Here is a 115,343-nt window from a genome sequence, read left to right on the forward strand (position 1 = left end):
TTTTTCTTGAGAAGAGGTAATGGCAGCCTTCAAGGATTACAGTTTTTTTGTCCGGACAGATTTCAGCCGGGCAGGGGCATTCATATTGTATTGAACCGTACTTATGGTGGCCTGCCCCATCTCCGAGTTTATCAAGCAGTCCGTTTATCAGGATCTGCTCTCCTGAATAAGGTTCTGCAATGACTGCGATATTCTTAATTCTGCTGTTCTCATGACCTTCGGTAAATGTAATTATCTCTGATATTTCCCTGTCAAACGGAATATATTCGTCCTCAGTATCTGCTCCGCCTCCGGCATCCATAACAGGATATGCTCCCTGATATGACTTGAATATATCCCGGATTCTGCGATGGATCTGCTGCGGAAAAAACAGAAATTAATTCAAAAAAAGTATTGCGGGTATTGGGAGATTATTCCTGGTTAAAAACCCGTAAATCAATCTCAAATCCGGCAACAGGCTCTGCCATCTCGAAATTTACAATGACCTGCGGGTGCATCTCACCAAAGGAACCGATCTTCTTATCCCCTACGTAAATGTTGCCCCTTCTTCCGTCAAGGAATGCCGGATCGTCAGACTCCAGAACTCTGTATTCCAGACCGGCTTCCCTCATAAAGAGATCGACAACGGCATAAATCTCTGAGAAGTCTGCCTCGGTGTGCATTGTAACGCCGGCAAGCTTCTGGAAGGTTTTTTCACCTTCAATCACATCTCCGGTTGAAAAGAGCCTCTGCGGAAGCTCCCGATGCTGGTTTATCTTAAGTGTTTCCATCAGCAGCGGCAGAATGTCAGTTCTGACAAGAGTCTGCTCCTCTGATATCGGGTGTTTTACATGCAGGGCATAATCAGGCTTTTTCCTCTGCATATTGGAGTACATCACCCTCTCGTTTGAGAGAGTAAAGGGCATCATCTCAAGATAGCCTATGCCTGCCATGATTGTTCTTGCAGTGCCCATGATTCTGTTCACCGGATTTTCATGCCCGATTGTTGATGTCGGCGGGAGAAGGGAGTCGATGTTCTCGTAGCCGTACGCCTTTGCCACATCTTCAAATACGTCCCAGTCGTGGAGAATGTCGGCACGGTAGCAGGGCACAAAGACCTTCAGTATCTCCCCGTCAACCGGTTCTGCACCAAATCTCATCTTCTTTAAGAGCTGTGCCATCTCAATGATGTCAATATCAATTCCGAGAAGTTTCCTGCACTCACTTAACTTTACGTCCCTGATCTTTGGTGAGAGGCTGGGCATTGAAACTCCGTTCACTTCAATGCTCTCAATCTTACCTCCGGCTTCCGCAAGGGCGGAGCAGATTATTTTAACGGCTGTCATAACAGCCCTCTCATCCGTTCCTGTGCAGTCAAGCAGGATATTCTTCGTGGCTTCGGTGACCTTTGTCAGCTCACCGTTTATAATCGGAGGGAAGGAGAGGACATTGTCTTCAGAGTCTGTAATGAGTGGATATCTCTCAAAGTCCTGTACTATGTGGGCATAATCAACACCCTTCGGGTGTTTCTCAAGGATCTCATCAAGGGTCATCAGTTCGTCTGTGTCAAGCGGCACAAAAGTCCTGGATTTCGGCGATGCAGAGTACTTAAACGGCGGTTTCACCTTGTCAAGGTCATGTACACCAATTGCAACCTTAACCCTGCCTCTGCCTACAGCCCAGTGCAGTGACTCCTGTAGTCCCATCAGGCACTCTATTGACTCATTGTTAAATGACAGTCCTCTGATGACAGCAGATCCAAGATACGGCCTTATATCCTCAAGTCCCGGTTCAATCTTAAATGATAGTCCTGAGGGTTCTGTGCTGTAATCCGGAAGTCCGGATTCAAGCCCCATAAATCCTCTCATTGCTCTTGACACGCCCTCTGCTGAGAAGAGATCGGGTCTGTCAGGGAAGAATTCCACATCAAAGGACTCCTCTTCATATCTCTCGATGTCTGCTCCAATCATCGGAATCTCTTCAATGATTGTATCCTTCTCTATGCCTGAAAGATCTTCAAGATATTTATATGGCAGTTTGATAATCGGCATCAGCGCACCTCCTTTCTGTTTACCGGTTCATTTCTTATCCAGTCCACATCACTTCTGTACAGTTCACGTAAGTCCTTTAATCCGAGCTTTAGCATTGCAACCCTTGATACGCCAAGTCCCCATGCGAGAATCGGGTATTTGATTCCCCACGGTGCTGTCACCTCTTCTCTGAATATACCGGCACCGCCGAGTTCAACCCAGCCAAGTCCGTCAACCCATACTTCAGGCTCAACCGACGGTTCAGTGTAGGGGAAATATCCGGGGCGGAAACGCACGCTCTCAAACCCTACTCTGTGGTAGAACTCCTTTAAAAAGCCCATCAGGTGCCTGAATGATACGTCCTTGTCCATTACCACGCCTTCAAGCTGTTCAAATTCCGGCGTGTGGGTGGGATCTATAGCCTCACGTCTGTACACCCTGCCTATGCAGAACGCCTTCAGCGGAGGTTCGGGATTGTCCTTTAACAGCTGAATGGAAAGGCTTGTGGTATGTGTCCTTAAGACACACTCCCTCGCCTTCTCCTCCTTCCATTTTCCTCCCCATCCGGTAGATGAGGTCTTTCCTCCGGTCTCGTGAATCTCCTTTACAAGGTTGTAGTTCTCCGGAAGTTCACGCTCAAGGTCGAGGAAGAAGGTGTCCTGCATCTCCCTTGCGGGATGGTCCTGCGGCTGGAAGAGTGCATCGAAATTCCAGAATGAGCTCTGCACGATCTCGCCGGAGATCTCGGTAAAGCCCATCTCAAGGAGGATCTTTCTCATATCGTCAATTATTGCCTGATACGGGTGCTTCTTTCCGGCGTAAATCTTCTTAGGCGGAGTCTTTACGCTGTACCTTCTCAGTTTCAGGTTTCTCCACTCGCCTGTACGTATCTGGTCACTTGTGAGGGTGGATGCCTCGGCCCTGAGATCGATTCCGGATTCGACAAGGGCAATGCCCTCTTCAGTTATTGAAATCCTGTATGTTACAGTCTCAATTTCTTCTGCAAGCTTTCTCTTTATAAGCTCCTTCATTCCGGGTTTGTCAGCAGACGGGTCGGCCAGGGCATACTCATCGTCACCTTTGGGGGCGTCAGAGATCTTCTTTACCATCCCGTCCTTTATCTCCACCCAGCCCTTCTTTCTCAGCCACCCTATTCCAAGCTTTGATGCCGGATGTTTTCTGAGGTCCTCCATCGGAATTGCCCCATCGAAGGAGTCAAAGAGCACTCTCTCAGGCAGGCCCTCCTGTCTGTATTTCTCACCCTCTTCTGTGGCTCTGCGGGTGACTGTTGCAGTCTTTATGAGGTCTGCAAGCCCTTTGTCCTGGAGCAGCAGTGCATGGGATACTATCGCCTCTTCGGTGGTATCCATTATCGTTGCAAGGTAGGCTGCATCAGGCTCTTTCATCGGGCCGAGTGTATCCTCTGCGGCCTCTTCAAAGAGTTCAATTGCCCTTTTTATCGGCTGAAATGCGAGATTCTTTGTATCCTCAAGAAATTTCAGTGTCTCTCTCAGAGGATCTATCGAATGTTTTCCGGCTACCTCTACACTCTTTATGGTCTCTGTAATCGGTTTTACAGCCTCAACCCTTGCCTCTTCAGCGTCCCTTAAGGGCTTAAGCACTGCAAGAAGCTTTTTTTCATTTAATGTAAGATCCACTTTTCTCACTCCCCGGTCAGATGCTCTGTCTCATCCATCTTCTCATTAAAGTCTGAGAGGAATTCCTTAACTCTCTCAAAGGTCTCTTTTTTGCAGGTTCCGCACATCAGTTCCCCTGCTTTGCAGGCCCTGTACATCTCCTTTAACTCTTCATCGTTCTCAGACATATGGAAGAGGTTTAACAGATATACAGAACATTTTTCAGGCTCACCGCCAAGCTTTTTCTGCTCTTCAAGGGTCATTCTTCCGCCTGTCAGCGAAGCCATAACCTTCTTTTTCACACTCTTTTCAGGCTCTTTAAACTGGAAGAGGCTGTCGGGGATGCTGCTTGACATCTTGCCGCCCTGCAGCCCCTGAAGGAAGGTATGGTACGTTGAAGACGGCGCAATAAATCCGAATCCGCCGTTGTTAATCTCAATCTCCCTGACCTGTCTCTCAACCTCTCCGGCAGAGACATCTTTTATGTCAATATGACCTTCATATCTTCTGCACCCGGAAAATGCAGCTTCGACATCGTCCATAGCTTCCTTTGGTGCATTTTTGGATCTGACTGAAATGTGGCCTTCTCTCTCTTCCACAAGAAACATTCTCAGTTTATATGCTATATCACGGGTGAGACGGATATGCGGGTCCTGGTCAATTCCCACAGGCACTACAGTCGGTGCCGGGCCGGCATCGGTCTGCGGGTAGAGAATATCTGCCACCTGTGTTGCAACGCTCATGGCATGTGCAAGTGCAGTATCCTGTGAGAAACCATATATTGCTGATAAATCTGAGAAGTTGATCTTTGTTGCACATTCAAATGCCAGATCTTTGAGTCTGTTGTTCTCACTCTGGTAATAGGTATTTCCCTCAAAACCAAGAGCATAGAGGCAGTTTAGATATTCTTTCCCGTATTCCCTGCATTTGTCCCAGGATATGGCCCTGACAGCATGTGCTTCCCTGTCTGCAATTGAGATATATCCGGTTCCTCCCCTCTGAATATGCCAGACAACCTCCTTCATCACCATCAGGTGGCCAAGATGCGGATGTCCGGAGGGCATGAATCCGGTCATGACATTGAACGGTTTCTTCTCTGCCATTGCACCTGCGATATTCTTATAGTCCCTGTGACCGACAACGATTTTTCTTCTGAAGAAGTACGCCGGATCTTTGACCTGATCAATTACATCATCAAACCGCTCTATTCCGAATTCACTGAAGAGTTTATCCGTTTCTATATTCTGGTTTCCTGACCACGGATTAATTTCTGACTGCATATTTTTATTCCAACTATATGTTTACATTTTTATTCTTGCGAATTCGATATACTCTATATTGTTTCTCTCCACAGATGCAAAAAGCATCTTCTTTCTGACGCTGTGGGCAAGGCGTACTGATCGTGAGATCACGCTCATAGGCATGAATTCCTCTGATGGAAAGGCATGAACAAGCAGTTCCGAATGCTTCTTCTCACCGGAATATACCCTGAAGTGATGGCCGAATTTGTAGGCTGTCCGTGCTATCTGTTTTTTATCGCGGAGGTCTTTATAGACGACATACTTGCTCTCAATCTCATGGTCCTCCTCTGCGGCTATCTCTGAGAAAGAGCTGATGTCCGTATCCCTGATCTTCAGAATTTCTCTCTCAAGCAGATAGAGAACTTCCGGAGGGGAGAGAAGCAGGCGCTCTTTGTCAAGTCTTGTTCCAAACCATGCCTTCTCAAGGCTGCTCTCAGGCGGGGTTTTTATGACAACTGATCGTCCGTACAGCATTCCTGTAACCTCTGCCGGACTGTTTTCGGCGACACCCTCGGTTATCTCATTTGATTTGACTTCGTAGTAGGTGATCTCATCCTCATCGTCCACTACTCCGACAAGGAACTGCTTTCGCATATTCTTCGCCGAGGCTATGTCATCGAGAACTTCATTGAAGCCGACAAGATCCCTCTCGGCAAGCACTCTTATCATAAACTGTGAGCGTCCTGTGCCCGGTTTTTCACCACGCCGGAATACCCGAAAGTCGTGCGGCCCTGTCTGTATGACATACCCTCTCTCTCTGATGTCCCTGTACAGCAGAAATCGTCTCATGAATTTCGGGTCCGCAGAGAGTTCTGAGGCGAGAGTATCAAAATCATATCCGTCAAGTTCGATCTTATCCCTTCCGAGAAGGTAGAGCGCTTCTTCTCCTGAGAGGGAAAGCCTCTTCCCTGCCGGCCTTCCGTATCCGCTGTTGGTATAGAGAGCTTTTCCCTCAGGCCCGATGGTTATTTTTCCGTCTGTAAATTCAGCCTTCACTTCCGGATAATTTTGTTTTTATTTCCTTATGCCTATTTGGGTATGTGACAGAAAAGAAGGGTATTGCAGAGTTATATTTCCGGTGAGTTCACCGGTCAGATCTGAGTGTGGGGTATTGTTTTTCCTGATTTATTCCCTGAAGAGGGATTTGACATGGGCGATATTCTCTGCATCACCTCTCTCTTCGTTTACCGGAGTTTCAAGGATGAAGGGGATGTCTCTCAGTTTTGGGTGGTTTACAATCCGGCTTATAGCTTCATCTCCGATATTTCCAAGCCCTATATGCTCGTGCCTGTCAAGATGTGAGCCGAGAGCGCCTTTGCAGTCATTTAGGTGAATGACTTTCAGCCTCTCAGGACCGACCTCTGAGTCTGTTAATTCAAGAAAGGATGAGAGTCCTTCTTCTGTGGTTATGTCATATCCGGCAGCGAAGGCATGGCAGGTGTCAATGCAGATCCCAACACCTGAACTGTCACTCAGATTGTCGATAATTTCGGCTATGTCCTCAATATCACCTCCCATTGAATTATTTGTGCCTGCCGTATTTTCAAGCAGCAGCATCACCTCACCTTCTGATTCTTCAGAGGCGAGATCAATGCACTCAGTGAACCGCTTTATTGCATCCTCCCTGCCTGCACCGAGATGGCTTCCAGGATGTGTCACAAGATAGGGGATTTTTAACATTCTGCATCTCTTTACCTCCCTTAACATAACTTCCGTTGATTTCTGCTGGACTTCCTCCCTTGGCGAGGCGGGGTTTGGAAGGTACGGCATATGGGCAATGGGCGGGTATATTCCGGACTCTTTTATATTTTTTATAAATTTTTCCGCTTCTTCTTCCTTAATCTCTCTTGCTTTCCATCCGCGCGGGTTTGAAGTGAATATCTGAAAGGTGGTGCAGCCCCTCTCAGCCGCACGTCCGACTGCCAAATCTATGGATTTGGCGATTGATACGTGGCATCCTACATTGATCATTGTTCAGCTGCTCCTGTTCTCTTTTCAGGGTGTCATTATGACTGTTTTCTCCTTCATATATCTATCAAGTGCGGAAAGGCCGTTCTCACGCCCTGAACCGCTCTCCTTCTCGCCGCCAAAGGGCACTTCCGGCGGGATTTTAAGATGCCGGTTCACCCATACAATGCCTGCATCAAGCATCTCAGTGGCTTCAAATGAGTTTTTAAGAGATTTTGTCCAGACTGATGCTCCAAGCCCGAATTTAGTTCTGTTTGCCTCTTCTATTGCTTCATCCATGTCTTTTACAACCGCAACCGGGAGAACCGGCCCGAATATCTCTTCTGTAAAGAGGAAGCAGTCCTTCGGTGCTCCTGCAATGACTGTCGGTTCAAAGAAGCTGCCTGATTTAAGTTCCGGAGTGCCGGTTATTTTTCCGCCTGTCAGGATCTCTGCACCATAATCTCTCTCAATTCCGGAGATGAGCATTGATATCTTCTCTCTGGCATCCATGTCAATTAAAGGGCCCATCTTTGTCCCTTTTATCATGCCATTGCCCGTTTTTATCTGTGATACCTTTTCGGTAAGCTTTCTTTTGAACTCCTCTGCAATATCCTCCATGACATAGAGGCGTTTTACTGCTGTGCATGTCTGCCCGCAGTTGTAATATCTGCCTGCAACCGCACCTGCAACTGCTGAGTCAATGTCAGCGTCACTGCATACTATCATTGGATCACTTCCGCCAAGTTCGAGTGTCAGCCGTTTCCCTGTTCCGCATGAGAGTTTCTCAACAAAATTTCCGGTCTCAACAGATCCTGTAAATGATAGTGCTGCAATTCTTCTGCTCTCTGCCAGTGCACTGCCTGCCTCACTGCCACTTCCGGTTACAACTGAGAAGACATCTTCCGGAATGCCGCAGCTGTGCAGGATGGCTGCAATCTTTTGGCTTGTAAGCGGTGTTTTGGATGAAGGCTTTACTATCAGGCAGTTTCCGGCAACAAGTGCAGGCCCCGTCTTCCATGCCAGAATCAGCACCGGCATATTCCAGGGAATTATTGCTCCGCAGATGCCAAGCGGTTTTTTTACTGTGAATGAATAGCCATAATCAGATTTGGGCAGAAAGTCGCCCCTCACTGTTCCGGATATGGATGCGTAGTATTCAAGTACCGCTGCACAGCCCTGTATCTCGTTTTTTGCCTCAAAAAGAGGTTTTCCCTGTTCTGCTGTCAGGAGTTCTGCAAGTTCAGTCTGTCTCTCTCTTATCTCCTGTGCTGAAAGGAAGAGCAGTTTTGCCCTCTCACGCGGACTTTTGGCTGCCCATCCGGAAAAGGCATCTTCTGCCATTTCTATTGCAGAATGTACATCATCTTTTGTGCATCTCTTAACTGTGCCTGCACTCTCTCCGGTTGCAGGGTTTATAACATCAATTATGTCAGTTTCCTTTTCGTTCACAGGTATAACTCCAGATCTCTTTTCAGGAGATTGTATTCAGCATTAATAAAATCTCTGCACTCTGCTTATGGTATTTCTCTGATTATCATGATTGTTCCGGCTCACCAGTGTCTGTTCTCCTGCCGTATGCGAAAGGATTATATGACTATCATCTGCTATATCTGAAACATAGGATTTTCCGGTATAATGTCAGATGATAGTAATTGCAGCATGTCTGCGGGGAAGAAATGCCTGGATAAATTGTCGGAATTAATATCTCTGGAAGTTTCCGGCGATGAAATTTATGGGATAATGGCCGAAATAATCTCTTCTGTATTCAGTGAACCTGAGAATACCGGTGTGGTTATTTCTGTGGGTGATGAAGACTGGCATTCATCTTCTTATGATGTTTCTAAGGAATATTCGGCATCTTTAAAGAGAGATCTTGAACTCGGCGGCATAAGTTACGGCTATATAAATATAGTTTATTATGGCAGCAGTTATTCCGGAGATGAATATTTTACAGATAGAGATGAGTTATTTCTGGATGCAGTGTCCTGCCGGATTTTAATTATATGTCTGAAAGATGATGGACGGTCTGAACTGGACAGCTGTAATGTGGATGCGGGTGCTTACAGGCAGATTCTCAACAACAGCCCGTTCATTGCATTTTTATGGGATACCGGTGAGGGCTGGCCGGTCAGGTTTGTCTCTGACAACGTAAGTATTCTTGGCTATACTCCTGATGATTTCTACTCCGGAAATATTCTGTATGCTGATCTGATTCACCCTGATGATTTAAAGAGGGTTGAGGAGGAGATCTCCGGTTATCTCTCTGCCGGAGCCAATGATTACACCCAGGAGTACAGGGTCTTTAATCATGCCGGTGAGATGCGCAATATTTATGATCGCACAATTGTCAGGAGAGATGAGGCAAATAACCCTGTTTTATTTGAAGGAATTATAATTGACATCACAGAGAGAGTTGAGACAGAGGAGAAATTAAAACTTGCAAATGAGAAATACTCCACTGTATTCAGCCTCAATCCTGATGTCATTATTCTCTCTACTCTTGATGAAGGGGTTGTCCTTGAGGTTAATGATAAATGGGAGTCTTTTTCCGGAATCCATCGTGATGATATCATAGGCAAAAAGATACTGGAATTTGGTTTGTACCTCAGCTCCGATGATCGTGCCAGATATATAGATGGTCTTAAAGAATCCGGTTCTGTTCTTAACTTTGAGGTGAATCTGAATATTATGAACACGGTCCGGACTGCTTTTATGTCAGGCAGGATTATTGAACTTGGGGATGCAAAGTGCCTCATTACAATAATTCATGATATAACTGAGCAGAAAGTCGTTGAGGAGAAGTTAAAAGAGAGTGAGGAGAAATTCCGGGCAGTAAGTGAGACTGCAATTGATGCGATATGTATGATGGATGACTCCGGGGCTGTAGTTTTCTGGAATAAGGCTGCTGAGGAGATGTTTGGTTATACCTCCGATGATGTCTCAGGAAAAGACTTCATGAAATTGTTTTTTCCGGAAAATATGGTGTCCGGAAGTGAGGGTGGCCTTGAGAGATTCAGTGATATAGGGTGGTGTCCTCATAAGGGCCGGATATTTGAATCTGAACTTTTAAACAAAAATTCCGCCAAAATCCCGGTGGAGATCTCATCATCACTGCTGATACTGGGGGATAGAAATTTCATTGTCTCTATTATCAGGGATATCTCTGAGAGGAAGGGATATGAGGAGGATCTTAAGGATGCAGCCCTTAAGATCAGAACAATCTTTGATTCAATAGCTGATGGTATGTATGTGATCGACAGGGATTACAGAGTCATTGATGCAAATAAGGAGCTTTATGATATCTTCGGGCTTAAGCCTGAAGATCTTACCGGAAAACACTGCTATAGTGTCTTTCATGATGCAGAAGAGCCGTGTGAGGTCTGTGCTGCAAGGGATGTTTTTGAAAAAGGGATCACCAGCAGGGTTGAAAAGTCTGTAACTAATCCTGACGGTCTGGTTCTATATTATGATACGTTTGCAACCCCGATAACGGATTCATCCGGAAATGTGGTTCAGGCTGTTGTGTCGGGCCGGAATATCACTGATATGAACAATTACAGGAGTTCACTTGAGGAAGCAAATAAGAAGCTGAATCTCCTCTCAAGTATTACAAGGCATGATATCTTAAATTCTATTACCATTGCTATCGGTTATCTTGGCCTTATGAAGGATAATATTCCTGTAGAGGATAAGGATTATGCCTCAAAGCTTGGAATGTCAATTAAAAATATCCAGAAGCAGATTGAGTTTACACGGGATTATCAGGATATGGGCATAAAACCTCCTGAATGGCAGGCGATTGAACCGATTATTCTTGAGTGTCTCTCTGAGGGAGGTGGAGTGCCTTCTGGTGTTCATGTCTCTCTTGAGATAATACCTGTTACAATCTATGCCGATGCTATGCTTAAGAAGGCCTTTTGCAATATTATTACCAATGCCTATAAGCATGCTTCCGGTATGAATAATTTATCTTTCATTTCCGGAAATGAGGGTGGTAATCTCGTTTTCCGGATCTGTGATGACGGCATTGGCATTCCTGCGGATAAAAAAGAGAGTATTTTCAGACCGGCATTTGGGAGGAAGCATGGCTATGGATTATTTCTGGTCAGGGAAATTCTCTCAATTACCGGAATTACCATAACAGAGTCTGGTAATGAGGGTGAGGGTGCATCTTTTGAGATTATCATTCCGGCAGGAAAGTGGCAGTCTGCCTGAAAAAAAATAATCCGGTATTTTTTCTGCCGGAAATCCTGTGCAGATTTTTTTATTCTGATTTTTGGACAGGATTCCTGTTTTTTTGGTTTATATCTTATATTTGTCCATATTTGTTGATAATTCATTTACCAGGTCGTTTACTTCGTGGATTGCACTTCCAATCTCTTCAATTGATGCACTGGCTTCTTCTGCAAGTGCGGCAAGTTCTTCTGCCTCCTCCATTACATTGCCTGTAAGCTTTGAGCCTTCGTCTGCGGCATTGACGACATTTGTGGCAATATCTGCCTGATTATCAATGGCTGCTGCAATTCTGCCAATATCGTTGTTTACCGTTTCTGCATTCTGGATAATGTCATTGAGTCCGTTTATTGCCTTGTTTACACTTGATACACTCTCGGTTATCTCAAGACTTGCGGATTTTATTGCCTCTGCCGTTTTTGCGGATGACTCCTGCACGGCTTTCACAACCGTCTCTATATTTCCGGTTGCTGCCCTTGCCTCTCCTGCAAGGTTTTTGACCTCTCCGGCAACTATGGCAAACCCGCGCCCCTGTTCTCCGGCGTGGGCCGCTTCGATTGCAGCATTGAGTGCGAGGAGGTTGATCTGGCCTGTGATGTCATGGATCAGGTTTACTACGCCGCTGACCTCTTTTATCTTCTCTGCAAGGCTGGTTATCTCACCTACACTTTTGCTTGCGATAACTTCAACACTGTTCATGCTCTCCTTTGCTTCATCTCCGGATACCTGGGCTTCCTTTCCGATTTCAACAACGTGGTTTGCATTTTTGAGTACATCTTTTGCTGTTGATGCGATCTCCTCGTTTGATTCTGAAAGGTCGGCAATCTGCCGGTGTATATCCTCGATATGGCGGTTGAGTGTCCTTGTCATTGACGCGGCGTTTGTGCTTGTGTTTGCGACCTTTTCAGCCGCAATTGCAACCTGGTCAGCACCTCTGCCGATTTCATTGCTGCTTGAGTTTATCTTGTTGAATGCTCCTTTTGATTCCAGTATTGTGCCTGAGAAGATCTCTCCGACATTGTTCAGGTTTTCCTTTACGGCTTTGATGTCGCCTTCAAAGGTCAGGCTTTCGTCAAACCTTGCACTGAAATTTCCTTTGTCAAATTCTTCTGCAATTTTGATTATCTCTTTTATTGCCTGGTTTATAACTTCGCCCACTTTGTTGACCGAATTTTTGAGGAGGAGGAAGTCACCTCTGAATTTGTTTTTGTCTTCGATTTTTGCATAAAATCTGCTGTGTTCATACTCTGAGAGAACCTTCATTGTCTCTTTTAACGGGACATTGTATGAGTTTATTACAGTGTTGAAGGATTCTGCAATTTCCTGAAATTCGGGCGGTATTCCGGATGTTTTTATCTTTGTCTCTGTTTTTCCTTCAGAAACAGCTGCTGTCGCTTTTTTAAGTTCGGATGTGAATTCACTTGCGGCTTTGTCCCTGTTATTGCAGGCTTCCTTTATTCTGTTTAATTTTTCACTGTCAGAATGTCCGGATGAGAGTATTGACCTGATGTCTTCGTATTCCATTTTAGCTCCTTTATTTAAATTTTGCATGCCAGTTTTGCAGATTAGTTTCACAGATTAATTTTGCAGATTTTTTTGGTGCCTGACTCTTTATTTCTGCGGCTTTATGTATATTATCTGTTATGCCTGCAAAGCCTTTGATAATTCCGGTTGTTTATCCCTGGGGGATGTGACTTTTTTGGATCAGGATTTATGGTTTTTAAAATATATTTTTGTTGATTTTTGGTTATTTACATTTAGGACATATGTCCTCATACTTGTGGTGCCAGCAATACTGATTTAGTGTATTTTGGTGTCTAAATCCGGAGATAATGTCAAATATTCATGTTTCTGATTATATCCTATGTTATTCGGATTCCCTGACTATTCTTTCAGCTTCACTGACGAACGAACGGGTATTATGAAGTATTTCACGTGCTTCAGACATTTCTATCTCAATAAATGATGCATAATCAGCATTCTCACGTGCTTCTTCAGCGATATTCAGATTTCTGCCAGATTTTTTGTCCATTTTCTCTGTTTTTATTTATTCATTCCCGATTGCTGAAATAAGGCCTTTATGTGTTTTAAATTTTATTCCTTTTAGAAAAAGAAGTGCTGTTGAAGCAAGGTGCATAGCATAATATGAGCTGTTTACTGAATCTTCATAATAATTCCATTTTAGAAGGATTTCTGCGATTTTAAGCCTCTCTTTTGATTTGTTGATCAGGGTGTTAATTTCCGGATTATTCATACAGCAATGCCGTCCAAGGAAATATTTCTGAAAAATGAGAGGTATTTTTTCTTCTGGTATTCAGATTCACTGATAACTTTTACTGATATATAATGGCCTGAGTCAATGCTCATATCAAAGGCTTCACCAGTGATTGAATGTTTAAGCCTGAAATCACTTTCTTTTGTAATTACCAGTATGTCAATATCTGATTTTTCTGTTTCTTCGTGTCTTGCTACTGAACCGAATACGATTATCTCCCTTATTTTGTCTCCGAATTTTATTCATATTAATTCTGAAAACTTTTTGGCAGTATTCAGCATTTCAGAATCCATCATCTGGATAATAGTTATGATCAGAGATATAATTTATTGTGCGGGGTATGGGGTGGTATTGATTTCCGGAAAAAAGCTGAGATATTTCAGGCAAAAAAGGTGTTTCTCTGTTTGGATATTTACGGGTATCTGCCCTATTTTGATTTATTCGCAGGTGTTCACAGAAACTCAATCTTCCGGACAAAGAAGTATGCAATTTTTGAGGCATCCCCGATGTCAACCTCTCCGTTGCCGTTGAAGTCTGCGGAGATTTCCGGCTCAATTTTATCTGCAACCATGTACGATACTTTTGAGACATCCCCTATATCCACAAAGGCATTTGTGTTGAAGTCCCCGTCTATCCCTTCAACAGTCAGGTCAAATGTCCGGCTGTCACCAGGCTGATAGACAAGTGTCTCACTGACATCATTGCTCCAGATCTTAAAGACGATCTCCTGATCTGTTGCACTGCCATCTCCTCCGACAATGAGCCGGTCATCAAATAGGCCCTCTCCGCCGTAGATTCCTGCCTGATTCACAACAAAACGGCCGGCCTCTTCCTCACCGATAAAGGCTCTGATGATTGTGCCGGATGGTGCAGGGATGTCTCCGATGAAGACACTGCCTGTAAATTCACATGGCAGTGCCGGAAGTGCTGCTGCATCTGCTCCATCCATCTCATAAGGTATTTCCGGTACTTCAAATGTCGCTGTTGCTGCCGATGCAATTCCTGCAAGGAAAATTATCCCCAGAGTGAGGATAATTCCGGTTAATAACCTATTTCCGGATTTTCTCATACCTAATTTTGTCATATATATTCCTCCATAAATTTTTATAATATAATTCAGCTGAGTGCTGCAATTGTACCGTCCTCTTTCATCCATATCCAGTATGCCTTTGCGGGATTCATATCTCTTGTATCGCTGTATATGCCGCTTCCACCACTGATAATTGCTGTCTCATACATCTGCTCTTCCGAATCCCATCCTATGGCTTTTGTCCATTTCCCTGAAACATCCACCAGTGTGTCCTTTGCAGTTGCAGGGGTGAGTGATGAAAATCCTACTGCATTCCAGCCAGACTGAAGATCTTCTGACGGTGGTGTCTGAAGCGGATTTGAGTCATACTTCATGGATACTTCGGCGCTGTTTGCATCATTGTTATAGATCCAGATTCCTTCAAGAGGTTTTACTTCAGTGTCTGCCTTAACAGTATCCCATTTTTTGGATGATGCATTATACATCAGAGCTGAATGGCCACCGGAATCAATATCTCCGAATATCTTTCCGGCGGTGTTATTTCCATTCTGAAGGCGCTTTGGTGTTGATATGAAGTTCCATCCCGGATTCAGGCTGATTGTCGGCCCTGCTCCTTCCTCTGTTACTTTTATATCTACAGTATCGTAGATTTCATAATCAAGCTGAGTATAACTGAGCCACTTTTCTGCTCTGACTGTGTACTTCCCTGTTTTTGTATTGCTGTCTGTTGTAAGTCCGACTGTTATTGTTCCGTCACTTCCTGTCTTTGCTACAACTGCCCATTCATTTGTTGTGCCCCCTGCTGCATATGGTATGTCCTGTCCGACTGTTGTTTCACTCATGTAATACAGTGCATCCAGTGCAGTCTGGGTCATTGAAGAAACATCATCCTGATTTTGCAGGAACTTTGGCGGGCAGTCTGTTGTGTTTGAATAACCGTTTGTTCCGGATAACCAGACTGTGTAAAGTGTCTTTGGTGTACCTGTAATTGTTACTGTGAAATCATCCTCTTTGATAACCGATTCTTTGGTCGCTGTTATTGCAACATAATCTTCCTCAACAGTGAGAGTTTCAATCTCTGATTGTGTGACTCCGGTAACAACTCCGAGATTGTCTTTCATGTCGTTGACATTGCACTGTGCATAGACTTTGTATGTCCCTGTTTTGTAATTGTCCGGATCAAGTTTCCATACCGTTGCCATATTGCCGTATGGGATCCAGAAAATAGTATTATCTGGCTTGATTGCTGAAAGGTAAACTGCGTCCATATCTCTGGTTGTTGAATTCCTGTAGAGTGCACTAAGTGTTGCACCATCAGGTGTTTCAACGTATGCGTCAATACCTGCGGTACCACCGGATGCATTACGTGCAAAGAGTGAATCAAGATTGCTGTTTATGCGGATAGCAATATGGTCATCCTGTATCGCTTTGAGGTTGGAAATATCCTTGCCACTCTGATTGTTGAACAATGAAACTGAAAGCGATGCTTCTTGGACATAAAACGCTACATTTGAAGTAATTCCTACATACCACGCACCTGTTTTTCCTGTAAAAGTACCGGGTGATACATAGAAATTGGTCAAATCAGGCACTGTAACTGTATCTGATGGAGCAGTTACACCAGGTGTACCACCTGAAGCGTAATACGATATATAGCTGTTTGGATTTCCCCAACCATCTATAAGGGCTGCACTAACATCAAGCCCTGATTCCCCAATGAATACTGACTCCCCCGGATAAACAATAGTTCCATAACTTCCGGCCATAACCGGTGATGTCATCAAAAACAATGCCAGAATAAGCAGAAGTGCTGATTTCAGGATAATATTCCCATGTTTAAATCTATTCACTTCTGAATAATTGCTTTTTATATATGATCTGTTCAAGTAAAATTCCTCCAGATTTTTTAAAAACTGCCGGACAAAAAAAGGGTTTATCTATTATTCCTCCATCGCCCGCTAACAGTTAAATAATTATTACCGGGTTTCATTGAGGTCATATTTTAAGCAGAGCCTTAGCTCACAGTCCTGAAATTAAAATATGATGTACATTATAAGTAGTATTCCCCAATTCTCAACACCCAATAAACCTGTTTATAATAAACCGGATATTTTCCAATATGATTTTATGATTTATATGTGTGCCGATATTGGATTGACACTGCGGGTAGTAATGTTAAATCCTTAGGTGATTTTGTATGATTGCCAATCGGGAAGGATTAGCACATTATCTGGAATCATATTCTCTCTTAGGTTCACTCAGCAGATCAAATTCTGAGTTATAACCATCCGGGGGGGTAATCCTCAGGTAATCTCTGTATATTTTTTCTTTGTAGTCCGGGCCAATCTCATTTACTGCTGAAATGAAGGCATCATATGTTCCTTTTCCCCCGATGTAGTCCCAGAAATCATTTCCAATTAAGACAACATCGTCATTTTTCATATCAAACCATCTCGCCGGAAAACTCCATGAATAATTCTCGCGTGTCCCGTAAGGATTGTAGGGCAGGGCAAAATATGCACTATCAACTACAGGCGGTTCCATGCAGTGAAGTTTCAGAATCTTCTCCTTACTGACTTTTGTCTGATCACTGTTTGGAAGCGGAGCTTTAAGCTCAAAGGCATATCTGCCACCATTACTTCGGTCCTCAACATAGAGGTCACAGACAACAGAAACCGGGATCAAATCTCCTCTTCCTTTTTTTATGTAGGTAAGTTCCCTGTTCCAGTCCGGTCTGATTCTTTCATTCTCCTTTGTTGCATGTTCAAGCCGGTTTAGGGTTTCTGCAATTCTGTTTAGGCGTTTTTCCCTGATCATACCGTCAATTCTGTATCCGGTTGTTCCATATCCCATTCCGTTAGTGGCAGCAACTACAGCCAGTTTTTCCCAAACTTTCCCAAACGGAGTTACAAAACGCCTCTCAAAGTGTGATCCTTTAAATATTTCATCCGGAACAAGTGCAGCATAAAGTGGTTTTTTCAGATGATGTGTCTCTTTAACAAAGGGATCAGAACACAGAACCTTGTCCATAATTCTATCCATCATGTCTTTGATGACAATCTGAATGTCATCTTTCATCTTATTAGGGTCAGACATATTCATACCAAAAATCAGATTTTCCGCCAGACAAATATAGACTCGTAGAACTGTCCCGCACGCCTGCCTGTTCTCCGGTTGACATGCCTTTGAATTATATCCTCAACCTCAACGTCAAGGGAATCTGCAATGCCGTCATATAGGTTGTCCTTGTCATTGGCAACAACAATAAGGCGGCCTTCAGGTTCCATACTTTTAATAGTTCTGCGGAAGACCTCGGCTATATTTTTCTGGTAATTTTCCTTTGCTTTTTTGCTCTTTCCGCCTGCGGCAGGACCTATTTCTTTCTCTCTTTTATCCTCAAGCCCAAGCAGATGATAAGCATACGCATGCTGTTCATGGTAATCTATCAGTCCCACATAAGGTGGACTTGTAATTACTCCGTTTGATTTTGGAAAATCTGCGTAAAGGCAGTCCTCATGATGTATTTCAACCGATGCGTCAGTTTTCAGGTCAGAATATTCCGTGACTCTCCTAATGGTGTCGTTACTATACCGCTTTAAAAATTTAAATGCAACCTGCGTGGGATAACATGTCCTGTTATGCTTATAGCAGTGATATGGTTCTGTTACTGGTTTTTTTGGGAAGTCAAGATCAAAATGTGTGGTAAGTCTTGCAGATCTGGCTGATCTGCTTAGAATAACTTTTAAGAGTTCTTTGTATTGGTAATCTCCGCTCTCAATAAAATACCGGTATGTCAGAAGTTCTCTGAGTGCCTGTGGTGCAAACCACATATTAAGATATTCATCATCTTCCACTGAAAGAAAAGGAGTTCTTTCACATTCTTTCCAGAGTGTCTGCTGTCCTAGCTCAGTCTGAGTTGCAACACTGACTTTTTCAAGAATGTCAAGGACTTCCCTTCTCATTACTGAGGTGTCGTAATTGTCGGTCTTTGCCCCTGAAAGAAGAACATTAAAAGCTGAAATGTCATATCCAACTGCATTGATTCCAAGTTCATTGGCCTGAACAAGGGTGGTTCCAGAACCGCAGAACGGATCAATTACTGTCTGTCCCCTGACAAAATATTTCCTGAGGAAAACTTCCACGAGCTGAGGTATATATTTTCCAAGATAAGGGTGGAGACGGTGAACATGCTTGGTACGTATCCTCTCCGGAAGATCTTTCTCGCCCCAGTTTAGATTCAGGCTTTCTGCTGGTGTAAGTGCCGTAACTTCTACTGGATTGGTTGGACATTCATCAAAGGTGTATAATCCCACTTTTTTCTCTTCATTGGTAATCATGTTAAAGTCCCTGTGCAAAAATTATAATTCGGATCTTTGGGTTAAATCTGATCAGTTTGTTAATATGAGTTGAATCCGGAACATTAAAAACATTAAAGTGTATCCTTACCCCCACCGCCGTACATCTGCATCCACATATACAGCACAACGGCAATCAGTATCACAAAGATAAATCCGAACACAGGCACCCAGAACCAGAATGTTTTGTCATCTTCGTCAGAGTTTCCGGATGTGGAGTTGCCTGCTTTGTCATCTCCGTCTGAAGCGGAACCTGAGCCTGAGCCGGATGCACTGCTGTCAGGATTAGAATAGGGATTGTCCGGATCATATCCTCCCGGAGTACTGGTGGTGGTTGGTTTATCCGGCGAAGGGCTGTTTGTTTCAGTTGGATCAGGATTGACCGGGGCAGAACCTGTTACCTTAATATATGCAGTCTTTGTCAACGAATCACCGGAATCATCGTTTTTGATAATCAGAGTGACATCATAAATTCCGGGATAATTGTAGGTGTGAGTCGGAAAACTCTCATAGGACATCTTTCCGTCACCAAAATTCCACCTCCATTCAGTCACTCCCCCCTTTGACCTGTCAAAAAAGCTTACTGAAAGGGGTGCATCACCGCTAAGCGGGCTTCCGGTAAAGTTCGCAACCGGAGGTTCAATTGCCGGGCCGGGTGAAGGCGGATTTACCGGGCCTGAAGTCGGAACCGGTGTCGGGCTGCCCGGCTCTACGGCTGTGATCTTGGTTCCTAAAACTGCCCTGTCGCTGCCAAAGGAGTTCTCTACCGTTAAAGCGACCTCGTACTCCCCGGCCCTTGAATATGTGTGCACCGGATTTTCTTCAGTTGAAGTATAGCCGTCACCGAAGGACCACAGCCACGTATCCGGATTGTTTGATGATAGATCAGTGAAACTAACCTCAAGGGGTGCATCTCCGGATGTAACCGAAGCACCAATCGCTGCTACGGGCGAAAGCCCTACTTTGATATAATTATCACGAATTATGTAGCTCGTTCCTACTGCACTCTCAACTATTAATGATACATCATACGTTCCGGAAGCTGTATATTCATGTACCGGACTCTGAAGCACTGAAGTTGTCCCGTCTCCAAAATCCCACTCCCAGGATGTCGGGGATTCAGATGAATAATCAGTAAAAACAACAGTCAGGGGCGGCGTACCGCTCACATTGCTGGCAGTAAAACTTGCGGTTGGCTCAATGCCTACCCTGATATACTTGACCTTCTTTCCTGTGCTCTTCCCGTACGCATTTGTGGTTATAAGCGTGACATCGAAAAATCCCTCATCTATGTATATATGCTCCGGATTCTGAAGGGTTGACGTTGCCCCGTCACCGAAATCCCAGCTCCAGGATGCCGGATTCCCCTCCGAGAGATCAGTAAACTGAACAGTCAGCGGGTCCTGACCAGACACAGGAGACGCTGTAAAGGCAGAGACCGGCTCAGGGCCGGCTGCACATACCGGCGAAATAAGACCAACAATTAACATTAACGCTGCTATTAAACAAATCCGCATATTTTCCCCTCACACCGGAAAGCCCATTCCCCGGCTCCGGATTATGATAATAACTATATATTTATTCATAAGTAATAAATTTGCCATGAAAAAGGATTATGATATTCGTTATCTGAGATCAGAATTCCGGCAGAGATTTCCTGATATAATTGATTTGAGCTGCTTAATGAATGTGCTGATACCAGTCCACATATAATTATGTGATTGTCCCGCATTTCAGCTTAAGACATAATTCCGGCAATGACCATCTCCCCGAAATCTGCTGTATTAAGGTCTCCACCGAGATCAGGAGTTGAAATGCCTTTATTAAGTAAAGCCTGTATCTGCTCTTCAATCTCCTTTTTGGCCCCATCAACACCAAGATAATCAAGAAGCATACCTGCGCTTCTCAGTGCCGCAACCGGGTTTGCAATGCCTTTTCCGGCAATGTCGGGTGCACTGCCGTGAACCGGCTCAAACAGGGCATTATTCTCTCCGTAGTTTCCACTCGGAAGTGTGCCCAGTCCTCCGGTTAGGAAACCACATACGTCACTCAGAATATCCCCGAAGATATTTGTTGTGACAATTACATCATAACGGTCCGGGTGCATCAGGACATCGAGGGCAAGGGCATCAATATACATAGGTTTTGAAGCAATGCCGTTCTCTTTGGCTACCTTTGTGCAGGTATCCCTGAAGAGAACATCAGACTTCATCACATTGGCCTTATTGCCTATGACAATTTCTCCTTTTCTCACCTTTGCCCTCTCGCATGCAAACTCTGCAATCCTTTCGCTTCCCTTCTCTGTTACAACCCTGAGTGTGGTCGATCTCTCACTTCCGATCTCCTCAATGCCGGAGTAAAGCCCTTCAGTATTCTCCCGAACGATCTCGATGTCAAATCCCTCACCAAAGACCGGCCTTAGGTTTGCATAGAGATCAAGTTCCTTTCTTATTCTGAGTATGACGCTTCTGTAGTCCGGGTGAGGCACCGTTGTGATTGCACCGAATAAGACAGCATCAGATTCTTTCAGGAGATTAATCTCCTCATCAGTGACTGCCTCTCCGGTTCTCTCCCACCTGCCATAACCAACCTCGGCATAGAGGTACTCAGCATCCGGAAGGTAATGCCTGACGGCTTCTTCAGCAACCGGTGTAACTTCCTTTCCTATACCGTCCCCCGGCACAACAGCGATCTTCATCTTCTTCTCCATGCACTTACTGCCTCATAAACCGCATCAGAGATCTCCTTTGGAGATACTCCCCAGTGCACTGCAACGCCGCATCTCTCACCCGTGTACAGTCCGGATCTCTCCGATCGGCAGCAACGGGCAACAAAAGGCTCCTCCTCTGCAAGATCAAGCGGACAGATGTTGATAAATTCAAATTCTGCCTCCTCACCATACCACTCGGCAACCATCTGTCGTGCAGTCAGGCATCCGGCAATCCTCTCGCCGCCTTTTAGCCTGTCATTGTCAAGCGTCTTATCAAAACCGGCCGCCCGGCAGGGATAGACATCTGCCTCAATATCTTCAATGTCAATGATGTGGTGTACAAACTCAATCTCAAGCCCGCCGAATATCCCTGTTCTCTCAAGGTTTTTGACAGTTTCGGATAATACCGGAAATGGCGGTTTTGAGTCGTAAATATGCACCTTCAGAAGAACAGAAGGATCAGGATCTGCAACAAAGGTCATATGGCCGTCAAAGCCCTGAAATATGGTGCATCTCTCCCCCGACTCAGAGGCTTTCCTGATTAGATCTGCCCTGTCGTGCAGAATGACTTTTTCCGGGTACAGCCATGTCTCATCCGGCCCTGAGATCTTCTTATACTCCCTGACACCTCTTAGAAGCCCGCCTTTATCATCAACAGAGACATTTCCGGTCTCAAAAGTCCCGTCCGGAAATTTCCGGATGAGATACCTGCTTAGAAAATAGATCTGATCCTCACCATAGGGTGCAGACTCCGCCATTCCTACCTCTTTGCAGTGGCGGGGAAAGATCATCTCCTCTTCCTCATATATTCAATAAGCCCGCCTGCCCTGATAATCTCCTTCATACTCTCGGAGATCGGTTTTGCATCATAGCGGACACCGCCAACTTCAACCCGGTCTTCATCGGCTGAGAAGATAACTTCGTCACCGTCCGTACATTTTATCTCATCTGTTTCAAAGACCAAAATTCCGGTGTTCACAAGATTTCTGAAAAATATCCTTGCAAACGAGGGTGAGACTACGGCAAGAACCCCGGCCTCCTTCAGTGCAATTGCCGCCTGCTCGCGTGACGATCCGCAGCCTACATTCTTTCCGGCAATAATAACTGAACCTTTGAGCCTGCCTGCAATCTCCGGATCATAGTCCTCAAAGGCATGATCTGCCCAGACCTTACGGTCCTTTGTCCGGAGGTACCGCCCGGCGATTATCATATCGGTATCGACATCCTCACCGATGCATACCGCTTTTCCTCTCTCTTCCATTTTCAGTTCTCCTCCGGAGATCTGATCTCACCTGCAAGGGCACTTGCGGCGGCGGTTGACGGAGAGCAGAGATAATATTCAGCACCGACACCCATTCTGTTCTTAAAATTCCGGTTGGCGGTCGAAAGCCCCACTTCTCCCTCGCCTAATACGCCCATGTGCATACCAAGGCATGGTCCGCATCCCGGTGTTCCGATGGCACACCCTGCCTGTATAATGTCAAGCAGAATTCCGGTGGAGACAGCCTTCTCAAGCACACTCCTGGAAGCCGGGACAACAACCGTCCTCACCTTTACTGTCCTGCCCCTGACGATATCAGCAAATCTCTTCAGGTCCTCATATCTCCCGTTTGTGCACGTCCCGACAAAGACCTGATCAAGGGCTGTTCCGGCATACTTCTCAACCGGAACTCCGGTATCTACTCTGTGAGGGACTGCAAGCATTGGTGACAGGTTCTCAAGATCGATATCGATCTCCTTTGCATATGACGGATTCTCAGCAGCCTGTCTCTCAGATTCAATGCCCAAATGTGCGAGATATTCTGCCGTCACTTTATCTGAATAAAAGAGACCTGCCTTTGCCCCGGCCTCAATTGCCATATTTGACATTGTAAGGCGGCCTTCCATCGGGAGACTTTCAGCACCTGATCCTGTGAATTCCAGTGCCATATATGAAGCACCATCCATACCAAGCATCCGGATATATTCAAGCGTGGCATCCTTGGCTTCGGTATGCCCGGTCAGTTTGCCTTCAAGATTTACCTGGATTGTCTCCGGAACCTTAAACCATGTCTCACCGGTCTCCCAGATGGCAGCCATATCCGTTGCCCCTACTCCGGTTGCGAATGCACCGAATGCACCGAGCGTGCAGGTATGCGAGTCAGCACCTACAACAATCTCTCCCGGCCTGCATACGCCTTCACTCATCACCTGGTGGCAGATCCCGCATCCCACATCATAAAAGTTAATCCCGGCATCCTTTGAAAAATTTCTCAGTTCGTGCTGAAGGTCCGCCGTTGTCGAGTTGTTTGCCGGAACTATATGGTCATAAATTATTGAGATATTATCCGGGTTTTCAGGACGTTCTCCGCCCATTTTCCTGAATGAATCAAGCGCTAAAACGCCTGTTCCGTCATGTGCAAAAGCCCTGTCAACCTTCCGGTCAACAAAACTCCCTTCCCTTCCACCTAATATTTTTTCAGAAAGTGTTGTCAATGCTTCTCCTCCCTGGCCTCTTTTAATATTGCAAGGAGAACTTCCGGTGTTATGCTGCACTTCCCTTCGCTCTTGGTTTTTATCTGCTCTAAAACCCAGGCGCATTCATCTCTGGTTATGCTGCATCCAAGACATTTTACTACATGCTCAAGAGCTTTTCTTCCGGTATGCTTGCCAAGTATGAACTTTCTCTGCCCGCCCACAAGTTCGGGTGGGAAATACTCATATGCAGACGGTTCAACGAGCATTGCGGCGATATGTATCCCGCTCTCATGCGAGAATGCATGGTCTCCGACAACAGCCTTGTTCTTTGCAACCGGAATTCCGGAATACTCCTCCACCATTTTAGAGGTCTTCATAAGTGGTGTCAGGTTATAACGGTCAATTCCGCCTTTCATCCTAAGTGCCACAAGCACCTCTTCAAGAGCAGCATTTCCGGCACGCTCCCCGATTCCGTTTACTGTTGTATGCAGCTGAAAAGCCCCTGCCTGTGCGGCTGATATTGTATTGGCGGTTGCACAGCCCATATCGTCATGGCAGTGCACGCAGAGCGGGTTTTTCAGGGTCTCTGTAACATCAAGGACAGTATTGTACATCTCAACCGGAGTCATGCACCCGACAGTATCGGCAATACTGCTGTACTTTGCACCGACCTCATATCCCCTCGCAAACATCTCTTTTAAGAACGAAATGTCAGTCCTTGACCCTTCCTCGGCGGAGAACCTCACGTCAATGCCGTGTTCGGTTGCGTACTCCACCATTCTGAGGGCCTCTTCAAGCATCTCCCCGCGGGTCTTTTTGTATTTAATTCTTATATGCAGGTCGGAAGTTGCAAAGAATATTGAGACGAGATCGACATCGCAGTCAATGGCGGCATCCACATCGCCCTTAACGGCCCTTGACAGGCAGCATGTCCGTGCGGAAAGGCCCATGTCTGCTATCTCCCTGACGCATCTCTTCTCATTCTCAGAGACACTCGGAAATCCTGCCTCTATGACCTCAACCCCTATCTCATCGAGCATAAGGGCGATATTCTTCTTCTCTTCACAGGTAAATGAGACACCCGGTGTCTGTTCACCGTCTCTTAATGTTACATCACATATTTCAACATTTAATTCTTTCATGTTTCTCCCCCACAGGGCATGCCCCGCTGATAAGGATGACCTTTGGCCGGTCAGGCTTTTCATTAATATAATCTGATAACTCTCCGGTGCTTCCGGAACCGATCGACTCAGATCTGATAATTTCAGGTTCTGCCCACTGTATGTACCTTAACAGATCGGGCGAGTCCTGCCCTCCGGTCATTCCCATCCTTTTGTTTAAGAGGACAATGACCAGAACAGGCAGTTCTTTCTCAAAAACATCGATCAGGGAGTTAATTCCGGAATGGAGCAGTGCATAGTCGCCGGTAAGTGCGATGCCTGTACTCTTTGCGGCAGCTGCAACTGACGATCCAAGGCCGTAATTTGCAAGGCCGAAGTTATACGGCGGATTTTTGGAGAGAAGTGAGCATCCTGTGTCACAGATGACCTCTCTTCCGGAATCTTTTATTGCTGAGAATAATTCTTTGTACGGGCAGTTTCTGCACAATGTCCGTGCATAACCACGGTCCGGCATGGTCTCAGGATTTTCTGTTCTCGTCCGGACTTCTGCATTATGCCGGCCTGCCGGAGGATATGTGAGCGGAAATTCGGTCTGCTCATACATATCCACCGTTATATTTCCGGCTGCCTCACACCTCCCTTTCATAGTGAACAGAGGGTTGGCAAGCTCTCCTTTCAGGTCTTTGCGTATCACAGTGCCGGATTTGGCACTGTTTTCAAGAATGTCTTCAGTAACTCTCAGTATGGCCGGCCTTGAGAACCGCTCAGATGCCTGAAAGGCCATTTCTGCGGATGAGAAGAGGTTATCCCTGTTGGGCACTATGAGGGGTACATCTGAAACCTTCGCATAATGCGTTGAATCCTGGCAGGTCTGTGATCCAATGGCTTTTGTATCATCTCCGGCAATTATCACAACCCCGCCGATTATCCCCTGGTACACGGCATTTACCATAGGATCTGCGAGAATGTTCACTCCGGCATTCTTTACAATCACTGCCGAACGTCTGCCTGAGAGAGAATCACCGAGGGCATATTCAAGGGCTGTCTTCTCGTTTATGACATACTCTGCATCAACTTTCTCAGCAAGCTCTGTCACCGGATATCCGGGGACGGTATAGATGGTATCTGCTGACTTTAATAGTGCATCTGCAAGAATATCACAGCCGGACTTCTGATTTGTCATCTAAAAATCCCTCCCCGGTACGAGATCACAGCCGGTGCAGGCTGTGCACATAGTCTCTGCAACTGTGGTGTCGAGGCCGTTTTTCCGGATTTCAACACCAAGATACTCTGCAATGTCCAGGATTCTCCTGCGTGACGGCCTCTTAAAATCAGACATCTCTGCTTTTGGTGTCAGCGGACGTATGACCGGAATTATGCCAAGAGCTGTGAGTTCTGAGATGCAGGCCTTCATCTCAGAATCACTCTCACCTGCACCGAGTATTATATTGGTAAAAACCCTGTTCTTCCCGAAAAGCCGGACAGATTCGATGAGGGCATCCATAATCTGCTCTCTCTCCATGCCCGGACAGATCTCTCTGAAGAGTTTATCTGTTGCAGTTTCAAGGTTGAACTTCACCTCCAAAACTCCGAGGCCGTGGAGCTTCTCCGGTGTATCCTTAAGGGGGTATATCGAAACCCCTAACGGAAGCCCGAATTTCATAACTCGCTTCACAACCTCAATAACCCTCTCCTCGTCCTCTTCAGGTGAGCCTATCACTCCGCTGGTAAGTGAGATGCAGTCTATATCCGGCAGCACCTCCTCAATCATCTCTTCAATCCTCTCCGGACTCTTGAACTTCTTCTCCTGGGTTGGAACAGAGCAGTACCTGCACCTGAATATGCAGCCCTCACTGACTGTAATAAATGCCTGCCGGGGGCAGTGAAGGGCGGCAGGTTCTACCCTCCCTTCGACTTCCTCTCCCTCAAATTTAAGTACGGCATTATCTCTGTCAGTTATGACTATCTCAACCGGACTGTCATCTGCAATGCTTAACCGGACTCTCATGTTTCCGGATGAAAAAAAGACCGATCCACCCTCTCCTGATGACGGGCCTGCCGTTGAGACTGAAATTATACCCTTAATTCCACCTGTAATCTTTGCAGTGCCCGCTTCCAGAAGCCCGGCCTTTAATTCACTCCATTTCATATTTTCAGAGCCTCTTCGTAATCTGTATAAAAGGGAATTGCAGCCGCAGCACCGATTATACCACGCCCTTCGATTCTTATCTCAAGAAGGTCTCTTATCTCTTCAAATTCAGCAGGACCTACTTCTCCGGCTTTAACCTGCTCTCCATATTTTCTGAGTGGTGAGGTGTCAAAACCGGAAAATGCACAGAGGCCGGTCTCCTCCGATAGTGTGTACTTCCTGACAAGCTCTTCAAACCGGTTCATCAGTTTTTCAGGTTCTCTGGTGGCGAATTCACATGCGATTGCCACACAGTTTTTTGTTCTGTACGGCACAGGAAAGAGCTGGACTATAGTGTGGGAGAGATACCTCGAATTCTCATCCTCAACTGCCTTTGATATATTATGAGCAAGTGTCCACGTTGCACCCTCCTCGGCAGTATCGGTATCATCAATTCCGATTACAACCCTCTGCATCTTTGGAAGGGTGATTGTTGAACCGGCAACTTTTCCGCCGCCGCAGGGTTCTGATGAACTTTTTATGACACCCTTTGCAGTGGATCTGCACACCGATGCTCCGACTCCTCCGCCGCCCATGCCTTTGTATGAGATCTCTATTTCATCCCCGGAAATTTCCGCACCGCATATTCCGGCAGGGAAGTATGAACCCTCAAGCTCAAGGTCCACACAGCCTGTACTCAGCATAAATCTCTGGGTGTTTCCCACGACTCTGACTGATTCTGTGAGCGGACTTTTCCTGTAGTGATTTCCGGCCCACATCGCACCGCCTATGCAGTCAAATTTCTCTATAAGCTCTATCTTTGAACTGTCATCTGAGCCGATGGCTATGATCTCCGGGTAGGAGATGGAGTAGGGGTTATTAAAGATGTTCTCCATACAGCCCCGCCGCCTCTATTCCTCTGTTTGCCCAGAGCACTGCACCAAGTGCACCGATTCTGCCCTTGCTCTTTGCAGAATCAATATACTCTATGCCAAGCCTTTCCGCTTCAGCCTCGCACTCCTCAACATTCAGAACTTCAGTCTTAATCTTTTCAAGATATGGAGATTCCGGCTGTGTAAGTCCACGCCATACTGCAATGCCTGTATCCTCACTGACAGATCTCTCCTCGATAAACTCCTTTACAAATGCAAGCAGTTCATCCACCTTATCCGGGCGGACAGCAAAGTTCAGTGCAGATCCTACACAGTTTGTTGTCTTGTTCGGGACCTTCGGGTTTAACTGGATGAGCCTCATGTCGAGGTATTCAACACCTTCAATAGTACATGCCTCTGCACATTTGGATGCAAGCACCCAGGTGGCACCTGATTCTTTGGTGTCAGTGTCATCAATGCCTATTGATATTTTAACATATTTCGGAGAGTATATCCTCGTCCTGCATGTCCTTGCCCCGCCTGCCTTAAGGTCTTCCTCAGTCGGGTATTCTGTTCTGATAACACCCGGTGCCTGCGGCAGGCATACTGCAACACCGACACCTGCTCCTGCAATGCCTGCCCAGTTGGTTGCCACAAGGTCACCTTCTACAGATACACCTTCAAGCGCCTGTCCTCCGATGTCATCTCCGGCTGCACCAAAGTTAATAGGATATCTGCCAAGTTTTGCTGAGATTGTCATAGATGCCCCTTCTACACTTATTGATTCCACAGCACCTCCGGCACGCCTGCGGTTCATCACATCCCATTCAATTGCCCCCCTGTGGCAGCAGTGCTCAATAATCTCTGCTTTTTCTGCTTTTTCATCTACTATAACCAGAAATTTTCTGCAAAACATTGTGCCAAAGCGTTCTCTGACCTCTTCGGGAGTTAATATAATAGTCAATTGTTTGTCCCCGAAATTTTCGTTAACAGATTTTTCGGCAACAAAGTATATAATGGGTTTGGTTTTTGCCGGATTTGTTCTGTAATCCGGATATACGGGTCTTTAATCAGGTATTATATCCTGTCCGGAAACAATTCCGGCTGAAAAAAGAATATTGGTTTAAATAACATTATTGCGTCTTATTGTAGTCTCTTTATCGTCAGGTGTCCTTTAAGGGAAACAGTTTCATTGCTGCTGCAACTGTAGGGCGATTCCGGTTCTCCTGTGACTATTATATAATAATCGCGGTATTGTGAAAACCAATCATTTATGGTACCGGTATTCCGTAATGTGACAATTACTTCTTCTGCTCCGGATGAGCTGTTTCCAAATGAACTTTTTCCGGATGGTGCGAATGGATTATTTATTTCCACTTCATTATTGTAGGTAATATTTACGGGCCAGTATGAATACAGAACATTGCTGCTTTCTGCACCTGACTTCAGGTAAGATGCTTCACAATGTCCAAGGTGGATGTCGGAGTCATCAAAAATGATCTGCCATGCCGGTACTGTAACTGTAGTAGTTCCTGTTTCAATATTATATCCTGCACAGGAATCCTCCACTGCTGTTTTCTTCTCCTCCCCACCGGACAAAGACTCACTGTAATATTTTGTAAGGGTGAGTTTCTCTGCAATGTATGCTTTAAGGGCTGTTCCGGGTTCATCTGTTGTCAGATTAATGCCATATTTTATGGATTCATTTCCGGACTCAGGGTCAGGGAGATCGATCTTCAGGACATTTAATGTTCCATAGTAGGTGTAATTTCCGTCATCGTAAATCCTGTAACTCATATTGTGATTTACAGAACCTGAGCTGATAACTCCGTTGCTGCTGCAATTGTAAATAAATTCGATATTATTGTCGTACGAAAAACTGGTTTCTTTTTCAGCCGGAAATCCATCTTTCTGTTTATCGGAAATACAGCCCGCAAATAGAATTGCGGCTGCCAACAGAAAGGCCAGAATGGAGTACTGTAACTTTCTCATAAATGTCCGTTGAATGTTTATTTGTCCTGAAGTCGGCCTGCCCATAGGAAATTGCTTAAAATGTCTGGGTTCTGCAAATGTCTCTGCTAAAAAAAATGTGTTGATTTTTTTACCGGAAATTCCGGTTCTGTTAAATTTAGTTTTATAATCCAAGGATCTCTTTGAGATCGAACTTGAATGGTCCGAGGCTTCCACCGAAGTTTCCTGCGGTGATGAACTTTATTCCCGGAATCTTTGTTGCGGCTTCAATGCCTGCCTTTGTTGCTTCACTGATTGAATCCTCATCAACACCGTCAATGACGATCTCATATACTGCGCCTACGCCTTCAGGTACAAGTGACCCCTCTACCTTATCGCGGATTGACGGGCAGTACTTCTCGTTTGTTGTTGCCGGCATGAACTTGTATTTGTTTGAGCCGACCTTTGAGCCTGATGCAACAACAGGGAATGAGCACATGCATCCTGGTATGCCCATGATTGCATCCACTGCTGACTCTGCTGCCATGAGTGCTGCGGGGATGTTCTCGCCCATGATGAAGAAGTTGCCGCCTGCGACACCCTTTACAATTCCGAAGTTCTCCTCTCCGATGTACTCTCCGTTCATGATAGGGATTGCCCAGCACTGGCGTCCGCCGACTTCTTTTTTGTATTCAAAACCGTCGCCGAAGAAGTGAAGCTTTACATCAATTCTCTCTTCTGCGTCAGGCATGCCGTCAAAGACTGCTGTTGTAGGCTGGGTAAGGACACACTCTGCGAGGCGCTCTATTACCTGCTCCTTAATCCTCTTCTTTCCTCCGGCGAAGAAGAGAACTGCGATTCCGGGCCTGCCGTCAGGTGTCTCTGAAGCGTCAACCGCACCTTCAATTCCTGCTTCACAGGGGCATCCGATAGCTGAGGTTGCAAAACCTGTTGCTTCGGTTGCTGCCTGAATTGCCCACTGCTCATTAATTGCTGTGATTATTACCCTGCATGCCCAGTTAGGAAATGCCTCTGCATAATTGTCATCAATTTTTACGCCATTGAGTTCCATATCTCATATACCTCGTTTAGCTATGGTTTAGATTTCTATCCGGGAAGTTAAAATAATGTTTCATTTTTATCTTCGGCCTTCGGGCACTTCTTCCGGATACTGCTATGTATGTGTGGCAGGTGCGGCACGTAATTCCGGTGCGGCGCATATGTCTGCGATCAGATTGCTGCTGATTGTGATTTTCTTTAACAATCCGGGATGAAAACACGGTTATTTTTGTGTTTAGGTTAAATTAATCTCTTTGAAGAATTCGGCGTGCAATTCAATTATTTTTTAAATTTAAGTATTGTATTCCCATTTATTCTGAAATCCGCCGATGCATGGCAATTATTTACTTTTTGTTTTTTTTGAAAATCAGGTATTAAAAATCCTTAACTCAGTATATGAGTTTCTATTTTAATTTTGGGACGCAGGCGGGGTTTTTCACTATGTTAATCCAAATATGTTTACTTGTTGTGGTTGTAAATGATTTTGGTCTATATTTTGTGATTTTTACGTAAAAAATCAGGGTAATACTTCAGAACATTTATCTATATTTTTTACCCACTTTTAGCGATCGATTTAAGATCGATATAGCGGTGCGTGAAAAAAAATGGCATTTGCTGTTCATGTAAACATGGAACGTTGTACAGGCTGCAACAACTGTGTGGTCGCATGCCCGGTCGATGCACTTGAACTTTCCACTGTTGACCCTGTAACTACAGATAAAATTTACAAGGTTGTCAATGGAAAGGCAGTAGTGCTCGACTTTGACCACGAGTTATGTGCCGGATGCGGAGTATGCATCTCGGCGTGCCCGTATGGCGTTATTAAAATTGAAGGGCGTTGGAAAGACATGGTACAGGTTTCAGGAGAGGCTTAAATATTTTATTTAAAGGAGTGTTGAAGTAATGAATACGCTTTTCCCAAAATACTCCCGTAAACAGGACGGCGATATAATCACGATGGAGCAGAAGCTCCTCAAACAGGTCAACAATCTTGTGCTTGACAATAGCAAGTGCACAGGCTGCGGTATCTGCTTTGAGTCCTGTCCGGAAGAAGCAATTAGCATTGGCCCGGTAGGCGCTGTCCGAAAGGGTGCAATTGAGTACGGTCAGTCAATCTCTATAAACGAGAAAGAATGTTCATACTGTGGTGTTTGTGTAATCATGTGTCCGTTCGGGGCACTGGATTTAAAGATTGATGGTGAGTCAAGACTTCCTATCGTAGAAAAAGAGGGTTTCCCATCATATGATGTAACAAGAATCATTGATGATGAGAAATGTGTCAGGTGTACTACTTGTGAGGATGCCTGCCCGCGTGACGCAATAAAACGTGACGTGCCTGACTTTGAGGGAGTTGCAGCAGACGGCCTTAAGAAAGCAGAGGCAGTTGAATGGAAGGTAAACTTCGAATGTAATGATGAGAAGTGTACAGTCTGTGGTCTCTGTGCAGAGGTCTGTGCAGCACTCAATGTCGAGAGAAAACCTTTCACAGCAGAGTCCGGCGTGCCTGAAGGCATTGTTAAATGGACTGAGTCACTCTGTGACGGCTGTGGTGTCTGTTCAGAGATCTGCCCGTCAGATGCTATTACTGTAGCAAAAGAGGCTGAATCTGTACAGAAGAAGTATGGTAAGGTCACTATCGAGGAGAACTGCTGCAGCTGCCGCTGGTGTGCAGAGAACTGTCCAACAGAAGCAATTACAGTTACAAAGCCCTTTGTTGGAGAGATTGAATTCCACGCAGAGAAATGTCCTGGCGGATGTTCGACCTGTATGGACATCTGTCCTGCAAATGCAATCTACATGCCCTCACCAAAATCACCTGCTGATATGCATGGTAAAGTAGAGGCAAACATTGCAGTCAATCAGGACTTCTGTATTCTCTGTGGCGTATGTGTCAATGCATGCCCTGGTGAGGATATCATTGTCATGAAACGTACTGGCATCAATGTGACCGGAAAGGAGACAGATCTCTTCTTAACGATCAAGGAAAAACTTCTCCAGCCGAGGACTTCCAAGGTAAAGGAGAATGTAGAGGTTGGTGAAGTGGAGCTCAAAACAGTTTGAGTGAGGTTATAATATGGCTGTAGAAAAGAATTACGGAAATCCTGAACTTGAAGAGAAACTTCAGGATACATATTACTATACATCAGATTCAAATCCTGATTTTCTGAAAGAAGTAGAGAGAATCAGCCTTACAATTCCGCATATGTGTTATCAGTGTGGAACATGTACTGGTTCATGCCCGTCTGCACCCCGCAGCTCATACCGTATCAGGAAATTTATGAGAAGGGCTGTTCTCGGACTTGAGGAAGAAGCACTTAAGGATCCGGATCTATGGTTATGCACAACATGTTACTCATGTACAGACAGATGTCCGCGTGGTATTGCACCAACAGACGTTATCATGGGTATGAGAAACATTGCATTCCAGAAATATGGAATTGCTCCGAGGAACTTCTTAAAATCAATTCAGGTAATGTACCAGTTTGGTCACGTTGTGCCTAACAATGATGTAAACAGGGCTGCACGTGTAAAACTTGGCCTTGATGCAGAACCACCAACAGTACATTCATACCCTGAATTTATGGACGGAATCAGAAAGATTCTGGACCACTACAAGATGAAAGAAACTGCAGACCGCATCCTTTCAGAGGAGTGAATTAAAATATGTCAAATAATATGGAACATTCATATGCATTCTTCCTTGGTTGCATAGCACCTAACCGTTATCCGGGGTGTGAAGCATCTGCAATCAAAACCAGTGCAAAACTGGGAATTGAACTGCTTCCTTTAAAGGGAGCGAGCTGCTGTCCTGCACCAGGAGCGTTTGGTGCTGTGGACCTCAGGGTCTGGTATGCAATGGCAGCACGTAATATCTGCCTGGCAGAAGAGATGGGCAAGGATATTGCACTTATCTGCAATGGCTGTTACAAATCCATTTACGAAGTCAATGAAAAACTCAAGCACAACGATGAACTTCGTGACGGAGCAAACGAGGTGCTTGCAGAAGCTGACATGGAATTTAAGGGTTCAATTGATGTCTGGCATCTGATTGAGTTATACAAAGATGAAAAGATCTGTGGTGTAGAGAAGGTACGTGACAGTGTCGTAAGACCACTGGGCGGAGTTAAAGTTGCACCTCACTACGGATGCCACCTGTTAAAGCCAAAGTCAGAGCGCCATTTCGGTGATACCGAGAATCCAATGTGGTTTGAGGAACTCATTGACGCACTTGGCTGTGAATCTGTTCAGTATAAGAATAAGATGCAGTGTTGCGGTGCCGGTGGCGGTGTCCGTGGATACGACATTCTCCACTCACTTGATATCACAAATGAAAAGATGATCAATATGAGTGAAGTCGGTGCAGATGCAATCACTGAATTCTGTCCATTCTGTCAGCTTCAGTTTGACAGGGGTCAGATAGAAATTCAGGAGAATTTTGGCCAGAGATACAATATACCTGTCCTTCACTACAATGAACTTCTCGGACTTGCACAGGGTATGTCCCCACAGGATCTTGCCCTTGATCTGCATGCAATTGACTGCAAACCATTCCTGGAGAAAATTGAATAAGGAGGTTGACAAATGGCAGAAAATCAGGAACCAAGAATAGGTGTATTCATTTGTCACTGCGGTACAAACATCGCAGGTTCACTTTCCGTTGAGGAAGTCAAAGATTATGCAATGACACTTTCGGGTGTAATTGTTGCAGATGAATACCAGTATATGTGCTCCACTCCTGGTCAGAATAAGATCATGGATGCAATTAAAGAGCATGACCTAAATGGAATTGTCGTTGCAGCATGTTCCCCACGTCTTCACGAGCCGACATTCAGGACGGCAACTGAAGTGGGTGGGCTTAACAAGTTCCGTTTCGAGATGGCAAACATCCGTGACCAGAACTCATGGGTTCACATGCATGACTGGGACGGAGCAACGGCCAAGGCAAAGGATCAGGTCAGGATTGCAGTTGCAAAAGCAAAACTGCTCGAAGATCTCCAGCCAAAGTCTGTTCCGGTCGAACACGCAGCAATGGTTGTTGGTGCAGGTGTCGGCGGAATGCAGGCAGCACTTGACCTTGCGAATGCAGGTATCAAGACATATCTTGTCGAGAAAGATCCTACGATCGGTGGACGCATGTCCCAGCTCGACAAGACATTCCCTACACTTGACTGTTCACAGTGTATTCTTACACCAAAGATGGTCGATGCAGGACGTCACCCTAATATCATTCTGAAGACATATACCGAAGTCGAAAATGTAGAGGGTTACATTGGAAACTTTGAGATCACACTCAGAAAGAAGGCCCGCGGAACAAGAGACCCTGAAGAGATGCTTGCAGCCGGAATCGAAGGTTCAGGATGCAACGGCTGTGGTGACTGTGCAGAGGTATGTCCGGTAATAAAGCCAAATCCATTTGAGATGGGAATGGCACCGAGAAAGGCAATCTACATCTATCATCCGCAGGTTATGCCGCTTCAGTACACCATTGACTTTGAGTCCTGTGTAAAGTGCGGTCTCTGTGCAGAGATCTGCGGACCGGAGAAGAATGCAGTTGACCTTAACATGGTTGATGAGCTTGAGAAGGTCAAAGTCGGCTGTGTAATTCTTGCAACAGGATATGATCTCATCCCTATCGAAGAGAAGAACGAATGGGGATACAAGAGACATGAGAATGTCATAACAGGTCTTGAATTTGAGCGCCTTATCTGTGCATCCGGACCAACCGGCGGACATCTTATCAGACCATCAGACGGTGCAACACCGATGAAGGTAGGATTTGTTCTCTGTGCAGGATCAAGAGACAATACAGGCGGTGTTGCAAAGCCGTACTGTTCAAGGTTCTGCTGTATGTACTCGCTCAAGCACGCTCACCAGATCATGGAAAAGATTCCGGGCGCTGTTCCGTATATCTTCTACATGGATATCCGTTCATTTGGTAAGATGTATGAGGAGTTCTACTACCGTATCCAGCACGAGGGTGCAAAGTTCATCCGTGGACGTGTAGCAGAGATTCTCGAAGATCCGGCAACAAAGAACCTGATCGTCAAGACAGAAGATACACTTCTCGGAAGACCTGTATCTATTGAGTGTAACATGGTTGTACTCGCAGCGGCAATTCAGCCAAAGCCTGATGCAGAACCTATCCGCCAGATGTTTGGTATCTCCAAATCACAGGACGGATGGTATCTTGAGGCACATCCAAAGCTCAACCCGTGCGGTACAACAACAGCTGGTATCTTCCTTGCTGGTGTCTGCCAGGGACCAAAGGATATTCCTGACACAGTAGCACAGGCAGAGGGAGCAGCATCCGCAGCATCCATCCCTATTCATCAGGGAGAGGTTCAGCTTGAGCCTTACTTTGCACAGTGTATGGAAGACCTCTGTGCAGGCTGTGGTATGTGTGTGACTCAGTGTCCATACGGTGCCCTTGCACTGATTGAAAAGGACGGAAGACAGGTTATGGAAGTAACCGAAGCAAAGTGCAAAGGTTGCGGAACATGCGGTGGATTCTGCCCAGGTGGCGCTATACGCATGCAGCATTTCACATCACAGCAGATTGTAGCACAGATTGATGCATTCCTTCTTAACCCGCTTGGAGGCGAAGAGTAAATGTCAGACGGAGAATGGAAACCAAAGATTATCGCAATCATCTGCAACTGGTGCTCATATGCTGGTGCAGATCTTGCAGGAGGAGCACGTATCCAGTACCCACCGGATATCCGTGCAATACGTGTAATGTGTACAGGCCGTGTTGACCCGCTTTTCATTCTGAAAGCATTCCAGGACGGAGCAGATGGCGTACTTGTATCAGGTTGCCACTTTGGTGACTGTCATTACCTAGAAGGTAACTATAAGTGTGCAAAGCGTATGTTCCTCTTAAAGAATGTTCTGAAGAATATCGGACTTAACGATAACAGACTTAGAATGACTTTCGTTTCAGCATCTGAGGGTGCAAAATGGGGTATGGTCATGGAAGATGTCGTTAAGACTGTAAAGGAACTAGGTCCAAGCCCATTGGCTGAAAAAAAGAACTAATCCCATTTTATGGGGTGAATTATTGTGGCAGAAAAGATTGAACTGAACCTGATTTCAGGTAGAACAATCATGCAGGGCGTGACAATGGAGGGAGGAAAGGAAAAACCTGCCTACCGTGATGCCTGTGGCATTATTGAACTCAACCCTGAAGATCTCAAAGAACTTGGGATATGGCACGGAACAAATGTCCGTGTAGCCAGCCAGCATGGATGGGTCATTGTCAAAGCCATAAAGGCGACACAGGGACCCCACCCCGGTCTTGGATGGATTCCAATGGGGCCATGGGCAAACAGGGTAATTGATCCGAATACCTACTCCATGGGAATGCCGACATTCAAAGGTGTTCCTGTGACTGTCGAACCGGCACCTGATGAGAAGGTTCTGGACTCGCTTGCAGTACTAGAGGAAATGCTTTAGTTGGTGAACAAATTATGACAAAACTGATAACAGATGTGGTTTGCCCGTTTTGCGGCACACTCTGTGACGATCTCGAAGTTGTTGTAAGCGACGATGGCAAAGAGCTCCTTGAGGTAAACAATGCCTGCGCAATCGGTGCTGAAAAGTTTCTGCACTCACAGGCAAAAGACAGGCTGACCCGTCCAAGAATGAGAAATGAGGATGGATCATGGAGAGAAGTCTCTTATGATGAAGCAGCCGAGTTTACCGCACAGATGCTTGCAAAGTCCAAAAAACCACTGATGTACGGATGGAGTTCAACAAACTGTGAATCACAGGTTGTTGGATCCCACGTTGCAGAACTTGTGGGTGGACAGCTTGACAATACAGCAACTGTATGTCACGGATCAACTCTCATTGCAGTACAGGATGTTGGTGTACCAAGCTGTACTCTTGGAGAGATCAAAAACCGTGCTGACATGGTTGTGTTCTGGGGATGTAACCCGGCACATGCACATCCACGTCACATGAGCCGTTACTCACTCTTCCCGCGTGGATTTTTCACAGCAAAAGGACACAGGGGCAGAACTGCTGTAGTGGTTGATCCAAGACCTACTGACTCTGCAAACCTCGCAGATATATACCTCCCTGTAGAGCAGGGGCGTGACTATGAACTTCTGTCGGCACTTCGTGTGGCATTCCGTAATGAACAGCTTCCTGACGTAGTTGCAGGAATTTCAAAGGAGAAAATCTACGAAGTTGCAGAGAAGATGAAGAATGCAAGATTTGGCTGCATCTTCTTCGGAATGGGTGTTACACACTCACTCTCAAATAATCACAACATTGACATAGCTATCCAGGTAACCCGTGACTTAAACGAGTTTACGAAATGGAGTATTATGCCAATGCGTGGTCACTACAATGTTACCGGAGCCGGTGAAGTATGGGGATGGCAGTTCGGATTCCCGTTCTGTGTTGATCTCTCCAGAGGATTTGCAAGATATAATCCTGGTGAGTCTTCCTCAAACGATCTTCTCATGAGAGAAGAGATCGACTCTGTATTCGTACTTGGCAGTGATCCCGGAGCACACTTCCCGTTCAGCTCTGTAAAGAAGATGAACGCACTTCCGTGTGTTGTTGTCGATCCTCATATCACACCTTCAACAGTTGTTGCAGATCTCCACGTTCCTGTGGCATTTGTCGGTGTTGAAGTCGGTGGATGTGCATACAGAATGGACAGTGTCCCTATTGAGTCACACAAGGTAGTTGATGCTCCTGAAGGTATGCTGACAGACGAAGAGTTCCTTAAACTTGTCCTTGCACGTGTCAAGGAGATTAAGGGGGTATAAATCAATGGCTGAATACATTATTAAGAACGGTTTTGTAGTTGATCCTACACAGGGTATCAACTGCGAAAAGATGGATGTAGCAGTTAAGGACGGCAAAATTGTCGATGCATCTGAAGTTATGGGTGCAAAGGTAATTGACGCATCCGGAAAGCTTGTAATGGCTGGTGCTGTTGATGTACACTCCCACTCCGCAGGGCCGAAGGTCAATGTAGGAAGGAATCTCCGTCCGGAAGAGAAGCTCAACTGCTATAATCCGGCAAAGGGTGCTAAACGCATGGAGGCAGGTTTCTCTGTCCCTACAGCGATTTCATCCGGTTATATATTCTCAAGAATGGGATATGGTTTTGCAATGGAAGCAGCAATGCCTCCGCTGTATGCACGCCATACCCATGAGGAGATGAGGGATACACCTATCGTTGATGAGGCTGCACTTCCTGTCTTTGGAAACAACTGGTTTGTTATGGAATATCTCAAAAACAATGAGATAGAGAATACAGCCAGCTACATCTCATGGCTTCTTAAGGTCACAAAGGGATATGGTATTAAATGCGTAAATCCCGGAGGATCAGAAGCCTGGGGATGGGGTATGAACTGTCTGACAATTGACGATCCCGTTCCTTTCTTCGATGTAACACCAAAGCAGATCATTACCGGTCTTATTGAGGCAAATGAGTACCTCAGGCTTCCGCACTCAATGCACCTGCACACCAACTCACTTGGAGAACCGGGCAATTATCAGATCACAATTGACTCGCTGAAATGTGCAGAAGGTATCAAGGCAGACAATGACTTCGGACGTGAGCAGGTTCTTCACCACACTCACCTTCAGTTCCACTCATACGGTGGGGATTCATACTCATCAAAGAGCTTTGAGTCAAGGTCCAAGGAAGTCATGGATTACTTCAACAGTACTGATAACCTTACCTTTGATATCGGACAGGTTACACTTGATGAAACAACAACAATGACAGCAGACGGACCGTTTGAGTACCATCTCTCTCATATGAACAATCTCAAGTGGGTAAACAAGGATGTTGAGCTTGAAACCTGTGCAGGTGTTGTTCCTTTCATTTACAACCCGAACTCATTCATTGGTGTTGCCCAGTGGGCAATCGGTCTTGAACTTGCACTCCAGTGTAAGGACATGACGAAGTGCTACCTCACATCGGATGCACCAAATGCAGGTCCCCTGTGCAGATACCCGCGTGTCATGAAATGGCTCATGAGCTTAAAGTCACGTGACGAGATTCTTGATGCATGCAAGTACGGTGAATCTGTACGCAGACAGTGTTATATCGGTGAATTTGACCGTGAACTTACTCTGTACGAACTTGCGCAGATGAACCGTCAGGGAGCTGCAAGGATGCTTGGTCTTTCCAATATGTTTGGTTCACTTAAACCGGGCATGGAGGGTGACGTTGTTGTCTATCCGCTTAACCCTGAATCTGATCTTGATGATGGTGAGAAGATTGAGCATGCCTTTGGCAATGCAGAATACTTCATCAAGAAGGGAGAACTGATTATTAACGACAGTGAAATAATCAGCAACGGAAGCAAGCGTACTTTCTGGGTAAATGCCGGAAAAGAGCTTACACCGCAGGTTGAGCGCGATGTATCAGAGCGTTTCAAGAAATACTATACCGTTACCAGGAACAACTACGAGGTAAAAGAACACCACTATGTTCCAAACGAGTATATGATTGAGGTAAACGCTGCATAATCCGGAGGTTATTGTAATATGAGCACTGTAGAATTAACATTAAAACAGCAGCCTGAACTTTACCTTGAAACAGAGAAGATAACTCCTGATTCATTTGCCGGAAAGTCAGCTGATGAGATCGCTGCTCTTGATGTTTATGAGGGAAATCTTACCCATAAACTCGGTGATTTTTTCACAATCTCCGGAACTCCGGGACAAACCGCACAGGATACTGTAATCAAAGTAAAAGGTGATCTTCTTCGTATCAAGTGGATTGGCGCAAAGATGACTGCCGGAAAGGTTATAGTTGATAGTAATACGGATATGTACACCGGCGCTTTCATGGAAGGCGGAGAGATCATTGTAAACGGCAACACCGGTCATTTCACAGCTCTTGGTATGAAGGGTGGCAACATCCACATCAAAGGTAGTGCAGGCAACTACCTTGGTGCTGCATACCGTGGAGACTGGCGTGGTATGATGGGCGGAGTCCTCCGTGTAGACGGAGATGCAGGCAGTGATGTCGGAACTTTCATGCGTGGCGGTGAGATTATCATCGGCGGAAATACCGATGTTCACGTAGGTACCCACCAGGAAGGCGGAAAGATAGTAGTTAAGGGCAATGCAAAGAGCAAAGTCGGCGGTCAGATGGTCAAGGGCGAAATAATTGTTTTTGGTACAATTGATGTCATGATGCCGGGATTTGCGCACCGCGATAATATTGATCTTGAAGTAGATGGTGCAAAGGCTACCTTTAAGCGCTTTGAGGGAGATCTCGGCGAGAGACACCCAAAGTCCAAAGGCAAAGTCATCTATGGACAGCTATATATCAAGGCCTAAATAATTTTTTTTGATTTTGGGTATTAAAAACATTATACCCAATTTGACGGAGAAGAGTTACCTTTGGGTTTAGACTTTTCTTTTTGTTCGCTCTTTGTGTATTTCTTCAGCATAAGTTCCCATGCAGGATAGGATTGCAGTGGGAATCAGGCTTATCTGAAGATACTGGTTCGTTTGGAACAGGTGTTCAGTTCAGGCGTAATATACACCGGCAAACCCTGCCGTGAATGAGAATAACTGTGTGTTTGCGGTTGTTAATATCAGATACTTCCGGAAATTTTGGGGTTCGTTAAAAAAAGGATTTATATACTTAACTATTCATGAATCCTGTAATCTTTTGCGTAAATCCTGCCTTTGGGTTTACGGTTTGCGTGATCGCCTGAAAATTCAAAGAATCCGGTTTTGAACTCATCTATGTTTTTTTTGCCTTCTTCCAGCATGAAAGTCGGCAGTATATCAAAGGCAGTTCCGCAGATAATACATACTCCGTCTTTCATATTCGCACCCGGAATTTCAGCATCCTTTCCGATTATGATCTCTCCGCCCTGCATCTCAGCACCGGGCATGTTTCCTGCATTCCCGTCAACAATGATTTTGCCGCCCCAGAGTGTTTCGCCGAGGAAATCTCCGGCATCTCCGTATATATGGATTAAGCCGCCTCTCATGCCCTTCTTTTCACCGCGATATCCTGATCCGCAGTAGAGTGCCGCATTGCCCCTGCATATTATCTCGCCGCCTCTCATCTCCCTGCCAAGCCATGAATCAGCATTGCCCTTTATTTCAATCACACCTCCGGACATGAAATTTCCGCAGTGCATTCCGATGTCGCCTTCAACTGTGATCTTTCCGCCGGTCATGTATTCGCCGATTCTCTTTACCTTTGAGCAGTCACCGGAGAGAATAATATGTACATCCTCAGCAGTCTCTGCATTACCTTCAGTATCCACAGTGAAGAGATCTTCAAGTCTTTTCTCCTGATTGCCTGACCAGATGCTGATATCCTGAAGTTCGTCTCCAAGGAATGTTTCTGTTGTTATCCTCTCCGCTTCAACCGGAAGATAAGGGTTTTTTATCTCCTTTCTCTTCAGCCTTACAGTCTTCATAATTCAGTCTCCGTCTCAATACATATATTCCGGTTGAGGTACTCCTCCTCAACCGGATAATTGGCCAGATTTACAGTATAGTATCTCTCAAATCTTTTTATGAACTCAGGATCCTTTGAGATGTCGTAATTTTCAGGAATCTTTGGTTTAACCCAGATTGTTGCATTGTCGCCAAAGACAAGGCAGTTGCCGTCTCTTGATACCGTCCTGCCGCGTTTTATCGTGTGGGTGGTGACTGAGAGACCTTTTATCACCTTCTCATATTCCTGTGCAGGATCTGTTTCTCCGGTCTTTATCGGGTAGATTGCGATGTCTGCATCTGCCCCCACTCCAAGATGTCCTTTTCCGAGATCAACAATGCCGAGCGCCTTTGCCTGTGCAGCCCTTGTCATTATGGCGATCTCATTCCAGTTCATCTCTCTGTCAAGTGAAGAGAGGAATGTACGTTTTTCAGTACCTTTCTGTAATGTTGAGAACTCCTCGTCCCTGTATTTACTGCTCATCAGAAGGGCTATCACTTCCGGATATTTGACAAACGGTGCACCGTTCGGGTTATCGGTTGCAAGCATGCACTGCCAGGGGTTTTTCGTCATAAGTGCAAGTTCAAGCCCGATTGACCACATGATTGAGTTTACGAGATTCTTCTTTGAATAAAGAACCGGTATGATGCCTGATCCGGTTTCAAGCTCAACGTCATGGTTGCTCCATTTGTTGTTGTACAGCCGGTAGAGGTTAAACTCCATCGGCCCGTCTGCCGTCATGGTGGTTGTCTTTCCAAACATCACCTGTCCCATGTCTATTGCTATCTGTGGTTTTCTGTTTATCATCCAGGCGACATCATCGGCCTTTGAACAGAAGTCAGCCCACTTTGATCCACCGTAGGAGTGGAACTGGACATGGGTCATATAAAGGGTCTGGCGCTTATCATTCAGGTCCGGAGTTCTCTGCATTCTTTCAAGTGTGCACTTGTAATTGCCGGGTTTTCCGAGGTTGTTGTTGTGGAGATGCGCTGAGTGTGGGAGATTTAAGAGTTCATTCGCCCGGATAAGGTAATCGGTAATTTCTGCTGCGGTTACACCAAAATAATCCACCTTTGTGTGCATACATCCGACATCCTTGCCCCACCCCCACATCTCTGTCCCGCCGGGGTTTGTGATCTTTACTGCAAAACCTTTTACGGCTGCAAGTGTCCACCCGACAATAGCGGCAACTTTTTTCAGGTCATTGTCTGCCACTGCCTCCATTACAGCCCAGTTGCCGTCAAAGAGCGTGTTTGCCATTGTGTCCTGAAGGGTGTTGTATGAGAACTCCTCGTGGGTATGCCTCGCCTCAAGGGGTGCCATCGCACCTTCAAGTACTGTGGTGTATCCCAGACTGCTGTACCTGTAGGTATTTCCATATACGGTCGGGACACTGTATCCGGAAACCGGGTACATGTACTTCTGTGCCCTTCCGCGTCCGGCACGCATATCCTCAGGACTCATGTACCGCCCGAAGTTTACTTTTGTACCGCAGATATGGGTGTGCGAATCAACACCTCCGGGAAGGGTAAGGTTGCCCTTTGCATCAATTACATTTGAGGAATCCTTTACAGACTCCACAATTTTCCCGTCCTTTACGGCTATGTCCATAATTTCGCCGTTAATTTCGTTTATCGGGTCAATTACAAAGGCATTTTTTACCAGAAGTTCACTCATTCCTTCCTCACCTCCAGAACTTTTTTGTATATTCTGTCAATGATCTCTGTATCATTTGGGTGGACAGTATCTGTTACTTTTTTTGTTCTGAGTGGTATGCCATCCATTCTGTATGCTGTGCCCGGCGTTTCTATCCCGGTGACTGCGACAGGCAGCTGAACATCACTTAACAGGGTTGTACAGTTGATGTGGGGATCTATCTGGATTACAGGAATCTCTGCCATATGTTCGGCGCACTTCCTTGGCATATGTGCAGCGGGATCACTGGCAACGACGAACATGGCATCACACTCCTTTTTTGCGAGGATATCAACTGCGGTTGTCTCTCCGGGGTTGTAAAATGCTATTCCTCTGCTGAAATCGACACCGTAAGGGTATCCTGTCAGCCACGTCATCACCTCGTTTGACCCGTAAACGTTCCAGTGTCCGCGCATAGGGGTGATGGTGAACTTTGTGTGCCGGGAGAGCAGGTCTGTCAGTTCAATGGCGTTCCTGATATTTTTGTACTTGTTCTTTGTCATTGTAAGGCCGAGGCCAAAGAATATAGCTCCGAATTTTGCCTCCAGACACATTTTGGCAACCCTTTCAAGCTGGCTTTTGGCCACTCCTGCAACGTAGTCCGGGAGAATATCTCCTTTGCCCCTTATGATTGCTCTTAAAGCTGAGAATACTGCATAATCCCCGCCTGGTTTTATCTGTATGAATTCATCTGCAAGGTTTGCAGACTCTGTTTTTCTGACATCCGCGACAATGAGTTTTCTCTCCCTGAATGCATTATTAAGGAAAAATCCGTCTGCATAATAGGTGTATCTGCTCATGTGCCGGGGGTGAGCTTCTACCGGATTACAGCCCCAGTAGATGATCAGGTCAGCTCTGTTCTTGATCTGGCCAAGTGTGCACCCCGGATGGCCGACCTCCTGTATTGCAAGAATGGAAGGGCCGTGGCATATGGATGATGTGTTGTCAATAACGCCGCCTAACAGCTCACAGAGGTGTACACCTGAACACTGCGCCTCTCCCTGTGTTCCACTCCATCCAAAGAGAAGCGGCCTTTCAGAATCTTTAAGTATGTCAGCCGCTTCGCCCACTGCTTCGTCATATCCTGTCTCCCTGAATCTGTCACCGTCTTTTATTATCGGGTTGTTCAGCCTGTCGGTGTGCATGAATTTTGCTTCTGCAAGGGCACACCCGTTATCTACACCGACAACTGCGTTGTTTTCAATGGTAACTGTGAGGTCATCACAGAGGCATCCGCAGAATGGGCAGATAACATCGGTAATTTTCACAGGGTCACACCTCCCATATCTCTGAATAATTCTTCAACCGTTTTTAAATCCTCATCTGTTTCTTCAATTCTGACAGGTGTTGATTTGAAATCCGGCATTCCTGTGCCATGTGTCTCATGGGAGGTTATGACATTGCAGTAAGGGCCGTAAGCTATGAATATCATGCCCGCTGTTAGTGTGTTGTCCTCGACTGCTGCCATAACAACTTCTCCGTAATTGCTGATTATTTTTATATGATTTCCTTCGTTAAGTCCGAGATCCATCATATCGAGCGGATTCATTCTGCATGCAGATGTCTCTTTTTTGTAATCTGCCGACAGTTTTCTTTCCACCCCCACTCCCTGTTTAACAGTTCTTCCGGTAATCATGTGAAATATCATATGGATCTCCGATTCTCCGGTTATTATCCCGAATTTTAATATTTATAATGCTGAGTAATAACTACTTATTTCGCAATTAAATTAAAGGTTTGTTCTTTGTTTGAAATTAAAGAAACGTGGTTTTGTCTGACATGTTAATTATTGTGGTCTGTTAATTAAATGTTGTTTATAATTTCTGATTATTTTGAAATGACTTTGGGCAGAATCCTTTCTGTCTCTGACTGATGACAGGTTGTTCAGGTTCTGGATTTTCTTCCTGATGATCCGGGTTTTCAGTTACTTCTTCAGTTTACGAAAAAAACAGGCAGAAGGCCCACGACTTTAGTCGCAGGAGTATGCCGGTGAAAAAAAGTGGAAATAAGTTCTGGCTGTCGCTCTCCCTGACCAATGGATCCGGTTATCTGTTTTTAAAAACCGGAAAGATCAGATATTTCTGATCTCCCCGGTATTTGCAGTGTCATACCCGCCAAGGGAGGTTAGCTGTGATTTGAATTCGTCACTCTTTATTATCTCAAGTATTGCGGTAATCCTTTCGTCCTGAATGGATTCTGCCGGAATTGCAAGTTCATACCTCTCCTTTGCAACCGGACTGAATTTCAGGCCGAGTGCTTTTGCCGCACTATATACACACATGCCCCCGTCCGCCTCACCGTTTTTAACCGCAAGCGCGACATCGAGGTGTGTGGTCATCTCCCTGTCATAACCATTGACGGCTGAAGGGGTGATGCCATGCTCATTAAGCATGTAGTCAAGCAGTATTCTTGTCCCTGATCCCTTCTGCCGGTTTACATAACTTAGTTCAGTTATTTCATCAAAACCGGCTCCTGATACAGATGCAATGCCCTGTTCCCTCTCTGCAACACAGAATAGTGAGATCTCCTTATCCGGAAGATATTTTCTGATGTAGGAGACATTGTAATCACCGTCATCTGAGAGAAGGTGTACAGGCGCGGCATGGCAGTAGTTCTTCTTAAGTGCCAAAACCCCGCCCATGCTTCCGGAATGCACAGAAAATACCTGGATGCCCTTCTCTGATGCAAGGCTTGCAAGATAGTCGAGGCATGGGTCATGGCTGCCGACAATTAATAATGAATTGTCTGCAAGGTCGGGTGTGACGGTAAATGTCGCTTCTGTTCTCTCTCCGGAAGAGATTCCTTCGGATTCTGCCGGAATTTTAATGTATGCATTTGCCCTGACGGCAGACATCTGCACTCCTGCTCCTCTTGACATCGGCACGCCGATATAGCGCCCCTCCACCTTTCCGACAGACATCATCACAAATTCATCGGTTCCGATTGGTGAATGAAGCGATGTTGATAGTTCGATGTCGGTTCTGTACCTGTAAGGGCTTTTGAATCCGTACATTTCGGCCATCGGCATTACTATCTCACGCATGATGGTCATGGCGGCAAGCGGGTATCCGGGGAGACCTATGACGGGCTTACCGTCAATTCTGCCGATTATTGCCGGTTTTCCAGGTTTTATGGCTATGCCGTGAATGAGAACCTCACCAAGTTCTGCAATGACGGTTGCTGTATGGTCCTTTGTTCCGGCAGAAGAGCCTGCTGATGTGATGAGAAAGTCGTTCTCTGCAATGCCTTTCTTTACGGCGTTTTTGATCAGGTCAAAATCATCTTCAACAATCGGGTAGCGGGTGGAGCAGATGCCGGCTTCACCAAGGATTGCGCCTGCCATGATGGAATTGCTGTCTATCACCTTTCCCGGCTCAAGTTCGCTCCCCGGTTCAAGCAGTTCCGATCCTGTGGGTATAATTCCGGCTTTAAGAGAGAGAACATCCACTTCAGAGACTCCATAGCTTGCAAGGGCGGCAGTGTCGTTGGATCGTATCCTGTGCAGTGATGGGATTATCATCTCAGATTCTCCTATATCCTCACCGACAGGCCGTACATGCTGATACGGTGCTGCTGCTTTCCTGATAGCAAATCCGCCTTCTGCCTCCCAGGTGTCTTCGATCATTATGACTGCGTCATAGCCGGACGGGATTATATTTCCGGTGTTGACTCTCTTAAAATCTGTAATTCTGACCGTTTTTGCCTCAGATGCACCTTTTGTCTCTTCTGATTTTACGGCTATGCCGTCCATTGCAGAGAGGTGAAGCATGGGAACTGAGTACTTTGAAAAGACCGGCCCTGCTGATATCTTTCCGGGTGCGTCCTGAAGAGTTGTTTTTTCTCTCCCGGGAATCAGTGAAAATTCTCTCTTTATTGTATCCTTTGCCTCTTTTAAGGATACCATATCAAGATAGCGTTTTACCATAGAATCACCTCAACATTTTCTCCTGCTTCCAGTCCTTCAGAGCCTGCCGGAATTTTTAACACGCCGTCACTGTTGATGAGCGTATTTAACAGACCTGATTTCCCGAATACGGGTACTGCACCATCAGGGGTTATCTTAACCCTGATGTAGTCCTCCCTACCCTGTGCTGATGAGATATTCTGCGTAAGGGTCATATTTTTCGTTGAGAATTCCGCCTCCCGGTCCCTGTATGCCTCAAGCAGTTCTGATATGAGTATGTGCAGGACAACGTAGGCGGATGCCGGATGTCCGGGCAGTCCGATTACAGGTTTTTCAAGTGCCTTTCCGATTATGGTCGGTTTTCCGGGTGAGATGGCAATGCCGTGTATCAGGACTTCTCCGAGTTCATCGATAATCAGTGATGTGTTGTCCCTGAGATCTTTGGAACTGCCCCCGGAGATGAGAACGATGTCACACTCTTCTGCGGCTGTTTTTACAGCCGAAAATAGTGTCTGCCTGTCGTCTGCGACAATGCCGTATCTCTTAGGTATGCAGCCGTGCTTCTCTGCAAAGCCTGAACAGAGCATCGAGTTTACATCCCTTACCTTCCCGAATCCGGGCACTTCCCCGACAGGAACAAGTTCGTTTCCGGTTGAGATGATACCGACAACCGGTCTTCTGAATACGCTGATTTTTAAAAAACCGAGCGCGGCAAGCACCCCGCATTCCTGCGGCCTCAGGGTGGTTCCTGCCTTTAAGACAACTTCAGATTCTGCAAAGTCCTCATTGGCAAAGACGATGTTTTCACCGTCTGCCATAGGCCGGTAGATGAGCACCTGATCGCCTATCTCCTCACAGTACTCAATCATTGCAACGGCATCGGCACCATCCGGAACATTTCCTCCGGTCGGGACATATGCGCAGCTGCCCGGCTTGATCTCAAATGCTGCGGGCTGACCCATCTCAACCCTGCCTGTGTAGTCAGGCATTGCGGGGAGTGATTCTGATGCGCCGAGCGTGTCTCTGGAAAAGACCGCATAACCGTCAACTATAGATCTTGAAAAACCCGGAAGATCCATTGGAGAGGTAATATCCTCTGCCAGTGTTCTTCTGTGGGATTCTGTGAGATCTGTTATCTCTGTCTCTTTTTTTCCGGCTATGCTTTTTAATGTGATTTTTGCAGATTCTACTGATTTTAGTGATAAAAACAGGCTCATTTAAAGCAGCCCAGCTGACATTTTCTGATCTTTACACTGTTTGCATTGCAGAATCTTGTAATGTCGATCTTTCTTATGTCATATTTTTCACAGATGTCAAATGCCTGCTGGCACTGGATCGTATCTGTGATGCCGGTTTCTTCAAATGCCTTTGCGATTTTTATTTTCAGTTCTTCGTCCATATACTGTATCTGATCTTTTGATCAGAATAGTTTATCGTTATGTCTGAACTTTTCATGAATGTAATGTGGTTGTCTATTGTGGGGTTGTTGTTTACATGATCGATTTGTCTATTTTGTTAAATTTATTGAATTTATAATCGCAAATGTTAAGTTCAATTAAAATATATTTTATTTTGCCGACCCTGTAAATATTACGGGATTAAAAGATCTTAAAATGGGATAAAGTTGGCAATGCCACAATGACACCGCTCTTACATGCCGGAATTTTCCGGTTTTCTTTTTTTTGGTAATTTATACTCTTTGATCGTTTTTTATATCTGAGATTTATTGTTATGTTTATTGTCTGCTGTAATTTCCGTCTGCTGTGCCGGAATTACTGATTTAATCTCATCAAGGAGGGTTTTAAACTCCTCTTCTGTAATCTCCTCTTCTGAAAATCTTTGTCTTTCTGAGGATTTTATGATTCTGATAACTGTATCATTTATTCCGGGTTGTCCGTCTGACCGCAGGCGTTCTCTGCATTCCCTGTCCGAGATCTCTTCGCCATTTGAAAATTCATTCGGGACACTTCTCCTGAGTGCTCTCACTGCCATACAGACCGCCTCTTTTTTATGTCCATGAATGAAGAGTATTTCCGCATTTTTCAGAAGATCAGGTTCGGTTCTGTCCGTATTTTTGGGTGAGGGCGTTTCTTTCCGGGTGTTACCGGAGTATCCGGTTATTACTGAATAATAGATATAGACTGCAATGGCATTGGCAGAGGTGAAAATCAGTATCAGTATGGACAGTATGTAGAAGGGCACCACATCATCTTTTTTCAGAGTGACTGAGGTTACATTTCCGTTCTCTGATACTGCATGTATTTCTGCTGAATATATGCCCATTTTGTATGTGAGTTTTAATTCTGAATGGACTGCTGAACTGCTGCTGTATAATGAAATGTTTACTTCAGTGCCGGACTTTTCAAATCCATCTGACTCTGTCTCCGATATTATATCTGCCAGTGTTGTATTTTTTTGGAAATCATGTGGCAGAATTATTGTTGCGTTTGTCTCTTCAAGAATCTCTGTTACTTTTCCTTCATCCACAGTGCCGGATACTGAAACGATTCCGTCATTGCTGTTAATGTATGCCGAATAGAAATAACCTGAGTTTCTTCCTCCGGGGTTTACTGCAAATGATATCTTTGAGAAATTCTGTTCATACAGTGAACTGTTTATTCCCTGAAGTATTGTGTTGTTATATGCTGCTCTGACGACTGCGTTTTTTCTGAACTCTTTCTCTATCTCCTCCTCCATCATTGTTTTTTTCAGTGCGGATGGGTCTGAGTACTCTTCAGCGGCATTGATTTCATCATCCGCGTTTCCGGAAGAATATGACGGTTTATCCTGACTGTCTGCCTTTATCTCTGAAGTTCCTTTTACAGGCGCTGAATTTCGTTCGTTGTCCTCTTCGTATTCTGCCGGACTGCTGCTGAAGCTTATGCTTATTCCGTTCAGTTCTGAGCTGTATACGGGTGAATTTCCGTATTCAAACGATATGTCTATTAGGAGATCTCTCTCCTCCCCGGAATTTCCGGCTGAGACGTAATAGGTCTCCTCTCCTGAAAATGCCGTGACCTGCTTTCTCTGTGAGGATGAGTATTCTCCGGTTTTTGGGTCTTTCACCTTCACCACAAGGGTTCCGGGAATATCCTTCCCAAGACTGTTTGTTATTTTAACAGGTATCTGTGACTCCTCATCTGCTGAAAAACCGTAATGTGCAGAGTCGGTTGAGATGAATAAAGCCTCTTCTGCACATGCGGTTCCTGAGAGTGCTGCTGTGAGCAGCAGTATGAGGAGGAAGGACGGAGATTTCAAGGGATTGCCTGCCTCCTTCCGAATGCTTTCAGTATGGCGGCAATCAGTGCGACCGCAGCAAGCAGATAAAATATGTAATCTATGTCAGTCTCCTCTGCCTCACGGACTATTGCCTGGTTAAGGCCTGAGTATATCTCACTAAGTGTCTCTTCATCTACTGATCTGAAGTATCTGCCGTTCGTCTCTTCTGCGATATTTTTCAGCACCTCTTCATCCAGATTGGCATAGAGGGGATTTCCGAATGTGTCATAGTCATATAATACAGGTTCGTCTGATCCAAGGCCGATGGTGAATACCTGAATATTCCGGTTTTCTGCAAATGATATGGCCTCCTGCGGGGTGATGCCTCCTGCATTGTTTTCACCGTCAGATAGCAGTATGACAACTTTTCTTCTGTCAGGAATGGAGTCTGCCATATCGGCTGCAAGTGCAAGACCGTCACCAATTGCTGTATTCCCGTCTTTTATGCTTACTGCCATCAGTTTTCTGCCGGTTTTTTCCTTGTCAGGGCTCAGGTAGGCAGCTGATGCGGCTCCGGAACTGAATGTCACAACCCCGGCAAAGTCCTTCTCTCCAAGGCTTTCTATCAGTGTGAGAGCAGATTCTTTTGCCACCTCAAGCCTGTCGGGTTTATAATCGGTTGCATGCATGCTCCCGGAGACATCCATTGCAAGGACAACATTTACTCCCTCTTTTTCAGTTTCAAGTGGCATATGCGGCCCTGCAAGTCCGATAAATATAAGTCCGGATGCCAGCAGGAGGAGAATAAGTACAGTATTTTTCGGGCCGAAATACTTCGATGCCGGATTTGTATCCCTTGCCATTGCTGCCTTTGCAAAGGAGAGTTTTGAAAATTCAAGTGACCTGCGCCGGCTGTGCTTTTCGTGGTATATGTAGTAATAAATCAGGCATGGTATAAGGAGCAGTCCTGCCAGAAATTCCGGGTGGTAAAATCCGGACATTTATGCTGCTCTCCGGAAAAATGCTGAGAGTTTCAGATGAAGATCCCTGTAAGGGTCGGATGTTATAATGTTTAACTCCGGAATTCTGTTCTTTCTGAATAATTGTGAGAGATCTCTCTGGTATTCTTCTGTTATCTCCCTGTACCTCTCCCTGAAATACCTGTCAGATGTATCGATCATCATCTGTTCACCTGTTTCAGGATCTGAGATCTCCACCAGGCCAATGTCCGGCAGTTCAGTTTCATGACTGTCTGATACTCTTATTGCCTGAACGTCATGCTTCTTTCCAAGGATTGATATGGCCTCTGAGAAATCAGGTGAGTCAAAGTCTGAGATGATTATAATATGGCTCTTCCGTTTAAGTCTTGAGAGGAGAAATTCTGCGGCATTCTTTATGTCTGTTCTCCTGGAAGCTGTTTTATGCGAGATTATTGTGTTTATGGCCAGTGCGGAGTGTCTTCTTCCCTTGCGTGCCGGAATAAATCTCTCTATTTCATCGGTGAATAAGAGAATGCCTGAGGCATCCCCGTCTTTTAGTAATGAGTAAATTATTGTCGCTGAGATCTCAAGGATTTTTAAGTCCTTTGAGATCTCTGTCCCGAAGGAGGAGGATGCCGAACGGTCGATCATCAGATATACTGCCCTCTCACGCTCTTCGTGGTATATTCTTACATGGGGCTTTCTGTATCTTGCAGTGACCTTCCAGTCCATTGATCTGATGTCATCGCCGTACTCGTATTCTCTTATATCTGCAAGATCGATGCCGCCTCCCCTGAATAGTGAACTGTGAATGCCCGTCTGTGTTCTCTCGGTCCGGCTGCGGCTGATTATTCTGATTCTGCTGACAATCTCCAGGCAATCTTTTACGGAATATCCGGCAAATGATGAAAAACTCTCTTCATCTTTGGAGTTCAAGGGATCTTCACCTTTAAGAGAATCTCATCAATTATCTCTTCTGTACTGATCCCGTCTGCTTCGGCCTTATAATTCAGGATTATTCTGTGTCTCAGAACCGGACGGGCCATCTCCCTTAGATCGTCCGGGATGACATAATCCCTCTTCTCCATCATTGCCTTTGCCTTTGCGGATAATATCAGACTTATTGATGCCCTCGGTGATGCCCCGAATTCGATATAGTCTTTATGCGTTATTCCGTATTTTTCCGGGTGCCTTGTTGAATCAACGATCTCCGCTGCGTAATTTTCAACAGGAGAACCGCAGTATATCTTTCTTATTTCTGACTGTATCTCCAGAATGCCGCTGTTATCTATTATTTTTTCCGGGGACGGGCTGATGCCGCCTGTAAAATTCCTGATAATCTGAATCTCTTCCTCTTTTGACGGATAGTTCATCATCAGCTTGAGCATAAATCTGTCAGTCTGCGCCTCAGGCAGCGGGTATGTGCCTTCTGATTCTATTGGGTTTTGTGTTGCAAGGACAAAAAAAGGCGGAGTTATGCCGTGCCTGTCGCCCTGTATTGTAACCTGCTTCTCCTGCATCGCTTCAAGAAGTGCGGACTGGACCTTTGGCGGGGCACGGTTTATCTCATCGGCAAGTATTATGTTTGAGAATACCGGCCCTTTTACCGTTTCAAAGGATGACTTCTCAAATCTGTATATTTTTGTGCCTGTGATGTCAGCCGGAAGAAGGTCTGGTGTAAACTGTATTCTGCTGAAATTGCAGCCTGTACATTCGGAGAGTGTCTTTACAAGCAGTGTCTTTGCAATGCCGGGAACTCCCTCCAAAAGGACGTGGCCCCCTGCTGCAAAGGCTATTATTAATTCCCGGATTGCACTCTCGTGTCCGATTATTACTTTTTTTATCTCTGATTCGAGGAGGAGAAGTTTCTCAGAATAGCTGTCCGGAGATTTATCCGTGATGTTTTCATCTATCTTTGGCCTTTTATGTTTATCTTCCGGCATTAAATTCACAGATAAGTTATTGAAGTTAAATATTTATGAAATTATCATGTCCTGTGGCAGGATCTGATTTATGTTTGGCACCATGTTGTAAATGTAGTTAATTTAACTCAAAAATAAATTCTGACATTAAATGTGAGGATTTATATGGTTTCTGAAATAGAGAGTTATTGGTTATTTCAAAATTATTTATATCTCATACTTGTTTAACTTCGGTTGGTTCTCATGGTTTCTGAAAGATTTAATTCGTTTATTCCGGTACTAAAAATTCTGGCTGTAATATTTATATTGTCTATATCTGTTCAGTCAGTGGGGGCGAAGAGTGCCTCTCTGCCTGATTATAACAATCTGTATATTCAGACTGCAAATGATCCCCGCTTTGATGACTGGGGCAACGGGACATACTGGTTTTGGTTCCCTGAAAATGCGGGCCTTAATACCCTGCATATTACTGATGATTATACTGACTCCTACGGGCAGGTTACCCGGACTGCGGAGATGTCAGGATCTTTTTATATCACAGATACGGGGGGGATGAATTATAAAGATGACATTCTTCTTCTTCTGGCTGTAAATGGTTCTGTAAGTGATAATTTCTCAGTAAATCTCAGATGCAACGGTTTACAGTGGACACCCAATTCAACCGGACATATTCCTCCTGTAGAGAGCGAGGTCACTTATGTGAAGGACTGTCTGAATGCAGACTTTAATAAGGATAATTTCTCCGTTTATGGTGGAAATAACGTAAAGCAGAACTGGAAACTTTACAATTCCTCCGATTATCCGCTTTACTACGGGCAGGATGTTTCAGATGCCGGCAATTCATTTAAGCTGATGTTCATTGATCTGAATGCCGGAGTTTTAAATGCTCAGAAACTTGGTTATACTTCACTTAAGAACAGTGGTTCACTGAAGGTCAGTTATGAATTCAGCAATCTTGATGACTGTTATGCAGCATTCAATGTCTATGCCTACGCAAAGATGCCTGAGCTTGACACCCGCAGTGTGGATAAGACTGTGCAGTGGACCAACAGGCTCAATGATGAGTCCGGAAGATCAGTCAGCGGATATTCGGTCTGGTCCCTCTTTGTTCCTAAACTGACTTCTGTAACTGTTTCTCCGGAATCATCGGTGGTTGAACCTGCATCTGGCCTTCAGATGACTGCAAAGGGTCTGGACCAGGGCGGCAATGAGATTCCGGGTGTAATATTTGACTGGCAGTCTGATGATGCCACTGTAGGATCTGTAAATTCAGACGGCCTCTTTACGGCAGTCAGCCGGGGTATATGCAATGTAACCGCATCAAACGGAAGCATAACCGGGAAGAGCCGGATCGTTGTCTCTCCGGCCGTATCTCCCCTTTACGTTGCTGGTGACGGAAGCGGCAATTATACAGCAATATCGGATGCAGTAACCTTTGCCCACGCAGGAACTGAAATTATTGTAAGAGACGGCATATACACAGAGAGTGTGGATATTCCAAGAACTCTCTTTATACGTTCTGAAAACGGGCCGGATAAAACAGTTCTCGATCTATCGGGACTTCCGGCAAATACTGACGGATTTGTATTCAATGCAGATTCTGTAAATGTTTCCGGCTTTAATATAACAGGTGCGTCCGGTGACGGAACCACAGGCGGTTTTGCAGTAAGGTTCAATTCAGCATCTGACAGTATCCTGCATAATAATGTGATCTCCGGAAATTCAGACGGAATATATTTCAATTCCGGAGATAACAATACAGTTTCCGGTAATGTTATCAGCTGCCCGGAGTCTGCTGATCACTATGCCCTTTCTATCAAGAAAAATTCCGGTGCGAATAAAATTTTCCGCAATTCCTTTTTATCCGGAAATCTGAAGAAAGCAGGGCAGTCGTCAGGAAATCTCTGGAATACACAGGATATATGGCAGTACACCTATTCGGACGGTTCTGAAGTCTATCAGGGCAGTTCAAAGGTGGGAAATTTCTGGAAAGGTTATGCCGGTGTTTCCGGGGATAAGCCCGGTATCGGTTCCTCTGCATATGAAATTCCTGATGTCGGAACTGACAGCTATCCGCTAATTTCACCGGTCTGCAACTATACATTCGGTTCTTCAATTCCGGCAGGGGATACATTCTATGTCGGCCCTGATGAGGATTTCAGGACGATTCAGTCGGCGGTCGATGCCGCAAATCCGGGTTACAGGGTCATTGTCAGGGACGGGACATACTATGAATCGGTCAGTATCCGCAAAAACCTGACAGTCCGCTCTGAGAACGGTGCCGGAGCAGTGACAGTTCAGTCTGCCGGTTACAGGGGATTTTTCCTGAATGCAGATGGGATTCTGCTTGACGGGTTTACGGTTTCAAATGTTTCAGATGAATCGGATTCCGGCGGTATTTTCCTGTATAATGCCTCAGACTGCACAGTTACCAACAATTCGGTCGGTGGTGACGGTGTCGGTATTGTTATAGACGGAGATTCGGACAGGAATCTTATATCCTTCAATACAGTCAGCCTGAACTCCGATAAGAAGAGGATGTTCTCGGTAAAATCTGCCGAATGCGGGGATAACCGGGTATGTGAAAACACTTTCTCAAAAGGAAAGGGGCCAAAGGATGAGGGTTCCGGAAATCTCTACAACACCACTGATGTCGTAAAGAATTATGTCTATAAAGGACGGCAGAGTTCCTCCTTCCTTGGCAATTACTGGACTGGTGCGGATAAGACTGATTCTGACGGAAACGGCATCGCCGACAGTCCTTATTCAGACGGTGTAACTGATAATTACCCGCTTGTATCTGAATTCAGCAGTTATTATCTGAACGGTGATTATAACGGAGATGTTACTGAAGACGTTCCGCTCAACCCTCCGGAGTGCACATTCATTGGTGTTCCCGGTTCACAGTCTGTGGTAGTTGACAACAGTTCAGGACATGCCACAGTATCAGGCAACAGCATAAGGCTTTCAGAGAACGGCTTTGATATAATCATAAACACAGTCAATCCTCCGGGTGGAAACATCGGCTCGATAACGGGTGATATAAGTTCGGTTGAGATTGTTACGTCAGAGATTAGAACTAATTTCAACAGTACAGGTGCAGCGGGAGGTTCTGTATCAGTGAACCTGACCGGACTTTCTCCGGGATCTGAAATAAACTCCTCTGTAAACAGAACTGTTTCGGCAGGTGATTTATCCGTATTCTCATCCATTGTCTCTGCCGGCGGACTAAATCCCGGAGATATTGCATTTACACTTCGTATTGTAAAATCAGCAGGATTTGATGGTCTTGTAAACAATGCAAATGTAACTATGAGAATAGGTTCCGGGTGGGTTGATGCACATGGCGGACCTTCAGCAGTCCGCATTTTAAGAATTGCTGACAGCGGTGACGGCCAGGTGCTTTCGACAACCTTTACAGGTCCGGTTAATGGTGTTTACACCTTTTACGGCTACAGCCCGTCCGGTCTTTCACTCTTCGGCCTGTCATCCGTCTCTGCTCCCACGCCATCAGGAGATACAGGTTCATCAGGCAGCAGCGGCGGTGGTGGATCAAGTTCAGTCGGAGTTGTATTTAAGAAGGGAGTAACTGCCGGAGAGGAAGTTGATTTCATAATTGACGAGACGGCTATATCTGAGATCTCCGTTGCTGCAAAAGTTGATATAAAGGAGATTATGCTCACCGCAGAAAAGGGCAGGATGCCTTCAGGAGCAGTGAAGCCGTCCGGAGATGTTTACCAGTATATCAGCGTAACGCTTTACAAGGCAGATCCGTCAGAGATTGAGAGAACAACTCTCAGTTTTGCCGTTGATAAGAGTGCTTTTACAGGCGGATATGATCCTGAACTGACTGAGCTTGTTTATTATAATGCTGATGAAGAGTCATGGCAGAGCCTCTCCACTGTTTATGATGGTGAGAGAGGCAGTTCATATGAATTCTTCGCTGACAGTGCCTCGCTTGGGAACTTTGCAATAGTTCTGCATAAGGGTGATGCCTCTGCCGGAGAGAAAGTTCCGGCTGAGACTGTAAAATCAGGTCTAACAGAATCAGAACAGTCATCCGGTGATGGTAACTCTGTTTCTGAAAAAGAGAATAAAGAAATTCCTGCCAGACCATCAGGTCTTCTCTTCGGAGGTTGGCTTTCGGTAATTGGTGCAGTCTGTGTGACTGCACTCATATCATTTGCAGCATTAAGAAGAAGAGAATATGAAAATACCGGCAGAAGGAAGTAAAAAGATTATTTGGAGATAGTATAAATGAAAATTTTTGTTGCTATGGATGACACTGACAATCTGAATTCACGCGGTACAGGAAAACTTGCAAGGGATACTGCGGCAGCGATTATGAAGGAGTTTCATGTGGACGGGATAACCCGGCATCAGCTCTTTGTACATGAGGATATTCCATTTACATCGCATAACAGCTGTGCTGTGATTCATGTTGAGGCACGTGAGACGGATGACAAGGAGTGGCTCTTTGAGACTGCAAAAGAGTGCATGCTCAATGATTTTGTTGAGGGGAGCGATCCCGGTCTTGCAGTGGCATGTGCTGATGAGGTCATCCCGCCGCTGATCGCTTTTGGCAGGGATGCACAGAGGGTTGTCTTAAACCAGGAGAAGGCAAGGGGTATTGCAAAAAATCTCGGCATTCGTCTTGAGGGGCTTGGCGGTACTGAAGACGGTGTCATCGGGACAATGGCCGGGCTTGGACTTGCAAAAGGCGGCAATGACGGCAGGTACCTGTTGTGTGGTGGTGTAAGGGATATGACCGGACCGGCTGATGTTGACAGTCTCATTGAAGCAGGAATTGATGCTGTATTTAACATTCACGGAGGGGAAGTGAAGGAAGGCAGGATCATTATTGAGGAAGGAAAATCTGCAAAGCCCTGTCCTGTTGATGGCCGGAAAATCCTCTTTGTGGAGGATATAGACGGTAAGTATCACGCTGTTAAGAGAGGATGACCGGGACAGAGATATTCAGGAGAAGAGTCGGAATCGCCTTTGTGGTTCTGATTCTCTTTGCCGGATCTATGTTTGCCCTTCAGGTCGGCGGTGAGGAGTGGGTAAAGGGTATAAGCCCTGATAAGATAACCCCTCTTTCTGATGCCGGGATGAAGGAGACCTTTTACCGGAGCGATTTTAATTACGGGCCGCAGGAGTGGAGGCCGTATAAGACTCCGCTGAATATCTCAAATACCCCTTATGGGGAGAATGAATGGTACCTGATGTTTGTAAAGGCCAATGCAACACCATACGGCGGCAACCCATCCTTTCACAGGAGGGGGAATGTGCTTGTGAATTATTCATTTGAAAACCTTGCCGGAACGGCGGCTTTTCATGTTATCGGTTTTGATGTAACTGCGAAATGCAGGACAAATCAGCAGGACGGCTATGGCTCCTCTTCGTATTATGTTACCGGAAGTTCTGCTGCCGGCACTTCTCTTCCGGAATCTTCCCCGATGAGTTCATGGAATAATGTGGCTGTTCTTCCTCCGGGTGAGTATGATACTGATGAGGGTGTGGAGGAGTATTACTATTTCATATATTTTGATCCTCTTTCAGGTGGTGCCGGTTCTCTTCACATTACCGATGAGAATACTCAGGAGAGGATAAAGGGTGGAGTTATTGAGACTACAGAGCAGTCCGGAAGTTTTTATGTTACCCATACGGGAGGCAGTCTTGTTGAGGATCTGCTTATTGTCGTCTGTGTCAGTGAGGTGCAGCCTGATGATTTCAGGCTTGATATTGAGACCTCTTTTGTGAGGAGGGAATGAATTTGCGTATTGAGAAGTACTTTTCACTGAACGAAATATTGCTGCTGACTCTTTGTGGTGCCCTGATATTTGTCTTAAAAGTTATTTTTAAGCTGCCGATTCACCTGCCCGGTCATTCCGGTGCATTCTGGGTAATTCCTCTGATAATCGGAGTATCATTTGTTAAAAAACCCGGTTCAGGACTCTACATAGGACTTGTATCCGGCCTTCTGGCTTCTTTTTTTGGAATAGGGGCACTTCATGTTTTTGATTTAGTAAAATACCTCTCCATAGGTGCAGCAACTGATCTGTTCGCGGTTTTATTTGCTTACAGATTTGATAATGTGGCGGTCGCAGTGATTACGGGTATTTTTGCAAATGTAATTAAAATGCTTGTAAATTATTCCATTCAGCTGGTTCTTGGTGTACAGCCTTTCTTCATTATACTTGGAATTGGTGTCAGTTCTGTGACGCACATAGTATTTGGTGCTATTGGCGGGTTAATATCTGCATTTATTATTCAGAGGCTCATTAGGGCAGGTCTTGTAGGTGAAAATAATGAATCATCCTCTGATTTCAGTTGAGGATTTTTCATTCTCCTATAACTCCGGGTCAGTTTCCCAGAGAAAAAAAGCTCTTTGTAGTGTCAATCTTGAAATATGCAGTGGTGAAAAGGTTATCATAGCCGGATCCAGTGGTTCGGGTAAATCAACCCTAATTCAGGCATTAACCGGGATTATCCCGTGGTCGGTTAAAGGATTGATTCGTGGCAGTGTTCATGTCAGAGGGATGGATACAAAAGATTACAGCATCTCTGATATCTCATCGGTAGTCGGCTATGTATTTCAGAATCCTGATCATCAGATTATAACAAACGATGTTGATTCAGAGATTGCTTTTGGTCCTGAACAGAAAGGTATGGATACGGCAGATATAGAATCTGAAATTGATCTGGTAACAGAGGCTCTCGGAATAAGCAACCTGAGGGGACGTGAGATTCCTGAACTTTCCTGGGGCGAAAAACAGAAAGTTGCCATAGCCTCTGTCCTTGCCCTGAAACCTGATCTTCTTCTTCTTGATGAACCACTGTCGGGACTTGACAGTAATTCAGCAGTACGCCTTCTTAAATATCTGAGTATGGTAAATGAAAAATATGGCACAGCAATAGTGGTGGTTGAGCACAGAATTGATCATCTTGACTCTTTTGCAGACAGAGCGGTTCTTCTGGAAGACGGAAAAATTGTCTCCGACATATCTGCCGGGGAATATTTTTCCGCAGAATATTCTGATAAGTACAGACCGTCCCGGAAGAGTGCTTCAGAAGAGATCATTTGCCATACAGATATTCCGGATAATCTTTTTTACCCGGAATTATTGGGTGGTAAAAATAATCCGGGTTTAAATATCCGTAATATTAATCGTCCGATCCCGTCATTGAAGGTCAGGAATCTGTTTTATGCATATCCCGGACAGATAAAATATGTCCTTAAAGGCCTGAATGCCGATTTCTTTCCCGGAGAAGCTACTGTGATCTTTGGATCAAATGGTTCGGGTAAGAGTACTTTTGGCAGGCATCTCAACGGACTTTTAAGACCGGTGTCCGGATCAGTTATTCTGAATGGCGAAGATCTGTCAGGTTATACTGTTGCTGAGGCGTCACGGCAGGTATCATTACTCTCTCAGCATGCGGATTATCAGCTGTTTGGAGAGACCATATGTGAGGAGGTTACATTTGGTCCCAGGAATATATACCCTGATTATGCCTGTATTGACAGAAATACAGAGGATGTTATGGAGATGCTTGATATTCTCCGTCTTGGAATGGATGCCCGTCCTTTAAAACTGTCAGTCGGGGAGAAGCAGCGTGTTGCCATAACGGGCTGCCTCGCGACGGATACTCCGGTTGTAGTTATGGACGAACCAACCCTTGGACTTGATTTCAGTCTTAAGGAGAGGCTTGGACTGTTAATTATGTCCTTAAAAAGGCGGGGTAAAACAGTGATAGTCTTCACACATGACCGCGAATTTGGTTATTCTTTTGCGGATAAAGTCTGCATTTTCAGAGACGGGGTTTTGCACAATGTTACGGGGAACACTGATAATTCCCCGTATGGTGCTGGCTATAAAGATATGGGGGACTTTCAGTGAAAAAAAAGGCGGGTGTAGCATATATTCCCGGTGACTCTGTTATCCACAGGCTTGATCCAAGGACTAAATTACTTATTATGATCTCTGTAAGTCTGACAGCTTTTCTTGTATCAGGTGTTTTTCTCATGTTGCCTGTATTTTTAACTGTACTTCTGCTGGTTTTTCTATCCGGAAATCCGGCCGGATGGGTCAGTTCAATGAAACTTATTCTCCCCCTGCTGATTTTTATAGTATTTATTGAACTGTTATTCTGTCCTGAAGATCCCGGCAGAATAATATATTCTGTGAATTTAGGACCTTTGAATGCTGTATTGAGTGAAGGCAGTATCAGTTATTCTCTGCTGCTTGGTTTAAGGGTTCTTTCAGTGACCGGAATTTCATTTTTATTTGTTCTGACTACAAAGTACAGTGATTTTGTTAAAAGTCTTCAGCTAATGAAATTTCCACCAATAATTTCATTTTCCCTTGGTTATGCCCTGAGGGCAACAACCACACTGTCTGCTGATACCCGTGCGATAATGGATGCCCAGAGGTCAAGAGGCCTTGAATTTGACAGAAATTCATTGTTTAAAAACCGGAATAAATTACTTTCACTATTTATTCCCATGACTGTGACAGTTTTAAACCGGTCCTCACAGGTGTCTGATGCCATGCAATGCAGGGGATATGGAGGCGGCAGTTCTGTCAGTATATATAATCCTCCGTCTTTTGGCAGAAATGACTTTATTATCGCTGTAATTGTTGTATTTACAGAAATAATTCTGATAAATCTTTCATATTATGAGGTTCTACGATGACTGTTAATTTACTAAGTTATCCGGATAAAAAATTCCTGAAAAAAGCATTTTTAATTCTGTTTACGATCTCTCTGCTTGTTTCATGCACTTCTGCCGCAGATCTGCCCTCTAATCCTATTGCCGGTGCAATGCACGTAAATATCAATACCGCAAATTCGGGTGGATATTACATCAAATTCGACGGAGGCGGTTTAAACGCATTACATATGACCACAAGTACCTCTGATTACTATGGTCAGCTTACAACCACTTCAATGCAGAGCGGAACGTTTTTCATCTCAGATACCGGCGGCAGGGGTTTTTTCAATAACATGCTGCTCATGATTGCCCTTAGAAAACCATCTGATGATGAAGAACAGATTCCTGATGACTTCAGAATTAAAATCCGTTCGAGCGGCTATAAATGGCCCTCCACAGGCGTACTGAATATGCCTCCTTCACCCGGTAACACTGAATATGTCTCCGGAGCAGTGGATCAGGCATTTACTTTGAGTTCCTTCGGCTACGGTCCTCAGAAGTGGAAACCTGCCGGGAATAACGATCCTCTGAACTATCCGATATATGGCGATCAGGATATGTCGGATTATGAGGAGTTTTACATCTTCTTTGTGGATCTGAAAGTCGGAGCACTGGGTGAGAATTCCGGTTTTTCAGGACTGACGGACAACGGCATGGTAAAGGTCGAATACACCATTGAAAATCTGGATTCCGGCCTTGTCGCATTTAACACATATGGGTGGTGCGATGAGAACCAGGCAAATCAGGGTGCGGGAGTATCATGGACTAACAGAGTTTCAGGTGAGGGCACCAGCGGATATGTAGTAAACATTGTCGGTTCAGGCGGTGGTGAGGGAGGTTCTTCCTCCGGAAAACTTGATTACGGCTCTGACCGTTCAAGTTCATCAGAGAGCTGGAAGCCCAAAGTCGGAAACCTTAATATCTCCTCCATTCCTGAAGGGGCTAAAGTTTACCTGGACGGGGTGTATTCCGGACAGGAAACGAATGCGTCATTTGTTGATCTTCCGGCAGGGGATTATGTCATAACCCTTGAACTTGACGAATATGAGACCGCAGGGCCTGAGACCGTGACTGTCAAAAGCGGATATATCATTGAAAAGGGATATAACATGACCCGTGGATCAGGCTCATGCTTTGTCTCATCAATTCCTGACGGGGCTGACATCTTCATAGACGGTACGGATACACTCTGGCATACCAATTCCCTGATTACAGATATAATCTCCGGAAACCATACCGTTACGGTTTACAGGGATGGTTATGAACCGCAGTCTTCCAACGTCAGTATTAAAATGAATCAGAGATCAGAACTGAGCTTTACGTTTGGTGAGGAAGGTGCTGCACAGGAGACTTCCGGTGCATCCGGGGAAAGTCAGGGCACCCCAGAATCAGATGCAGCACCTGCCATTTCCGTTCAGTCCGGTAAGCTTCCGGCTGAAAAAGAAGAGATAGGCAGAGAAGAGGAGGATTATGCAGATTCTCTCTCACAGGATGATGGCGGCATATTAAGCTTCATTACCGCACTCTTCGGAGGGTTCTTCTCTGCACAGCCTGATACAGCAGCTGACCAGTCTGAACCGGCAGGGCTTAAAAGTGACTCCTCAAAGGCCGATGCAGTGCATGAGGTGCCTGAAACAGCAGGGATAACAGAAATAACAGATCCGGTCACTCCTTCAGGTGAACTTCCTGGTGAGAATATATCTTCCGAAGCAACAGGAGGCCTTTATGTGACATCTTATCCGGATAATCTTGATATTATACTAAATGGTGTAAAGACAGATTTCTCAACCCCACATTATTTTTACGGTCTGAAAGAGGGCTCGCATAAGGTGAAGGTGACTGCTTCAGATGCAGCCAAATCAGCACAGAAGACTGTATTTGTCATTGCAGGTGAGGATAGTTACGTAAAGCTTGAGCCTGAGGTTTTCACACAGAAAGTTCCGGTTACAGTTCAGTCAAAATACTTTAAAGACTCTGTCTTCCTGATTGAAGGCGAATATCCGGAGTACCCCTTCCCTTCAAAAGTAAACCTGGAGAAGAGCGGGACATTTATTACTGTGGAAAAGGACGGAGTATTTTATACATTTAATACCGGTTATCGGGAGGAGAATTCAGCAATAAATATCGGAAATTCCGGCCTAAAGGATACTGCCGGCAGTATCACTGTGACAACAGAGCCTGATGGTGCTTCTGTTACAATAGACAGCCATAACACAGGCTTAAAAACTCCATGCACAATTGGTGGGATTACAGAAGGGCATCACACTCTTGTGGTGTCAAAAGCCGGCTATTATCCGGAAGGGGAGAATTTACGGTTCGTAAACACCGGAGATTTGAGGGATTCAGAGTATGATTTCATGCTTGATGAGTACTCATACGGCAGCCTGTTTATTGACAGCAGTCCTCCCGACAGTATGATCTATCTGAAAGGGAGTTATACCGGTGTTAAAACCCCGCATAAATTTGAATATATACCGATTGGCAGTTATGACGTTGGGATCGTGTATAACCGCACAGTCTTTAAGGAAAGTATTGTAACTGTTGAGCCGTATGAGAAATCCGGAATAACTGTTTATAATACAACTCTCGATCTATAATCTTTTTTTAAGGGTAATATACGGGTTTTTCCTGTTATTTTATTATCTGAGAATTGTGCTGCCATTAATGTGCAGTCTGGCTGGTAGTTTTTTTATGTATGTTCTGCTTTAATTATTAATTATTTGTAGTAAAAATTTATGATTTATTGTGAACTTTTCTCTATTTCTTATCGATGATAATCAGGTTTCATTAATATTTCAAATTTTTTCAAAACAAATATTAATTACTTACAGACAAATATTCAGGTGATGGAGATTAAGAATTTTAAGGTTCTGGCAATTCTTCTTCTGTCTGCATTTGCATCTGTGATGCTTACAGCAGGATGTACAGGAACTGATGGTTCAGCACAGACTGCAACTCCCACTGCAACCGCAGAGCAGACTGTGACAGCAACTCCGGCTCCGGCCGAAACTGCCCAGAAAGAGTACGCAGACAACGAACTGCTTATTGCAACCACAACAAGTCTTTATGCAACAGGTCTTCTTGATCAGCTCGCAGGAGAGTTCATGAACGATACCGGCGTTGACATTAAGATTACAGCAGTAGGCACCGGAACAGCCCTTGAATACGGGGCAAACGGTGATGTTGATCTCATCATGGTTCACGACCGTGCAAGGGAAAATGCATTTATTGAAGACGGCTCAGGCACTGACCGCAGGGTATTTGGCTACAATTATTTCGTAATCGTAGGCCCTGAGAGTGACCCTGCCGGAATTAAAGGCATGGCCCCGACAGAAGCACTTGAGACTATTCTTACAAAAGGCAGTGGAGGTGCTGAAGGTGTAAAGTTTGTCTCCCGTGGCGACAGTTCAGGAACACACGGCAAAGAGAAGGCACTCTGGTCTGTAGCAGGCTATGACTATGCCGAGTATGAACCTGTCTGGGTAAAAGAAGACTGGTATGTTGAGGCCGGCACAGGAATGGGCGGCACACTCACAATGGCAGACGAGATGGACGCTTACACTCTAACCGATATCGGGACCTACCTTAAATATCAGGGAGACGGAACCATCAACCTTGCAGAACTTGTAAATGAAGGCGATGACCTGATTAACATCTACGGCGCTATACTTGTAAATCCGGATAAATATTCTGACACCAATGTTGAAGTCGGAAAGGACTGGGTTAACTACCTGATTACTGATGATGTTCAGGACGAAATTAAGGTATTTGGCGTAAAAGATTACGGTCAGCCTCTCTTCTTCCCTGCAATGGGCGCTTTGGATGTGCTCTCACCTTCAGGTGTAACACAGGACGAGATTTCCGCACCGCTTGCATGAACAATGATTCCGGGATTCCCGGATTTTTTTTGTTTTTTATCAGGGACATATTAATATTCTTTAATGTTTTACTGAAATGAGAGGGTTGATATTATGAATTACATTGCTGAGGGTGTTTATCAGGCCTTTGTGATGATAATCACCCTGAATCCTGATGTTGTGGATATCACACTAAGAACTCTCACAATTACTCTCAGTGCAACCCTTATTGCATCGGTAATCTGTATTCCTCTGGGAATTTATATTGCCTTTAATGAGTTTTATGGCCGGAAAACTCTGATCAGTGTTATCCAGACATTATATGCCCTGCCTACTGTGGTTGTTGGCCTTGTGATGTATATGATCCTCTCCAATAACGGGCCTCTGGGGTTTCTTGATCTTTTATTCACTTCTACAGGGGTTATGCTTGGACAGGTTGTACTGATCCTTCCGATAATTACCGGGCTTACAATATCTGCCCTCTCAAACCTTGATTCAACAATACGTGACACAATAGTCTCTCTTGGGGCAACAACAGGCCAGTTTTTCTCATCAATGATTCTTGAGGCGAGATTTGCAATAATGTCCGCCGTAATTATGGGTTTTTCACGTGCGATATCGGAAGTCGGTGCGGCAATAATGATTGGAGGCAATATAAAGGGCCACACAAGAATTCTTACAACCGCAATTACACTTGAGACCAATATAGGCAATTTTTCACTCTCGGTTGCACTTGGAATTATTCTCCTGCTTATTGCACTGACTGTCACCATGATTGTATCCAGATTTCAGCAGAGTTGAACAATATGATTGAGATTGATAATATCCATAAAAGTTTTGAGGCCAATAATGTCTTAAAAGGTGTTTATGCCGATATAAATAAGGGTGAAATATTCACAATAATCGGCCCTTCAGGGCAGGGTAAATCGACCCTTTTAAGAATTCTCAATACTCTTGAAAGGCCAACGTCCGGTCAGATTTTTTTTGACAGCAATGACCTTTTTTCCGGAAAAAAAACGCCTGTGGAAGTGAGAAGGCGTATGTCTATGGTCTTTCAGAAGACTGCTGTCTTTGATATGAATGTCTTTGACAATATTGCAATCGGGCTTAAATACCGTGGTTACAGTAAAACTGATATCAATGAAACTGTAAGCCGGGCACTTGATGAGATTGGACTGTCAGGGTATGGCGGGAGAAGTGCCAGGACACTTTCCGGAGGGGAGATGCAGAGAGTTGCCCTTGCAAGGGCAATTGTCTCCAAACCGGATGTTCTGTATCTTGATGAACCAACGGCAAGTCTTGATCCTGTAAATACGGAAAAGATTGAAGATCTGATCCTGCATTACAATAAGGAATACGGAACCACGATTGTCATGTCAACCCATGACATGCTTCAGGGGCAGAGGCTCTCAGACAGAATCGGTGTCATGATGGATGGCAGATTCCTCCAGATTGCAACTCCGGATGAGATATTCTCAAGGCCGGGCAATGAGAATGTTGCACGTTTTATTGGAATTAATAATGTCTTTTACGGGACTATTAAGGAAAAGTACAGCGACGGGGTCAATGGTACCTTAAAATCCGGAAATGTGACTCTTATCGTTAAAAGTGAATTTAAATTCGGTGACAGGGTGACATTCTGCATCAGGCCTGAAGAGATCACTGTTCATAACCACAGGGCAGAACCGATAAAAGGCAGAAATATGCTCCCCGGAAAAATTGCCGGCATTCACCGGCAGGGCAGGATGATGTATGCTGATATTGATGCAGGGATAAGGATCAGCGCTATGGTTACCTGGGAGCAGTATGAGGGAAGCGGGTTTGAGGAAGGGGATGATGTTATGATCTCATTTAAACCCAGGTCGGTATTTGTTATGGGAAAAATGTGAATCTGTCTTATTTTTATCACCGTCATCATTGTTTCAAAAAAATTAGAATCAAAAGATAATAAAAGGTAAACAGTCTAAAATTTACATTATGAAAAAGTTTATGGGATTTTTTCTGGTTGCTGCACTGATATGTGCAACAGTCATGATGTGTGGATGCACAGGCACAGGAGATAACACTCCGGCTGCAACACCCACAGAGGCATCAACGGCACAGGCAACTGAGCAGCCAACCGCGGCTCAGTCAGCATCTGAAAAGACTACTCTTAAGGTATTCCATGCCGGAAGTCTGGCAAGTCCTATGGAGCAGATGGAAGCAGCTTACGAGGCTGAATGTCCTGATGTCGATGTACAGCTCTATGCAGGCGGCAGCACAAAGCTTGCAAAGGAGATAGTTGAGCTTGGAAAGGTTGCTGATGTCTATGCATCTGCTGACTATTCACTTATTCCTGGTCTGATGGTTCCTGACTATGCAGACTGGTATGTGACATTTGCAAAGAACAGAATGGTTCTCTGCTACACAGACAAGAGCAAGTATGCAGATGAAGTAACTGCTGACAACTGGTATGAAATTCTTGGAAAAGACGATGTCGCATGGGCATTCTCAGATCCAAACCTTGATCCATGCGGTTACAGGTCCCTTATGGTCATTCAGCTTGCAGAGTTAAATTACAACGATGAGATGATCTTTGACAACCTTGTCGGAGTAAGAAGCGGCATATCACACACATTTGATGACGGAGTCTCTACCATTCATGCAAAAGATCCGGCACCTGTGTACCCGCTCTCAATTGATGAGAAGAGTGTAAATCTCATTGCAGGACTTGAGGCAGGAAACCTTGATTACGCATGGGAATACATGAGTGTTGCGGAACAGAATGCAGATTCCGGTGTTAAATACATTGAACTTCCGGAGGCAATCGATCTCTCATCCATTGACTATGCAGACATATATGCAAAGGTTCAGGTTGAGACTGCCGGCGGAATGATGAAAGGCAAGCCGATTGTATATGGCGTTACAGTTCCTACAACTGCGGATCAGCCTGAAAATGGAGATAAGTTTGTCGCTATGCTCATCGGTGAGACAGGACAGAAGATCATGGCAGACGCAGGTCAGCCTCCAATTGTTCCTGCAACAGGATTCCTTGACATTCCCTCCTCACTCTCAGCACTTGCTGAAATGAGCAGCTAAAACCAAACCTATTTTTTTATCATGTCTGCGAAATTTTCCCGCCCGGACAGCTGCATAATCTCTTTCTCACTCATCGGCGGGCTTATTGTATTTCTGACAGTTCTCTCACTTCTAAATATCACACTTGCACAGCTGGGTGACATCCCGTATCTCATATCCGTTGCATCAGAGTCAAAGGTGATTGATTCGGTTATTCTCACTCTTGCAGCGGGGCTTAATGCAGTAATACTGCTCCTTATTCTTGGAACACCCCTTGCATATGTCCTTGCAAGGGTGAATTTCAGGGGTAAGGGATTTATTGAAGGGCTTGTGGATCTCCCGATTATGCTTCCCCATACAGTCGCCGGAATTCTGGTGTATATTCTCTTCATGAGAAGGGGTATTATCGGTGAACCGCTCGGAACGCTTGGCTTTGTCTTTGAAGATGCATACCTGGGCATTGTCGCCGCTATGTTCTTCGTATCCTCTCCGTATTACATCAATACAGTCAGGGAGGGTTTTGAGAAAGTGCCCGTTCATCTTGAAAATGTGGCACGGACACTTGGCGCTACGAGATTTGCAGCATTTCGAAAGATCGTTTTGCCGTTAAGCGTGAGACATATATTCAGCGGCAGTGTCCTTGCATGGGGGCGGGCGATAGGTGAGTTTGCAGCAGTAATAATGATTGCATATTATCCTATGATAATTTCAACGCTCATATATTACCGGTTCACAACAAGCGGCTTAAAAGAGAGCAGCACTATAGCTTTTATTATTATTGTGATCTGCTTTGTTGTCTTTGCCGCACTGAGACTGCTGATAAAACGCCTGGAGAATTATGATGAGAGGGTCTGAGCAGGAGTTTATTATGATAGAATTTGATGATGTAAACCTCTCCCTTGGCAGTTTCAGCCTCTATAATGTCTCGATGAAGATCAATAAAGGTGAATATTTCTTTATAATCGGACCATCGGGTGCAGGTAAGACAATTCTTCTTGAGACCATAGCCGGACTTCACCTGCCTGATTCAGGAAGGGTTCTGATAAGAGGTGAGGATGTATTCCTTAAACCTCCGGAGAAGAGGGATATCGCTCTGGTATATCAGGACTATTCTCTCTTCCCGCATATGACTATCTTTGATAATGTGGCATTTGGGCTTAGGATGGCAAAGAAGAGCCGTGCAGAAGTTAAAGAATCTGTTGGAAGAATGCTGAATCATTTCGGAATCAGTCACCTGAGTGAGAGAAAACCCCTTACTATGAGTGGCGGCGAACAGCAGAGGGTGGCTCTTGCAAGGGCGCTTGTTATAAATCCGGAAATCCTGCTTCTTGATGAACCACTCTCTGCGATGGACCCTGTCAACCGTGACCGGTTTATAAAAGATCTTGACAGCATCCACAAAGAGTTTGGAATAACCATAGTTCAGGTGACACATTCAAGGGAGGAGGCGATATCACTTGCAGACAGAATTGCTGTTATCGCTGATGGCCGGCTTGAGCAGACCGGAAGTCTGAATGAGGTTTTTAAAACGCCTGCATCGCCGGTTGTTGCCAGAATGGCAGGCATTGATAACATATTTGACGGTGTTGTTACAGATGCCGGAGATGATGGCATCTGTCTCATCGATCTCGGAGGGGTCAGCTTAAAAGTGTTATATTCCGGAAAAAAGGGTGACAATGTCAACCTGTATATCCATGCGTCTGATGTTCTCCTGATGGACAGTATGCCTGAAAATGGTCCGGATAATATTTTAAATGGAAAAATTGAAGGAATATTTCAGAGAAATAATTATTTCAGGGTCATTGTTGACTGTGGCGAATCTATATATTCCTCCCTTTCTCCAAGGGAGATGGCTGAGAGTAATTTTAAACCGGGAATGGAGGTCTATGTTGCTTTCAGCTCCGCTAATGTTCATATTACCGGCACATGACATCCCTTAAATGTCCTTAATCATATCTGTATCTTTTTTTCCTGAAAATAACCCCGGATATTTTTCCCGTAAATATTTTTATTTATCCGGAATGGTCTGCCCAATACCTTTTTTTCTGTAAATTTCGATATATGCAAGCAGCATTCCGGCAATAAAAGCAACGGTCATACCTGCAAATGGTGCAAGTATTGCAGTAATTGCTGTTACCATTACGGAATCTGTATTTGCCGATGCCTTCAGAAGCGGAATTGCGGCAAAGATTAAAAGACCGCCGAATATCCCCAGTGGAATTATGCCGAGCATCTCAGGTTTTGCAAAAAAGAGGGCCAGTCCGAGGAAAATTATGCCCGCAATTATATTGCTGCCGCCTGTTCTTGCCCCAAAACGGTGCATTGCACCCATTCCACCTGCACCGTGGCACATCGGAAATCCTCCCAGTGGGCAGGATATCAGATTCATGAACCCTATCGTTTTGGAGAGTTTGTCTGGGTTTATATCCTTCTTAAAGAGGTCATGGGCCAGCAGTGATGTCGCAAGAATTGCATTGGTAAGGGTGAGCGGGATCTGCGGGATGACCAGATTCCATGAGGAGAATGCAAAGTCGTTCACATCCGGAATTATTACCTGCGGAAGGGCAATAAAGCTCATCTCCGGAATTCCGGCTGTCACAATCCCGGCCGCAATTCCGATTCCTACCACTATCAGTGCTGACAGGTCAGGAAATGCGGTCTTCATCGTTATAAGGAGGAATATGAGGATAATTATGACTGAAACTGCTGAATAGAAGATGTCGTTTACAACAAAATTCAGTGATGTCTTAAGGAGGAGAAGTGCAAGCCCTGCCTGTATGCCTCTTATGACATTTTTTGGAATCCATCTCTGAATTTTTGACATTCCTCTGAGATATCCGATTGCGATAAAAATTATTCCGATTATAATTCCCGATGCAGCAATCTCAGGAGATGTCAGCCCTTCGGCAATCACTATTGCGCCTATCGCCTTCATAGGTTCGACGGGTACTGGAAGTCTGTACAGTATGCCAACTGCAGTGTACCAGACCGCAAAGAAAAGTAATATTGTGCCAAGATTGATGTCAGTGACTACTGCAACACCAAATATTATCGGCAGAATTGTGCCAAAGTCCCCCACTGAGCCTGCTGCCTCATTCAGATTAAATTTAATTCCGTGAATTCTGTTCAGTTATACTCCTCCTTTCTGGTATGCAGATCTCTGATCTTTATCAACCAATCTTCCGCGTATTATTGATCTAAGTTTTCTTCGGATAATTCTGTATTCTGAAAATTTTGTTATTTATTGGTCCTAATCCTAAGGTTTTTAGTTTATCTCTGTTTAATCTTTTTAATTCTTATTTCTATGTTGTAAATTGTGTTAATTTAATAATGTTAATTTTAAAAAAATTGTAACAATGTATTTATTGCGGTGTTTTTTTAGAGATTTATTGATGAGTAAGGGTTTTATCCGGTTTTCAGCAATAATTCTGCTTATTGCTGTGATTATGGCCTGTGGCTGTACATCAGGAGAGACAAAGGAGAACAAGGCAGAATCCGGCAATTCTGCATCAGATGAGTCTCTTATAGTCTATTGCGGTGCAGGACTCCGTGTTCCTATGGAAACTGCGGCAGAAGTCTTTGAGGAGAAGGAAGGTATAAAGATCAAATATTCATACGGCGGTGCGGCACAGCTGCTCTCACAGATGGAACTTCTGGGAGAGGGAGACCTTTACATGCCCGGTGCAAAGGCATACCTTGACTCTGCGGCAGAGAAGGGATTCGTCTCCGATACCAGGGATGTTGTGTACCATGTGGTGACAATTGCAGTACAAAAGGGCAATCCAGAGAATATCACATCAGTTGAAGATCTTAACCGTGACGGAATCAGGGTTGGAATCGGCGAACCTGACGGCCCTGCGATTGGAAAGGCTGCAAAGAAGATCTTTGAGAAGAATGGCATGTGGGAAGATATGCAGGACAATATCGTTGTTCAGTCTGGCACTGTCAATGAACTGCTTGTATTCCTGAAGATGGACCAGGCTGATGCAGTTGTAATCTTTGAAGATCTCTTAAATGAAGAGAGTATTGAGAAGGTTAATATCCCTGTGGAAGATGGTTTTGTAAAGATTGTTCCCATTGCAACGCTTGAGTTCAGTGAACATCCTGAAAATGCTAAAAAGTATATGGAATTTGTAGCGTCAGATGAAGGAAAAGAGATCTTCCGCAATGCGGGTTTTGATACATACCCCTGTGAGAAGTATGCCAATATCAAATAAATTCTGATTTTTTTGGATAATGGTGTTAATCTAGCTTTAAATATGTGTGTTAAGTTAATGTGGTTAATTCTGCACATATGAGTAAATTATTTTATCAGTTGTAATGGAGATATTTGTTATGCATAAAAAGCTATTGTTGGTTTTTACTGTGTTTGCAGCCTTTGCACTCATCCTGGGTGCAGGCTGTGTCTCCGGAAATTCCGGAGAGGAAAAGGATGCGGGGGCACAGGCCTCCGGAGGCGAAGAATTATCTGAAGAGTCACTTATTGTTTACTGTGGCGCGGGTCTCCGCGTTCCGATGGACAATATAGCAGAGGCATTTGAAGAGCAGAAGAATGTGAAGATTAAGTACACCTACGGCGGGTCTGCTCAGCTTCTCTCACAGATTGAGCTGTTGCAGGAAGGAGATGCCTACATGCCCGGAGCAAAGTCATATATTGACTCTGCTGTGGAGAAAGGCTTTGTATCTGACAGCAATGATGTTGTTTATCATGTGATGACAATTGCTGTTCCTAAGGGTAATCCTAAGAATATTACATCTCTTGAAGACCTGACAGAAGAAGGTCTCAGGGTAGGCATCGGCGAACCTGACGGCCCTGCGGTTGGAAAGGCAGCAAAAAAACTCCTTGAGAAGAATAATCTATGGGAAGGCATTCAGGATAATATCGTTGTTCAGTCCGGCACTGTCAATGAACTTCTCGTCTATCTCAATATGGATCAGACAGATGCGGTAATCATCTGGGAAGATCTCTTAAACGAAGAGACTATGGATAAGGTGGATATTCCTGTGAGTGCGGGTTTTGTCAAGGTTGTTCCGGTTGGTATGCTGACATTTACGGAGAAAGAAGATACTGCAAAGCAGTTTATTGATTTTGTATCTTCAGATGCCGGTAAGGCATACTTTGAGGAAGCAGGTTTTGACACTTATCCGTGTGATAAGTATTCAGATCTGTAAATTAATATAATATTAACTGTTTTTTGGTGCTATTATGGCTTTTAATGAAGATATTGGGAGAGTTAAGGAGATGGAAATATGCTACCGTCCAATCGGGATAATCCATTCGGAGCATACGATACAGGAGGATACCCCGATACAGGGAATATTCAATCCTTCAAAAGGTTATATTGAGATATTCGATGAATTTGTCCCTGGTCTTAAAGATGTCGAAAACTTCTCCCATCTGATACTGCTGTATCATTTTGACAGGGCAGGTAAATGTGAAATTGTGAGAAAACCATTCCTCGATCTTGAAGAGGACAGGGGTATATTTTCGATCAGACATTTTAACAGGCCAAATCCGGTAGGATTCTCAATTGTGGACCTATTGTCTGTTAAAGGCAACAGGCTTGAAATTAGTGCTGTGGATATACTTGACGGCACACCGCTAATTGATATAAAGCCGTATGTCTATCAGTTTGACCACCGTGATGAGGTCAGAAACGGATGGGTTGATTCGTCACATTCCGAAGAGATAGGAGAATGGAATGCTACTCCAAAAGGGCTAAGGGACAAAGAGAGGACAAATATTTGAAGCCACTCACAAGCTGGGATGCAGTAAAGGTATTTACTGTATCAGCGGCCCTTATTCTCTCAGCTTTTATTGTTTCATTGCTTATCCTCATTGTAACTCATCCTGATCCATCGTCTGTTGTACAATCACTTATGAGTGAGGAGATTCAGTTTGCAATATATTTAAGTCTTGTAACTTCTGTCGCATCGACTGCTTTGTGTATAGTTGTCGGTGTTCCTGCGGCATATGGTCTTGCGAGGTATGATTTTTTTGGGAAAAGCATTGTCAATACGCTTCTTGACCTTCCTCTGGCTCTGCCTCCGCTTGTTGCAGGTGTGGGTCTGCTTCTGCTCTTCGGAACAACGGCATTTGGAGATGCCCTTGAGAGTATAGGTCTTGTCTTTGTATTCACTCCGCTTGGAATTATCATAGCGCAGTTCTTTGTAAACCTGCCTTTTATGCTCAGGATAATGAGGTCTACATTTGAGGGGATCAGTCCGAGATATGAGTATGTCGCCCGGACGCTTGGGTGCACCAATGCTGAGAGTATTTTCAGGGTTACCATTCCTATGGCTGCGAATGGTTTTTTTGCCGGTGCAGTAATTACGTGGGCAAAGGGTATTGGCGAATTCGGCGCTGCTCTTATGCTTGCCGGAGCTACAAGGTTTAAAACCGAGACACTTCCGATTTCGCTATTCCTGAATATGTCATGCGGAGATCTTGAAATGGCTATCTCTGCGGCGATCATCCTGATAGGAATTTCGGTTGTTTCCCTCTATATATTTGAGGTTTATGGAGGATCTGCTAAATTTTAGTGGTTTTTTATCATGCTTAAATTAGATAATATTTCTAAAAACCTTGGGGAATTCCGTATTGACAATGCCAGCCTTGATGTGATAAAAGGTGAGTATATGGTAATTATCGGCCCTACAGGTGCGGGTAAGACAATTCTGCTTGAGACTGTCGCAGGCATATATCCTCCGGACTCCGGAAGAGTGATTATGGGTGGCCGGGATATTACCGATGCGCAGCCAAAGGACAGAAACATTGCAATGGTCTATCAGGATTTTGTTCTCTTTCCGCATCTCACAGTCGAGGCAAATATCGGGTTCGGTCTGAAAAGCAGGAAGGTGCCACGTCCTGAGATCGAAAAGAAGGTGAGGGATATAGCATCTGTAATGGGAATTGACCATCTGCTCCATCGATATCCGGGAACTCTGAGTGGAGGAGAGAAGCAGAGGACTGCCATATGCCGTGCCATCCTGATGGAGCCAGATATTCTGCTCCTTGATGAACCCTTAAGTGCCCTTGATACACAGACGAGGGAAAACCTGAGAGGGGAGTTAAAGAAGCTTCATAAGATGTTTAACACGACTTTCATTCATATCACCCACAATTATGAGGAGGTATTCTCACTTGCAGACAGGGTTGTTATCATGAATGAGGGCAATATCTTACAGATCGGAGATCCTGATGAGGTATTCAGAAAACCAAAGACTGAGTTTATTGCTTCTTTTGTTGGTTTTGAGAATATATATCCCTGTAAATGGTTAAGATCAGGTAAATGTCTGAATCTCAGCATTGACAATGTGGATCTGGTCTCGGAATCATATGATTCTTCTATTGCGGGAGATCGTGCCACTGCTGTCCTGCGAATGGAGGACGTAATTGTCACACCCACAGTTCCTGCCGGAGATGAGTCATGCAATAAGCTTAAGGGAATTATTGATGAGATCCGTGACAGCGGAGGTTTTGTAAGGATTACTATTGATGCGGGAATCAGGATTAAGGCAGTTATGATGAAGAGGGATTTTTTAAGGATGAATCTGTCTGTGGGCGACACCGCATATGCAGTATTTCCCTTTGAGGCATTTCATGTCATTCCCTGTGGTGAAGAGGGAATGAATCCGGAACTGAAAGAATAGGTTAATCAGCCGGAATATACGGAATAACCAGTGAGTGCTTTCAGAATTTCCGGATTAATTATCTCTTCGCATTTTTCCGGAAATTTTTCCGTAATCAGCTTAATCATGATTTTCGTGCCTCTGTCTGTCGTCCAGATACCCACTCTCTCTTCTCTTGTAATCATCTCTGATTTTTCCATTTCCGAGAATGCCGGAAGTACATAATAATGGGGCACATGCAGGGTTTCCGCGATCTGCCTCGTTGTGGGTAATTTTAATTTTATCTTTTTATCTTCAATTCTGATCTGAATTGTCCCTTTATCTGCCAGAATTTCTGCTGATGCATTGAAGAGTGTTTCACTGTTGATATTGGGCATAAAAAAGGGGTTTTAGTCTTTCATTTTGCCGTGTTCTGATTCACTGGCAGGTTCAAGATAGATTATTTCTGCACCAATTTCTTTTGCCATCTGTTCAAGTTCGGTCTTTCTGTAGTGGCTTGCAAGGAATTTTACCTTTGGGTTGTCCTCGCCTACGAGGGCCATTACTCTGAATCTTGGCTGTTTGACTCCCTCGCCTACTTTCTGCCTCTCGCGGACATAGATTTTCATTTATATTTCCTCCTTTTTCAGCTGTTATATCAGCTGGTTTACGGAACATTACTTATCCTTTGTAGTATATTAATATTTGTATCACATGAGTAAGAGAAAGGAGATTAAAAATAAATTACAGGGTGAGACCCTGGTTCGCAAGGGACTTATGCATGAGAGATCCGGGGTTGAAACTATCAGGATCACACCTGAGCTCAATGTTATTAAAGTCGGTGGTCATGGTACAATTGACTTTGGCAAGGAGGTAGTTATACCAATTGTCGAAGAACTTGGTGAACTGTCGCGTGAGCATCAGATGCTTATCGTAACCGGAGGGGGCGTGCGTGTCAGGCATATTATGGATATTGGAATTGATCTTGGGATGCCCACCGGAATTTTAGCTGAACTTTCGGGCACAATCAGTGAGCAGAATGCACTTATGCTCTCTGTTCTTATGGCAAAGTACAATGCAGTTAAAATAAGCAATGACGATCTTCTGGATATCCCCATGCTTTTAAGTCTTGGGCAGGTTCCGATTATGAGGGGCACTCCAATTTACAGCTTTTACGAAACCCCGACAGTCGTTGGGCCGATTCCAAGTCACAGAACCGATACCGGTGCATTCCTCGCAGCTGAGGTTATGGGTGCTAAAAACTGTATTCTTGTAAAGAATGTGGACGGCCTCTTCGATAAAAACCCGCTCCTGTATGATGACGCAGAGCTGATTGAGGACATCAGGGCAGAAGAGGTCCTTGAGATGGATCTCGAGGATCTCGTGCTTGAGGAGGCAGTTCTTGAGATGCTTCAGCATTCAAAGAATATGCATGAGGTTAAGATCGTAAACGGGCATGTAAGGGGCAATATAACAAAAGTGCTGAACGGCGAGAAGGTCGGAACAATAATCCGGCAGTAGTCTGAAAAAAGTTTCTGCCTATGGTAATTATTCGGGCAGTAATATCTTGGAATGATCATGCAGGGTTTTGATCTTCAAAAACCCTGAACTGATTATAAATACATAATTATTTTATGACGCATAAGTTTCCGGAAGAACGGGTTCTATGCGTCATGCAGTTCTGATTTGATTCTGTCAACTGCATCCTGAACCGCTGCAAAACCTTCCTCCCTGTGAGATGCGGCAACAGCAATGTATGTGATGTCATCACCGGCGTTTATCCTCCCGGAATTGTGGTGAATGCGGACACCGAGTATTCCCTCTCTGTTTTTAATATCTTCAGTTACGCCGTCTATTATTCTTTTAAGTTTATCTGTGTCGGTGAATTCAAGATATTTGGTGATATTCTCTCCGGTGATTTCCCTGACAATCCCGTTGAATGTAATTATGCAGCCCGTTTTCGGGAGTTCGATATTTTCCCTTAAATCCCTGACAAGTCCCTGCATTGTGAAGAAGTCATCAAATTTATCAAGTGACTCCACAATTTCTGATACATCCGGATTCTTAAAGATACAGTTTTCCGCTTCCAGATCTCCGAGGCAGACCTTTCTGAAATTATATTTTTTAAAACCCTCGATGACTGCATATTTAATTCCGGCATCTGAGAGGTGTCCAAGTATGTTGTTCAGGTCATTTTCTTCTGCATATATTACCGATTTTTCACCGTCAATTCCTGTGACAACCTTTGCACCGTTCTCAAAATGCCCTGTCATATCCTTTCCGGGATTTAAGTCATAGTTGTGATGTCCGAGATGTTTTATCACGCCGGTCTTTCCGGGGTATTTTTCCTCAAGTATTGTTACGAGTTTTTTTATTAATACTGTTTTTCCTGAATTGGAATATCCCGCGATATGAATTATTTTCATCTGTTCACTATTGTATGTCTGCCGGAATAATAAAAGAATTACCTGATTTATTTTGGTATTGGTTTATTCATTGAATGGTCAGTTCTGAAATATGGTTTTTTGCTGCTTATTTTCTTAAAATAATTGACATACGCTCGTAATTTTTGTGAGCGCATATGAATTTTAAGTTTAACCCATTTCATTGTCATAAAGAGTATTACTATATATCATAAATCGTAACACTTGTCGTTAAAAATCAAAGAATTGGTTTTTATTAATTAATATTTACTAGATTTGGATTGTATTTTTTAAAATTTATATTGAGTATTATTAGGAATGCTTATATCCGGAGATATGTTAATGTACGATTGTCCCATGCGGGGACGTGCAGTAGTGAATATCATCAATTTCCGGCGGGTAATAATCCGTCGTTGTTCAGTGAAAGTAATGCATTGCACTTATAGGGTATAGGAGGAAAAAATATGGCAAAATATTCCGACACAATTGATCTTTATTCAGATGATGGTAAACTTCTGAAGAGTGGTGTTGAGCTAAATAAGATAAGTCCGCTTGTAAATCCGGCAACTCTTAAGCTCATCGACCAGACAAAGAGAAACATCGCTGTAAACCTTGGCGGTATCGAAAAAGCTCTTAAAACCGGTAAACTCGGAAAGGGCGGCAAGATTCTCGGACGTGAACTTGATCTTCCAATTATGGAGAACAAGGAAGCAGTTGTTGCAAAAATCCAGGAATACGTAGGTGTTGAAGGCGAAGATGCAACAATCCGCGAATTCAAGGGCGGAAACCTGCTTCTTGTTGAAGTACCAAAGGCACGCCTGAATGCAGCATCCACATATGATGCAGCAATCACATCAGTTGCAGCAGCAACAACATACGCAATTGTCGATGAATTCGGCGTTGATATGTTTGATGCATCAACTGTAAAGGCAGCAACATTCGGTGCATACCCACATACCATGGATATGGAAGGTGCACTTGTATCATCAGTTCTTGCAGTTCCGCAGAACAATGAAGGTCTTGGTTTCTCACTCCGTAACATCGGTGTTAACCACTACGTTATGATGACAGGAAGAAATGCAATGCAGGGTGCAGCACTTGCAGCAACCCTTGAGACAGCAGGAGAGTTCGAGATGGGCGGTGCAATCGGTCCGTTCGAGCGCCACATGCTTCTCCAGTACGCATACCAGGGTCTTAACGCAAACAACCTTGTATATGATCTCGTAAAGGAGAACGGCCAGACAGGAACAGTCGGAACTGTTGTCCAGTCACTTGTCGAGAAGGCAATTGAGGACAAAGTAATCGTCCCAGGAAAGAAGGGCGGATACTTCCAGTTCTACGACACAAAGGATCCAATGCTGTGGAATGCATACGCAGCAGCAGGTACACTTGCAGCAACCATGGTCAACTGTGGTGCAGGACGTTTCGCACAGGCAGTTTCATCAACACTGCTCTACTTCAACGATCTGCTTGAGCACGAGACCGGCCTTCCATCAACTGATTTCGGTCGTGTAATGGGTACAGCTGTCGGTTTCTCATTCTTCAGCCACTCAATCTACGGTGGTGGAGGTCCAGGTATCTTCAATGGAAACCACGTTGTCACACGCCACGCAAACGGCTGTGCAATTCCATGTGTAGTTGCAGCATGTGCACTTGATGCAGGTACACAGATGTTCACTCCAGAGGGAACATCAGCAGTTATGGGCGAAACATACGGTCAGATCCCTGAGTTCAACAAACCAATGGATCAGATCGCAAACGGAGTCTGAATAGATCACATTTAGGTTTGGAATGACTAAAAGCCAAAAAGTATATCCACAATGCAGGGTAGTCCCTCTCCGCATGCTGTCACCTGAAACTGCTGAAATCTTTCTTGATAAGGTGGTTAAGGTTGAAGGGATCAGAAGAATGACCATAAATGGTCCTTCTCTTCCAAAAACCGTTCCTTACGGTCCTGCACGCGGAAAACCCAATCCCAATACCAACAGGAGAGCCATTCATATCGGTAACACTGAGGTTGAACTCAGGGTACAGGCAGGAATGTTTGTCTTTGAACTTGAGGGTGAGGATGTAATAGAAAATATCAGGGCAGTCTGTGATGAAATATTCATAAAGTTTCCATATCAGCTCCAGGTCGGAAAATATATGAAAACATCCCCGACACTGTCTGATTACTGTAAATACGGCCCTGATGCTGACGAGAATATGATTGGACTTTCCGACCCGAGAAAAGACGGGCCGGTAATCTTACAGGGTTTTAAATAAATGCCTATAGGTCGTGTCACCCAGGTTGTTGACTGCCGCGAAAGTATGGGTATGGGTAAAGGTGGCGGCCTTGCCCAGAGAGGTACTATATCCGAATGCCGCCATCCGGATGTAATAGTCGTTGGCATGTCTCCAGGCAGGCGACACGTAACAAAACCAGTCTGTGATATAACATCAGGCCTCAGAAGAGAAGGTGTTGAATTTTCGGTCAGCACTCTTGTCTTAAACGCCGGAAGCGGCGTTCCCCCCGATGCTCCGGCGATAGCCGGTTCGGTTCTGGGGGCATATTTCGGCCTGAACCCGAAAGAAACTGCACAGATAGAGCAGCATAAAGTTGCAATTCTTCATCACGGCAATGTGAGATCTCATGTTGTGGAGAAGGTTCGCTTTATTCTCGAGAGATGTGATATCGATGCAGTTGTTGTATCGCAGGCACCTGTGGATTACGAAGATCTTGCAAAAGTTGGTGTTAAAACCGCTTATGTGATGCCGTCACCTGATAAGGTGAAGACAAAAGGCAGGGTCATTCGCATCGTCAGCGGAGTTACAAGAGGACAGACCCCTACAAGGGAGAAACTGGCAGAAGTTATTTCGGCTGTAATGAAATCAATGAAACAATAATTTAAAGGTGAAATTAATATGGCATATACACCACAGTATGGGCCAGGAACCTCTGTTATCGCTGAAAACAGGCGCAGACAGATGAACCCTGCAGTCCAGCTTGAGAAGGTTCGTGAGGTTACTGACGAAGATATCGTTCTTATCCTTGGTCACCGTGCACCAGGATCAGCATACCCAACAGCACACCCGCCGCTCGCAGAGCAGCAGGAACCAGACTGCCCAATCAGAAAGATTGTTGCACCAACAGAGGGAGCAAAGGCAGGAGACCGCGTACGTTACATTCAGTTCGCAGACTCAATGTACAACGCACCATCACAGCCATACCAGCGCACATACTCGGAGTGCTACCGCTTCCGTGGCATTGACCCGGGTACTCTTTCCGGACGTCAGATCGTAGAGTGCCGTGAGAGGGATCTTGAACAGTACTCAAAGCTTCTCATTGAATCAGAGATGTTTGACCCGGCTCTTGTAAGCTGCCGTGGTGCAACAGTTCACGGTCACTCACTGCGTCTTGCAGAAGATGGCCTTATGTTTGATATGCTCCAGCGCTGTATCTTAAAAGACGGCAATGTAAAGTATGTCAAAGACCAGATTGGAGAGCCACTTGACCGTGAGGTTGATGTAGGCAAGCCAATGGATGAGGAATGGCTCAAAGCACACTCAACAATCTTCCACTCACTTGTTGGTGCTGCATACCGTGACGATGCAGAATATATCGAATACATTCAGCGCATCCACGCACTTAGAACAAAATACGGCTTTATGCCAAAGGAGGAGTGATTTAGATGGGTAAAATTGAGAGATCACAGAAACTTTTCCTTGATGCACTTAAACAGAAGTTCCAGGGAGAAGACGTAGAATCAGTAAAGACAACATTCTACAACTTTGACGGTGTCCGCCAGTCCCCACGTAAGCGTGAGTTCATGGAGGCAACAAAGGCTGTCGAAGCAAAGCGTGGAATGGCCATGTACGATCCAGAGCACTGCCACCTTGGTGGTCTGCCAATGGGTCAGAGACAGCTCATGACCTACGAAGTGTCCGGATCAGGTACATTTGTAGAGGGTGATGATCTTCACTTCGTCAACAATGCAGCAATGCAGCAGTTCTGGGATACAATCCGCAGATCAGTTATTGTCGGAATGGATCTTGCACACGCAACACTCCAGAAGCGTCTCGGAAAGGAAGTTACTCCTGAGACAATCAACGAGTACCTCCACATCTTAAACCACGCAATGCCTGGTGCAGCAGTTGTTCAGGAACACATGGTCGAGACACATCCTGGCCTTGTCGATGACTGTTACGTAAAGGTATTCACCGGTGACGATGAGATGGCTGACGACATTGAGCCACAGTTCCTCATTAACGTTGAGAAGCTCTTCCCTGCAGATCAGGCAGAAGTTCTCAAGGCAGAGGTCGGCAAGTCAATGTACCAGGCAATCCACATACCAACAATTGTCTCAAGGACATGCGATGGTGGAACAACCTCCAGATGGTCAGCAATGCAGATCGGAATGTCATTCATCGCAGCATACAGAATGTGTGCAGGTGAAGCAGCAGTCGCAGATCTTTCATTCGCAGCAAAACACGCCGGTGTAGTTCAGATGGCATCTATTCTGCCTGCCCGCCGTGCACGTGGTCCTAACGAACCTGGTGGAATTAAGTTCGGTCTCTTCTCCGATATCATCCAGGCAAACCGTACACATCCAAACGACCCTGCAAAGGCATCCCTTGAGGTAGTCGGTGCAGGTACAATGCTCTTCGACCAGATCTGGCTCGGATCATACATGTCTGGTGGTGTTGGATTTACACAGTATGCAACAGCTGCATACACTGACAACATCCTCGATGAGTACACATACTACGGTATGGACTACATCAAGGACAAATATGGCGTAGACTACACCAACCCTGACCCCGCAAAGATCGTCAAGCCAACACAGGATGTTGTAAATGACATTGCATCCGAGGTTAACCTCAATGCAATGGAGCAGTATGAACAGTTCCCGACAATGATGGAGGATCACTTCGGTGGTTCACAGCGTGCCGGTGTCATGGCAGCAGCATGTGGTCTGTCCACATCTATCGCAACCGGAAATTCAAACGCAGGTCTGAATGGATGGTACCTTTCAATGCTTATGCACAAGGAAGGATGGTCACGTCTCGGATTCTTCGGATACGATCTTCAGGACCAGTGTGGTTCAGCAAACTCACTCTCTATGGAACCAGACCGTGGTCTCATTGGAGAACTGCGTGGACCAAACTATCCAAACTATGCAATGAATGTCGGTCACCAGGGAGAGTATGCAGCTATTGTAGGTGCAGCTCACTACGGACGCGGCGATGCATTCTGTTTCAACCCGCTTGTTAAGATCTGCTTCGCAGACCCATCAATCGGATTTGACTACGCAGAGCCACGTAAGGAATTCGCAAGGGGAGCAATCCGCGAGTTCATGCCATCAGGCGAGCGCTCACTGATCATACCAGCAAGGTAAGATCACCCAAAATATTTTTTTAATCTGTTTTATTCCGGTTATTTGCCGGAATTTTTTATGCTATTATTTTTTGTCCCTGCTGTTTGCAGAATAAATTATGCTTTTTTCCTGAAACTCTGATTTTTGCTGTTTTCATTGCTGTTAGAATGTTTATTCCCTGTGGATTTTGACTATATTAAATTTAAACGTTGTTTTGCGCTTTTTTATCGGAATGTGTGGATGTTAATCTGCGGCTTATTCACCGGATTTTTCCGCCCGGAAATATTTATTGCCCGGATGGTTTTTGATCTCAAAAATAGCGCAGATTTTTTTGTAATATTGGATTGTATAAGCATAGATTTGTGCTCAAATAACTTTGAATTAAAACAAAATAGTCAGGTGTATTCATTTATTTTCCTTAAATACTCATATTTTGCGTATTTTTTCAGGAAATTCTTTCGAAACCTTTAATTAAATACTAAACGACTTTAATTTGAATCCAAAAGGGTTTCGTGTATATGTGTATCTCTGGTGCATATGGCACTCAGGAGGACGCCTGAATGGAAGAGTTACTGTTTGGTATCGGCATTAGTGCCGTTGCAGGCGCTCTGGCCACCGTTTCCGGTGCTGCGGAAGATACTGAGTCTGATATCGGTTCACAGGGTGACCCGAATTCACAGGTTCAGCTCGCTCCGCAGATGGGATATATTCATCGTATTTATAGTAAAGCTATATCCGGTGAACCCCCAGCATACGGACTTTGGTGCGCTCTTGGAGCAGGCCTTGCATGGGCTTTAATGGCGATAAATTATAATCCGGTACTTGCGATAGTCTTAGGATCAGCTATAGCTGTATTTGTACAGGGTGTGTATGCAACTACAGCATATCTGGGAAGGACTGCAAGTCTGGCGAAGTTTGAACAGCCGGTTTACATCGACCTTATTAAGTCGGTTACAACCGTGACTATGGCGCATGCATTTGTCGCAATCTTTACATGCGTATCAATGTGTTTCCTTATGGTAAACGCACTTGGACATCCGTTCCCGCTTCCGCTGCTGGGACTTGTCTGGGGTATCGCTCTCGGTGCAGCAGGATCTGCAACCGGAAATCCGTTCTACGGAAAAGAGCGCCAGTACCAGACACAGGCCTTTGGAGCAGGTGTACCTATCTCAGCATCCGGTAATATTGTCCGCTATGCAGAGGCAGGACAGCGCAGTTCGCTTGACAACGGCTGGTTTACATCTAAGATGGGCGGCCCGGCATCGGGTGTCTGTTTCGGACTTATTGTGTTCCTTGAACTGTGGCGTACAATCTTCTTTGAAGAATTCGCAGCAGGCTGGGGTGCAGTAATTGCCGGTATCGTGCTTATTCTGATCTTTATGATCATTGACAGATTTGTTGAGACATGGGCACGCAAGACCTATGGACCATACAACACTGAAGAGTCCGCAGAGGAGGCCTCATCATGAGTGCACTCGGCGGAGGTTCCGGTGGTGGAGAGGGAATTAATCCTGTAGGAACAGTAGTTGGTATTGTACTTCTGCTGATTTCACTGGGTCTGATTTACGTCTTATCACCAGGAATGGCACTGATGGCTCTTATCGGAGTTATTGTCGGTGGTCTTCTCATCGGTTTTGGTGTTCACTTTGTTCCTGTCGGAGGAGCTCCGGCAGCTATGGGTCAGTCACCAGGTATTGCAACTGGTGTTACCATGCTTGCAGCAGGTGCAGGTCTCGCAGGCCTCTTTGGCGGAGCATGGGCAGCAGAACTTGGTTTCGGAGTTGCTCTCGCAGGTGGTGCAATAGGCGGCGGTCTTATGATGGCTATCACATGTCTGATGGTCAATGTAGTCTATGTCTATGCAATGGGTATTCCGGCTGCATCCGGTAAGGTTGCAAAGGACCCAATCACAGGAGACACTTTTGAAGCATACAAGTCACAGGGAACTGAAGGACACGGTCTTCCGTTTGTTTCATACGTTGGTGGTGTCATCGGCGGTGCCCTTGGTGGTCTTGGTGGAACACTCATTTATCTTGAACTTCTCTCAGTCTATGAGGAATTCCTCCCTGCAGCGCTCAATGCGCCTGCTGAGCAGATTATTCCGCTCGCAGTAAGTATGGCAGGAGTTTTTGCAGTCGGTATGTTCCTTGTAAATGCTGTAATTGCAGCATACAATATTACAGGTACAATCGAAGGTCCTCATGACCCGAAATTCAAGAGATTCCCGCGTGCAGTCATTGGATGTGCAGTTGCTTCAGCAGTCTGCGGTCTTATGGCAATTCTGGTAGCAGTATTGTGAGGTATGAAGTATGTCAGTAGAAATTACAGTCAGTGAAGGCGGAGTGCCCCACAATAAGATCATGATGATTGGTCTTGTCGGTGCAGTAGTCTGTCTTTATCTTACATACCTGAATCAGATGGCCGGAACAGAGATGTTCTCATTCTTTGGCGGAATCGCAGCAGTACTTGCACTCTGGTGGGGTACAGACACTATCAAGCACCTTTGCAGTTATGGTCTTGGTACTGGTGTCCCTTCAGCAGGTATGATTGCACTTGGTTCAGGTGTAATAGCAATGGTACTCAGTACAAAACTGAGTGCAATGGGATTTGTATCATCTCCGCTTATCATCCCAATCGGATGTATAATTATTGCAGCAATTCTTGGTGCAATTCTCGGATATATTGCAAATAACATTGTAAATATGAATATTCCTGTAATGGTTGTTTCACTTGCCGAACTCTGTATTGTCGGTGCTGTTACAGTCCTTGGTCTTTCAGCAATGGTTGACGGAAGTTTTATCTTTGCAGATCTTGTTACAGGCTCAAAGGAATTCTTCGGAGTTGCAGTTCCTGATTATCAGGCATCTGTGATTGGCGGAGGAATTATTGCAGTAATATTCATGCTCGGTGGTATTGCAGTTCAGCATGCATTCAATGCATGTCTGGGACCAAACGAGTCACAGGACCGGACACTTATGCTTGCAGCAGAGTGTGGATTTTTAAGCATGATTGTTGTCTCAATTATGTCTTTTGCATTCATCTCCATGACAGCAGCAGTTGTCTCATTCATCGTATCCGTAATCGGATGGGTTTACACATACAATCAGTACATTGTATTGTCTAAGCGTGATGCATTCATGTGGCTTGATGCACAGCCAATTCGCGAGAAGGAGGCCTGAAAATGGGATACATACAAGTTCTCCCCGAATATGGTCTTGTTGCAGACCCAGTTATTGGTCTTGTAACTACCGCAGGCGCATCACTCGGACCGGTAATTGATGAGGTTGAGAGACTTGAGAAGATCACAGATGATGTGGTCGGCATGCTCTCAGGAGAAGGTTCATTCCGTTCTTCTTTCCCGAACAGGGAAAAGGCCCTTGTCTATGCCGGAGGTGTGACTGCAATGTGGTACGGTATAGCTGTTGGATTACTTATTGCAGGTGTGGTTGCACTTGCATTGCTCTGAGGTGAAAAATAATGGCAGATAAAAGAGCTCCGGCATCCGGATGGCCAAAAATTCAGGGTGACTATCATGCAGGCAACGCAGAAAGCCCTGTAGCGGTAGTTACTGTTGGATCACACCTTGATGAGCAGGGTATCTGTGACGCAGGCGCTGCAATATGTGGTTCCTGCAAAACAGAGAACCTCGGTCTTGAGAAGATCGTTGCAAATGTGGTTGCAAACCCTAACATCAGGTTCATGGTTACCTGTGGAACTGAGGTTAAGGGTCACCTTTCCGGTCAGTGCCTTATTGCACTCCATGCAAATGGTCTTGAAGGCGGAAAGATTGTCGGTGCAAAGGGTGCTATTCCTTTCATTGAGAATCTCACTGAGGAATCAATCCAGCGCTTCCGTGATCAGATCGAGATGGTTGATATCATGCCATCTGAAGACATGGGTGCAATCAAAGCTAAGATCGATGAGCTTACAGCCAGAGATCCGGGCGCATTTGATGGTGAACCCATTGTTCTTGAAGTCAAGGAAGATGATGGCGATGCAGCCGGCGGTGAAGGTGTAGAGACTCCTATGACCGCGGAGCTTGCTCTCATTCATGCAAGACTCAAGACAATTCAGATGATGGTCACAGACATTGGATACCGCAACCGCTTTGCAGCGGGTGTCTATTCAGGTAAAGTTGAAGGACTCATGATCGGTCTGATCGTGTCATTTGCTCTGCTGGGCTTCCTTTTAATGGGGTGATATAAATGTCAGATGAAGAAAATTCAGGTCCGGCAACAATCAGAATGGCGGCAATAAAGGACATGATGACAGATATAGAATTCAAGGCCCAGGTAATGGCCAGAACCAACAAACTTGAGTCCGGTATTATGGACTCCGGTGGAATTGGATTTGGTCTGGGTATGATTATCTCACTTGTACTTGTTCTTGCCCCGGTATTTCTGATGGGAGGCATCTAAGATGGCTGACAAGAGATCTCCGGCTTCAGGCTGGCCAAAGATTCAGGGTGATTATCACGCTGGAGATGCGGAAAGTCCTGTTGTTGTGGTAACTGTCGGTTCACATCTTGATGAACAGGCCGTCTGTGACGCAGGCGCTGCAATGTGCGGTTCCTGTAAGACAGAAAATCTTGGTCTTGAAAAGATTGTTGCAAATGTAATTGCAAACCCTAATATCAGGTTTATGATAACCTGTGGAACTGAGGTTAAGGGTCACCTTTCCGGTCAGTGCCTTATTGCACTCCATGCAAATGGTCTTGAAGGCGGAAAGATTGTCGGTGCAAAGGGAGCTATACCTTTCATCGAAAACCTTACTGATGAAGGGGTCCAGCGTTTCCGTGAGCAGGTCGAGATTATCGACATCATGCAATCTGAGGACATGGGTACAATCAAGGCAAAAATTGAAGAGCTGAAAGGAAGAGATCCCGGTGCATTCAACGCTGATCCGATAGTTATCGAGGTCAAAGAGGATGGAGCCGGCGGAGAGGGTGCACTTGCTGCAACCGCAAATCCACAGTTCCTTGAAGTTGAATCACGCCTCAATGAGATTGAGAAGAGGCTTGAATTCGCAGACGCAGAAATTGCCCAGCGTGTAGGCCGCAAAGTAGGCAGGGATATCGGTATCCTCTACGGTCTTGTCGCAGGTTTGATTGTATTCATGATGTTGCTGGTATTACTCCCGAAACTTATGGCAATGATATAAGGAGGAGTGACAAAAATGTTCAAATTCGAGAAAGAGCAGACGGTACACGACTTTAATGGTACCAAGATCGGCGGGCAGCCTGGAGAATATCCAAGGGTGCTCGGCGCTTCCATCTTCTATAACAAGCACGAGACTGTTATTGATGATGAGAAGGGAATAATTGACAAGGATCGTGCAGAGGCTCTCTGGAACAGGTGTCTTGAACTCTCTGATATTACAGGGGTTCAGCATTTCATCCAGATCATCTCTGAAACATCGGAAGCATTTGAAAGCTATTTCAGCTGGTTTGACTCAATTGATTCAAAGACAGCGTTCTTAATGGACTCTTCAAATCCTCCGGCACTTGCACATGCATGTGAGTATGTAACAGAAGTCGGTCTTGCAGACCGTGCAATCTACAACTCCATTAACGGTTCAATCGGCCCTGAGAATATCGAGGCTTTAAAGAACAGTGATGTTAATGCAGCTATTGTTCTTGCATTCAACCCTGGTGACCCAACAGTCCGCGGACGTGAGGCAGTACTCGCAGAGGGTGGCGTTGCAGGTCAGGAAAAATCCATGCTTCAGATTGCAGAAGAGTGCGGAATTACACGCCCTATTCTTGATACCGCAGCAACTCCGCTCGGTATTGGTTCAGGCGGTTCATTCCGTGAGATTCTTGCATGCAAGGCAATCCATGGTCTTCCAACCGGTGGTGCATACCACAACATGACAGTCTCATGGACATGGCTTAAGCGCTGGAGAAAGAATGTTCTTGCTGAGCAGTATGTTGGCAAGGACCTTCTTCTTGAACAGATGGCACACCATCACTTTGGTGGATTCGAGGGAATCAGGCAGACTGCATGGGCAGCTCCTGATATCGGCTGTAATATTATGGCTGCAACCCTTGGTGCAGATCTTATCATGTACGGACCTATCGAGAACTGCGAAGGTGCATCTACTGCAATCGCATTCTCAGATATCGTACTTGCTGAGGCAGCCAAGGAGTTTGGCCTTGAGCCACAGGTGGACACACATCCACTCTTCCATTTGGTATAGAACCCTAAAAAATATTTTTTTACGTTTTGAAAGTCAGATATTAATTATCTGAATTCCAAAATATTTGTGTGCGGAATTTTAATCGGTCGTGTGCAGCTTTTTTCTTAATTTTCAATCCGTTTGTTTTAATTAATTCTGATGCCATTATCTCATCTGCGGGACAGAAATACCGTGTGGTGGTTTGGTCTTTATGGCATCCGGCAAAGGAAGGAGAAGCAATGTTCTGGAGAATAATTCCTCTGTATTGGCGGAGAGGAATGTTTTGGGAGAAAGCCGCAGAAACAATCCTTTTAGAAAAAAACTGATTCTTCTGGACCGGAAATCTTCGTGGCTCCTCTTTTTTGTGACTTTTCTTACGGTTATCACCGGTTATTTGCTTACAAGAACCGAAAGTCAGCCTGTTCCGACAGTTGTTCACGTGATTTTGTCGGTTTTATTTGCAGTACTGCTGTCATATCATGTTTATGTCTATACTTTTCTTGTGAAATATAACTGGAATAATGGTTTTAATTCTTTATTAAGAAGAAAGTTCTCCGGAATTTCTTTTATTATCCTGATATTGAGGGTGTCCGGTGTAATTATTTTATTTTCTGGTTTATTTGTCTTAATAAGCGGTTTAGACTATTATTTCGTTTTGAATGAGCCATTCAGTCTGTCCAGCCATGTCATAATTGACAATATTTTTTATGTTGCGTTTTCTGTTCATATGGCCGCAGGCCTGAAACTGTTACTGCACAGGAAGAAGAGGTCACGTTTTGTTCAGAATTTATCTTCAGTTCTCTTTTTAATGGTTCTTCTTCTTGTGGCTTTTGCATTTGAATCCGGTTTTGTGTATAATGTTACTGAAGACCCGGGCAATTCTGTTCAGATTGATGGTGTTGTTTACAGTGTCAGTCCTCAGTTTATGTCACAGTCAAGGCCTGACATCTTTCAGGAAGGAAAGTATTCCATGTTTGATGCTCTTGTGATGGTTTCTGAGAAGAAAGGGCTTAATCTGAAGTACCATTATGATCCTGAGGTGGAGACAAATGTCATAGATTCCCTGAAAGGGAGCAGTAACTGGTGGTATGAGGGATACTATGACGGCGGTTTTACATCCATTCCTTTTGGTGAGATAAATTACCAGAGGATGGATGAGTACCCGTGGAAGGAGGGTGCTATTTTAAGGATGATTAGAGTAAGTCCGGCTGAACTGGAGGAGAGGTATGAGATTTTCAGAACCGAAATTATGCGGAAGAATGAGAACGGGGGTAAGATAATAATTCCGAGGGTAATAATTGAGGGAAGGACAAATATCTATAATTATGGTTCAGTTGAGGTTTATGCCCATAATCTCAGGAATGATACCTTCAGAGACGGCGTTGTAACAGCGATTGATACTGTCATGACGCTTGGTGATCTGGGAGATCTCAATTATACACTTAAGTGGTATGAGAGTATAGGAACAGCGGAGATTGTAAGAAGCTACTTTGTTGAGAGTATTGACGGAGATTCCGGCTATAACAGATGCGGGTTTGTGTACGAATGCGGCGAACCCGGTTATGAATTCTTCAGTGGAAATCATATACACATTCCGTCCGACTGGAGAGTGCTTAAGTCTCCTGAGTATCTGAAATATTTCTGGATCTGCATCTGACATTTTCAGCCTGATGGGATATATCAACAGAGTTAAGGGGATAGCTAATATATTTCATACTGTTGATTATGGGTGTTCCTGATTTTCAAAAGCTTATGCTTCCTATTCTGAAAAGTTTAGAGGATGGTTCTGTTTATTCAATGGGTGAAGTTATTCAGAGATGCTCTGATTATCTGAATCTGCCGGATTCTTTGAGAAATGAACTTCTTCCCAGCGGGAAACAGAAAAAATTTGATAACCGGATCCACTGGGCAAAAAAGTATCTTCTTGAAGCTGGTTTATTAGAAAACCCTAAGAGAGGGCAGATAAAAATTACAGGGCGTGGACTTGAAGTCTTGGGTAGTAATCCTGATATTATTGATGTAAATTATCTCAAACAGTTTCCTGAGTTTCAGAAATTTGGCAATAATAAAGATAGGAATTCAAAACAGGGTGTATCTGAGGATTCTGTTCAGTCAGTTTATACTCCGAGGGAAGTTCTTGATAATAGTTATAATGAAATTAGGAAATCACTATCAATTGAGCTGCTTGAAAAAGTAAAGAGCTGCTCTCCATATTTTTTTGAGCAGCTTGTTATTGATCTTCTTGTCTCTATGGGATATGGGGGTTCTCTGCACGGTTCTGCTGAAGTAACCTGTAAAACCGGAGATGGTGGTATTGATGGCCTCATTAAAGAGGATAAGCTTGGTCTAGAAGTCATTTATGTGCAGGCAAAGAGATGGAAAAATGTTGTAGGGAGACCGGAAATACAGAGTTTTGTTGGTAGTCTTGCTGGGATGCAGTCAAAAAAAGGGATTTTTATAACAACTTCCGGTTTTACTAAAAATGCCTGTGATTATGCTGAAAAAGTGGAGCAGAAAATAATTCTGATCGATGGTTCTGAGCTTGCAGGGTATATGGTTGACTATGATATTGGTGTTTCAGAAGAGGACCGGTATGTTGTTAAGAGAATTGATTATGATTATTTTGAAGAGTCATGATCGGGTAAATACTCTTTTTTAAGATTAGTTTGAGTCAGTTTTTATTCAATTACATATGGTATTGTATCCTCTTTGTCCTCCGGATTTCTGCTGAAGACAACAACGGATGAATTTCTGTCGCTGATGTTTGTTATCCTGTGGGCGACAAAGGGTTTTATGTGGATTAATCTGCATTCTCCGGATTTATCATCAGCATCAAGAATAAGATCAGCTCTCTTCTGTCCTTTCTTTTCTGCATTATATCCAATATTTTTTCCAGTGTTTGATCCTGTATCCTTCCCTGTATTCTTCTCTTCTATCTCTTCTCTTTCCTCTTCCTTTTTCCCTTTCTCATTTTCCTTCTTCTCTTCGTCAATCCATTCAAGTGAGAGAATTATTTTTCCGGAGGTGATGGCAATCCACTCCTCCTTTTTTCTGTGGTAATGATTTGCCCTTGACCTGCCCGGACTGACTGAAACCAGATATGAATGAATGCCGGTGAATGGTTCGTCATCATACACTTCTGAGACAAGTTCAGAGAGCCACCCGTCCTCCCTCGCGTGTTTCTGCCTCTTCAGGCATATGTTATCTGTTAAAAAATCGTCTGTCAAAAGATCATCCATGATTGTTTTTTCTGTTTATAACTGTAAAATGGTCAGAATATCCTTATTATGTGGTTATTTTTCATGGTTTAAACAATTTCTGACTATTTCTGTGTGGTGTGGATATTTTGTTCATGATGGGGTCATCAGGGTAAAATTCCGGATTAAAAAAGAATCATTTATATGTCTCCTGTGACAGATATTATAGAGCACCACGGTGTTAAAACAGGGCTCGTGGTCTAGCTGGTTTATGACGTCGCCTTGACACGGCGGAGGTCTTGAGTTCGAATCTCAACGAGCCCACTAACTTTTCTGTTTTTGTCGTTATTTTGTGCTTCATTCGTCAATAGAGCATCTGTTAATCTATCAATCTTAAATTCTAAGGTATTTATCCGGCTGTTCAGTGATTCCGGCGTTTTATCCTGTTGCAACAATTCATCCTGATATTTACCATCTGAGAACCTGATATTATAGCCTCCGGGTACCTCCTGAATGATAATTTCCTTACCGACTTTATCCGCCAATTCATTGACAGGAAACCGAATAGAGGCATAAGAATAGTTATTTCTAATTTTGTGCTGCGTTATTTTTCCGCTCCATTTTCTCAGTTCTGTTGTGCTCATAACCTCTATTCTGATGTTGCAACATTTAAGGATAACCGCCGCCGCAAAAGCCTGTCAGGTGCCTTATATTGTAATGTAATTATGAATCTATAGTAAATGTCATGCTGGATAATAACGGCGCTCTGTGTGCCTCCTGTAAGCCATTTTACGGGCATTTATTTAGATAATGGATATTTCCTATAGCCTGACTAATTAAAAAAGGTTGGAATTATTATTTGTTGGTAATATTAGCCTCTGGTGTGTGCGCCTGTGGTGTTTCTGCCATTTGATGGAAGAATAATAACACTTTTTCCGGCTGCGTGTGCCTGGTCAATATGTGCCTGTTGTTCCGGTGTTGTTATGTCGTCAATGATGAATACCGTCTGCGTGAATTGATCTTGGCTGGATGCTTCAATTTTATCTAAAATATTATGAAGTTGGTTTATTGTCTTCATCAATTCCACTCCTTTACCTTCTCTGACTTTTGCCTGTTCTCAAGTTCATCTATCCGGCGCTCAAGTTCCAATAACTCCTCATCCTTCAGGCATGAATTTAAGGTCTGGCTTATCTGACTGAAGGTTCTGGCATATGCTAAATAAATCTGGTCGCTCTCTTTCGCTCTGAACCTGTCGGTTGCAATTCGTTTATATAATTTTTTTGAGACTTCAGAGAGCATTTTAACGAGTTCTTCACGTTTAAGCGCCTGCGCATCCTTATTCTTTGGTTTGAATGGTTCGTTATCTGCCATATTTACGCCTTCCATTCCGGATGGTGTGTTTGTCCGGCCGCCTCTGCTTCAGCCTTACGGCGTGCATTTCCTGCACCAATCTTCTTAAGCTCCGGCGGCATTTGTCCGGACGTTATGCCGGTAATCTCAAGTCTGAATAATGGATTACATGGAAGGATTACTATCGATTCCTTCCGGTTGAAAGTGTGAATACATCCACAAATCGGACATAGAATTTCTATCTTGTTCCTTTTGATGCTGCTATGTGCTATAACTGGTAACGGCTCTAATAAGTCATCAATTGTAAATTTTATGCCCCCGCTGCCGTCTGGATTTCTGATAATTTCCATGTTATAGCCTCCTGCCTGGTGTCGGCTGTGGTGGTTTGCCTGGAAAAGCACCAACCAGTATAAATAATGTTCGGTTATCTTCGGTTATCGTTCGGTTATCCTGAAATAGGATAACTGAACCGGACTTCATTTTATCCGCCAATCTGGAAATAATAGATTTATTGGCGTTGTTTTTTGTCAAAAATTGTTCAGTTATCCGGTTATCCTGCCTTATAGGTAAAAAATGTGATTTTTTAAGGATAACTGTCCTTACTGAAGATAACTGAACATAACTGTATCTAAGTATATGTAATGTATGTAATTGAATATAATTAGATATAATTGTATATATCATTAATATACCTCCTTTTCATCAATTAAGCATATTATCTGCGTGTTTCTCATCCTGCCTAATTTGTCGGCGCTTGAATCTATTGTCGATTGGATAATGCCTTCATCCTGTAAAAGCTCCAATATCCGATCAAGCTCGGCGGTGTGAACATATTTTGATAGTCTGCGTGATAGCTGACTCCGGCTCAATGTGTTCTCTGCTGCTCGCTTCAGAATATTAATTACGGCGTTTATGTGGTTGCTGTCGTTCTGCTGGATGCTGTCCGCCAATAGTCGGCTGGAAGTCGGAAGGAAATAGTCTTTAACATGCCCCAGTGCTTCGTCAAAATAACAATCAGGTATGTTGAAGACTGCCTGATATGCTGCCGGCTCTTTGTCTGCAACATCTGTTAGAAATGCGATATTTCCACCACTGGCTTTTAAGTCCTGATATTTCAGATTGGCATCTTTGATAAACTGCCGGCTGCCAATATAATACAATCCTGCCAGCTTGAAAACATAAATCCTTAATCGGCTGGACAATGTTAGGTTGTCCTCTGATTCCTGCTTTTGATGCTCTCTAAGGCTTCGTTGCCAGTGGTTATATCTCTCTAAGGCTTCGGTGCTTGGAATGAATAACAGGTTCTCAAATCTATGTGTGGTTGTCCAGATTTCAGATAGTCGGTCTGATAGCGCCTTTGTCTGTTCCGCCGTGCCGATTGTTGAAATTGAAACGTCAATATATTCCGGCGTTCCTTCCGGCTGAACTATTAGGTATCTGGCTAGTAGTCCTGACTCCAAATCTGTTGGTTCTGTCGAATTTTTGAAGTTTAACGGTGTGGTTGCCATTAAAACAGACATAGATATATTATTGGCTGTATATGTGTCTCCGCCGCCGGCTTTCTTTGTTAGTCTTTTATGAATCACTTTAGGATTATCGTAATATTTGCACAAATCATCACTTAAGCCGTTCAGATGTCCGCCTTTTTTGTGCATCTCCTTTAACAGTCCGCCGACTTCATCATTAGCATAATACGCGGTTGGTGTCTCTGCCAGACATTCTATTAATGATTGCCGGCTGAAGCTGTCTGGAAGTTTGTTGCCAATTCCGGCGGACTGTATTAAGTCCAGAAATTCATCAAAAGCGGTTGATTTTCCGGAAAAACTGGACTGTCCAATCAGGATCGTCCAGATATTCGGAATCACATCACTAAATGATAATGGTAAATGAATCCTCCGGTCTGCACAAATAGAAAGTGCTGTCAGTGCTCCACTATACTTAAATTCAGGAAATCCGCCGGACTTTTCCATATATGTTGAAATATATTCCTGTACGAAATTATCCTCCTCCAAATTTATTTTCAGTTCTGGCATGCCTGAAGCCTCCTCCATTTCTGAATAAGTGCGTCAATGGATGCCAGTATTTCCGGATCGGCTTCTGTCGGCGTAATAATGCCGTCTTCTCTTAAACATCTGAAAAACTCAGACCATTTGTTATTAAGGCATCCTGCTCCGGCTTCGCTGCAATCAATAATGCCTCTAGCAACGGCGTATGCCTCTACACCTCCTCCGCCGGTCTGATGCCTGAAGCAATACCATGTATTTTTCCTGATGTTAATGCAAAGATTGTTGCCTGTTGATGAACCATGCGCTGGATGAGCGCCTCTAATTTCATCTGAAGAAATATACCTGCCATTCTCCGGCATCAGGTAATCCTGCACTCTAAGGTTATACTGGTCTGTGATGCTGTCGCCGTGTCCGGCGCTGGTGCGTCTTCTTGGCGCTTTTGCAGGTTTCTTAATAATGATGTCTGAAATCCACTTTGGAAGATCTGCTATTGGCTGGTATTCATCTATCCACTGATAGTTAACTCCGGTCTGGTGCTGTGATGGTGCCGCTATGACATATCCTGAATATTTACAGTCTATTCCTTCGCCAAGCTGACCTTTTACCTTAATATCTCCTTCCGGCGCTCTGTAATAGCGGTGTGTGCCTCTACAATCGTTCTGCATGCCGGTTAAGGCTGTAAGTGTGATTGGTAGTGGTTCGTGCTCCTGCTCAAGTGCCTGTAATGTATGAAGTCCACCATTCCGCGGATCGGTGTCCAGAACTATAAGTCCTGAAGCTATGCAGGATATACCGATGCTGGCATCTGGAAATTGTGTCCACCACTGCCGGATTTTTCTTAAGTCTGGAGAGGCATCTTTAAATCCGTGTTCTGTGAGTGGTGCCTTATCCTGACTGCATGGAAAAATAGAAAATCCGCGTCTGCCATAGTCCAATGCTGCCTGCAAAAGACTTATATCTGAGTTACCATAATATATTGTTGAATCATTTGTTTCTGCCGGCGGTTGTGGTAGATTGCCGGCTACTCTTTCTGGATTTAACAAGTTTTTACCTCTCGGTTTTTAAGTTCTGTTCTCAGTGCTGAATCCATCAGCTTTGAAAAGTTAATTCCTGCTGACTTGGCTTCCTGCTTTAGGTCGTATTCTACACGACAATTCAGGCATGCGTATACTTTGCCTGCCGAGACTAATTTAGTCATTTTTTTGTTACCTCCTGTAGTATACTGCACTATACTACAACATCCTCTATATGCGCGCTTTATAAATAAAAGCGTTTTTGTGCGCGCTTTATATGCTATGGAGTATAATATATTATTGTGTGGAATTAGGACTAATTTGACCTTATTTTTTTGTGGATTTTTTAAGAAATTGGTGCCTTCCGGAGAGGTGCCGCACTCTCAAAAAGCAATATATTTTTTATAGTTTGTATTTTGGCGCGGTGTTCTAACCTGTGAATTCCGGAAAATATTGTATTGTCTGGCTGTATGCTCTACATGCCTGCATATGGAGATTGGCGTAATGTCTGCCTATAACTGTTCGGCTGGTTCGGCTTTGCAGGTAATCAACAATACTTTCCTGCACTCCGTGTTTTAATAATAGGTTGGCATGCCATTTCCGGAGGTTCTTAACCGGCATGCCTGCATCCTGAAGTCCTTTTAATATAGTGCTTGGATGTTGATGTGGTAATTCATAACTTTTCAGTTCATCAACAAAACTGGAAGGAAAATATAATACAAATGCTGATTTGTTGCCTCTGCCTGCATCTGTTACCGGATAGAATGAAACCTCCGGATTATCTCCATCTGTCTGGATGTTCTCCGGTTTGAAGTCCTGCAATGCTCTAAATAAATGGATACCTCTGGCTCCGGTATATGCTGCCAGTTTAAAGAAGGTCTGGAGGTTCACCGGAATTAATGGATAAGCTTCCTCCAGATCGTGATCATTGAAAAATGTTATTTTTGGCTGTGATGTTTTTATCTTCAGGCTTTTTAACCATTTGTCCGGATTGATGTTCAGTATCTTTTCAAATCCGATAACATCTTCCATAAAATGAATAAAAACTCTCAGTCCTTTTGTCTGAGAATCTGTAAGTTTAAGCTTCAGTAAATCAGCAATATTTCTAATATCTGGAAGTTTTAATAATCCGTTAATATAATCCTTTTTTCGTGCTTCTGACACCTTCCGGACGTGCTCCAAATAGTCAATAAATTGTGCTTTATATTGGTTAAAAAGCTCTAAAAGGCTGCCAATTTTGACACGGCGGAGGTCTTGAGTTCGAATCTCAACGAGCCCACTAACTTTTCTGTTTTTTTTGGTTTTCTTATTATTTTATAGCTATCTTATCCGGTAATTCTTTTATTCACTTTTCCATTCTGCGTTGCGGAGATTTGTATGTCTATTCCAAAAATCTTTTAAATGACTGAAAGATCATTATACCGGTTTGTCTGTCTCTGATTATGTAAGCCTTATTTCTAATACGGTATAAGAGAAATATATGGATGGAAAGTTCAGGTTTCTTCTTCTCATATGTCTGTCCTTGATGGTGGCTGCATCCGGGTGTATTTCAGACAGAACAGTTGGTTATACTGGTGAAAAATCTCCGGATAACGGTCTTAAAACTATTGAAGGGCTTTACAGGTTTGACTCATCAAATACGATTTCAACGCCCCTTTTTACAGACAATGGCTCTGTTGTCAGTGTTTTTCATCCGGAAGATCTTATGAAGTATGGTTATTCTGTCAGCAGCAACTTCAGCCTTGGCCTGGTAACCATCCCACCCAAAAGAGGAACTCCGCCACACAGGCTTATGAATACGTCTGAGATGATCTTTGTGACAGAAGGAACTGCGCTTATAAATACTCAGGACTCTGTTACTGAAGTTCATGCCGGAGATGCGGCAATTGTCAGGGAAGGCACACTTCAGTCGATCTGCAACAATGGAAGAGAAGATCTCGTCTATCTTACATCCACACAGCCGGTATATAATCCCGAAAACGATATTTCAGAAGTGAATCTGCCCGGTGAAGATCCTGGTGATGAAAAGGACTCTTCCGGAAATACAGGCGCAGACGGGATTATTGTTACAGATGTCTCTGAAGGTATTGAGTGGGACTATGATACCGGAACACTCATCTACACCATATTTAATGCAGATCTGATGGCAGACAGGTACCCGGACCTGCCGGTAAATTACAGCCTTGCATATGCAGAATTAATTCCGGGCGGAAGAATTGATGAGAACACTCTTTACGGAGCTTCAGAACTGATATATGTCGTACACGGGAGCATCTGCCTGAACAGTTCCAAAGGCGCGGAAATGTGCGCAGAAGTAGGTCAGGCTGTCTATGTCCCGGCAGGCTATCCAAAATCCTATCACAATTCCGGCAACAAAAATGCGGTGATTCTCTCATATGTCGATCCGTCATGGAATCCGGGTCTCACAGTTCTGCATTGAATAAATCCCTGAATTTTACCAATTAAAAAGGCTTTTTTGATAATGCCGGCATATATATCTTAGATATAAGGTTTAATCCCGGCAATCTGGATAAACCGTGAATATACCATAAATCTGTGATCAAATGAAGATACTTTTTGTAATCTGCGGTGAGGGCCTTGGCCATGCCTCACGTTCATCAAGACTTGCACGCTACCTGAAAGGATTCGGTCATGAGTGCCATCTTGCCTCATATGGCAAAGCCTACGAATTTATTAAAAATCAGGAGGAGTTTCATGTAACAGAGACCTTCAGGGAAGTTGAGCTTGACGGTGAAAACGGATATTTCAGCCTGTCAAAGACACTCTGGTCCTCAAAAAGTGTACCCATTGCTCTTGCACGCTCCTTAAAGCATGTCAGAAACCTTATCAATGAATATTCAATTGACCTTGTAATATCCGATACCATGTACGCGGCTCTGACTGCGGCAAGGCTTGAGAGGGTACATTCGCTCTTTATCACAAACCAGAACCGGTTTGCAACCGCATCTGACAACAACTCCACATACTGGAGTGTACTGGGAAAGGTCATTGAGAAATATCTTGAAATCCCTGACAGTGTGATAGTCCCTGATTTTGCACCGCCGCATACCATCTCCGGTTACAACCTTGAGATTGAAGAGGGAGATAAGGATCAGTATAAATTTGTCGGCCCTTTAATGGACATCGAACTTTCGGATTACAGCTTCTCTAACGGAACAATATTTGCATCATTTGGTGGTGAACCGTTTAAGATTCCGATGTATGGTATTTTAAAGGAGATTGCAGAGGAGAGACCTTTTCAGACTTTTGAGGTGTTTTCCACTTCAGACGGTCTTCCTGAAGCATCTGATAATTTCAGGACTTTTGGCTATGTGCCCGATATTTATGAACACCTCTCAAAGGCAAGAATCGCAGTAGTTCACGGTGGCCTGACAACCCTTCATGAGGCGCTCCTGTTCAGAAAACCCTGTGTGATGATAATTGATCCTTACCACCCGGAGCAGTGGAATAATGCCCGTAAGATTGAGGAGATTGGGGCAGGAATTATTCTTGAAGGGGATAAACTCACAAAAGAGAGGCTGAATGAGGCGATAGATAAGGCACTTGCTATGACTGCACCTAACTACAGCTCCCTCTTTGCTGAACAGGACGGTAAACACAATATCCATGCCGTCATTGAGAATATGGAGAAGACCGGCTGATGGCATATTTATCTCCTGCCGGTTCTCATTAATAATATACTGCCGGATATACTCAGTAATCCGGCATAGGATAATGGTTATCTATGAATAAGGATTCCGGATATTTACTAATAACAATTGCATCGGTGACTGCTGTATCGCTTCTGATAATCATGCTTGCAGGATTCATCTACCCCGGAGGTTTTCATATTCTGGGCATAACCCCGCAGAGCACATATGAATACACCGTCTCTATAGATATGGACGGTGCAGTGGCTGAAGATGCTCAGTTATTCATACCGCTCCCTTCACTGAGTGACAGATCCCCTGTTGGCGCGGCAATACTTGAAGGAAAAGGTACAGGTGTCCCTGACGGGTGGGATATTGAACTCTTCGGCTCCAAGGGGAGTACAATGCTGAAAATAACAGCTGATGAGTTAAGAACAACAGAATTTGGAATAACAGTTGATGCCGGAGATTTGATTGATACAGAAAATCCCGTTGGTTCTGCATATACTCTTCTGCCAAAGGAGGATACTATGGCTACTGATTCCGGAATTAAATACAATACGTACATCTATGCAGAATACAGCTCTGATTCCGGTGCTGAAATTGAGATTGGGATTGAGCTTACCGGAAAGAACAGCTGGAGTATGTTCTCTGAAAAGTCCAATTCTTTCACCGATACTGTAAGCCTGAGCCTGAACCCGCCCGTGAAAGGGTGGTACCCCTCATCCGGAGATCTGGTGGCCGGAATCGGTGACTATACAATAATATAATCTTTAATTATGTCTTTTTTTCCGGAAAATGAATTTATAATAATAGTTCACGGGCCTGAACCCTTTGATCATAGTATTCTGTCACAGATCATCTCTCCGGATAAAGATTCAGTGATGGTTGTCACTGCCGGAGTTATGGGTAATTTAACTGATATGATCATGGGCGGGCAATGATGGGGGCTGGATATGAGAACTGCTGATCTCTGCATAAAGTGCAAGGGCAAAGGTCTCTGCGGCCTCTCGAAATGCCCTGTTATGAGCCGTTTTTATGCCCGGAGTGATACAAAACCTGTTAAGGAGTATATGGGTGAAAGCCCGTCTGTCTTTGTCGGTTCAAAAAATTATCCGAATGTATCCGGCGGGCCTCTGCTCTCGCGTGAGAATGACAATCCTGAGCACTGGGTCTCCGGCAATTACTCAATAGATGACATAGTAAGGATAAGGTCAGGCACAATCAGGGGTAATTCCGGGGAGAAAAACCTCTCTGATTCCATACAGGAGATTGCGCTTTCACAAAAGCCTGTAGATGTGGAAGTGGCTTTTGTAAAACCCGTCAGTTTTGATCTCCGTTTTGACGGAGTTTTAGCGCCGACAGGGCTTTCCGGTGTTGTATCCGATATGTCTGTCCTTGACAATGCCGTTGTCCCCCGGATTGTTGACAAAATTACCTCGGACACTGATCTGAAGGCAAACGACGCTATCGTTGAACTGTACAGGGGCGGCACTGATCTGCATCATATACAGAACCTTCTCTCTTCCGGACTTCTGGGCGTTAAGAGGCGTATTGTTCCTACAAGGTGGAGCATAACTGCGGTTGATGATACCGTATCCGGCATTCTTAAAAAGAATGTCTCAGGGTATCCGCCTCTGGAGGAGATCCGCATATTTAACGGGTGTATTCATGGCAACAATCTGGCGATTATGCTCATTCCCGGAGACTGGCGTTATGAGATGACTGAAGTGTGGGAGAAGAACAGCCTATGGTCGGGCAGTGAATCGGCGACAATAGTCTCCGACTCTGAAGGGATGAAGAGAAAACAGGGCTACTCGCCGCTTGCCGGCGCTTACTACTCTGCACGTCTCGCTGTGCTTGAATATCTTGAATCGGTCAGAAGGTCTGCCCGCGTGATTGCAGTCAGAAGAATTACCGGTGATTACTGGGCACCGCTTGGCACATGGGTAATACGTGAGGCCTCAAGAAAGGCAATGAAGGAGAATTATATGACTCCGGCAGACCTCAGTGAGGGCATAGCCATAATCAGCAGGCTCTCAGGTGGGGATAAATGGCTCTCATGCAGCAGCCTTATTCCGGAGATAAAGACCCAGAAGACTTTGTTTGATTTCTGACCGGAAATATCGTCAGTTCTCAGAATCTATTCTGCTGACAAACCGTTATGAATGCCTGAATATTTCAAAAAAAAGTTATTTTCTGGAGATAACGGCCATTGCCGCAAGAACGCCTATAAGGCAGACTATTCCTGCAATCCCTGACTGGGGTGTCGCTGCCGGTGTTGCCTCTGTTGCTGTTGCAGTCTCCTGAACCGGTTCAGCAACAGGTTTTATCTCTAATATGTAAGTTGATATCGCCTGAGGGCCGCCCATCATTATCTGTGCATCCGGATTGCATGTGGATGCCAGTCCCTCTCCTTTTACGAACGTAATGCAGAGTTCAAAAGTATTTGGTTCATCAGTTACATCTGCAAAACCTCCCGGAACAAGAGTGGCCTCTGTCAGTATATTTCCATCTTTTGAGACTGTAATTGCAGCAGATGATGCCGTGCATACGGTGCCGCTGCATTCCGCACAGTTCGGGTCAGGTTTTGCTGTCACAATAAATCCGTCTGCGAGCGGTTTGAATATCATCCTGTCGATGTCACCGACAATTGCGCTGATCTCTGCATCCCTGGAGATTTTGTCTATCTTTGCAATGCCGAGATAATCCCCGCCTGTGCCGCCAAGAACTATAAACCTGACCGGATCTCCGGTTTTAAATATCTCAAAGGCTTTGTCGTCCGGAACATTGCCCGTTACTTCGGTCTCGGTTGCCTTAATCCACTGCTCATTCGGTGTTGAACCTGTGTAGGATATGGTGAACTGGTATTCGGAATTTATACTGATAGTTCCGGCACCCTTGTCCATTGAGGTAATTGTGCCCATTCCGTTTACTTCCTGGATTACTGCGGATGCACTGCCCGTCAGGCATAATAATGCGACTGCTGCAACCAGAAATGCCTTTATTAAGTTACTTTTACTCATGAGAAACTCTCCTGAATTAAAATAGAGGTGATTTGGTATTAATATAACCTGATCCGTGGTCCGGGTATTATTTTATTCCGCGTTTCTCATTCTGTATGGCAAATCTCTCATTGATGGATGATATCGTCTCTATTTCGTCTATTCCCTTGTCATCGCGCATTCTGACAAATCTCGGAAAACGCAGGGCATAGCCTGACTCATAATTGACACTCTTCTGAATCTCTGCATATCCCACCTCAAAGACAGTCTCCGGTTCAAACCTGACAAACTTGCCGGACTCTGAGATGACACTCTCTTTAAGGGTGTCATAAATAAAGGCCAGCATATCATCCGAAATTCCGGTTGCGACCTTTGATACCGGATATAGTTCATCATTCTCATCGCGGCATGCGAGGAGGAAGGATCCAAAGAGGCCTGCGCGTTTGCCTTCACCCCATTCAGCACCGATTACAGCAAGGTCAATCGTATCAACCTCCGGCTTAATCTTTATCCATTCCCTCACCCTCTGACCAGGAGTGTAGGCTGCGGAGAGTGACTTGACCATTATACCTTCATGCCCTTCGTCAAGGGCATTTCTGTAAAATTCCTCCACTTCTGCAATATCTCCGGATACGATCTGCGGGGCGACATACTCCCTCACATTATCCTCAAGAATCTTTCTTCTCTCAGTGAATGGTTTCTCTATTAAGGATTCGTCATCAAGCAGGAGAATATCAAAGACGTTTGGTCTCAGGCGGATATCTTCAACATGGGCCTCGATATCGTGCTTACGCCTGAATCTTTTAAGGACATACTGAAAGGGCATCGGTTTTCCGTCTTCAATGGCGATGACCTCCCCGTCAAGAATTACATCATGCTCTGTACAGTTCATCAGGAGATCTGATATGTCAGGGATTGCATTGGTGACATCCTCAAGTTTTCTGGAATAGATCTTAAAACTGTCTCCTTTTTTATGAAACTGAAACCTTGTTCCGTCGTATTTAAACTCAGCAGCAATACTGCCCTGTTCCTGAATCATATCAGCAATAGTGCCCTGCTTTGCAAGCATCATTTTTACAGGCCGGAAGAGTTCAATCTTAACCTCCTCAAGCGCATGTGCTCCTCTCTTTGCAAGAAGGGCAACCTCTCCCAGGTCATTTACTGCCTGGTATGCGTGCTCAACGAGCGCTGCCGGAACTGAAAATGCCTTTGCTACGGCCTCCCTTATATTTCCGTCACCAACACCTATTCTCATCTCACCAAGCATAATCCTTGCAAGATAACGCCCTTCAACCGGCTTTGCGTTGGCAAAGAGGCGCTTTACAAATTTCAGTTTTTCCTTCTGGGATTTAGAGCCTTTTATCTCTGAAATGGCTTTGAAGTCCGAAAAGACACCTGCGAGTTCGAGTGTGTCACTGAAAAATGAGGTCTGTTCCTTCTTTGCAAGAAGATTCTCCACAGCCTTCCCTACGTCCCCTCCGGAATTTATTTTCCTGATGACATAGTCCCTGTTCTTCCCGATGACGTATGCAACCGATTCATAGACGTGATTTGGGCCGATGCCTATCTTATCCTGGCTGTAGTCCGGAAATACCCGTCCTGTGATAAACCTTAAGAATACCGGCATATCCTCATCTGACAGACCTGGCAGTTTCTCTGCAATGAGATCTATCATCTCAAGCCTTCCGGAAATTGATTCAAGGGTGTTGCAGAATTCTGAAAAATCAATGAAATTCATGGTACATTGTTATTGCAGTTTTATTGTCTCTGCCGGACAGTGCTGGTGGGAAATTCTTATACCTGCACAGCAGGATATATTTTCGGCTGCATTCTGTGCAGATTCAAGGGCGATTTCCGGTCTGTTATTCTCCTCTGAGAGATGTGCGAGGATGATCTCTTCTGAGTTGCGGCAGTATTTTGTTATGCACTCCGCAGCAGCGGCATTTGATAAATGGCCTCTCTTTTCATCGGCTATTCTGGCCTTTAAAAATACCGGGTATGGGCCGTTTTTAAGCATCTCCGGGCAGTGGTTGCTCTCAAGCACAAGTGCATCCGCAGAACCCAGATATGAACCTATTCTATCGTCCGTCTTTCCCGTATCTGTGCATAGTGCAAAGGTGAGGTCACCATATTTTATCCGGTAGCCGCATGGATCCATTGCATCATGATATGTGGAGAATGCCTCAACTTCAAAATCGCCCACCTTCTTCATTTCTCCGGTTTTAATCGTCTCATAAATCAGTTTTTTATCAGATGTCCTCTTCTCATCAAACTGCCAGATTGTGCCCTGTGTTGCTATTACGGGAATGTTAAGCTTCCTTGATAAAACATCGACTCCTTTTACATGATCCCTGTGCTCATGGGTCACAATAATAGCTTCAATAAGGTCTTTGTTGCAGCCGGACTCTTCAAGCCTCTTAAAAGTCTCTTTTGCACTCAGCCCGGCATCGACCAGTACTGCCCCGGAACCTCCCTCTAAATATGTACAGTTTCCTTTGCTTCCGCTCGCAAGGACGGTGATCTTCATTCCTTTATTTCTTTGTCTCAGTATTACAAAACTGATCTGATTCCGGAAAAATCCCCGTTTATTCCCTGCATAAATAGTATAATGGGTGGGAAATGCTCCTGATGATCCGGATTATCCTTGTTTTTCTGTTCCTAATTTAACAAGCTCCACAAGAACCGGAGCTATAGTTCCTGAATGTATGCATCTTTTCACAAGTGCCGCGAGTTTTTTATTGTAGTGGATATGTGCCATCTGAAATCCCGACAGAAAACCGAAGCACAGTGTTACAATTCCAAGAAAGCTAAAGCCTATAATGTCCATTGTTCCCCTCCTCAGGCAATCTCCTGCATTTCATCTATAATCGGTTCAAACGAGTCATCATCCCTGCATCTCTCTACTGCGGCTTTGAAACGTCTGCCAAAGTAATAAGACATTATGTAATATCCTACGATGAATCCCACAATAAAGAAGATAATCACTGCCCCCAGTCCTATAATTATGTCTTCCATGATCTCCCGGTCCCTCTTCTGATTAGACTGACAATCTGTATTCATATAATATAAATACCAATGTCCATATCAATGAATCCGGCAAAGATCTCCGGACTGTCTGATCTAATCTCTGATATTACGCAGAATTCCGGGTGCATCCCGGATAAGGTGAGGTTCAGGCCGGGAACAAACATTTATAGTGTTCTCTCCTTTGATAAGACATCTGTACAGTTTTCGCTGCCTCTTCTGGTAAAGCCGTGTTTTATTCCGGAATTTTGCGGCTTCAGTCCTGTGGGTTATGACGGTTTTACAGCATCGGTAATTGAGCATATCAAGAGATCAGTCCCAAAAGACAGAAGGCTGAGGGCACTTGGTGGCCTTGATACAGTCCATCCTGCCCATTATTCTGCCAATATTGAACCTGTGACAGTTATAAAGACCAGTCCCGGTTTTGGCCAGAAACTCTGGATGGCCGGTCCGGATAATTTTACAGATGCAAAAGGGCTTCATCTGACTGTACAGGGTGCTCTGCCGGCGGCAGGTTCAGGCAGAAATAACAGCCGCAGAGAGTCACCCGGAGATATCAGGGAAACTATAATCTCACTGATGGACGGCCTTCTGGATACTGTAGGTAAAATACCGGTAAATGAGGTCAGTGAGGCAGTCAGTATCTCAGCTGACCAGAAGAGGATTCGTTCAATGCTTGTTGATCTCGGCCTGGTTTCATTCATAGCAGATGGTTCCCTTCCGGCAAGACATTTTTCAGAGCACAGGGCAAATTTCCGGCTTGCAGGCCCGAAACACGGCATCAATATCCCTTTCAGATGCCCAAAAAATCTCTCACCTGTGGAGATTGAATATGAAGAATCGGGTTACACCATCTCAGGGCTTGGCATAAAGAGGGGCGAGGTGTTTGCAGTTGTAGGTTCAAATGCCGAAGGCAAGTCAACATTTCTTCAGGGCATTATCTCAGGTACTGATGATCATCTTCCCGGAGACGGACGGGAGGGGATAATTACCGTTGGGCGGGGGAGTTTTGTTGAGACCGGTGGCAGGGATATAAGCGGGTCTGATATAAGCCTCTTCTTTAAGTCGCTCCCCCCCGGAATTTCAGGGACTCCAAAGCATGTCTCCGGCACAGGCAGCGGTTCTATGGTGATGGCGGCCGGTTTTTCAGAGTCCCTCTCAAAGCAGTCGCCGTATATTCTCTTTGATGAGGATCGGTCGGCGACAAATCTTCTTGTGCCAAACTGCATCCAGTGTGAGGATGTCAGTACCCTGACTGATCTCTTAAGAGAGAGAAGAGAAATCTTCTCCGGGACATCGCTGATATTTGCGGCGGCCACTATGGATCTCTTAATTGCGCAGTCTGAGAGGATAATGAGACTTAATAACCATTGTGCAGACGGAATTTTAGTTGATGAATACAGGCAGAGGCTGTACCGGCATATGACTGAGACTGCTGCTTCCCTTCTGGAATAATCCCTCAGGATCTCCATATTTTATTATCCAGTGGCCGAACTTCTCATGGGAGCGTTTCTGCAAAGGTTAATTGATTCTGCAAACCAAAAATTCTGCTGGATATGTTAAAAGAGCTTGATGCAGATTCATGGGTCAGTGAGCGCCGCAGCAGTTTTGATGATGTCAGTGCCCCTGTCAGGGATATTATTGAGAATGTGAGGAATAACGGCGATTCTGCCCTGTATAAATATGCAAAAAAATTTGATAAAATTGATCTTGAGGATATATGCGTAAGCCGGGAGGAGATTGACTCTGCGTACGATGAAGTGGATGAGAAGCTTGTTGAGTGCCTCATAGAGGCAGAGGTGAGAATATCGGAGTTTCACGAACTTCAGAAGAGAGAGGATCTCTGGCTTAAGGAGGTTCAGCCCGGAATTGTGCTCGGTGTTAAGACAACGCCTCTTGAGAGAATTGGCTGTTATGTGCCGGGAGGACGGGCATCATATCCGTCAACTGCACTTATGACGGCTGTTCCGGCAAGGGTTGCAGGTGTCTCTGAGATCTGCGCATGCACACCCCCTCCGGGAAATCCCCTCACCATTGTCGCCTTTGATATTGCAGGTGTGGATGAGATCTACAGGGTTGGCGGGGCACAGGCTATAGCTGCAATGGCACTTGGCACTGAGAGCATTGAACCTGTACAGAAGATTGTAGGGCCCGGCAATACCTTTGTAACCGCTGCAAAGATGATGCTTCGTGATTATGCTGAGATTGATTTTCCGGCAGGCCCGTCTGAGATTGGCATAATTGCGGATGACTCGGCAGTGCCTGAGTTTCTGGCGGCTGACATTCTCGCACAGGCAGAGCATGACCCGAATGCAGCCTGTGTACTGATAACCACAGACAAGGGGGTTGCTGAGGCGACCATTGCTGAAGTTAAAGCAAAAGCTGTCCTTTCTCCACGGAAAGAGATAATTCTTGCGGCTCTTGAGAATTCCGGATATATCATTGCAGATGACCTAAAGAATGCCATTGATATTTCTGATATGATTGCCCCTGAACATCTCTCCATTCAGGTGCGTGATCCAATGACTGTCTTAAACCGTGTGAGAAATGCCGGTTCTATATTTGTCGGCCCGAATACTCCGGTTGCATGCGGCGATTATGCATCAGGCACAAACCATGTACTGCCGACAGCCGGTTACGCCAGAGTTTATTCCGGGCTTAATGTCTCACATTTCTGCAAGACTTCCACTGTCCAGATGATTGACAGGGAGGGCCTTGAAGACATCAGTGATATTGTGGTAAATCTTGCAGAGGCTGAAGGTCTTCATGCCCATGCTGATTCTGTCCGTGAGCGGTTAAAGTTCCGGAAATGAAAATAATCTGAAGATGTTTAAAGTCAGATCATTATCTGACAATATTATATTATTTTAAAAGAGGTAATCGTCTTTCTCTGTCTTTTTTTCCTCAAGAAATTCCATTGATTCGGTGTAATCGTCCTCTGCTTCTTCTGATTCTTCTGCTTCTTCTGCTTCCTCTGATTCTTCCTCCACTGATTTTCTGTATCCGGTATCTGCATTATTACTGCTGCGTCCGGGACTGCTGCCACTCCTCTCTGCTTTTATTCCTGTTTTTTCTTCTCTTCTTTTGCCTGGGGCACTGGCATAGTCATCATCAACATCTTCAGCGTCTTCAGCGTCTTTGGCTTCAGTGACGGCACTGATCTCATCCGGAGTTTTGGCAGGGAATGGTGCAGGGTATTCATATTTTTTATGGTTTGTGCCTGAGTAACCGGACCTCTCTGATTCCCTGTTCTCTTCCTGGATTTTTATTACTGCCGCACCAATGTCTCCGATAATATCTGATATTTTCTTGCTGTCCTGAAATATTACGCCTTTTGAGAGGATGGCATTGCTGTTCTCACCCGGAATTTCATTTATTCTCACCTCAAATCTGCCTTTTGATAATAATGTCGGGATTATTATCAGTATTATTCCGATGATGGCGGGGAGGATATATGCTGGGAGCACAGGGGGTGTTATCTTTTCAATGAGTGCATATGCACTGGAATATGGCCTTAAGTATAGGTATGCTGCGCCTGCAATAAATAACAGGCCTGCAATTATTCCCGGAAGAGATGCTGCACCCAGTGTTTTTGATTCTATGCCTTTTACATCATGAATGTTCATCTCTGCCACAAGTGATATCTTTCCGTCCTTTGCTGCACTTCTGTTCTGTGCGAAGAGGATCAGCCTTTTATTTGTCAGGGCTAAATATGAGGCGGCTTTTTGAGGGTAGGCCATTCTGAAGGGGCCGTACTGGCGTACAGTAACTTCCCTTTCTGACATTTCAATAAATTCTGATACCGAAGACATTATAAAAGAGAATTATGGCAGACTGTATTAAATCATTTTCTGATCTGATACACAGATACGTGACCATTGGTTATACGCAAATTCCTGAAAAAAGATATCATATATATTGATTTATTTTGCCGGAAACATTACCAAACCATATTGTAACCGGGCTTTGTGTAGGCTGTATCGTCCCTGAGCATGACCTCATTTATTCTTATGCTCAGATCTTTCAGACTGCTCATCACTATCTCCTCGTCTGAGACTGTGTACAGTACATCGTCCATATACAGTGATCTTTTAACAACCTCCGGGCCGCTCCGGTAATATGATGACATTTCTGAATCGCCCTGCTTAACCTTTCCTTTCAGGATAAATCCAGTGTCCGGATCAATTCCGAATACATATGCACCGTTGAAGATCTCTTTTGTATATGACTTCTCATAATTCCCGTACAGGCTCTCATCAACCGGCACACTGGCAATCTCCCATACCGGAAGGACGAGTATATTCTTCTCTTTATCAAATAGGAGTGCCTTATGATCCCTCAGTGCCTCAGAATCAGATCCATAATCTCCGATCTCAACACTGTCGGTTAATACCGGACTGTTGACATCTGTTACATCAAAGAGTGCAACCTTCAGTCCTGTTGTGCTTACCCCTCCCCACTCATTCTTTTCAGCAGATTTTCCTATACCGATTATATGGTCTTTATCATAGGGATGCAGATAGTCTGAATATCCGGGTATCTTCAGTTCGCCAAGAATTCCCGGTTTATCCGGGTTTGAGAGGTCAATTACAAAGAACGGGTCCATCTCTTTAAATGTTACAAGGTACAGCCTGTCTCCGGCAAACCTTGCGGAGTATATTCTCTCATCAGGTGCAATGTACTCAAGTCTGCCTGTAATATCCAGATTTGGGTTTAATACATAGACCGAGTTGTATCTGCTGATCTCTCCTCTGCCATAGTTGTTTACTGTTGTTGCAACTCTGAGATTGTCATTGTATTCGTCCAGAGACCACTGGTTTAAAAACCTGCCCGGCACTGTTCCGGTGGACTTATATTCAATATCTCCCTTTCCGATTGAAAACCTGTGTATGACACTTTCCGGCCCGTTGCTGTCCGTATCTTCTTCTGCAAGCATGCCCCGGTAATATGGCATATTCTTCATATAGCTCAGGTAGATATTCTTCGCTGAGGCATACATCGTATCGTCCCATCCAAGGAGGAAGGATTCTGTATCTGCAACTTCACTGCCGGAAGTGTCAAAGGATGTTATGGTGTACATCACAAAGTCATTGTACGGAACCGGCGGACACCAGACATCCGGTTCTGATACAGCTTTACCATCCATTTTGACAACCGGCATGCCGGTGTCATACCTGTTCACCGGCTTTTTGGTTACTGCATAAATCCACCCGTCTGTCATACGTGCATCACTGTAATCTCCGGGCATTGTTATCTCATGCACAATTTCCGGTGCGGAGCGGTCTGATATGTCATAGATATAGGCCTTTGCGGCATCCTCTGTTACAGGAACCGGGACAGAACTGCCCTCAGGCGTTATCCATTCTTCCTCATAACCGTCTGCAAAGACCACAAGCCGGTCACCCTGCAGGAAGAGATCAGTAGTCCTGTATCCCGGAATTTCTGTCTCCGATACAATGCCTGATTTCTCTGCCGGATATGCGTCCACTATCGTCAGAAGGCTGTCTCTGAGTATGTAGATGTACTTTCCGTCATTTTTGACATAATCAGCTTCATCAACCCCTTTTACCTGGACATTTGTCTCCGAATAATCGGATGCGCCGCTGTCGCCCGCAACCGTATAAGGCAGGCTTTGAGAGGCTGCCGGAGGCATTGAGTCCTGCACTGCTGTTTTCTGCATATAATTTTCTGAATCCGTTCTGCCCGTTGATAAGGATTCTTCAGCCATCCCGCCATAAGCGAAAAAGACTGTTTCAGGATAGTCATATCTGCTGTATGAGTTATCCTGACTGTATTTTTCAAGATAATCTTTCAGTCCGTCCTCATCTGTAACCCTGATGAGGCCGTTCCCATCATCGCCGTATGGCCCCGGATAGAAGAGAAGGGCATATGCAAATATCCCTGCAACTGTAATTACGCCTGCAATGAGCAGTATCATCACTACTGTAAATCCCGTTTTCTTTTCCATAATTCTGTCTCACCCCTGCACTGATTCTGTATGGTATCTTATGGACCTGTCCGGTAATTAATCTGGCTTTGACTTCAAAAATTCCGGAAGTCATGGAGGAGTTGTCAGTTATAATTACAAAAAAAGGGAAATTATTGTCTGCTGGGCCGGGAGAGTATTTTATTACGGTTTTTTCAGCCGGAAAAATCTCTTCAGAAGAGGCTTCTCTGGCCTGCAGTGTTCTCCTGTTTTTCAGGTTCCGGCTCTCTGATTGTTTCAGGTCTGTTCTGATCATTCTTATTCTCTCTGCCGGCAGCTCTCTTTTCCGGGAATCTGTAGAGGTTTGAATTCACAGGTTTGCACCAGCCAAATTCCCCTTCCTTAATATCTTTGAGCGTTGAATCGACCTCATTTAACATGGCACTGATATTGTCGGCATGGTGGACTGCCCATGCCTCAGTGCTCTGCGGCATTACATCTCCATACGTGCCGTGATGGGACTGGATTATATGCAGCAGATGGTTAAAGGTATCTTCATCAGTGTACCTCCTGAATTTTGATATCCTCTCGATTGCGGGGCTGATATGCCCGATCAGTGAATAGGTGGGGCATGGCTTAAATGAGATGCCTGACTTCTCAAATGTATCGGCCTTGCCTATATCATGAATAAGCGCTCCGGCGATGACGATGTCCCTGTCAATAT

At 44.7% G+C, this 115,343-nt stretch carries 109 protein-coding genes, 1 tRNA gene and 1 pseudogene (2 of these 111 running past the window's edge); 53 read left to right on the forward strand and 58 right to left on the reverse strand.

Going from position 1 to position 115,343, the window contains the following annotated elements:
* The 7 genes from L6E24_RS09180 to L6E24_RS09210 all read right to left on the reverse strand — a co-directional run.
* Positions 1–301: the start of a hypothetical protein gene (locus L6E24_RS09180; protein WP_257741684.1), read on the reverse strand. 716 nt of this gene lie to the left of the window's left edge; only the first 301 of its 1,017 coding nucleotides appear in the window; its start codon is at positions 299–301; its stop codon lies off the left edge, out of view.
* Between the two features lie 109 nt (positions 302–410).
* Entirely contained in the window at positions 411–2,030 is a 1,620-nt protein-coding gene (gene pheT, locus L6E24_RS09185) for a phenylalanine--tRNA ligase subunit beta (RefSeq protein ID WP_257741685.1), read from the reverse strand.
* Positions 2,030–3,667 carry a phenylalanine--tRNA ligase subunit alpha gene (gene pheS / locus L6E24_RS09190; RefSeq protein WP_257741686.1) on the reverse strand — a complete coding sequence of 546 codons (1,638 nt, stop codon included), beginning with the start codon at positions 3,665–3,667 and terminating at the stop codon, positions 2,030–2,032. Before pheS ends, pheT begins: the two co-directional genes overlap by 1 nt.
* A 5-nt stretch (positions 3,668–3,672) precedes the next feature.
* Positions 3,673–4,926: a tryptophan--tRNA ligase gene (locus L6E24_RS09195; protein ID WP_257741687.1), complete on the reverse strand. Its 1,254-nt coding sequence runs from the start codon at positions 4,924–4,926 to the stop codon at positions 3,673–3,675.
* A 21-nt stretch (positions 4,927–4,947) separates the two neighbouring features.
* Positions 4,948–5,943, reverse strand: a complete 996-nt coding sequence (gene endA, locus L6E24_RS09200) for a tRNA-intron lyase (protein ID WP_257741688.1) — start codon at positions 5,941–5,943, stop codon at positions 4,948–4,950.
* Between the two features lie 129 nt (positions 5,944–6,072).
* Positions 6,073–6,918 carry a deoxyribonuclease IV gene (locus L6E24_RS09205; RefSeq protein WP_257741689.1) on the reverse strand — a complete coding sequence of 282 codons (846 nt, stop codon included), beginning with the start codon at positions 6,916–6,918 and terminating at the stop codon, positions 6,073–6,075.
* 24 nt (positions 6,919–6,942) lie between these two features.
* Positions 6,943–8,346 carry an aldehyde dehydrogenase family protein gene (locus L6E24_RS09210; protein ID WP_257741690.1) on the reverse strand — a complete coding sequence of 468 codons (1,404 nt, stop codon included), beginning with the start codon at positions 8,344–8,346 and terminating at the stop codon, positions 6,943–6,945.
* A gap of 186 nt (positions 8,347–8,532) precedes the next feature.
* On the opposite strand from L6E24_RS09210, the gene L6E24_RS09215 reads away from it, so the two are divergent.
* Positions 8,533–11,112, forward strand: coding sequence for a PAS domain S-box protein (locus tag L6E24_RS09215; protein WP_257741691.1), 2,580 nt, complete (start codon positions 8,533–8,535; stop codon positions 11,110–11,112).
* An 87-nt stretch (positions 11,113–11,199) separates the two neighbouring features.
* Here L6E24_RS09215 and L6E24_RS09220 read toward each other — a convergent pair whose 3' ends face one another.
* The 20 genes and pseudogenes from L6E24_RS09220 to fhcD form a co-directional block, all read right to left on the reverse strand.
* Positions 11,200–12,654: a methyl-accepting chemotaxis protein gene (locus L6E24_RS09220; protein WP_257741692.1), complete on the reverse strand. Its 1,455-nt coding sequence runs from the start codon at positions 12,652–12,654 to the stop codon at positions 11,200–11,202.
* A 343-nt stretch (positions 12,655–12,997) separates the two neighbouring features.
* Positions 12,998–13,162 carry a hypothetical protein gene (locus tag L6E24_RS09225; protein ID WP_257741693.1) on the reverse strand — a complete coding sequence of 55 codons (165 nt, stop codon included), beginning with the start codon at positions 13,160–13,162 and terminating at the stop codon, positions 12,998–13,000.
* Between the two features lie 15 nt (positions 13,163–13,177).
* The gene (locus L6E24_RS09230) at positions 13,178–13,384 is read right to left on the reverse strand and encodes a HEPN domain-containing protein (protein ID WP_257741694.1); all 207 of its coding nucleotides are present in this window, start codon (positions 13,382–13,384) and stop codon (positions 13,178–13,180) included.
* A gap of 152 nt (positions 13,385–13,536) precedes the next feature.
* A pseudogene (locus tag L6E24_RS14770) lies at positions 13,537–13,647 on the reverse strand (nucleotidyltransferase domain-containing protein); the annotation flags it as partial.
* A gap of 209 nt (positions 13,648–13,856) precedes the next feature.
* Positions 13,857–14,489 (reverse strand): hypothetical protein, encoded by a 633-nt coding sequence (locus L6E24_RS09235; RefSeq protein WP_257741695.1) that lies wholly within the window; start codon positions 14,487–14,489, stop codon positions 13,857–13,859.
* Positions 14,490–14,521: 32 nt separating this feature from the next.
* Positions 14,522–16,216, reverse strand: a complete 1,695-nt coding sequence (locus L6E24_RS09240; protein ID WP_257741696.1) for a DUF3821 domain-containing protein — start codon at positions 16,214–16,216, stop codon at positions 14,522–14,524.
* Positions 16,217–16,661: 445 nt separating this feature from the next.
* Positions 16,662–17,531 carry a TdeIII family type II restriction endonuclease gene (locus tag L6E24_RS09245; protein ID WP_257741697.1) on the reverse strand — a complete coding sequence of 290 codons (870 nt, stop codon included), beginning with the start codon at positions 17,529–17,531 and terminating at the stop codon, positions 16,662–16,664.
* A gap of 14 nt (positions 17,532–17,545) precedes the next feature.
* Positions 17,546–18,772 carry a DNA methyltransferase gene (locus tag L6E24_RS09250; RefSeq protein ID WP_257741698.1) on the reverse strand — a complete coding sequence of 409 codons (1,227 nt, stop codon included), beginning with the start codon at positions 18,770–18,772 and terminating at the stop codon, positions 17,546–17,548.
* 92 nt (positions 18,773–18,864) lie between these two features.
* Positions 18,865–20,307 (reverse strand): PKD domain-containing protein, encoded by a 1,443-nt coding sequence (locus L6E24_RS09255; RefSeq protein ID WP_257741699.1) that lies wholly within the window; start codon positions 20,305–20,307, stop codon positions 18,865–18,867.
* A gap of 221 nt (positions 20,308–20,528) precedes the next feature.
* Entirely contained in the window at positions 20,529–21,488 is a 960-nt protein-coding gene (locus tag L6E24_RS09260; protein WP_257744011.1) for an isocitrate/isopropylmalate dehydrogenase family protein, read from the reverse strand.
* Positions 21,485–22,291, reverse strand: a complete 807-nt coding sequence (locus L6E24_RS09265; RefSeq protein WP_257741700.1) for a DUF7714 family protein — start codon at positions 22,289–22,291, stop codon at positions 21,485–21,487. The genes L6E24_RS09260 and L6E24_RS09265 overlap by 4 nt, the downstream gene beginning before the upstream one ends.
* The gene (locus L6E24_RS09270) at positions 22,288–22,761 is read right to left on the reverse strand and encodes a LeuD/DmdB family oxidoreductase small subunit (RefSeq protein WP_257741701.1); all 474 of its coding nucleotides are present in this window, start codon (positions 22,759–22,761) and stop codon (positions 22,288–22,290) included. Before L6E24_RS09270 ends, L6E24_RS09265 begins: the two co-directional genes overlap by 4 nt.
* A gap of 2 nt (positions 22,762–22,763) precedes the next feature.
* Positions 22,764–23,975: a 3-isopropylmalate dehydratase large subunit gene (locus tag L6E24_RS09275; protein ID WP_257741702.1), complete on the reverse strand. Its 1,212-nt coding sequence runs from the start codon at positions 23,973–23,975 to the stop codon at positions 22,764–22,766.
* Positions 23,972–25,099: a homocitrate synthase family protein gene (locus L6E24_RS09280; RefSeq protein ID WP_257741703.1), complete on the reverse strand. Its 1,128-nt coding sequence runs from the start codon at positions 25,097–25,099 to the stop codon at positions 23,972–23,974. The genes L6E24_RS09275 and L6E24_RS09280 overlap by 4 nt, the downstream gene beginning before the upstream one ends.
* Complete coding sequence (locus L6E24_RS09285; RefSeq protein ID WP_257741704.1) at positions 25,080–26,261, reverse strand: thiamine pyrophosphate-dependent enzyme; 1,182 nt, start codon at positions 26,259–26,261, stop codon at positions 25,080–25,082. Before L6E24_RS09285 ends, L6E24_RS09280 begins: the two co-directional genes overlap by 20 nt.
* Positions 26,262–27,227, reverse strand: coding sequence for a radical SAM protein (locus L6E24_RS09290; protein WP_257741705.1), 966 nt, complete (start codon positions 27,225–27,227; stop codon positions 26,262–26,264).
* A complete protein-coding gene (mmp11, locus tag L6E24_RS09295; protein WP_257741706.1) occupies positions 27,224–28,102 on the reverse strand; it encodes a methanogenesis marker protein 11 in 879 nt (292 codons plus the stop codon). Before mmp11 ends, L6E24_RS09290 begins: the two co-directional genes overlap by 4 nt.
* Positions 28,086–29,042: a DUF1743 domain-containing protein gene (locus tag L6E24_RS09300; protein WP_257741707.1), complete on the reverse strand. Its 957-nt coding sequence runs from the start codon at positions 29,040–29,042 to the stop codon at positions 28,086–28,088. The genes mmp11 and L6E24_RS09300 overlap by 17 nt, the downstream gene beginning before the upstream one ends.
* A gap of 179 nt (positions 29,043–29,221) precedes the next feature.
* Positions 29,222–30,070 carry a hypothetical protein gene (locus L6E24_RS09305; RefSeq protein WP_257741708.1) on the reverse strand — a complete coding sequence of 283 codons (849 nt, stop codon included), beginning with the start codon at positions 30,068–30,070 and terminating at the stop codon, positions 29,222–29,224.
* Positions 30,071–30,212: 142 nt separating this feature from the next.
* Positions 30,213–31,100: a formylmethanofuran--tetrahydromethanopterin N-formyltransferase gene (gene fhcD, locus L6E24_RS09310; protein WP_257741709.1), complete on the reverse strand. Its 888-nt coding sequence runs from the start codon at positions 31,098–31,100 to the stop codon at positions 30,213–30,215.
* A gap of 592 nt (positions 31,101–31,692) precedes the next feature.
* Between fhcD and L6E24_RS09315 the strand changes: the two genes are divergently transcribed.
* The 10 genes from L6E24_RS09315 (at position 31,693) to L6E24_RS09360 (ending at position 41,407) form a co-directional block, all read left to right on the forward strand.
* Positions 31,693–31,962: a 4Fe-4S binding protein gene (locus L6E24_RS09315; protein WP_257741710.1), complete on the forward strand. Its 270-nt coding sequence runs from the start codon at positions 31,693–31,695 to the stop codon at positions 31,960–31,962.
* Positions 31,963–31,990: 28 nt separating this feature from the next.
* Positions 31,991–33,148, forward strand: a complete 1,158-nt coding sequence (locus L6E24_RS09320) for a 4Fe-4S binding protein (RefSeq protein WP_257741711.1) — start codon at positions 31,991–31,993, stop codon at positions 33,146–33,148.
* A gap of 13 nt (positions 33,149–33,161) precedes the next feature.
* The gene (gene hdrC / locus L6E24_RS09325) at positions 33,162–33,743 is read left to right on the forward strand and encodes a CoB--CoM heterodisulfide reductase subunit C (RefSeq protein WP_257741712.1); all 582 of its coding nucleotides are present in this window, start codon (positions 33,162–33,164) and stop codon (positions 33,741–33,743) included.
* Between the two features lie 8 nt (positions 33,744–33,751).
* Positions 33,752–34,657: a CoB--CoM heterodisulfide reductase subunit B gene (gene hdrB / locus L6E24_RS09330; RefSeq protein WP_257741713.1), complete on the forward strand. Its 906-nt coding sequence runs from the start codon at positions 33,752–33,754 to the stop codon at positions 34,655–34,657.
* Between the two features lie 12 nt (positions 34,658–34,669).
* Positions 34,670–36,697 (forward strand): CoB--CoM heterodisulfide reductase iron-sulfur subunit A family protein, encoded by a 2,028-nt coding sequence (locus L6E24_RS09335; protein WP_257741714.1) that lies wholly within the window; start codon positions 34,670–34,672, stop codon positions 36,695–36,697.
* Positions 36,698–37,123: a hydrogenase iron-sulfur subunit gene (locus L6E24_RS09340; protein ID WP_257741715.1), complete on the forward strand. Its 426-nt coding sequence runs from the start codon at positions 36,698–36,700 to the stop codon at positions 37,121–37,123.
* Positions 37,124–37,192: 69 nt separating this feature from the next.
* A complete protein-coding gene (locus tag L6E24_RS09345; protein WP_257741716.1) occupies positions 37,193–37,540 on the forward strand; it encodes a molybdopterin dinucleotide binding domain-containing protein in 348 nt (115 codons plus the stop codon).
* Between the two features lie 14 nt (positions 37,541–37,554).
* Positions 37,555–38,868 carry a formylmethanofuran dehydrogenase subunit B gene (locus tag L6E24_RS09350; RefSeq protein WP_257741717.1) on the forward strand — a complete coding sequence of 438 codons (1,314 nt, stop codon included), beginning with the start codon at positions 37,555–37,557 and terminating at the stop codon, positions 38,866–38,868.
* Positions 38,869–38,872: 4 nt separating this feature from the next.
* Entirely contained in the window at positions 38,873–40,588 is a 1,716-nt protein-coding gene (locus tag L6E24_RS09355) for a formylmethanofuran dehydrogenase subunit A (RefSeq protein ID WP_257741718.1), read from the forward strand.
* A gap of 18 nt (positions 40,589–40,606) precedes the next feature.
* On the forward strand, positions 40,607–41,407 hold the full coding sequence (locus L6E24_RS09360; RefSeq protein ID WP_257741719.1) for a formylmethanofuran dehydrogenase subunit C: 801 nt from the start codon (positions 40,607–40,609) through the stop codon (positions 41,405–41,407).
* Between the two features lie 314 nt (positions 41,408–41,721).
* Here the strand turns inward: L6E24_RS09360 and L6E24_RS09365 are convergent, their stop codons facing one another.
* From L6E24_RS09365 to L6E24_RS09415, 11 genes are all read right to left on the reverse strand, one after another.
* A complete protein-coding gene (locus L6E24_RS09365) occupies positions 41,722–42,510 on the reverse strand; it encodes a formylmethanofuran dehydrogenase subunit C (protein WP_257741720.1) in 789 nt (262 codons plus the stop codon).
* Positions 42,507–44,207 carry a formylmethanofuran dehydrogenase subunit A gene (locus L6E24_RS09370; RefSeq protein WP_257741721.1) on the reverse strand — a complete coding sequence of 567 codons (1,701 nt, stop codon included), beginning with the start codon at positions 44,205–44,207 and terminating at the stop codon, positions 42,507–42,509. The genes L6E24_RS09365 and L6E24_RS09370 overlap by 4 nt, the downstream gene beginning before the upstream one ends.
* Positions 44,204–45,493 carry a formylmethanofuran dehydrogenase subunit B gene (locus L6E24_RS09375; RefSeq protein WP_257741722.1) on the reverse strand — a complete coding sequence of 430 codons (1,290 nt, stop codon included), beginning with the start codon at positions 45,491–45,493 and terminating at the stop codon, positions 44,204–44,206. The genes L6E24_RS09370 and L6E24_RS09375 overlap by 4 nt, the downstream gene beginning before the upstream one ends.
* Entirely contained in the window at positions 45,490–45,873 is a 384-nt protein-coding gene (locus tag L6E24_RS09380) for a molybdopterin dinucleotide binding domain-containing protein (protein ID WP_257741723.1), read from the reverse strand. The genes L6E24_RS09375 and L6E24_RS09380 overlap by 4 nt, the downstream gene beginning before the upstream one ends.
* A 423-nt stretch (positions 45,874–46,296) precedes the next feature.
* Positions 46,297–48,150: a molybdopterin biosynthesis protein gene (locus tag L6E24_RS09385; protein WP_257741724.1), complete on the reverse strand. Its 1,854-nt coding sequence runs from the start codon at positions 48,148–48,150 to the stop codon at positions 46,297–46,299.
* Entirely contained in the window at positions 48,144–49,346 is a 1,203-nt protein-coding gene (locus L6E24_RS09390) for a molybdopterin molybdotransferase MoeA (RefSeq protein ID WP_257741725.1), read from the reverse strand. Before L6E24_RS09390 ends, L6E24_RS09385 begins: the two co-directional genes overlap by 7 nt.
* Positions 49,343–49,528: a hypothetical protein gene (locus L6E24_RS09395; RefSeq protein WP_257741726.1), complete on the reverse strand. Its 186-nt coding sequence runs from the start codon at positions 49,526–49,528 to the stop codon at positions 49,343–49,345. Before L6E24_RS09395 ends, L6E24_RS09390 begins: the two co-directional genes overlap by 4 nt.
* A gap of 311 nt (positions 49,529–49,839) precedes the next feature.
* Positions 49,840–51,387, reverse strand: coding sequence for a hypothetical protein (locus tag L6E24_RS09400; protein WP_257741727.1), 1,548 nt, complete (start codon positions 51,385–51,387; stop codon positions 49,840–49,842).
* Entirely contained in the window at positions 51,384–52,349 is a 966-nt protein-coding gene (locus L6E24_RS09405; protein ID WP_257741728.1) for a vWA domain-containing protein, read from the reverse strand. Before L6E24_RS09405 ends, L6E24_RS09400 begins: the two co-directional genes overlap by 4 nt.
* Positions 52,350–53,264 (reverse strand): DUF58 domain-containing protein, encoded by a 915-nt coding sequence (locus L6E24_RS09410; RefSeq protein WP_257741729.1) that lies wholly within the window; start codon positions 53,262–53,264, stop codon positions 52,350–52,352.
* The gene (locus L6E24_RS09415) at positions 53,261–54,271 is read right to left on the reverse strand and encodes an AAA family ATPase (protein WP_257741730.1); all 1,011 of its coding nucleotides are present in this window, start codon (positions 54,269–54,271) and stop codon (positions 53,261–53,263) included. Before L6E24_RS09415 ends, L6E24_RS09410 begins: the two co-directional genes overlap by 4 nt.
* A 222-nt stretch (positions 54,272–54,493) precedes the next feature.
* Between L6E24_RS09415 and L6E24_RS09420 the strand changes: the two genes are divergently transcribed.
* The 13 genes from L6E24_RS09420 (at position 54,494) to L6E24_RS09480 (ending at position 71,810) form a co-directional block, all read left to right on the forward strand.
* A complete protein-coding gene (locus L6E24_RS09420; RefSeq protein WP_257741731.1) occupies positions 54,494–58,483 on the forward strand; it encodes a NosD domain-containing protein in 3,990 nt (1,329 codons plus the stop codon).
* A gap of 24 nt (positions 58,484–58,507) precedes the next feature.
* Positions 58,508–59,212 carry an ABC transporter substrate-binding protein gene (locus L6E24_RS09425; RefSeq protein WP_257741732.1) on the forward strand — a complete coding sequence of 235 codons (705 nt, stop codon included), beginning with the start codon at positions 58,508–58,510 and terminating at the stop codon, positions 59,210–59,212.
* The gene (locus L6E24_RS09430) at positions 59,209–60,024 is read left to right on the forward strand and encodes a hypothetical protein (RefSeq protein WP_257741733.1); all 816 of its coding nucleotides are present in this window, start codon (positions 59,209–59,211) and stop codon (positions 60,022–60,024) included. The genes L6E24_RS09425 and L6E24_RS09430 overlap by 4 nt, the downstream gene beginning before the upstream one ends.
* On the forward strand, positions 60,021–60,587 hold the full coding sequence (locus L6E24_RS09435; protein ID WP_257741734.1) for an ECF transporter S component: 567 nt from the start codon (positions 60,021–60,023) through the stop codon (positions 60,585–60,587). Before L6E24_RS09430 ends, L6E24_RS09435 begins: the two co-directional genes overlap by 4 nt.
* Entirely contained in the window at positions 60,562–62,151 is a 1,590-nt protein-coding gene (locus L6E24_RS09440) for an ABC transporter ATP-binding protein (protein WP_257741735.1), read from the forward strand. Before L6E24_RS09435 ends, L6E24_RS09440 begins: the two co-directional genes overlap by 26 nt.
* Complete coding sequence (locus tag L6E24_RS09445; protein WP_257741736.1) at positions 62,148–62,948, forward strand: energy-coupling factor transporter transmembrane component T family protein; 801 nt, start codon at positions 62,148–62,150, stop codon at positions 62,946–62,948. Before L6E24_RS09440 ends, L6E24_RS09445 begins: the two co-directional genes overlap by 4 nt.
* Positions 62,945–65,563 carry a PEGA domain-containing protein gene (locus L6E24_RS09450; RefSeq protein ID WP_257741737.1) on the forward strand — a complete coding sequence of 873 codons (2,619 nt, stop codon included), beginning with the start codon at positions 62,945–62,947 and terminating at the stop codon, positions 65,561–65,563. The genes L6E24_RS09445 and L6E24_RS09450 overlap by 4 nt, the downstream gene beginning before the upstream one ends.
* 249 nt (positions 65,564–65,812) lie before the next feature.
* Complete coding sequence (locus tag L6E24_RS09455; protein ID WP_257741738.1) at positions 65,813–66,844, forward strand: ABC transporter substrate-binding protein; 1,032 nt, start codon at positions 65,813–65,815, stop codon at positions 66,842–66,844.
* Between the two features lie 93 nt (positions 66,845–66,937).
* Complete coding sequence (locus L6E24_RS09460) at positions 66,938–67,624, forward strand: ABC transporter permease (protein ID WP_257741739.1); 687 nt, start codon at positions 66,938–66,940, stop codon at positions 67,622–67,624.
* A gap of 5 nt (positions 67,625–67,629) precedes the next feature.
* Positions 67,630–68,712 (forward strand): ABC transporter ATP-binding protein, encoded by a 1,083-nt coding sequence (locus tag L6E24_RS09465; RefSeq protein WP_257741740.1) that lies wholly within the window; start codon positions 67,630–67,632, stop codon positions 68,710–68,712.
* A 100-nt stretch (positions 68,713–68,812) separates the two neighbouring features.
* Complete coding sequence (gene wtpA / locus L6E24_RS09470; protein ID WP_257741741.1) at positions 68,813–69,901, forward strand: tungstate ABC transporter substrate-binding protein WtpA; 1,089 nt, start codon at positions 68,813–68,815, stop codon at positions 69,899–69,901.
* A gap of 21 nt (positions 69,902–69,922) precedes the next feature.
* The gene (locus L6E24_RS09475) at positions 69,923–70,735 is read left to right on the forward strand and encodes an ABC transporter permease (protein ID WP_257741742.1); all 813 of its coding nucleotides are present in this window, start codon (positions 69,923–69,925) and stop codon (positions 70,733–70,735) included.
* A gap of 13 nt (positions 70,736–70,748) precedes the next feature.
* Positions 70,749–71,810: an ABC transporter ATP-binding protein gene (locus L6E24_RS09480; protein ID WP_257741743.1), complete on the forward strand. Its 1,062-nt coding sequence runs from the start codon at positions 70,749–70,751 to the stop codon at positions 71,808–71,810.
* A 78-nt stretch (positions 71,811–71,888) separates the two neighbouring features.
* Here the strand turns inward: L6E24_RS09480 and L6E24_RS09485 are convergent, their stop codons facing one another.
* Positions 71,889–72,959, reverse strand: coding sequence for a putative sulfate/molybdate transporter (locus L6E24_RS09485; RefSeq protein ID WP_257741744.1), 1,071 nt, complete (start codon positions 72,957–72,959; stop codon positions 71,889–71,891).
* Positions 72,960–73,272: 313 nt separating this feature from the next.
* Here L6E24_RS09485 and modA (L6E24_RS09490) point away from each other — a divergent pair, with 313 nt between their 5' ends.
* The 5 genes from modA (L6E24_RS09490) (at position 73,273) to L6E24_RS09510 (ending at position 77,533) form a co-directional block, all read left to right on the forward strand.
* Positions 73,273–74,097, forward strand: coding sequence for a molybdate ABC transporter substrate-binding protein (gene modA, locus L6E24_RS09490; RefSeq protein WP_257741745.1), 825 nt, complete (start codon positions 73,273–73,275; stop codon positions 74,095–74,097).
* A gap of 118 nt (positions 74,098–74,215) precedes the next feature.
* Positions 74,216–75,052, forward strand: a complete 837-nt coding sequence (gene modA, locus L6E24_RS09495; RefSeq protein WP_257741746.1) for a molybdate ABC transporter substrate-binding protein — start codon at positions 74,216–74,218, stop codon at positions 75,050–75,052.
* A gap of 34 nt (positions 75,053–75,086) precedes the next feature.
* Positions 75,087–75,629: a tRNA (N6-threonylcarbamoyladenosine(37)-N6)-methyltransferase TrmO gene (tsaA, locus tag L6E24_RS09500; RefSeq protein WP_257741747.1), complete on the forward strand. Its 543-nt coding sequence runs from the start codon at positions 75,087–75,089 to the stop codon at positions 75,627–75,629.
* Complete coding sequence (locus L6E24_RS09505; RefSeq protein ID WP_257741748.1) at positions 75,626–76,423, forward strand: ABC transporter permease; 798 nt, start codon at positions 75,626–75,628, stop codon at positions 76,421–76,423. The genes tsaA and L6E24_RS09505 overlap by 4 nt, the downstream gene beginning before the upstream one ends.
* A 12-nt stretch (positions 76,424–76,435) precedes the next feature.
* Positions 76,436–77,533: an ATP-binding cassette domain-containing protein gene (locus L6E24_RS09510; protein ID WP_257741749.1), complete on the forward strand. Its 1,098-nt coding sequence runs from the start codon at positions 76,436–76,438 to the stop codon at positions 77,531–77,533.
* Positions 77,534–77,538: 5 nt separating this feature from the next.
* Here the strand turns inward: L6E24_RS09510 and L6E24_RS09515 are convergent, their stop codons facing one another.
* Complete coding sequence (locus L6E24_RS09515; protein ID WP_257741750.1) at positions 77,539–77,889, reverse strand: hypothetical protein; 351 nt, start codon at positions 77,887–77,889, stop codon at positions 77,539–77,541.
* Between the two features lie 12 nt (positions 77,890–77,901).
* Positions 77,902–78,120, reverse strand: a complete 219-nt coding sequence (locus tag L6E24_RS09520) for a hypothetical protein (protein ID WP_257741751.1) — start codon at positions 78,118–78,120, stop codon at positions 77,902–77,904.
* Between the two features lie 85 nt (positions 78,121–78,205).
* Between L6E24_RS09520 and L6E24_RS09525 the strand changes: the two genes are divergently transcribed.
* Positions 78,206–79,012 (forward strand): amino acid kinase family protein, encoded by an 807-nt coding sequence (locus L6E24_RS09525; protein ID WP_257741752.1) that lies wholly within the window; start codon positions 78,206–78,208, stop codon positions 79,010–79,012.
* Between the two features lie 143 nt (positions 79,013–79,155).
* Here the strand turns inward: L6E24_RS09525 and mobB are convergent, their stop codons facing one another.
* Entirely contained in the window at positions 79,156–79,917 is a 762-nt protein-coding gene (gene mobB / locus L6E24_RS09530; protein WP_257741753.1) for a molybdopterin-guanine dinucleotide biosynthesis protein B, read from the reverse strand.
* Between the two features lie 461 nt (positions 79,918–80,378).
* Between mobB and mcrB the strand changes: the two genes are divergently transcribed.
* The 15 genes from mcrB to L6E24_RS09605 all read left to right on the forward strand — a co-directional run bounded on the left by mcrB (position 80,379) and on the right by L6E24_RS09605 (position 94,085).
* Positions 80,379–81,683, forward strand: coding sequence for a coenzyme-B sulfoethylthiotransferase subunit beta (mcrB, locus tag L6E24_RS09535; RefSeq protein WP_257741754.1), 1,305 nt, complete (start codon positions 80,379–80,381; stop codon positions 81,681–81,683).
* Between the two features lie 22 nt (positions 81,684–81,705).
* Positions 81,706–82,179, forward strand: a complete 474-nt coding sequence (gene mcrD, locus L6E24_RS09540) for a methyl-coenzyme M reductase operon protein D (RefSeq protein WP_257741755.1) — start codon at positions 81,706–81,708, stop codon at positions 82,177–82,179.
* Positions 82,180–82,800, forward strand: coding sequence for a methyl-coenzyme M reductase I operon protein C (mcrC, locus tag L6E24_RS09545; RefSeq protein WP_257741756.1), 621 nt, complete (start codon positions 82,180–82,182; stop codon positions 82,798–82,800).
* 18 nt (positions 82,801–82,818) lie between these two features.
* On the forward strand, positions 82,819–83,580 hold the full coding sequence (mcrG, locus tag L6E24_RS09550; RefSeq protein ID WP_257741757.1) for a coenzyme-B sulfoethylthiotransferase subunit gamma: 762 nt from the start codon (positions 82,819–82,821) through the stop codon (positions 83,578–83,580).
* Between the two features lie 5 nt (positions 83,581–83,585).
* On the forward strand, positions 83,586–85,292 hold the full coding sequence (gene mcrA / locus L6E24_RS09555; RefSeq protein WP_257741758.1) for a coenzyme-B sulfoethylthiotransferase subunit alpha: 1,707 nt from the start codon (positions 83,586–83,588) through the stop codon (positions 85,290–85,292).
* 539 nt (positions 85,293–85,831) lie between these two features.
* Positions 85,832–86,740: a tetrahydromethanopterin S-methyltransferase subunit E gene (gene mtrE, locus L6E24_RS09560; protein WP_257741759.1), complete on the forward strand. Its 909-nt coding sequence runs from the start codon at positions 85,832–85,834 to the stop codon at positions 86,738–86,740.
* A complete protein-coding gene (mtrD, locus tag L6E24_RS09565) occupies positions 86,737–87,570 on the forward strand; it encodes a tetrahydromethanopterin S-methyltransferase subunit D (protein ID WP_257741760.1) in 834 nt (277 codons plus the stop codon). The genes mtrE and mtrD overlap by 4 nt, the downstream gene beginning before the upstream one ends.
* A gap of 10 nt (positions 87,571–87,580) precedes the next feature.
* Complete coding sequence (mtrC, locus tag L6E24_RS09570) at positions 87,581–88,450, forward strand: tetrahydromethanopterin S-methyltransferase subunit MtrC (protein ID WP_257741761.1); 870 nt, start codon at positions 87,581–87,583, stop codon at positions 88,448–88,450.
* 2 nt (positions 88,451–88,452) lie between these two features.
* Positions 88,453–88,737: a tetrahydromethanopterin S-methyltransferase subunit MtrB gene (mtrB, locus tag L6E24_RS09575; RefSeq protein WP_257741762.1), complete on the forward strand. Its 285-nt coding sequence runs from the start codon at positions 88,453–88,455 to the stop codon at positions 88,735–88,737.
* A gap of 11 nt (positions 88,738–88,748) precedes the next feature.
* Complete coding sequence (mtrA, locus tag L6E24_RS09580; protein ID WP_257741763.1) at positions 88,749–89,471, forward strand: tetrahydromethanopterin S-methyltransferase subunit A; 723 nt, start codon at positions 88,749–88,751, stop codon at positions 89,469–89,471.
* 5 nt (positions 89,472–89,476) lie between these two features.
* A complete protein-coding gene (locus L6E24_RS09585) occupies positions 89,477–89,689 on the forward strand; it encodes a tetrahydromethanopterin S-methyltransferase subunit F (RefSeq protein WP_257741764.1) in 213 nt (70 codons plus the stop codon).
* Position 89,690: 1 nt separating this feature from the next.
* Positions 89,691–90,431: a tetrahydromethanopterin S-methyltransferase subunit A gene (mtrA, locus tag L6E24_RS09590; protein ID WP_257741765.1), complete on the forward strand. Its 741-nt coding sequence runs from the start codon at positions 89,691–89,693 to the stop codon at positions 90,429–90,431.
* Positions 90,432–90,446: 15 nt separating this feature from the next.
* On the forward strand, positions 90,447–91,469 hold the full coding sequence (mtrH, locus tag L6E24_RS09595; RefSeq protein WP_257741766.1) for a tetrahydromethanopterin S-methyltransferase subunit H: 1,023 nt from the start codon (positions 90,447–90,449) through the stop codon (positions 91,467–91,469).
* 190 nt (positions 91,470–91,659) lie between these two features.
* Complete coding sequence (locus L6E24_RS09600; RefSeq protein WP_257741767.1) at positions 91,660–93,105, forward strand: cytochrome b/b6 domain-containing protein; 1,446 nt, start codon at positions 91,660–91,662, stop codon at positions 93,103–93,105.
* A gap of 95 nt (positions 93,106–93,200) precedes the next feature.
* Positions 93,201–94,085, forward strand: a complete 885-nt coding sequence (locus L6E24_RS09605) for a restriction endonuclease (protein WP_257741768.1) — start codon at positions 93,201–93,203, stop codon at positions 94,083–94,085.
* A gap of 41 nt (positions 94,086–94,126) precedes the next feature.
* On the opposite strand, the gene L6E24_RS09610 is transcribed toward L6E24_RS09605, so the two are convergent.
* Positions 94,127–94,687 carry a cupin domain-containing protein gene (locus L6E24_RS09610; protein ID WP_257741769.1) on the reverse strand — a complete coding sequence of 187 codons (561 nt, stop codon included), beginning with the start codon at positions 94,685–94,687 and terminating at the stop codon, positions 94,127–94,129.
* Between the two features lie 207 nt (positions 94,688–94,894).
* Between L6E24_RS09610 and L6E24_RS09615 the strand changes: the two genes are divergently transcribed.
* Positions 94,895–94,969 (forward strand) — tRNA-Val (locus tag L6E24_RS09615).
* Positions 94,970–95,516: 547 nt separating this feature from the next.
* Here L6E24_RS09615 and L6E24_RS09620 read toward each other — a convergent pair.
* The 7 genes from L6E24_RS09620 to L6E24_RS09645 all read right to left on the reverse strand — a co-directional run bounded on the left by L6E24_RS09620 (position 95,517) and on the right by L6E24_RS09645 (position 100,178).
* On the reverse strand, positions 95,517–95,723 hold the full coding sequence (locus tag L6E24_RS09620; protein WP_257741770.1) for a hypothetical protein: 207 nt from the start codon (positions 95,721–95,723) through the stop codon (positions 95,517–95,519).
* Positions 95,723–96,016 carry a DUF8136 domain-containing protein gene (locus L6E24_RS09625; RefSeq protein WP_257741771.1) on the reverse strand — a complete coding sequence of 98 codons (294 nt, stop codon included), beginning with the start codon at positions 96,014–96,016 and terminating at the stop codon, positions 95,723–95,725. Before L6E24_RS09625 ends, L6E24_RS09620 begins: the two co-directional genes overlap by 1 nt.
* 2 nt (positions 96,017–96,018) lie before the next feature.
* Entirely contained in the window at positions 96,019–96,345 is a 327-nt protein-coding gene (locus L6E24_RS09630) for a hypothetical protein (protein WP_257741772.1), read from the reverse strand.
* A gap of 333 nt (positions 96,346–96,678) precedes the next feature.
* Positions 96,679–98,028, reverse strand: a complete 1,350-nt coding sequence (locus L6E24_RS09635; RefSeq protein WP_257741773.1) for a DUF3987 domain-containing protein — start codon at positions 98,026–98,028, stop codon at positions 96,679–96,681.
* Complete coding sequence (locus tag L6E24_RS09640) at positions 98,016–98,948, reverse strand: bifunctional DNA primase/polymerase (RefSeq protein ID WP_257741774.1); 933 nt, start codon at positions 98,946–98,948, stop codon at positions 98,016–98,018. The genes L6E24_RS09635 and L6E24_RS09640 overlap by 13 nt, the downstream gene beginning before the upstream one ends.
* Before the next feature lie 89 nt (positions 98,949–99,037).
* Complete coding sequence (locus tag L6E24_RS14775) at positions 99,038–99,199, reverse strand: type II toxin-antitoxin system CcdA family antitoxin (RefSeq protein WP_373020948.1); 162 nt, start codon at positions 99,197–99,199, stop codon at positions 99,038–99,040.
* Positions 99,200–99,443: 244 nt separating this feature from the next.
* The gene (locus L6E24_RS09645; RefSeq protein ID WP_257741776.1) at positions 99,444–100,178 is read right to left on the reverse strand and encodes an integrase; all 735 of its coding nucleotides are present in this window, start codon (positions 100,176–100,178) and stop codon (positions 99,444–99,446) included.
* Between the two features lie 361 nt (positions 100,179–100,539).
* Between L6E24_RS09645 and L6E24_RS09650 the strand changes: the two genes are divergently transcribed.
* From L6E24_RS09650 to L6E24_RS09670, 5 genes are all read left to right on the forward strand, one after another.
* A complete protein-coding gene (locus L6E24_RS09650; protein ID WP_257741777.1) occupies positions 100,540–101,454 on the forward strand; it encodes a cupin domain-containing protein in 915 nt (304 codons plus the stop codon).
* Positions 101,455–101,578: 124 nt separating this feature from the next.
* Positions 101,579–102,676, forward strand: coding sequence for a glycosyltransferase family protein (locus tag L6E24_RS09655; protein ID WP_257741778.1), 1,098 nt, complete (start codon positions 101,579–101,581; stop codon positions 102,674–102,676).
* 83 nt (positions 102,677–102,759) lie between these two features.
* The gene (locus L6E24_RS09660) at positions 102,760–103,434 is read left to right on the forward strand and encodes a hypothetical protein (RefSeq protein WP_257741779.1); all 675 of its coding nucleotides are present in this window, start codon (positions 102,760–102,762) and stop codon (positions 103,432–103,434) included.
* Positions 103,435–103,443: 9 nt separating this feature from the next.
* On the forward strand, positions 103,444–103,608 hold the full coding sequence (locus tag L6E24_RS09665; RefSeq protein WP_257741780.1) for a hypothetical protein: 165 nt from the start codon (positions 103,444–103,446) through the stop codon (positions 103,606–103,608).
* Positions 103,609–103,620: 12 nt separating this feature from the next.
* Positions 103,621–104,781, forward strand: coding sequence for an Nre C-terminal domain-containing protein (locus tag L6E24_RS09670; protein WP_257741781.1), 1,161 nt, complete (start codon positions 103,621–103,623; stop codon positions 104,779–104,781).
* A gap of 75 nt (positions 104,782–104,856) precedes the next feature.
* Here the strand turns inward: L6E24_RS09670 and L6E24_RS09675 are convergent, their stop codons facing one another.
* The 5 genes from L6E24_RS09675 to L6E24_RS09695 all read right to left on the reverse strand — a co-directional run bounded on the left by L6E24_RS09675 (position 104,857) and on the right by L6E24_RS09695 (position 108,684).
* Positions 104,857–105,690 carry a hypothetical protein gene (locus L6E24_RS09675; RefSeq protein ID WP_257741782.1) on the reverse strand — a complete coding sequence of 278 codons (834 nt, stop codon included), beginning with the start codon at positions 105,688–105,690 and terminating at the stop codon, positions 104,857–104,859.
* A 67-nt stretch (positions 105,691–105,757) separates the two neighbouring features.
* Positions 105,758–107,407 (reverse strand): ATP-dependent DNA ligase, encoded by a 1,650-nt coding sequence (locus L6E24_RS09680; RefSeq protein WP_257741783.1) that lies wholly within the window; start codon positions 107,405–107,407, stop codon positions 105,758–105,760.
* A 9-nt stretch (positions 107,408–107,416) separates the two neighbouring features.
* Positions 107,417–108,196, reverse strand: a complete 780-nt coding sequence (locus tag L6E24_RS09685) for an MBL fold metallo-hydrolase (RefSeq protein WP_257741784.1) — start codon at positions 108,194–108,196, stop codon at positions 107,417–107,419.
* 111 nt (positions 108,197–108,307) lie between these two features.
* Positions 108,308–108,496 (reverse strand): hypothetical protein, encoded by a 189-nt coding sequence (locus tag L6E24_RS09690; protein WP_257741785.1) that lies wholly within the window; start codon positions 108,494–108,496, stop codon positions 108,308–108,310.
* 11 nt (positions 108,497–108,507) lie between these two features.
* Positions 108,508–108,684 (reverse strand): hypothetical protein, encoded by a 177-nt coding sequence (locus L6E24_RS09695; RefSeq protein WP_257741786.1) that lies wholly within the window; start codon positions 108,682–108,684, stop codon positions 108,508–108,510.
* Positions 108,685–108,744: 60 nt separating this feature from the next.
* Here L6E24_RS09695 and L6E24_RS09700 point away from each other — a divergent pair, with 60 nt between their 5' ends.
* Both L6E24_RS09700 and hisD read left to right on the forward strand, forming a co-directional pair.
* Positions 108,745–110,148, forward strand: a complete 1,404-nt coding sequence (locus L6E24_RS09700) for a P-loop domain-containing protein (protein WP_257741787.1) — start codon at positions 108,745–108,747, stop codon at positions 110,146–110,148.
* A gap of 101 nt (positions 110,149–110,249) precedes the next feature.
* Entirely contained in the window at positions 110,250–111,506 is a 1,257-nt protein-coding gene (hisD, locus tag L6E24_RS09705) for a histidinol dehydrogenase (protein WP_257741788.1), read from the forward strand.
* A gap of 54 nt (positions 111,507–111,560) precedes the next feature.
* On the opposite strand, the gene L6E24_RS09710 is transcribed toward hisD, so the two are convergent.
* The 3 genes from L6E24_RS09710 to L6E24_RS09720 form a co-directional block, all read right to left on the reverse strand.
* On the reverse strand, positions 111,561–112,478 hold the full coding sequence (locus L6E24_RS09710; protein ID WP_257741789.1) for a hypothetical protein: 918 nt from the start codon (positions 112,476–112,478) through the stop codon (positions 111,561–111,563).
* Positions 112,479–112,633: 155 nt separating this feature from the next.
* A complete protein-coding gene (locus L6E24_RS09715; protein WP_257741791.1) occupies positions 112,634–114,661 on the reverse strand; it encodes a beta-propeller domain-containing protein in 2,028 nt (675 codons plus the stop codon).
* A 191-nt stretch (positions 114,662–114,852) separates the two neighbouring features.
* Positions 114,853–115,343, reverse strand: the 3' end of a protein-coding gene (locus tag L6E24_RS09720; protein WP_257741792.1) for a 3'-5' exoribonuclease YhaM family protein. It continues 571 nt past the right edge of the window; only the last 491 of its 1,062 coding nucleotides appear in the window; its start codon lies beyond the right edge, outside the window; its stop codon occupies positions 114,853–114,855.

It is taken from the genome of Methanoplanus endosymbiosus, assembly GCF_024662215.1.
Classification (GTDB): Archaea; Halobacteriota; Methanomicrobia; order Methanomicrobiales; family Methanomicrobiaceae; genus Methanoplanus; species Methanoplanus endosymbiosus.

Coding starts and splice junctions, on each gene's coding strand:
- L6E24_RS09420 (WP_257741731.1), top strand. CDS start 54,494: ATGGTTTCTGAAAGATTTAATTCGTTTATTCCGGTACTAAAAATTCTG.
- L6E24_RS09585 (WP_257741764.1), top strand. CDS start 89,477: ATGTCAGATGAAGAAAATTCAGGTCCGGCAACAATCAGAATGGCGGCA.
- L6E24_RS09335 (WP_257741714.1), top strand. CDS start 34,670: ATGGCAGAAAATCAGGAACCAAGAATAGGTGTATTCATTTGTCACTGC.
- mtrD (WP_257741760.1), top strand. CDS start 86,737: ATGAGTGCACTCGGCGGAGGTTCCGGTGGTGGAGAGGGAATTAATCCT.
- L6E24_RS09340 (WP_257741715.1), top strand. CDS start 36,698: ATGTCAGACGGAGAATGGAAACCAAAGATTATCGCAATCATCTGCAAC.
- mcrB (WP_257741754.1), top strand. CDS start 80,379: ATGGCAAAATATTCCGACACAATTGATCTTTATTCAGATGATGGTAAA.
- L6E24_RS09395 (WP_257741726.1), bottom strand. CDS start 49,528: ATGGACGAAGAACTGAAAATAAAAATCGCAAAGGCATTTGAAGAAACC.
- L6E24_RS09195 (WP_257741687.1), bottom strand. CDS start 4,926: ATGCAGTCAGAAATTAATCCGTGGTCAGGAAACCAGAATATAGAAACG.
- L6E24_RS09425 (WP_257741732.1), top strand. CDS start 58,508: ATGAAAATTTTTGTTGCTATGGATGACACTGACAATCTGAATTCACGC.
- mcrD (WP_257741755.1), top strand. CDS start 81,706: ATGACTAAAAGCCAAAAAGTATATCCACAATGCAGGGTAGTCCCTCTC.
- mcrC (WP_257741756.1), top strand. CDS start 82,180: ATGCCTATAGGTCGTGTCACCCAGGTTGTTGACTGCCGCGAAAGTATG.
- L6E24_RS09660 (WP_257741779.1), top strand. CDS start 102,760: ATGAATAAGGATTCCGGATATTTACTAATAACAATTGCATCGGTGACT.
- L6E24_RS09255 (WP_257741699.1), bottom strand. CDS start 20,307: ATGCGGATTTGTTTAATAGCAGCGTTAATGTTAATTGTTGGTCTTATT.
- mtrH (WP_257741766.1), top strand. CDS start 90,447: ATGTTCAAATTCGAGAAAGAGCAGACGGTACACGACTTTAATGGTACC.
- mobB (WP_257741753.1), bottom strand. CDS start 79,917: ATGAAAATAATTCATATCGCGGGATATTCCAATTCAGGAAAAACAGTA.
- L6E24_RS09715 (WP_257741791.1), bottom strand. CDS start 114,661: ATGGAAAAGAAAACGGGATTTACAGTAGTGATGATACTGCTCATTGCA.
- L6E24_RS09685 (WP_257741784.1), bottom strand. CDS start 108,196: ATGAAGATCACCGTCCTTGCGAGCGGAAGCAAAGGAAACTGTACATAT.
- L6E24_RS09320 (WP_257741711.1), top strand. CDS start 31,991: ATGAATACGCTTTTCCCAAAATACTCCCGTAAACAGGACGGCGATATA.
- wtpA (WP_257741741.1), top strand. CDS start 68,813: ATGGGATTTTTTCTGGTTGCTGCACTGATATGTGCAACAGTCATGATG.
- L6E24_RS09315 (WP_257741710.1), top strand. CDS start 31,693: ATGGCATTTGCTGTTCATGTAAACATGGAACGTTGTACAGGCTGCAAC.
- L6E24_RS09450 (WP_257741737.1), top strand. CDS start 62,945: ATGACTGTTAATTTACTAAGTTATCCGGATAAAAAATTCCTGAAAAAA.
- modA (WP_257741745.1), top strand. CDS start 73,273: ATGAGTAAGGGTTTTATCCGGTTTTCAGCAATAATTCTGCTTATTGCT.
- L6E24_RS09670 (WP_257741781.1), top strand. CDS start 103,621: ATGAGAACTGCTGATCTCTGCATAAAGTGCAAGGGCAAAGGTCTCTGC.
- L6E24_RS09250 (WP_257741698.1), bottom strand. CDS start 18,772: ATGATTACCAATGAAGAGAAAAAAGTGGGATTATACACCTTTGATGAA.
- L6E24_RS09380 (WP_257741723.1), bottom strand. CDS start 45,873: ATGATATTTCACATGATTACCGGAAGAACTGTTAAACAGGGAGTGGGG.
- L6E24_RS09245 (WP_257741697.1), bottom strand. CDS start 17,531: ATGTCTGACCCTAATAAGATGAAAGATGACATTCAGATTGTCATCAAA.
- L6E24_RS09630 (WP_257741772.1), bottom strand. CDS start 96,345: ATGGAAATTATCAGAAATCCAGACGGCAGCGGGGGCATAAAATTTACA.
- L6E24_RS09675 (WP_257741782.1), bottom strand. CDS start 105,690: ATGAGTAAAAGTAACTTAATAAAGGCATTTCTGGTTGCAGCAGTCGCA.
- L6E24_RS09610 (WP_257741769.1), bottom strand. CDS start 94,687: ATGGATGATCTTTTGACAGACGATTTTTTAACAGATAACATATGCCTG.
- L6E24_RS09285 (WP_257741704.1), bottom strand. CDS start 26,261: ATGACAAATCAGAAGTCCGGCTGTGATATTCTTGCAGATGCACTATTA.
- L6E24_RS09350 (WP_257741717.1), top strand. CDS start 37,555: ATGACAAAACTGATAACAGATGTGGTTTGCCCGTTTTGCGGCACACTC.
- L6E24_RS09510 (WP_257741749.1), top strand. CDS start 76,436: ATGCTTAAATTAGATAATATTTCTAAAAACCTTGGGGAATTCCGTATT.
- L6E24_RS09225 (WP_257741693.1), bottom strand. CDS start 13,162: ATGGACAAAAAATCTGGCAGAAATCTGAATATCGCTGAAGAAGCACGT.
- L6E24_RS09605 (WP_257741768.1), top strand. CDS start 93,201: ATGCTTCCTATTCTGAAAAGTTTAGAGGATGGTTCTGTTTATTCAATG.
- L6E24_RS09430 (WP_257741733.1), top strand. CDS start 59,209: ATGACCGGGACAGAGATATTCAGGAGAAGAGTCGGAATCGCCTTTGTG.
- L6E24_RS09365 (WP_257741720.1), bottom strand. CDS start 42,510: ATGAAGACTGTAAGGCTGAAGAGAAAGGAGATAAAAAACCCTTATCTT.
- L6E24_RS09290 (WP_257741705.1), bottom strand. CDS start 27,227: ATGAAATGGAGTGAATTAAAGGCCGGGCTTCTGGAAGCGGGCACTGCA.
- L6E24_RS09710 (WP_257741789.1), bottom strand. CDS start 112,478: ATGTCAGAAAGGGAAGTTACTGTACGCCAGTACGGCCCCTTCAGAATG.
- mtrC (WP_257741761.1), top strand. CDS start 87,581: ATGTCAGTAGAAATTACAGTCAGTGAAGGCGGAGTGCCCCACAATAAG.
- L6E24_RS09435 (WP_257741734.1), top strand. CDS start 60,021: ATGAATTTGCGTATTGAGAAGTACTTTTCACTGAACGAAATATTGCTG.
- L6E24_RS09385 (WP_257741724.1), bottom strand. CDS start 48,150: ATGGTAAAACGCTATCTTGATATGGTATCCTTAAAAGAGGCAAAGGAT.
- L6E24_RS09415 (WP_257741730.1), bottom strand. CDS start 54,271: ATGCCGGAAGATAAACATAAAAGGCCAAAGATAGATGAAAACATCACG.
- hdrB (WP_257741713.1), top strand. CDS start 33,752: ATGTCAAATAATATGGAACATTCATATGCATTCTTCCTTGGTTGCATA.
- L6E24_RS09240 (WP_257741696.1), bottom strand. CDS start 16,216: ATGACATCACCGGTTATGGCCGGAAGTTATGGAACTATTGTTTATCCG.
- L6E24_RS09625 (WP_257741771.1), bottom strand. CDS start 96,016: ATGGCAGATAACGAACCATTCAAACCAAAGAATAAGGATGCGCAGGCG.
- L6E24_RS09265 (WP_257741700.1), bottom strand. CDS start 22,291: ATGATCTTTCCCCGCCACTGCAAAGAGGTAGGAATGGCGGAGTCTGCA.
- L6E24_RS09650 (WP_257741777.1), top strand. CDS start 100,540: ATGGTGGCTGCATCCGGGTGTATTTCAGACAGAACAGTTGGTTATACT.
- L6E24_RS09520 (WP_257741751.1), bottom strand. CDS start 78,120: ATGAAAATCTATGTCCGCGAGAGGCAGAAAGTAGGCGAGGGAGTCAAA.
- mtrA (WP_257741765.1), top strand. CDS start 89,691: ATGGCTGACAAGAGATCTCCGGCTTCAGGCTGGCCAAAGATTCAGGGT.
- L6E24_RS14775 (WP_373020948.1), bottom strand. CDS start 99,199: ATGACTAAATTAGTCTCGGCAGGCAAAGTATACGCATGCCTGAATTGT.
- L6E24_RS09620 (WP_257741770.1), bottom strand. CDS start 95,723: ATGAAGACAATAAACCAACTTCATAATATTTTAGATAAAATTGAAGCA.
- mmp11 (WP_257741706.1), bottom strand. CDS start 28,102: ATGGAGAACATCTTTAATAACCCCTACTCCATCTCCTACCCGGAGATC.
- L6E24_RS09205 (WP_257741689.1), bottom strand. CDS start 6,918: ATGATCAATGTAGGATGCCACGTATCAATCGCCAAATCCATAGATTTG.
- L6E24_RS09515 (WP_257741750.1), bottom strand. CDS start 77,889: ATGCCCAATATCAACAGTGAAACACTCTTCAATGCATCAGCAGAAATT.
- L6E24_RS09525 (WP_257741752.1), top strand. CDS start 78,206: ATGAGTAAGAGAAAGGAGATTAAAAATAAATTACAGGGTGAGACCCTG.
- mcrA (WP_257741758.1), top strand. CDS start 83,586: ATGGGTAAAATTGAGAGATCACAGAAACTTTTCCTTGATGCACTTAAA.
- L6E24_RS09305 (WP_257741708.1), bottom strand. CDS start 30,070: ATGAGAAAGTTACAGTACTCCATTCTGGCCTTTCTGTTGGCAGCCGCA.
- L6E24_RS09270 (WP_257741701.1), bottom strand. CDS start 22,761: ATGGAAGAGAGAGGAAAAGCGGTATGCATCGGTGAGGATGTCGATACC.
- L6E24_RS09460 (WP_257741739.1), top strand. CDS start 66,938: ATGAATTACATTGCTGAGGGTGTTTATCAGGCCTTTGTGATGATAATC.
- L6E24_RS09690 (WP_257741785.1), bottom strand. CDS start 108,496: ATGGACATTATAGGCTTTAGCTTTCTTGGAATTGTAACACTGTGCTTC.
- L6E24_RS09405 (WP_257741728.1), bottom strand. CDS start 52,349: ATGTCCGGATTTTACCACCCGGAATTTCTGGCAGGACTGCTCCTTATA.
- L6E24_RS09355 (WP_257741718.1), top strand. CDS start 38,873: ATGGCTGAATACATTATTAAGAACGGTTTTGTAGTTGATCCTACACAG.
- L6E24_RS09600 (WP_257741767.1), top strand. CDS start 91,660: ATGGCATCCGGCAAAGGAAGGAGAAGCAATGTTCTGGAGAATAATTCC.
- L6E24_RS09440 (WP_257741735.1), top strand. CDS start 60,562: ATGAATCATCCTCTGATTTCAGTTGAGGATTTTTCATTCTCCTATAAC.
- L6E24_RS09215 (WP_257741691.1), top strand. CDS start 8,533: ATGTCAGATGATAGTAATTGCAGCATGTCTGCGGGGAAGAAATGCCTG.
- L6E24_RS09475 (WP_257741742.1), top strand. CDS start 69,923: ATGTCTGCGAAATTTTCCCGCCCGGACAGCTGCATAATCTCTTTCTCA.
- L6E24_RS09230 (WP_257741694.1), bottom strand. CDS start 13,384: ATGAATAATCCGGAAATTAACACCCTGATCAACAAATCAAAAGAGAGG.
- L6E24_RS09370 (WP_257741721.1), bottom strand. CDS start 44,207: ATGAGTGAACTTCTGGTAAAAAATGCCTTTGTAATTGACCCGATAAAC.
- mcrG (WP_257741757.1), top strand. CDS start 82,819: ATGGCATATACACCACAGTATGGGCCAGGAACCTCTGTTATCGCTGAA.
- L6E24_RS09345 (WP_257741716.1), top strand. CDS start 37,193: ATGCAGGGCGTGACAATGGAGGGAGGAAAGGAAAAACCTGCCTACCGT.
- mtrE (WP_257741759.1), top strand. CDS start 85,832: ATGGAAGAGTTACTGTTTGGTATCGGCATTAGTGCCGTTGCAGGCGCT.
- L6E24_RS09665 (WP_257741780.1), top strand. CDS start 103,444: ATGTCTTTTTTTCCGGAAAATGAATTTATAATAATAGTTCACGGGCCT.
- fhcD (WP_257741709.1), bottom strand. CDS start 31,100: ATGGAACTCAATGGCGTAAAAATTGATGACAATTATGCAGAGGCATTT.
- L6E24_RS09260 (WP_257744011.1), bottom strand. CDS start 21,488: ATGAAGATCGCTGTTGTGCCGGGGGACGGTATAGGAAAGGAAGTTACA.
- L6E24_RS09465 (WP_257741740.1), top strand. CDS start 67,630: ATGATTGAGATTGATAATATCCATAAAAGTTTTGAGGCCAATAATGTC.
- L6E24_RS09680 (WP_257741783.1), bottom strand. CDS start 107,407: ATGAATTTCATTGATTTTTCAGAATTCTGCAACACCCTTGAATCAATT.
- L6E24_RS09700 (WP_257741787.1), top strand. CDS start 108,745: ATGTCCATATCAATGAATCCGGCAAAGATCTCCGGACTGTCTGATCTA.
- mtrA (WP_257741763.1), top strand. CDS start 88,749: ATGGCAGATAAAAGAGCTCCGGCATCCGGATGGCCAAAAATTCAGGGT.
- L6E24_RS09360 (WP_257741719.1), top strand. CDS start 40,607: ATGAGCACTGTAGAATTAACATTAAAACAGCAGCCTGAACTTTACCTT.
- pheT (WP_257741685.1), bottom strand. CDS start 2,030: ATGCCGATTATCAAACTGCCATATAAATATCTTGAAGATCTTTCAGGC.
- L6E24_RS09480 (WP_257741743.1), top strand. CDS start 70,749: ATGATAGAATTTGATGATGTAAACCTCTCCCTTGGCAGTTTCAGCCTC.
- L6E24_RS09280 (WP_257741703.1), bottom strand. CDS start 25,099: ATGAAAGAATTAAATGTTGAAATATGTGATGTAACATTAAGAGACGGT.
- L6E24_RS09655 (WP_257741778.1), top strand. CDS start 101,579: ATGAAGATACTTTTTGTAATCTGCGGTGAGGGCCTTGGCCATGCCTCA.
- L6E24_RS09455 (WP_257741738.1), top strand. CDS start 65,813: ATGGAGATTAAGAATTTTAAGGTTCTGGCAATTCTTCTTCTGTCTGCA.
- mtrB (WP_257741762.1), top strand. CDS start 88,453: ATGGGATACATACAAGTTCTCCCCGAATATGGTCTTGTTGCAGACCCA.
- tsaA (WP_257741747.1), top strand. CDS start 75,087: ATGGCTTTTAATGAAGATATTGGGAGAGTTAAGGAGATGGAAATATGC.
- L6E24_RS09235 (WP_257741695.1), bottom strand. CDS start 14,489: ATGACAAAATTAGGTATGAGAAAATCCGGAAATAGGTTATTAACCGGA.
- hdrC (WP_257741712.1), top strand. CDS start 33,162: ATGGCTGTAGAAAAGAATTACGGAAATCCTGAACTTGAAGAGAAACTT.
- hisD (WP_257741788.1), top strand. CDS start 110,250: ATGTTAAAAGAGCTTGATGCAGATTCATGGGTCAGTGAGCGCCGCAGC.
- L6E24_RS09220 (WP_257741692.1), bottom strand. CDS start 12,654: ATGGAATACGAAGACATCAGGTCAATACTCTCATCCGGACATTCTGAC.
- L6E24_RS09695 (WP_257741786.1), bottom strand. CDS start 108,684: ATGGAAGACATAATTATAGGACTGGGGGCAGTGATTATCTTCTTTATT.
- L6E24_RS09635 (WP_257741773.1), bottom strand. CDS start 98,028: ATGCCAGAACTGAAAATAAATTTGGAGGAGGATAATTTCGTACAGGAA.
- L6E24_RS09390 (WP_257741725.1), bottom strand. CDS start 49,346: ATGAGCCTGTTTTTATCACTAAAATCAGTAGAATCTGCAAAAATCACA.
- modA (WP_257741746.1), top strand. CDS start 74,216: ATGCATAAAAAGCTATTGTTGGTTTTTACTGTGTTTGCAGCCTTTGCA.